At 62.2% G+C, this 115,343-nt stretch carries 96 protein-coding genes, 1 other RNA gene and 4 pseudogenes (1 of these 101 running past the window's edge); 47 read left to right on the top strand and 54 right to left on the bottom strand.

The genetic code is table 11. The features are described from left to right. The 6 genes and pseudogenes from ACL9RJ_RS17470 to ACL9RJ_RS17445 all read left to right on the top strand — a co-directional run. A protein-coding gene (locus ACL9RJ_RS17470; protein WP_212809937.1) for a DUF2167 domain-containing protein crosses the window boundary here: on the top strand, nucleotides 1–407 show its end. Its footprint begins 496 nt before the window's first position; 407 of the gene's 903 nt are visible here — the last part of the coding sequence; its start codon lies beyond the left edge, outside the window; its stop codon occupies nucleotides 405–407. A gap of 201 nt (nucleotides 408–608) precedes the next feature. Next, nucleotides 609–1,157, top strand: coding sequence for a kinase inhibitor (locus ACL9RJ_RS17465; RefSeq protein WP_103032906.1), 549 nt, complete (start codon nucleotides 609–611; stop codon nucleotides 1,155–1,157). A gap of 25 nt (nucleotides 1,158–1,182) precedes the next feature. After that, the gene (locus ACL9RJ_RS17460; protein ID WP_422765506.1) at nucleotides 1,183–2,004 is read left to right on the top strand and encodes a helix-turn-helix transcriptional regulator; all 822 of its coding nucleotides are present in this window, start codon (nucleotides 1,183–1,185) and stop codon (nucleotides 2,002–2,004) included. Between the two features lie 472 nt (nucleotides 2,005–2,476). Next, the gene (locus tag ACL9RJ_RS17455; protein ID WP_422765505.1) at nucleotides 2,477–2,644 is read left to right on the top strand and encodes a hypothetical protein; all 168 of its coding nucleotides are present in this window, start codon (nucleotides 2,477–2,479) and stop codon (nucleotides 2,642–2,644) included. 28 nt (nucleotides 2,645–2,672) lie between these two features. Continuing rightward, nucleotides 2,673–3,416 carry an ABC transporter permease gene (locus tag ACL9RJ_RS17450; RefSeq protein WP_422765504.1) on the top strand — a complete coding sequence of 248 codons (744 nt, stop codon included), beginning with the start codon at nucleotides 2,673–2,675 and terminating at the stop codon, nucleotides 3,414–3,416. Beyond that, nucleotides 3,416–4,119 (top strand): annotated as a pseudogene (locus tag ACL9RJ_RS17445) (ATP-binding cassette domain-containing protein). Before ACL9RJ_RS17450 ends, ACL9RJ_RS17445 begins: the two are co-directional and overlap by 1 nt. A 42-nt stretch (nucleotides 4,120–4,161) precedes the next feature. Here the strand turns inward: ACL9RJ_RS17445 and ACL9RJ_RS17440 are convergent. The 7 genes from ACL9RJ_RS17440 to ACL9RJ_RS17410 form a co-directional block, all read right to left on the bottom strand. Continuing rightward, nucleotides 4,162–4,629 (bottom strand): SDR family NAD(P)-dependent oxidoreductase, encoded by a 468-nt coding sequence (locus ACL9RJ_RS17440; protein WP_422765503.1) that lies wholly within the window; start codon nucleotides 4,627–4,629, stop codon nucleotides 4,162–4,164. An 83-nt stretch (nucleotides 4,630–4,712) separates the two neighbouring features. Then, nucleotides 4,713–4,809, bottom strand: an RNA gene (gene ffs / locus ACL9RJ_RS17435) — signal recognition particle sRNA small type. 367 nt (nucleotides 4,810–5,176) lie between these two features. After that, on the bottom strand, nucleotides 5,177–6,346 hold the full coding sequence (locus tag ACL9RJ_RS17430) for a zinc-binding metallopeptidase family protein (protein ID WP_103032907.1): 1,170 nt from the start codon (nucleotides 6,344–6,346) through the stop codon (nucleotides 5,177–5,179). A 296-nt stretch (nucleotides 6,347–6,642) separates the two neighbouring features. Continuing rightward, entirely contained in the window at nucleotides 6,643–9,000 is a 2,358-nt protein-coding gene (gene ligA / locus ACL9RJ_RS17425; RefSeq protein WP_017129636.1) for an NAD-dependent DNA ligase LigA, read from the bottom strand. Nucleotides 9,001–9,201: 201 nt separating this feature from the next. Beyond that, a complete protein-coding gene (gene zipA, locus ACL9RJ_RS17420) occupies nucleotides 9,202–10,050 on the bottom strand; it encodes a cell division protein ZipA (RefSeq protein ID WP_017129637.1) in 849 nt (282 codons plus the stop codon). 261 nt (nucleotides 10,051–10,311) lie between these two features. Then, nucleotides 10,312–13,800, bottom strand: a complete 3,489-nt coding sequence (gene smc, locus ACL9RJ_RS17415; protein ID WP_177086528.1) for a chromosome segregation protein SMC — start codon at nucleotides 13,798–13,800, stop codon at nucleotides 10,312–10,314. Between the two features lie 2 nt (nucleotides 13,801–13,802). Beyond that, a complete protein-coding gene (locus ACL9RJ_RS17410) occupies nucleotides 13,803–14,462 on the bottom strand; it encodes a GntR family transcriptional regulator (RefSeq protein WP_017129639.1) in 660 nt (219 codons plus the stop codon). A 301-nt stretch (nucleotides 14,463–14,763) separates the two neighbouring features. Between ACL9RJ_RS17410 and xdhA the strand changes: the two genes are divergently transcribed. The 4 genes from xdhA to guaD all read left to right on the top strand — a co-directional run bounded on the left by xdhA (nucleotide 14,764) and on the right by guaD (nucleotide 20,942). Further along, a complete protein-coding gene (gene xdhA / locus ACL9RJ_RS17405; RefSeq protein ID WP_177118866.1) occupies nucleotides 14,764–16,218 on the top strand; it encodes a xanthine dehydrogenase small subunit in 1,455 nt (484 codons plus the stop codon). Beyond that, the gene (gene xdhB / locus ACL9RJ_RS17400) at nucleotides 16,211–18,610 is read left to right on the top strand and encodes a xanthine dehydrogenase molybdopterin binding subunit (RefSeq protein WP_042937160.1); all 2,400 of its coding nucleotides are present in this window, start codon (nucleotides 16,211–16,213) and stop codon (nucleotides 18,608–18,610) included. Before xdhA ends, xdhB begins: the two co-directional genes overlap by 8 nt. Nucleotides 18,611–18,746: 136 nt before the next feature. Further along, nucleotides 18,747–19,589, top strand: a complete 843-nt coding sequence (xdhC, locus tag ACL9RJ_RS17395) for a xanthine dehydrogenase accessory protein XdhC (protein WP_017129642.1) — start codon at nucleotides 18,747–18,749, stop codon at nucleotides 19,587–19,589. 48 nt (nucleotides 19,590–19,637) lie between these two features. Further along, nucleotides 19,638–20,942, top strand: a complete 1,305-nt coding sequence (gene guaD / locus ACL9RJ_RS17390) for a guanine deaminase (protein WP_212809941.1) — start codon at nucleotides 19,638–19,640, stop codon at nucleotides 20,940–20,942. A gap of 188 nt (nucleotides 20,943–21,130) precedes the next feature. On the opposite strand, the gene ACL9RJ_RS17385 is transcribed toward guaD, so the two are convergent. Next, a complete protein-coding gene (locus tag ACL9RJ_RS17385) occupies nucleotides 21,131–21,895 on the bottom strand; it encodes a GntR family transcriptional regulator (RefSeq protein WP_017129644.1) in 765 nt (254 codons plus the stop codon). Between the two features lie 232 nt (nucleotides 21,896–22,127). Here ACL9RJ_RS17385 and ACL9RJ_RS17380 point away from each other — a divergent pair, with 232 nt between their 5' ends. Continuing rightward, nucleotides 22,128–23,318 carry a benzoate/H(+) symporter BenE family transporter gene (locus tag ACL9RJ_RS17380; RefSeq protein WP_422765502.1) on the top strand — a complete coding sequence of 397 codons (1,191 nt, stop codon included), beginning with the start codon at nucleotides 22,128–22,130 and terminating at the stop codon, nucleotides 23,316–23,318. Between the two features lie 117 nt (nucleotides 23,319–23,435). Here the strand turns inward: ACL9RJ_RS17380 and ACL9RJ_RS17375 are convergent, their stop codons facing one another. From ACL9RJ_RS17375 to ACL9RJ_RS17360, 4 genes and pseudogenes are all read right to left on the bottom strand, one after another. Further along, complete coding sequence (locus tag ACL9RJ_RS17375; protein ID WP_422765542.1) at nucleotides 23,436–24,140, bottom strand: methyl-accepting chemotaxis protein; 705 nt, start codon at nucleotides 24,138–24,140, stop codon at nucleotides 23,436–23,438. 204 nt (nucleotides 24,141–24,344) lie between these two features. Further along, nucleotides 24,345–24,521: pseudogene (locus ACL9RJ_RS17370) on the bottom strand (HAMP domain-containing protein); the annotation flags it as partial. Nucleotides 24,522–25,517: 996 nt separating this feature from the next. Continuing rightward, nucleotides 25,518–26,942, bottom strand: a complete 1,425-nt coding sequence (locus tag ACL9RJ_RS17365) for a PLP-dependent aminotransferase family protein (RefSeq protein ID WP_017129647.1) — start codon at nucleotides 26,940–26,942, stop codon at nucleotides 25,518–25,520. A 250-nt stretch (nucleotides 26,943–27,192) separates the two neighbouring features. Then, the gene (locus ACL9RJ_RS17360; RefSeq protein WP_017129648.1) at nucleotides 27,193–27,954 is read right to left on the bottom strand and encodes an SDR family oxidoreductase; all 762 of its coding nucleotides are present in this window, start codon (nucleotides 27,952–27,954) and stop codon (nucleotides 27,193–27,195) included. Nucleotides 27,955–28,203: 249 nt separating this feature from the next. Here ACL9RJ_RS17360 and ACL9RJ_RS17355 point away from each other — a divergent pair, with 249 nt between their 5' ends. After that, nucleotides 28,204–29,208, top strand: coding sequence for an NADP-dependent oxidoreductase (locus tag ACL9RJ_RS17355; protein ID WP_017129649.1), 1,005 nt, complete (start codon nucleotides 28,204–28,206; stop codon nucleotides 29,206–29,208). Nucleotides 29,209–29,286: 78 nt separating this feature from the next. Here the strand turns inward: ACL9RJ_RS17355 and pyrF are convergent, their stop codons facing one another. Continuing rightward, on the bottom strand, nucleotides 29,287–29,985 hold the full coding sequence (gene pyrF / locus ACL9RJ_RS17350) for an orotidine-5'-phosphate decarboxylase (RefSeq protein WP_017129650.1): 699 nt from the start codon (nucleotides 29,983–29,985) through the stop codon (nucleotides 29,287–29,289). A gap of 262 nt (nucleotides 29,986–30,247) precedes the next feature. Between pyrF and eat the strand changes: the two genes are divergently transcribed. The 3 genes from eat to ACL9RJ_RS17335 all read left to right on the top strand — a co-directional run bounded on the left by eat (nucleotide 30,248) and on the right by ACL9RJ_RS17335 (nucleotide 32,565). Further along, nucleotides 30,248–31,612, top strand: a complete 1,365-nt coding sequence (gene eat / locus ACL9RJ_RS17345) for an ethanolamine permease (protein WP_017129651.1) — start codon at nucleotides 30,248–30,250, stop codon at nucleotides 31,610–31,612. A 121-nt stretch (nucleotides 31,613–31,733) separates the two neighbouring features. Then, on the top strand, nucleotides 31,734–31,901 hold the full coding sequence (locus tag ACL9RJ_RS17340; RefSeq protein ID WP_017129652.1) for a DUF2897 family protein: 168 nt from the start codon (nucleotides 31,734–31,736) through the stop codon (nucleotides 31,899–31,901). Nucleotides 31,902–32,004: 103 nt separating this feature from the next. Next, nucleotides 32,005–32,565, top strand: coding sequence for a TetR/AcrR family transcriptional regulator (locus ACL9RJ_RS17335; RefSeq protein WP_017129653.1), 561 nt, complete (start codon nucleotides 32,005–32,007; stop codon nucleotides 32,563–32,565). A gap of 85 nt (nucleotides 32,566–32,650) precedes the next feature. Here ACL9RJ_RS17335 and ACL9RJ_RS17330 read toward each other — a convergent pair whose 3' ends face one another. The 13 genes and pseudogenes from ACL9RJ_RS17330 to mtnA form a co-directional block, all read right to left on the bottom strand. Next, complete coding sequence (locus tag ACL9RJ_RS17330; RefSeq protein WP_017129654.1) at nucleotides 32,651–32,983, bottom strand: ComEA family DNA-binding protein; 333 nt, start codon at nucleotides 32,981–32,983, stop codon at nucleotides 32,651–32,653. A gap of 111 nt (nucleotides 32,984–33,094) precedes the next feature. Beyond that, complete coding sequence (locus tag ACL9RJ_RS17325) at nucleotides 33,095–35,089, bottom strand: polysaccharide biosynthesis protein (protein WP_422765541.1); 1,995 nt, start codon at nucleotides 35,087–35,089, stop codon at nucleotides 33,095–33,097. Between the two features lie 90 nt (nucleotides 35,090–35,179). Then, nucleotides 35,180–36,199 (bottom strand): MraY family glycosyltransferase, encoded by a 1,020-nt coding sequence (locus ACL9RJ_RS17320; protein WP_017129656.1) that lies wholly within the window; start codon nucleotides 36,197–36,199, stop codon nucleotides 35,180–35,182. Nucleotides 36,200–36,603: 404 nt separating this feature from the next. Then, complete coding sequence (gene ihfB / locus ACL9RJ_RS17315) at nucleotides 36,604–36,903, bottom strand: integration host factor subunit beta (RefSeq protein WP_017129657.1); 300 nt, start codon at nucleotides 36,901–36,903, stop codon at nucleotides 36,604–36,606. Between the two features lie 133 nt (nucleotides 36,904–37,036). Continuing rightward, nucleotides 37,037–37,318: a hypothetical protein gene (locus ACL9RJ_RS17310; protein WP_017129658.1), complete on the bottom strand. Its 282-nt coding sequence runs from the start codon at nucleotides 37,316–37,318 to the stop codon at nucleotides 37,037–37,039. A gap of 192 nt (nucleotides 37,319–37,510) precedes the next feature. Next, entirely contained in the window at nucleotides 37,511–39,196 is a 1,686-nt protein-coding gene (gene rpsA / locus ACL9RJ_RS17305; RefSeq protein WP_017129659.1) for a 30S ribosomal protein S1, read from the bottom strand. Between the two features lie 120 nt (nucleotides 39,197–39,316). After that, entirely contained in the window at nucleotides 39,317–40,006 is a 690-nt protein-coding gene (cmk, locus tag ACL9RJ_RS17300; protein ID WP_017129660.1) for a (d)CMP kinase, read from the bottom strand. A 20-nt stretch (nucleotides 40,007–40,026) separates the two neighbouring features. Further along, nucleotides 40,027–40,926 (bottom strand): annotated as a pseudogene (locus ACL9RJ_RS17295) (prephenate dehydrogenase/arogenate dehydrogenase family protein); the annotation flags it as partial. 28 nt (nucleotides 40,927–40,954) lie between these two features. After that, nucleotides 40,955–42,067, bottom strand: a complete 1,113-nt coding sequence (gene hisC / locus ACL9RJ_RS17290) for a histidinol-phosphate transaminase (protein WP_017129661.1) — start codon at nucleotides 42,065–42,067, stop codon at nucleotides 40,955–40,957. Nucleotides 42,068–42,078: 11 nt separating this feature from the next. Then, nucleotides 42,079–43,173: a prephenate dehydratase gene (gene pheA / locus ACL9RJ_RS17285; RefSeq protein ID WP_017129662.1), complete on the bottom strand. Its 1,095-nt coding sequence runs from the start codon at nucleotides 43,171–43,173 to the stop codon at nucleotides 42,079–42,081. Continuing rightward, nucleotides 43,173–44,258 carry a 3-phosphoserine/phosphohydroxythreonine transaminase gene (serC, locus tag ACL9RJ_RS17280; protein ID WP_422765500.1) on the bottom strand — a complete coding sequence of 362 codons (1,086 nt, stop codon included), beginning with the start codon at nucleotides 44,256–44,258 and terminating at the stop codon, nucleotides 43,173–43,175. Before serC ends, pheA begins: the two co-directional genes overlap by 1 nt. A gap of 209 nt (nucleotides 44,259–44,467) precedes the next feature. After that, entirely contained in the window at nucleotides 44,468–47,266 is a 2,799-nt protein-coding gene (gene gyrA / locus ACL9RJ_RS17275; protein ID WP_017129664.1) for a DNA gyrase subunit A, read from the bottom strand. 325 nt (nucleotides 47,267–47,591) lie between these two features. Continuing rightward, nucleotides 47,592–48,668: an S-methyl-5-thioribose-1-phosphate isomerase gene (gene mtnA / locus ACL9RJ_RS17270; protein WP_422765499.1), complete on the bottom strand. Its 1,077-nt coding sequence runs from the start codon at nucleotides 48,666–48,668 to the stop codon at nucleotides 47,592–47,594. Nucleotides 48,669–48,777: 109 nt separating this feature from the next. Between mtnA and ACL9RJ_RS17265 the strand changes: the two genes are divergently transcribed. From ACL9RJ_RS17265 to ACL9RJ_RS17245, 5 genes are all read left to right on the top strand, one after another. Continuing rightward, nucleotides 48,778–50,109 carry a TRZ/ATZ family hydrolase gene (locus ACL9RJ_RS17265; protein WP_177086513.1) on the top strand — a complete coding sequence of 444 codons (1,332 nt, stop codon included), beginning with the start codon at nucleotides 48,778–48,780 and terminating at the stop codon, nucleotides 50,107–50,109. A 66-nt stretch (nucleotides 50,110–50,175) separates the two neighbouring features. Next, nucleotides 50,176–50,874: a bifunctional 2-polyprenyl-6-hydroxyphenol methylase/3-demethylubiquinol 3-O-methyltransferase UbiG gene (gene ubiG, locus ACL9RJ_RS17260; RefSeq protein ID WP_422765498.1), complete on the top strand. Its 699-nt coding sequence runs from the start codon at nucleotides 50,176–50,178 to the stop codon at nucleotides 50,872–50,874. A 3-nt stretch (nucleotides 50,875–50,877) separates the two neighbouring features. Beyond that, nucleotides 50,878–51,549, top strand: coding sequence for an N-acetylmuramic acid 6-phosphate phosphatase MupP (gene mupP, locus ACL9RJ_RS17255; RefSeq protein ID WP_042937165.1), 672 nt, complete (start codon nucleotides 50,878–50,880; stop codon nucleotides 51,547–51,549). A gap of 131 nt (nucleotides 51,550–51,680) precedes the next feature. Next, nucleotides 51,681–52,421, top strand: coding sequence for a YciK family oxidoreductase (locus ACL9RJ_RS17250; protein WP_177086511.1), 741 nt, complete (start codon nucleotides 51,681–51,683; stop codon nucleotides 52,419–52,421). A 366-nt stretch (nucleotides 52,422–52,787) separates the two neighbouring features. Further along, entirely contained in the window at nucleotides 52,788–53,714 is a 927-nt protein-coding gene (locus ACL9RJ_RS17245; RefSeq protein WP_017129670.1) for a GGDEF domain-containing protein, read from the top strand. An 18-nt stretch (nucleotides 53,715–53,732) separates the two neighbouring features. On the opposite strand, the gene ACL9RJ_RS17240 is transcribed toward ACL9RJ_RS17245, so the two are convergent. From ACL9RJ_RS17240 to ACL9RJ_RS17210, 7 genes are all read right to left on the bottom strand, one after another. Next, entirely contained in the window at nucleotides 53,733–54,488 is a 756-nt protein-coding gene (locus tag ACL9RJ_RS17240) for a TenA family transcriptional regulator (protein WP_218169430.1), read from the bottom strand. A gap of 79 nt (nucleotides 54,489–54,567) precedes the next feature. Continuing rightward, nucleotides 54,568–57,027: an EAL domain-containing protein gene (locus ACL9RJ_RS17235; protein WP_042937167.1), complete on the bottom strand. Its 2,460-nt coding sequence runs from the start codon at nucleotides 57,025–57,027 to the stop codon at nucleotides 54,568–54,570. Nucleotides 57,028–57,238: 211 nt separating this feature from the next. Next, on the bottom strand, nucleotides 57,239–59,056 hold the full coding sequence (locus ACL9RJ_RS17230) for an ABC transporter ATP-binding protein (protein ID WP_370591027.1): 1,818 nt from the start codon (nucleotides 59,054–59,056) through the stop codon (nucleotides 57,239–57,241). Then, nucleotides 59,040–59,642 carry a DsbA family protein gene (locus tag ACL9RJ_RS17225; protein ID WP_177086872.1) on the bottom strand — a complete coding sequence of 201 codons (603 nt, stop codon included), beginning with the start codon at nucleotides 59,640–59,642 and terminating at the stop codon, nucleotides 59,040–59,042. The genes ACL9RJ_RS17230 and ACL9RJ_RS17225 overlap by 17 nt, the downstream gene beginning before the upstream one ends. A 36-nt stretch (nucleotides 59,643–59,678) precedes the next feature. Beyond that, nucleotides 59,679–60,617, bottom strand: coding sequence for a rhodanese-related sulfurtransferase (locus ACL9RJ_RS17220; protein ID WP_017129675.1), 939 nt, complete (start codon nucleotides 60,615–60,617; stop codon nucleotides 59,679–59,681). Nucleotides 60,618–60,718: 101 nt separating this feature from the next. Further along, nucleotides 60,719–61,015: a BolA family protein gene (locus ACL9RJ_RS17215; RefSeq protein WP_017129676.1), complete on the bottom strand. Its 297-nt coding sequence runs from the start codon at nucleotides 61,013–61,015 to the stop codon at nucleotides 60,719–60,721. 12 nt (nucleotides 61,016–61,027) lie between these two features. After that, entirely contained in the window at nucleotides 61,028–61,546 is a 519-nt protein-coding gene (locus ACL9RJ_RS17210) for a DUF2059 domain-containing protein (RefSeq protein ID WP_017129677.1), read from the bottom strand. A gap of 194 nt (nucleotides 61,547–61,740) precedes the next feature. On the opposite strand from ACL9RJ_RS17210, the gene ACL9RJ_RS17205 reads away from it, so the two are divergent. Next, a complete protein-coding gene (locus ACL9RJ_RS17205) occupies nucleotides 61,741–63,135 on the top strand; it encodes a class II fumarate hydratase (protein WP_103032679.1) in 1,395 nt (464 codons plus the stop codon). Between the two features lie 115 nt (nucleotides 63,136–63,250). On the opposite strand, the gene ACL9RJ_RS17200 is transcribed toward ACL9RJ_RS17205, so the two are convergent. Beyond that, entirely contained in the window at nucleotides 63,251–64,219 is a 969-nt protein-coding gene (locus tag ACL9RJ_RS17200; protein ID WP_017129678.1) for a DMT family transporter, read from the bottom strand. A gap of 213 nt (nucleotides 64,220–64,432) precedes the next feature. Here ACL9RJ_RS17200 and ACL9RJ_RS17195 point away from each other — a divergent pair, with 213 nt between their 5' ends. After that, nucleotides 64,433–64,636, top strand: coding sequence for a DUF6316 family protein (locus tag ACL9RJ_RS17195; RefSeq protein ID WP_017129679.1), 204 nt, complete (start codon nucleotides 64,433–64,435; stop codon nucleotides 64,634–64,636). 191 nt (nucleotides 64,637–64,827) lie between these two features. On the opposite strand, the gene ACL9RJ_RS17190 is transcribed toward ACL9RJ_RS17195, so the two are convergent. Beyond that, entirely contained in the window at nucleotides 64,828–66,012 is a 1,185-nt protein-coding gene (locus tag ACL9RJ_RS17190; protein WP_017129680.1) for a thiolase family protein, read from the bottom strand. Between the two features lie 103 nt (nucleotides 66,013–66,115). Beyond that, nucleotides 66,116–67,636, bottom strand: a complete 1,521-nt coding sequence (gene pap, locus ACL9RJ_RS17185; RefSeq protein ID WP_017129681.1) for a polyphosphate:AMP phosphotransferase — start codon at nucleotides 67,634–67,636, stop codon at nucleotides 66,116–66,118. Nucleotides 67,637–67,775: 139 nt separating this feature from the next. On the opposite strand from pap, the gene mnmC reads away from it, so the two are divergent. Then, entirely contained in the window at nucleotides 67,776–69,776 is a 2,001-nt protein-coding gene (gene mnmC / locus ACL9RJ_RS17180) for a bifunctional tRNA (5-methylaminomethyl-2-thiouridine)(34)-methyltransferase MnmD/FAD-dependent 5-carboxymethylaminomethyl-2-thiouridine(34) oxidoreductase MnmC (protein WP_103032681.1), read from the top strand. A 1-nt stretch (nucleotide 69,777) separates the two neighbouring features. Here the strand turns inward: mnmC and ACL9RJ_RS17175 are convergent, their stop codons facing one another. Both ACL9RJ_RS17175 and ACL9RJ_RS17170 read right to left on the bottom strand, forming a co-directional pair. Further along, nucleotides 69,778–74,652 (bottom strand): NEL-type E3 ubiquitin ligase domain-containing protein, encoded by a 4,875-nt coding sequence (locus ACL9RJ_RS17175; RefSeq protein WP_017129684.1) that lies wholly within the window; start codon nucleotides 74,650–74,652, stop codon nucleotides 69,778–69,780. Nucleotides 74,653–74,668: 16 nt separating this feature from the next. After that, entirely contained in the window at nucleotides 74,669–78,193 is a 3,525-nt protein-coding gene (locus ACL9RJ_RS17170; RefSeq protein ID WP_422765496.1) for a dermonecrotic toxin domain-containing protein, read from the bottom strand. 279 nt (nucleotides 78,194–78,472) lie between these two features. Between ACL9RJ_RS17170 and ACL9RJ_RS17165 the strand changes: the two genes are divergently transcribed. The 4 genes from ACL9RJ_RS17165 to ACL9RJ_RS17150 all read left to right on the top strand — a co-directional run bounded on the left by ACL9RJ_RS17165 (nucleotide 78,473) and on the right by ACL9RJ_RS17150 (nucleotide 83,614). Further along, complete coding sequence (locus ACL9RJ_RS17165; RefSeq protein ID WP_422765495.1) at nucleotides 78,473–80,245, top strand: N-acetylglutaminylglutamine amidotransferase; 1,773 nt, start codon at nucleotides 78,473–78,475, stop codon at nucleotides 80,243–80,245. Nucleotides 80,246–80,249: 4 nt separating this feature from the next. After that, nucleotides 80,250–81,992 (top strand): N-acetylglutaminylglutamine synthetase, encoded by a 1,743-nt coding sequence (gene ngg / locus ACL9RJ_RS17160; RefSeq protein WP_177107358.1) that lies wholly within the window; start codon nucleotides 80,250–80,252, stop codon nucleotides 81,990–81,992. Between the two features lie 88 nt (nucleotides 81,993–82,080). Next, on the top strand, nucleotides 82,081–83,274 hold the full coding sequence (locus tag ACL9RJ_RS17155) for an osmoprotectant NAGGN system M42 family peptidase (RefSeq protein WP_017129688.1): 1,194 nt from the start codon (nucleotides 82,081–82,083) through the stop codon (nucleotides 83,272–83,274). 112 nt (nucleotides 83,275–83,386) lie between these two features. Further along, on the top strand, nucleotides 83,387–83,614 hold the full coding sequence (locus ACL9RJ_RS17150) for a YheU family protein (RefSeq protein ID WP_017129689.1): 228 nt from the start codon (nucleotides 83,387–83,389) through the stop codon (nucleotides 83,612–83,614). 2 nt (nucleotides 83,615–83,616) lie between these two features. Here the strand turns inward: ACL9RJ_RS17150 and csrA are convergent, their stop codons facing one another. Both csrA and ACL9RJ_RS17140 read right to left on the bottom strand, forming a co-directional pair. Next, a complete protein-coding gene (gene csrA, locus ACL9RJ_RS17145; protein WP_017129690.1) occupies nucleotides 83,617–83,826 on the bottom strand; it encodes a carbon storage regulator CsrA in 210 nt (69 codons plus the stop codon). 188 nt (nucleotides 83,827–84,014) lie between these two features. Then, a complete protein-coding gene (locus tag ACL9RJ_RS17140) occupies nucleotides 84,015–84,821 on the bottom strand; it encodes an SDR family oxidoreductase (protein ID WP_017129691.1) in 807 nt (268 codons plus the stop codon). 331 nt (nucleotides 84,822–85,152) lie between these two features. Between ACL9RJ_RS17140 and ACL9RJ_RS17135 the strand changes: the two genes are divergently transcribed. Beyond that, a complete protein-coding gene (locus tag ACL9RJ_RS17135; RefSeq protein ID WP_017129692.1) occupies nucleotides 85,153–85,305 on the top strand; it encodes a DUF3309 family protein in 153 nt (50 codons plus the stop codon). Nucleotides 85,306–85,400: 95 nt separating this feature from the next. Here ACL9RJ_RS17135 and ACL9RJ_RS17130 read toward each other — a convergent pair whose 3' ends face one another. From ACL9RJ_RS17130 to ACL9RJ_RS17110, 5 genes are all read right to left on the bottom strand, one after another. After that, a complete protein-coding gene (locus ACL9RJ_RS17130) occupies nucleotides 85,401–87,482 on the bottom strand; it encodes an LTA synthase family protein (RefSeq protein WP_042937235.1) in 2,082 nt (693 codons plus the stop codon). Nucleotides 87,483–87,829: 347 nt separating this feature from the next. Further along, the gene (locus ACL9RJ_RS17125) at nucleotides 87,830–88,021 is read right to left on the bottom strand and encodes a PLDc N-terminal domain-containing protein (RefSeq protein ID WP_017129694.1); all 192 of its coding nucleotides are present in this window, start codon (nucleotides 88,019–88,021) and stop codon (nucleotides 87,830–87,832) included. A 91-nt stretch (nucleotides 88,022–88,112) separates the two neighbouring features. After that, a complete protein-coding gene (locus ACL9RJ_RS17120; RefSeq protein WP_017129695.1) occupies nucleotides 88,113–88,643 on the bottom strand; it encodes a hypothetical protein in 531 nt (176 codons plus the stop codon). Nucleotides 88,644–88,738: 95 nt separating this feature from the next. Beyond that, complete coding sequence (locus ACL9RJ_RS17115; RefSeq protein WP_177086495.1) at nucleotides 88,739–89,257, bottom strand: ankyrin repeat domain-containing protein; 519 nt, start codon at nucleotides 89,255–89,257, stop codon at nucleotides 88,739–88,741. 108 nt (nucleotides 89,258–89,365) lie between these two features. Further along, nucleotides 89,366–91,204, bottom strand: a complete 1,839-nt coding sequence (locus ACL9RJ_RS17110; RefSeq protein WP_042937179.1) for a long-chain-acyl-CoA synthetase — start codon at nucleotides 91,202–91,204, stop codon at nucleotides 89,366–89,368. A gap of 380 nt (nucleotides 91,205–91,584) precedes the next feature. Between ACL9RJ_RS17110 and ACL9RJ_RS17105 the strand changes: the two genes are divergently transcribed. Further along, nucleotides 91,585–91,857, top strand: a complete 273-nt coding sequence (locus ACL9RJ_RS17105; protein ID WP_017129698.1) for a DUF3509 domain-containing protein — start codon at nucleotides 91,585–91,587, stop codon at nucleotides 91,855–91,857. Nucleotides 91,858–91,958: 101 nt separating this feature from the next. On the opposite strand, the pseudogene ACL9RJ_RS17100 reads toward ACL9RJ_RS17105, so the two are convergent. The 4 genes and pseudogenes from ACL9RJ_RS17100 to aroC all read right to left on the bottom strand — a co-directional run. Continuing rightward, nucleotides 91,959–92,138: pseudogene (locus ACL9RJ_RS17100) on the bottom strand (response regulator transcription factor); the annotation flags it as partial. Nucleotides 92,139–92,555: 417 nt separating this feature from the next. Beyond that, nucleotides 92,556–93,101 carry a 1,2-dihydroxy-3-keto-5-methylthiopentene dioxygenase gene (locus tag ACL9RJ_RS17095; protein WP_017129700.1) on the bottom strand — a complete coding sequence of 182 codons (546 nt, stop codon included), beginning with the start codon at nucleotides 93,099–93,101 and terminating at the stop codon, nucleotides 92,556–92,558. Nucleotides 93,102–93,126: 25 nt separating this feature from the next. Then, nucleotides 93,127–94,281, bottom strand: a complete 1,155-nt coding sequence (locus tag ACL9RJ_RS17090) for an MFS transporter (protein WP_017129701.1) — start codon at nucleotides 94,279–94,281, stop codon at nucleotides 93,127–93,129. Continuing rightward, entirely contained in the window at nucleotides 94,281–95,372 is a 1,092-nt protein-coding gene (gene aroC, locus ACL9RJ_RS17085) for a chorismate synthase (RefSeq protein ID WP_017129702.1), read from the bottom strand. The genes ACL9RJ_RS17090 and aroC overlap by 1 nt, the downstream gene beginning before the upstream one ends. 82 nt (nucleotides 95,373–95,454) lie before the next feature. Here aroC and ACL9RJ_RS17080 point away from each other — a divergent pair, with 82 nt between their 5' ends. Both ACL9RJ_RS17080 and ACL9RJ_RS17075 read left to right on the top strand, forming a co-directional pair. Further along, a complete protein-coding gene (locus tag ACL9RJ_RS17080) occupies nucleotides 95,455–96,456 on the top strand; it encodes an alpha/beta hydrolase (protein ID WP_177116376.1) in 1,002 nt (333 codons plus the stop codon). Nucleotides 96,457–96,555: 99 nt separating this feature from the next. Next, nucleotides 96,556–97,347 carry a hypothetical protein gene (locus ACL9RJ_RS17075; protein WP_017129704.1) on the top strand — a complete coding sequence of 264 codons (792 nt, stop codon included), beginning with the start codon at nucleotides 96,556–96,558 and terminating at the stop codon, nucleotides 97,345–97,347. 130 nt (nucleotides 97,348–97,477) lie between these two features. Here ACL9RJ_RS17075 and prmB read toward each other — a convergent pair whose 3' ends face one another. Next, nucleotides 97,478–98,386 carry a 50S ribosomal protein L3 N(5)-glutamine methyltransferase gene (gene prmB, locus ACL9RJ_RS17070; RefSeq protein WP_017129705.1) on the bottom strand — a complete coding sequence of 303 codons (909 nt, stop codon included), beginning with the start codon at nucleotides 98,384–98,386 and terminating at the stop codon, nucleotides 97,478–97,480. 219 nt (nucleotides 98,387–98,605) lie between these two features. Between prmB and ACL9RJ_RS17065 the strand changes: the two genes are divergently transcribed. From ACL9RJ_RS17065 to ACL9RJ_RS17045, 5 genes are all read left to right on the top strand, one after another. Further along, a complete protein-coding gene (locus ACL9RJ_RS17065; protein ID WP_177086485.1) occupies nucleotides 98,606–99,196 on the top strand; it encodes a cysteine hydrolase family protein in 591 nt (196 codons plus the stop codon). Nucleotides 99,197–99,335: 139 nt separating this feature from the next. After that, nucleotides 99,336–99,656, top strand: a complete 321-nt coding sequence (locus tag ACL9RJ_RS17060; protein WP_017129707.1) for a hypothetical protein — start codon at nucleotides 99,336–99,338, stop codon at nucleotides 99,654–99,656. A 77-nt stretch (nucleotides 99,657–99,733) separates the two neighbouring features. Further along, complete coding sequence (locus ACL9RJ_RS17055; protein ID WP_017129708.1) at nucleotides 99,734–100,291, top strand: Smr/MutS family protein; 558 nt, start codon at nucleotides 99,734–99,736, stop codon at nucleotides 100,289–100,291. Nucleotides 100,292–100,370: 79 nt separating this feature from the next. Continuing rightward, nucleotides 100,371–100,916, top strand: coding sequence for a GTP cyclohydrolase I FolE (gene folE / locus ACL9RJ_RS17050; RefSeq protein ID WP_017129709.1), 546 nt, complete (start codon nucleotides 100,371–100,373; stop codon nucleotides 100,914–100,916). Nucleotides 100,917–101,087: 171 nt separating this feature from the next. Continuing rightward, nucleotides 101,088–101,459: a glutathione S-transferase N-terminal domain-containing protein gene (locus tag ACL9RJ_RS17045; RefSeq protein WP_017129710.1), complete on the top strand. Its 372-nt coding sequence runs from the start codon at nucleotides 101,088–101,090 to the stop codon at nucleotides 101,457–101,459. Nucleotides 101,460–101,471: 12 nt separating this feature from the next. Here ACL9RJ_RS17045 and ACL9RJ_RS17040 read toward each other — a convergent pair whose 3' ends face one another. The 3 genes from ACL9RJ_RS17040 to ACL9RJ_RS17030 form a co-directional block, all read right to left on the bottom strand. After that, on the bottom strand, nucleotides 101,472–101,867 hold the full coding sequence (locus ACL9RJ_RS17040) for a lysozyme inhibitor LprI family protein (protein ID WP_178992318.1): 396 nt from the start codon (nucleotides 101,865–101,867) through the stop codon (nucleotides 101,472–101,474). 126 nt (nucleotides 101,868–101,993) lie between these two features. Further along, the gene (locus ACL9RJ_RS17035; RefSeq protein WP_017129712.1) at nucleotides 101,994–102,596 is read right to left on the bottom strand and encodes a glutathione S-transferase family protein; all 603 of its coding nucleotides are present in this window, start codon (nucleotides 102,594–102,596) and stop codon (nucleotides 101,994–101,996) included. Nucleotides 102,597–102,606: 10 nt separating this feature from the next. Beyond that, nucleotides 102,607–103,773: a PLP-dependent aminotransferase family protein gene (locus ACL9RJ_RS17030; RefSeq protein ID WP_422765494.1), complete on the bottom strand. Its 1,167-nt coding sequence runs from the start codon at nucleotides 103,771–103,773 to the stop codon at nucleotides 102,607–102,609. An 83-nt stretch (nucleotides 103,774–103,856) separates the two neighbouring features. Between ACL9RJ_RS17030 and ACL9RJ_RS17025 the strand changes: the two genes are divergently transcribed. The 3 genes from ACL9RJ_RS17025 to ACL9RJ_RS17015 all read left to right on the top strand — a co-directional run bounded on the left by ACL9RJ_RS17025 (nucleotide 103,857) and on the right by ACL9RJ_RS17015 (nucleotide 106,596). Then, the gene (locus tag ACL9RJ_RS17025) at nucleotides 103,857–104,297 is read left to right on the top strand and encodes a MarR family winged helix-turn-helix transcriptional regulator (protein ID WP_042937185.1); all 441 of its coding nucleotides are present in this window, start codon (nucleotides 103,857–103,859) and stop codon (nucleotides 104,295–104,297) included. A gap of 257 nt (nucleotides 104,298–104,554) precedes the next feature. Beyond that, nucleotides 104,555–105,904, top strand: coding sequence for a solute carrier family 23 protein (locus tag ACL9RJ_RS17020; protein ID WP_177086479.1), 1,350 nt, complete (start codon nucleotides 104,555–104,557; stop codon nucleotides 105,902–105,904). Nucleotides 105,905–105,969: 65 nt separating this feature from the next. Further along, a complete protein-coding gene (locus ACL9RJ_RS17015) occupies nucleotides 105,970–106,596 on the top strand; it encodes a LysE family translocator (protein ID WP_177118200.1) in 627 nt (208 codons plus the stop codon). A gap of 264 nt (nucleotides 106,597–106,860) precedes the next feature. Here the strand turns inward: ACL9RJ_RS17015 and uraH are convergent, their stop codons facing one another. Further along, nucleotides 106,861–107,214 (bottom strand): hydroxyisourate hydrolase, encoded by a 354-nt coding sequence (uraH, locus tag ACL9RJ_RS17010; protein WP_042937186.1) that lies wholly within the window; start codon nucleotides 107,212–107,214, stop codon nucleotides 106,861–106,863. A 409-nt stretch (nucleotides 107,215–107,623) separates the two neighbouring features. Here uraH and puuE point away from each other — a divergent pair, with 409 nt between their 5' ends. From puuE to ACL9RJ_RS16970, 8 genes are all read left to right on the top strand, one after another. Next, nucleotides 107,624–108,550 (top strand): allantoinase PuuE, encoded by a 927-nt coding sequence (gene puuE, locus ACL9RJ_RS17005; protein WP_017129718.1) that lies wholly within the window; start codon nucleotides 107,624–107,626, stop codon nucleotides 108,548–108,550. Further along, nucleotides 108,547–109,062 carry a 2-oxo-4-hydroxy-4-carboxy-5-ureidoimidazoline decarboxylase gene (gene uraD, locus ACL9RJ_RS17000; protein WP_177118201.1) on the top strand — a complete coding sequence of 172 codons (516 nt, stop codon included), beginning with the start codon at nucleotides 108,547–108,549 and terminating at the stop codon, nucleotides 109,060–109,062. Before puuE ends, uraD begins: the two co-directional genes overlap by 4 nt. A 78-nt stretch (nucleotides 109,063–109,140) precedes the next feature. Further along, nucleotides 109,141–110,136, top strand: coding sequence for an allantoicase (alc, locus tag ACL9RJ_RS16995; protein ID WP_017129720.1), 996 nt, complete (start codon nucleotides 109,141–109,143; stop codon nucleotides 110,134–110,136). Between the two features lie 120 nt (nucleotides 110,137–110,256). Beyond that, complete coding sequence (locus ACL9RJ_RS16990) at nucleotides 110,257–110,757, top strand: ureidoglycolate lyase (RefSeq protein ID WP_177086868.1); 501 nt, start codon at nucleotides 110,257–110,259, stop codon at nucleotides 110,755–110,757. A 51-nt stretch (nucleotides 110,758–110,808) separates the two neighbouring features. Next, nucleotides 110,809–112,134 (top strand): urate hydroxylase PuuD, encoded by a 1,326-nt coding sequence (locus ACL9RJ_RS16985; RefSeq protein WP_422765493.1) that lies wholly within the window; start codon nucleotides 110,809–110,811, stop codon nucleotides 112,132–112,134. 131 nt (nucleotides 112,135–112,265) lie between these two features. Next, nucleotides 112,266–113,621 carry a nucleobase:cation symporter-2 family protein gene (locus tag ACL9RJ_RS16980; RefSeq protein ID WP_017127697.1) on the top strand — a complete coding sequence of 452 codons (1,356 nt, stop codon included), beginning with the start codon at nucleotides 112,266–112,268 and terminating at the stop codon, nucleotides 113,619–113,621. A 371-nt stretch (nucleotides 113,622–113,992) separates the two neighbouring features. Beyond that, a complete protein-coding gene (locus ACL9RJ_RS16975) occupies nucleotides 113,993–114,778 on the top strand; it encodes an outer membrane protein OmpK (RefSeq protein ID WP_422765491.1) in 786 nt (261 codons plus the stop codon). Nucleotides 114,779–115,056: 278 nt separating this feature from the next. Then, nucleotides 115,057–115,343, top strand: a 287-nt coding sequence (locus tag ACL9RJ_RS16970) for an OprD family outer membrane porin (RefSeq protein ID WP_422765490.1), incomplete at its 3' end; no start/stop codon positions are given.

Genomic DNA, 115,343 nt, shown 5'->3' with positions numbered 1-115,343 from the left:
CGCCGAGCTATGACCAGGGCAGCCACAAGATGTACTGGGCCCGCGAACTGAAAGCCGATGACGCCCAACAGAACACCCTGAACTACAGCATTCGCGTGCTGGGGCGCCAGGGCGTGCTGGAACTGAATGCCGTAGCGGCGATGGCCGACCTGCCGACCATCAAGCAGGAAGTGCCGAAGATCCTCGCGTTCACCAACTTCACCGATGGCAACCGCTACGCCGACTTCGACTCCAGCACCGACAAACTGGCGCCCTACGGCCTGGCAGCCCTGGTGGCCGGCGGCATCGCGGCCAAGGCCGGCCTGTTCGCCAAGATCGGCGTAGCCCTGCTGGCCTTCAAGAAATTCATCGTGATCGGCCTGGTGGTGATTGCCGGCTTCTTGCGCAAGTTGTTCAAGCGCACATAAGCCCCACGCGTCCTGTGCTTGATCGTTCCCACGCTCCGCGTGGGAATGCCGCATGGGACGCTCCGCGTCCGCTCTCACAGCCCCTATCGCCCCCCATCGAACAACCCGAGCGTTTCGGCACAATGGTCGAGCGCCGCGGCACAATGCCCAGCCCCCCATCTCCCTAGACTCGTCCTGAATCCCCCCAAAGACGAGGTCATCATGAAAAACCGCTTCCTGCTCACCGCCCTCAGCCTCGGCCTGAGCATCACCGCCCACGCCGCCGACTTCACCGTGACCAGCCGCGATATCAGCAACGGCAAGCCCATGAGCAGCCGCGAAGTGTTCCAGGGCTTCGGTTGCGAAGGCGGCAACACCTCCCCGCAACTGTCCTGGCAGAACGCCCCGGCGGGCACCAAAAGCTTCGCGATCACCGCCTACGACCCCGACGCCCCGACCGGCAGCGGCTGGTGGCACTGGACCGTGGTCAACCTGCCGACCTCCACCCACGAACTGCCTTCCGGCGCCGGCAGCCAGGGCGGCCAGCTACCCGCGGGCGCCGTGCAAGGTCGCACCGACTACGGCCAACCGGGCTTCGGCGGTGCCTGCCCGCCTGTGGGCGATAAACCCCATCGCTATCAGTTCACCGTCTGGGCCCTGAAGACGGATAAACTCCCGGTCAATGAACAGGCCAGCGGCGCCATGGTGGGCTACATGCTCAATGCCAACGCCCTGGGCAAGGCCACACTGACCGCCACCTACGGACGTTAGTTTTTTTGTACGGAGCCTGAGAATCATGAACGCCCCCGCCGGCATCCAGCACCGCCAGCGCCGTATCGGCGCCAGCGTCATCCAGGCCCGCCAGCCCCATGCGCTGCAACGGGTGCCGATTTTCGTCACCACCCTGTGTCGCGTGCGCCAGGGTGAAAAAGTGATGAGTTGGGACGACCGGCAGATGCGCGTGGGATCGCGACACCTGATCCTGATGCCGGCGGGGCGTGAAGTCGGGGTCGGCAACTACCCCGGCACCCAGGGGTTCTACATCGCCGATACCGTGAGCTTTCCCACGGAACTGCTGCGAACCTTTATTGCCCGCCATAGCCAGCAACTCGCGCTACTTCCCGGACGCGGGAGCACCCAGGAACTCTGTGTGCCGCTGGACCGGCATACCACTTCAGCCTGGGAAAACCTGCTGGAAGCCATCAATGCCGATTCGCCGGACGCCCTGTGCAGCCATTACGCCGAAGCCGTGCTGCTGGCATTGGCCCTGGGCGGCTGGGCCGGGCCGTTGTTACTGGATCGCAACGACCCGTTGTGCGAGCGCGTGCAGCAGATCGTCATGAGCGACCCCGCGCGGGACTGGACCGTCGCGGACGTGGCCGAACGGCTGAACCTGGGCGCCTCGACCTTGCGCCGCCAACTGGCGAACGAGGACGACAGCTTCAGCAACATCCTCGAAAATGTCCGGCTGGGCATGGCCTTGCAATGGCTGCAGACCACACCACGGCCGATAGGAGAAATAGCCGCAGCCAGCGGCTATGCCTCGGCGTCACGCTTTGCCGTGCGCTTTCGCAAGCATTACGGGTTGTCGCCGAGGGAGTTGCGGGGGGTTTTGTAGTTCAAGACAAAGAACAAACCTGCCAAGTACCGGTGTTTATTTCAACCGCACATTTCTCACTAGAAAAACGCTTCAACTCGCCCCATACCAATTTCTCCGCAACAAAGAAAATTATCCTTCCAGCCAATCAACGAATGAAATTACCTGAAGACAACTCCAAAAAGGAACATTGCTTTGGATACCGTTCGTCGCCTCACGAATAGCAGCCATCCCCATAAAGCGAGTGAAATTTCCTACAAAAAATCATAAATTTCTTTTCAAAAAACTCACAGCAGCTCAGATAAAAGTTTGTCGCTAGAAAAATCGCCACATTCCTAAACACTCGAAAAACCAGTGAAACTTCCTACAAACGACCACATTGGTATTTGACGTGGCTATAGCAAGGAAACTATAGCTACATTCACTGCTACCCAGCAGCAGTAGCCTGAACAGGCCATTCATCAATCAAACTGTTTTTTGTGGAGAAAATCACATGAGCATCGATACATTTGGAGAAACACTCTTCAACTTTAAAAACATCCCCAGCTTCGACAAGAGCCCTCAAGCCAACAACGGTGGTTCAGGTGGCCAAGGCGGATGCGGCGGTGGATGCATTCATCCGACTTCCAAAAGGATATCATCTCCGCACGAAAAGCAGTGATGGTCCCATCTCCCTAAAGGACAGATCGATGAAAAGCCGACTTTATTATCGTTCAAGTCGCCTGGCATGGTTATTCATAAAAGAACAACTCAAGGAGCCCATCTCCTTATTCTGGATCATTATTTCACCATGCGCCGCCTTTTATCTCCTGGCCTTATCCAGAGGCAGATTAGACTTACTCTCAGGGGATTATACAGAACACACAGCCTGGCTCTACGCCTACATCTCTTCAAGTGTTGCCCTGTTCGGGTTTTCCTTTTACATCATAGGTCGTCGAGAAAGCGGCTACATTCGATCCTTTATTTACAATCATGAAGCAAAGCTTGTCTTTATTCTGGCGCAAACCCTTGCCTATTCAGTAATCGCTATAATTTACTGTAGCGTTTTCTATCTTGCCACACGCCTGCCATTTGGCGCCTACTCACTTCTGGAACTGTTGAACATAATTTCAAAATTCTATATCTGCTACTTATTATTTTGCTCAATCGGATTCTTCTTTAGCTTACTTCCTATAAATTTTCAGAACGCCAACACTCTTTTCTCTATTTTTTCATTCTGCACACTAATCCTTGGCATTTCAAATTCGCTTTCAACAAATTTTCTGCTTCACACCGTAAACCTTGGCAACCCATTAGTACACGCAGCCGAACTGATCAAGCATGGCTTACAAGCCAAAATAAACCTTACACTATCAATCTTGCCAATATTTATTTCGAGCTTATTAATAGCTATCAGATTTTTGCGCATCAACCCCGTCTGGAGCCGTTACTGATGAAAAGTCTCGAGATAGATTCATTATCTTTCCGATATGGTGACAAGGTAATTTTCGAAGGCGCAACACTGAGTGTACAGCCTGGAACCATTATCGGGGTACTCGGCCCAAACGGGTCTGGAAAAACAACACTTTTTGATATCATTTGCAAACTGAAGCCCCCTCCGGTGGAACTATAAAAAATGGTTTCTCAAAGGAGCTTTACCTGTCTCAGACGTTAATGACACCACCTGCCTTACGAATGTTCGACATATTCGAAATGACCAACCTGCTTTGCTCTTCAACACACAGCACTCAGATACAAGTACTGGATAAGCTTTCACAATGGAGTCCCAGCGTCATAAATCGCTATAAAGAAATATGGAGAAAAAAGTCAGCCTTATGCAGTTATGGTGAAAAACGATGGTTTTTTACCCTCTCGCTTTTATCATTAGGCGCAGATTTCATCATCCTGGATGAGCCCACGGCCGGCGTCGATCCGGAGTTTCGTCACTATATCTGGCAGTGCCTGCACGGGGCGGCAAGCAGCGGCACTGCCATTCTGATTTCCTCACATAACGTTGATGAGATTGTTGATCACTGCAACTATTTTTATATGTTGAGCCAAAAGCAGTTCAAGCGATTTGGCAGCCGACAAGCCTTTATGCAAGCCCATGATACGAAGTCGCTGGATGAAGCCTTCATAAAAGCCGCGGCTTTCTGAAGCGACACGCCAAAATCCTGACATGCCGCATCAAATGCGCACCTAGAGCTGCCCAACCCAATCGGTCGAAAAGGCCAGGCCTCGCTGTGCCTCCAGTTCCGCCAGGCGCTCACAGAGCTGCTTGTGCATCACCATGAACGAATCGCTGCCCAGCGCCAGTCGCTTCGGCGCGGGGTGTTGATCGACGCTTTCGATCATCAGCCGGACCATTTTTGCCGGGTCGCCGATCGGCATGACGGTGCCATCCTCGATCATCCTCCGGGCATGGCTGGCGGGCGAAACATCGTAGACGTCATTCTTCGGTCCGAGCCTGGCACTGCCATAGCGGAACCGGGTACGGGCGCCACCCGGCTCGACCAGCGTGCAGCCGATGCCAAAGACCCCCACCTCCAGGTTGACCGCGTCGATAAAACCTTCGATACCCCATTTCGTTGCGTGATACAGGGATCCGCCGGGGAACACGGCCTTGGCCCCCACGCTGGATAGCTGGAGGAGAGAAAAACTGGGCATGGCAAAATGAAGTGCTGATCTTGATTCGGCACTTTATTCGATATGCAGGAGATAGGGTTTAGCAGGAGGCGTTATGGAGGCAACCCCACCAGCCACACCCCGGCACACAATGTTCCCGCTGTGGCTGCTCCCTTCCGGGCCTGACCAGGTTAACGGGTAATCGTTGCGGGGGGACCGATGGGGTCACCATAACGACGCTCGCCTGGCAGCGAGCCGCGCCATTGTACCTAGATAACGAGAAGTTACAACCGCCAGGCGCCGATAAAAATTCGATGGAGCTCAAGCACTTGTCGACATTGCCCAGCCCTATTGTCGATCACTGCGTGTGGCAGCGACCGGCGGTGGTGTTGCTCACGACGGTGTCTGGCTGACGGACGCCTTCGCGGGCAAGCCCGCTCCCACAAGGGCCGGGGGTGCCAGGGGCCATTATGGGCGGGCCGCTTATATTGGAGTTGTGGATCAGGCCGTTATCGCTAGCGGACGCGGAGCGTCCAGGGAGGCGTTACCACGCGGAGCGTGGGAACGATCAAACAGGGACAGCCGTCCCTCAGGTCGCAAGCTGCAATACCTCATCCGCCCGACCACCCTCCTCCTGGATCACCAGGTGGATAAAATGCAGTTTGGCGATGGTCGCCGGCGGCAGGACAAAGGGGTAGAAATCCGGTTGGCCCATGCTGCGGGAGAGTTCGTTGAGCATGCCCGCCAGTTCGATCCAGGCGTTGACGAATGACAGGAACGCCGGGCCTTCCGGATGCTGCGGGTCATAGAGCACGCTGGTGGGAAACGGCTGGTAGTCGAAGTCCGATTCGCGGGCGCTCATGCCGAAGCCCAGCGCCGTGTCCACCGCGTCCATCATGTGCAGGTAGTGCGCCCAGGTTTCCGCCCAGTCTTCCCAGGGGTGCATGGTGGCGTAGGCGCTGACGTAGCGCTGCTGCCAGTCCGCCGGTGCGCCGTTCTGGTAGTGGCGCTCCAGTGCGTCGGCGTAGCTCGCGCGCTCGTCGCCGAACAGGCCGCGAAACGGTTCCAGCCACTGGTCGTTGGCAATCAGCCGGTCCCAGTAGTAATGCCCGACTTCATGGCGGAAATGGCCGAGCAAGGTGCGGTACGGTTCGCGCATCTGTACCCGGACCTTTTCCCGGTGGGCGTCGTCGGCCTCCTTGATATCGAGGGTGATCAGGCCATTGGCGTGGCCGGTCATCGGCGATTTGCCTTCCAGGTCGACGCCGACGAAGTCGAAGGCCAGGCCGTTTTCCTCGTCCCAGGTTTTCGGGATGACTTGCAGGCCCAGGGTGATCAGTTGCGCCACCAGGCGGCGCTTGGCGGTTTCGACCTTGCGCCAGCGTTCGGGGTTTTCCGGGACGGACAGGTCGGGGATGGTGCGGTTGAGGCTGCACGCGGTGCACAGGGGGCTGCTGTGGGCATAGGGGATCAGCCAGTTGCAGGCCGCCGCGGTGTCGAGGTTGCCGCAACGGCGGAACAGGCCGGCTTCGGGGTTGGCATCGAGTTGCCAGCTGTCCGGGTACGGACCCGGTTGCAGGGAGGACAGGTGGCTGCCCTGGGGTTCGTAACCCAGGGCCGCAGAACAGGCCAGACACTGGCTGTTGCGGAAGAACACCGATTGACCGCAGCGGCAATGCCAGACCTTGCTGTTGCGCGAGGGCTCTGAGGCAAAGGGCGCGGCGATACGGGAACTGAGACGTTCGAAGAAGCGGTACATGGCGATCTCTCCCTGGGACCTGCCAAGACTAGATCATTGGAGCGGCGGCAGGTTCCCTTTAGATCGCAACCGAAAGCATGGGAACGATCAATCCGTAGGAGCCGGGCCTGTCAGCGAAGCTCTTGGCGATCTTGGGGACGCCATCGCCGGCAAGCCAGCTCCTACAGTTGGGCGTCGTACACAAATCCTGAGCACGCCAGAAACCTGTGGGAGCCTGGCTTGCCAGCGAAGCTCTTGGCGATCTTGGGGACGCCATCGCCGGCAAGCCGGCTCCTACAGGGAGCAGATGCAGGACCTCAGATTTCGATTCCGTGTCCTTTCAGGAACGCCACGAATGCTTCTTCGTCCAGCACCTTGAGTCCCAGCTCGTTGGCCTTGGCCAGCTTCGAGCCGGCGCCCGGGCCTGCGACCACGCAGTGGGTCTTGGCCGAGACGGAACCGGCGACCTTCGCCCCCAGGCTTTCCAGCTTGTCCTTGGCGATATCGCGGCTCATCAGTTCCAGCGAGCCGGTCAGTACCCAGGTCTGGCCCGTCAGCGGCAAGCCGGCGACAGCCTTTTTCTCGCTCTGCCAGTGCATGCCGAAATCACGCAGTTGCGCCTCGATCGCCAGGGCTCGCTCGGCATTCCCCGGTTGCTCGAAGAATTCGCGCACGGCATTGGCCGGCTTTTCGTTCAAGGCCTGGCGCAGGTCCAGCCAGTCGGCGTTGATGATGCCTTCGACCGAACCGAACTTGGCCGCCAGTTTTTCCGCCGCCGTCGGCCCCACCGAGCTGATGTCCAGCTTGGCGACCAGTCCGGCCAGGGTGGTGCTGGCGGCGAACTCGGCGCCCAGTTCACCCTGGTCCTGCAGGGTCAGCCCACGTTCCAGCAGCTGGGCGATCACCGTACGGTTGTGTTCGTCTTCAAAGAAACTGTGGATCTCATGGGCCACTTCCATGCCGACGTCCGGCAGGTAGGTCAGTACCGACGGCAAGGCCTGCATGACCCGCTCCAGCGAGCCCAGGGAGCGGGCCAGGACCTTGGCGGTCTCCTCGCCCACATCCGGAATGCCCAACGCGTAGATGAAACGCGCCAGGCTCGGCTGCTTGCTGTCGGCGATGGCTTCCAGCAGGTTACGGGTCGACAGTTCGGCAAAGCCTTCGAGGTCGACGATGTCTTCGTGTTTCAGGGTGTAGAGATCGGCCGGCGAGGCGATCAGTTTTTCATCCACCAGTTGCTCGATGGTCTTGTCGCCAAGGCCTTCGATATCCATCGCCCGTCGCGAGACGAAGTGGATGATCGCCTGCTTGAGTTGCGCGCCGCAGGCCAGGCGGCCGACACAACGATACACCGCGCCCTCGCTGACCGTTTCGCGGCCCTTGCTGCGCTTGATCAGTTGCGTGCGCTCGACATGGGAGCCGCAGACCGGGCAGCTCTGCGGGATCTCGACGGCACGGGCGCTTTCCGGGCGGCGCTCGGTGACGACCTGCACCACTTGCGGGATCACGTCGCCGGCACGGCGGATGATCACCGTGTCGCCGATCATCAGTCCCAGGCGCGCCACTTCATCCATGTTGTGCAAGGTAGCGTTGGATACCGTGACCCCGGCCACCTTGACCGGCTTCAAGCGCGCCACCGGGGTGACCGCGCCGGTACGACCGACCTGGAATTCCACATCCAGCAGTTCGGTGAGTTCTTCCATGGCCGGGAATTTGTGGGCAATCGCCCAGCGCGGCTCGCGGGCACGGAAGCCCAGTTCACGCTGGGACGCCAGGCTGTTGACCTTGAATACCACGCCATCGATTTCATAGGGCAGCGCGTTGCGGCGCTCGCCAATATCGCGGTAATAGTCCAGGCACTCGTCGATGCCCTTGGCCAGCTTCAGTTCGCGACTGACCGGCATGCCCCAGGCCTTGAGTTGCTGCAGGTTGCCGATATGGGTGTCGGCGATGTCCGCCGAGACCTGGCCCAGGCCGTAGCAGCAGAATTCCAGCGGGCGGCTGGCGGTGATCTTCGAATCCAGTTGGCGCAGGCTGCCCGCCGCGGCGTTGCGCGGGTTGGCGAAGGTCTTGCCACCGGCTTCCAGTTGGGTGGCGTTGAGACGCTCGAAACCCGCCTTGGACATGAACACTTCACCGCGCACCTCGAGGGTGGCCGGCCAGCCGCTGCCGTGCAGCTTGAGCGGGATATTGCGCACGGTGCGCACGTTGATGCTGATGTCTTCGCCGGTGGTGCCGTCGCCACGGGTGGCGCCGCGCACGAGCGCTCCGTCCTGGTACAACAGGCTGACCGCCAGGCCGTCGAGTTTCGGCTCGCAGCTGTATTCGACTGCCGCACCGCCACCGAACAGGTCGCCGGCCGGCAGGTCGAGGCCTTCGCTGACACGGCGATCGAACTCGCGCATGTCGGTTTCTTCGAAGGCGTTGCCCAGGCTCAGCATCGGGATTTCATGCCGGACCTGGGTGAAGGCCGACAGGGCCGCGCTGCCGACGCGCTGGGTCGGCGAATCGGCGCTGACCAGTTCCGGGTGTTCGGCTTCCAGCGCCTTGAGTTCGTGGAACAGGCGGTCGTACTCGGCGTCCGGAATGCTCGGCTCGTCGAGCACGTGGTAACGGTAGTTATGCTGATCCAGCTCAGCGCGCAGCTCTAGAATGCGGGTATGGGCAGCAGTCATGGGGGTCTCTCATAAAGCAAGGGAGCAGCCGAGGCTGCTCCCTATGTTAGTGCGTTTTTTGTGGTGAGGCGCCGGGGCCACTTCGCCGCGATGCGGCGTCCCGACAAGCGCGCTCCCACAGTAGCAGTGAGTCGAACACAGAATGTGTGGGAGCGGGCTTGCCCGCGAAAGGGCCCTCGAGAACGCCCAAAAATTCGACGCTTAACGCTTCTGGGTCAGGGCGCGACGTTCGAACTCGACGATCCGCTGACGGTAATGCTCGATGGTCTGGGCGGTCAGCACGCTGCGCTGGTCATCCTTCAACTCGCCATTGAGTTCCTGGGACAGTTTGCGGGCGGCGGCCACCATCACGTCGAAGGCCTGCTTCGGATAACGCGGGCCCGGCAAGCCGAGGAAGAAGCTCACCGCCGGGGTGCTGAAGTGGTCGATATCGTCGAGATCGAACACGCCCGGCTTGACCGCGTTGGCCATGGAGAACAGGACTTCGCCATTGCCGGCCATGCTTTCGTGGCGGTGGAAGATATCCATCTCACCGAAACGCAGACCGCTTTCAAGGATGTTCTGCAGCAATGCCGGGCCCTTGAAGCCGTTGGCATCGCGGCTGATCACGCTGATCACCAGGACTTCTTCCGCCGCGGGCTGTTCCTTGTCCTGGCGTGCGGCCGGCTTGTGTTCATCCGGGAAATCGTCGTCGCGGCTGCTGAAGCTCGGGCCTTCTTCCAGGTCCAGGTTCAGATTCAGGTCGCCCTGGCTCGGCTCGCTGTTGCGTTTGCCGCGCTTGGACGGTTTTTCCCGAGGCTCGCGCGCCGGCATGCTCACCGATGGCAAGTCATGCTCATCGAGCTCGGGTTCCTTGTGGGTTTCCAGCACACGGGGCGGGCCCAGCAATTCGGCGCTGGAGTCATCGTCCGGCAGATTCGAGAAGCTGCGATCCAGACGAAACTTGAGCTTGCCCTTGCCGCCGCGCATCCGGCGCCAGCCATCAAAAAGAATACCGGCAATGACAATTATGCCGATGACGATCAGCCACTCGCGCAGACCGATTTCCATGTAATCCCGTGCCTCTAATAATGGTTCTATGAAGAAAGGGCGGAAAACCCTTTAAAGCGTGGCGCCAACTCTATGTTCTGACAGGCGTTTTTTCCCACGCACAAGAAAATTGGACATTAAATTAACACGACCAAAGGCAACTTTACACCGTCTGTCGTACAGGGTATGCATTAATAAGTCCCCAAGGATCAGTGCTAGTTCCCGCAAGGTCCCAGGAAAACCCCTTGCGTCTCGAATCTGTTGGCTTCGCCAGCCGCCGTCTCAGGCGTCGACCATCGCCATGGCCTCCTCGACATCCACCGCCACCAGCCGGGAGCAACCGGGCTCGTGCATCGTCACGCCCATCAGTTGATCGGCCATTTCCATGGCGATCTTGTTGTGGGTGATATAGATGAACTGCACCGATTCCGACATTTCCTTGACCAATCGGGCATAACGTCCAACGTTAGCGTCATCCAGCGGGGCGTCAACTTCGTCGAGCATACAAAACGGTGCCGGATTCAACTTGAAGATGGAGAAAACCAGGGCCAGGGCGGTCAGGGCTTTTTCACCACCGGAGAGCAAATGGATGGTGCTGTTCTTTTTCCCCGGGGGCCGCGCCATGATCGTGACCCCGGTATCGAGCAGATCATCGCCGGTAAGATCCAGGTAGGCGCTGCCACCGCCAAACACTTTTGGAAACAAAGCTTGTAGGCCGGCGTTGATCTGGTCGAAGGTGTCCTTGAAGCGATTGCGGGTTTCCTTGTCGATCTTGCGAATGACGTTTTCCAGGGTTTCGAGGGCTTCGACCAGATCGGCGTCCTGCGCATCCAGATAACGTTTACGCTCCGATTGTTGCTGGTATTCGTCGATGGCCGCGAGGTTGATCGCGCCCAGGCGCTGGATGCGCGCGGCAATCCGCTCCAGTTCTTCCTCGGCGGCCTTCTCGCTGGCCTCGGCGGTCAGAGTGGCGAGCACGCCGTGGAGGTCGTAGCCGTCTTCGAGCAACTGGTCCTGCAAGGTCTTGCGGCGCACGGTCAGGGCTTGCCATTCCATGCGCTGCTGTTCGAGCTGGCCGCGGATCAGCTGGGATTGCTGCTCGGCCTGGCTACGGCGCTTTTCGGCATCGCGCAGTTCGCGGTCGGCATCTTCGAGGGCGATCTGCGCGGTCTTGAGTTCGACATCGACGCTCATGCGCTTGTCGAGCAATTCTTCGAGCTTGAGGCGCAGCTCTTCCAGCGGGGCCTCGCCCTCCTCCAGGTTCAGGCTCAACTGTTCGCGTTTTTCGGTCAGACGTTCGGACTGCAACTCCAGACGCTCAAGGGCCTGACGGGTGGAGTCGTGCTGGGCCTTCAGCGAACCGAGACGGACCGCCAATTGATGGGTATGGTCCTTGTGCTGGCGGGCTTCCTGGCGCACCCGGTCGAGGCGTTCGCGCAGGCTGTCGCGCTGGGCCAGCAGCAGCTCGCGCTGCTCGGTATCCACCGCCATGGCGTCGAGGGCTTCCTGCAGTTGCAGGCGCGCTTCACCGACTTCCTCGTGTTCCTGGGCCCGCTGCTCGCCCAGTTCTCCGAGCTCTTCGTCGAGACGGGTACGACGCAGTTGCAATTGCTCGGCCTTGGCCTTGCCGGCGGACAACCTGGCCTTCAATTCGCCTTGCTGGCGGGCTTCATCCTGCAGCAAGCGGCGCAGGTGTTCGCGACCGGTTTCCTGCTGGCGCTGGGTGGCCCGCAGGGTTTGCAACTGGGTTTCCAAAGCCGCCAGGGTTTCTTCGCGCTCTTCGCGCTCCAGGCCCAACTGCTGGATTTCCTGGCCGCGGGCAAGCATGCCGCTTTCCGCTTCGCTGGCGCGGCGCACCCGCAGGAAATGTCGGCCGACCCAGAAGCCGTCGCGGCTGATCAGGCTTTCCCCGACCGCCAGTTGGCCGCGCAAGGCCAGGGCCTGCTCCAGGCTCTCGACGGGCCGGACCTGCCCCAGCCAAGGCGACAGATCGATATCCGCCTCGACTTTCTCCAGCAGGCTGCCGGGCACTCGCGTGCCGTCGGCCGCCGGACTGAGCAGGCGCAGGTCGCCCTGCTGGAAACCGCTCAAGTCGAGGCCGGCAAAATTGTCCACCAGCACCGCCTGCAAGTCGGCACCGAGCACGGTTTCCACCGCCAGTTCCCAGCCGGCTTCAACCTTCAAGCCCTGGGCCAGTCGCGGACGCTCGGCCAGATGCTGTTCGCGCAGCCATTCGGCGGTACCGGTGCCCGGATCGAGCGCCGCCTGCTGCAAGGCTTCCAGGGAAGCGAGACGGCCGTTGAGCCGTTGCAGGTCGCCCTGGGCCTGTTGCTGGTCCTGGGTGGCCTTGTGCAAATCCTGGCGCAGTTGTTCGAGGCGTTCGACCTGCGCATCTTCACTGGCCTGCAAATCTTCCAGCGTCTGCTCGCTTTCGGCCAACTGCTCGTTGAGTTCGAGGATCGCCGCGTCTTCCGGATCCGCCGCGAGCAAGGCGCGCTCTTCGGTCAGACGCCGCTGGCGCTCGGCCAGGCGCTCCATGTTGGCTTCCAGTTGCTGGATCCGCGACTGCTGGACTTCCGACTGCCGCCGGGGCTCGGCCGAGCGCAGGTTGAAGGCGTCCCACTGCTCCTGCCAGCCGTGCATGGTGGCCTCGGACTCTTCCAGCGCAGCGGCGGCCTCTTCGGCGGCGGCGCTGGTCAGTTCCTGCTCGGGCTCGAGCATCGCCAGCTCTTCACCGAGGGTCGCCAGCAAGGTGCGGTCATGGCCCAGGTGCGATTCGGTTTCCAGGCGCGCGCGCTCGGCCTCGCGCAGATCGTCCTGCAACTGGCGCAGGCGTTGCTGGCCGTGCTGGATGCTCTGCTCGACCCGGGCGATGTCGCCGCCGACCGAATAGAAGCGCCCCTGCACCAGATTGAAGCGTTCGGACAGTTCATGGTGCCCGTCGCGCAGGCGCTCGATACTGGCATCGGCGTTGCGCTGTTCGGCCACCAGGGCTTCGAAGCTGATTTCCTGGTTGCCGATGATCGACTCGCGCTGGCCGACCTGTTCATTCAGTGCCTGCCAGCGCAAGGCCGACAGTTGGGCCTTGAGCTGGCGCTCCTCGCCCTTGTATTCCTGATACTTCTCGGCGGCCTGGGCCTGGCGGTGCAGGCGTTCGAGCTGGCGCTCGAGCTCTTCGCGCAGGTCAGTCAGGCGCGCCAAGTTCTCGTGGGTCCGGCGGATACGGTTTTCGGTTTCCCGGCGGCGTTCCTTGTACTTGGAGATCCCCGCCGCTTCTTCGATGAAGTTGCGCAGGTCTTCCGGCTTGGCCTCGATCAGCTTGGAGATCATCCCTTGCTCGATGATCGAGTAGCTGCGCGGCCCCAGGCCGGTACCGAGGAAGATATCGGTAATGTCCCGGCGCCGGCATTTGGTGCCATTGAGGAAATAGCTGTTCTGGCTGTCGCGGGTCACTTTGCGGCGGATGGAAATTTCCGCGTAGGCCGCGTATTCGCCGATCAGGGTGCCATCGGAGTTGTCGAACACCAGTTCGATGCTCGCCTGGCTGACCGGCTTGCGGCTGGTGGAGCCGTTGAAGATGACGTCGGTCATCGACTCGCCGCGCAGGTTCTTTGCCGAGCTCTCGCCCATCACCCAGCGCACGGCGTCGATGATGTTCGACTTGCCGCAGCCATTGGGCCCGACCACCGCCGCCATGTTACTGGGGAAGTTCACCGTGGTCGGGTCGACGAAGGATTTGAACCCCGCCAACTTGATGCACTTGAGCCGCACGCTTAATCGACCGCCAGGGCAGACAGCACGATGTCACAGCTGCGCTGGGCGTAGCTGGCCAGGACTTCGCGGATCAGCGGCAGGTCACGGGCGATCACCGCCGCCAGCAGTTGCGCGAACAGCTCCAGGTATTCGGTCATTTCCGCCTTGCGCTGCTCCAGCGCCAGGTAATAGGCACGACTCATGGCCGGCTGCAGGTTCTCGACGGTTTCCTGCAGGTACGGGTTGTCGGCAAACGGATACGCGGCGCGCATCACGTTGAAGCTGTCTTCGACAAAGGTACGGATGTCCTGGCGTTCATAGCTGGCGCTCAGGCGCTGCTGCAATTGCAGGAACGGCGCCAGGTCGGTCTGCACTTTCCAGCGCTGGGCCACGGCATTGCCCAGCAGGATGTACAGCTCGCTCATCAGGGTGCACAGGCTCTGCACCTTGTGGGCGGTGAGCTCGGTCACGTGGGCGCCCCGGCGCGGCAGGATGGCGATCAGATGGCGGCGTTCGAGAATCAACAAGGCTTCGCGTACGGAGCCGCGACTGACATTGAGCGCCAGCGTGACTTTCTGTTCCTGGATGCGCTCTCCGGGTTTGAGTTCGCCGCGAATGATGCGTTCGGCGAGGTGGTGAGCAATTTGCTCGGCGAGGCTGTCCGGCGCCTTGAACGTCATGGTTTTCCTTCAAAATCTTTGATCAGTGCAAGCGGCGCAGTGTAGCGCAATTGGTACGTGATGGCGCAGGGCCCAGTGGGCGGAATTTGGCACGGAATACGCATTTGATCCACAGCTAGACTTAAAGCAGAGCCTGCCGTTCATCACTCCGGTTGGCGAAAGCCGCCTTTGAATTCAAAGGGGTTTTCCCGGATGGCGGAATTTCCTGACCTTTCGGTCAGATTTTTATTGACCTGAAAGTCAGACATCACTAGATTCTGCCTCAACGGTCAACAACAATAATGAGTCTGCGAGGCCTTCCGTGATCCAGTTTTTACTCAACCAGGAACTCCGTAGCGAGCACGCCCTGGACCCGAACCTGACGGTGCTCAACTATCTGCGCGAGCACCTGGGCAAGCCCGGCACCAAGGAAGGCTGCGCCAGTGGCGACTGCGGTGCCTGCACCGTGGTGGTCGGCGAACTGCACACGGACGATTCGGGCACCGAGCGGATTCGCTATCGCAGCCTCAACTCGTGCCTGACCTTCGTCTCCTCGCTGCACGGCAAGCAACTGATCAGCGTCGAGGATCTCAAGCACCAGGGCCAGTTGCACAGCGTGCAGAAGGCCATGGTCGAATGCCACGGTTCACAGTGCGGCTTCTGCACGCCGGGCTTTGTCATGTCGCTGTTCGCCCTGCAGAAGAACAGCGAGGCCCCGGACAGCCACAAGGCCCACGAAGCCCTGGCCGGCAACCTCTGCCGTTGCACCGGCTATCGGCCGATCCTCGCCGCCGCCGAGCAGGCCTGCTGCAACAAGCCCGCCGATCAGTTCGATGCCCGCGAAGCCCAGACCATCGCCCGCCTGAAGGCCATCGCCCCCACCGAAACCGGCGAACTGAACAGCGGCGACAAGCGCTGCCTGGTGCCGCTGACGGTCGCCGACCTGGCCGAACTCTACGGCTCGCACCCGGAAGCCCGACTGCTGGCCGGCGGTACCGACCTGGCCCTGGAAGTCACCCAGTTCCATCGTCCCCTGCCGGTGATGATCTACGTCGGTAACGTCGCCGAGCTCAAGCGTGTCGAGACCTTCGACGATCGCCTGGAAATCGGTGCCGCCACCCCGCTGTCGGATTGTTATGCCGCCCTGAAGGCCGAGTACCCGGATTTCGGCGAGTTGTTGCAGCGCTTCGCCTCGCTGCAGATTCGCAACCAGGGCACTCTCGGCGGCAATATCGGCAACGCCTCGCCCATCGGTGATTCACCACCCCTGCTGATCGCGCTGAATGCACAACTGGTCCTGCGCAAAGGCAGCGGCAGCCGCACCCTGGCACTGGAAGACTATTTCATCGATTACCGGGTGACCGCCCGCCAGGAAAGCGAATTCATCGAGAAGATCATCGTGCCACGGGCCAGCGCCGAACAGCGCTTCCGTGCCTATAAGGTGTCCAAGCGCCTGGATGACGATATTTCCGCGGTCTGCGCCGCGTTCAACCTGCGGATCGAGAACGGCGTGGTCGCCGACGCGCGGATCGCCTTCGGCGGCATGGCGGCGATTCCGAAACGCGCCAGGGCCTGCGAAGCCGCGCTGGTCGGTGCGGCCTGGAACCTTGCCGGCATCGAGCGCGCCTGCCGGGCGCTGGCCGAGGACTTCACACCGCTGTCGGACTTCCGCGCCAGCAAGGAATACCGCCTGCTCAGCGCCCAGAACCTGTTGCGCAAATACTTCATCGAACTGCAAACGCCGCATATCGAGACACGGGTGACCGCTTATGTCTAACCATCCTGTTGTGGAAAAAACCCAGGCCGAGCTCGCCGAGCTGTTCGCCCGGGACCTGACCACCGGTGTCGGCCGCAGCGTCAAGCACGACAGCGCCGACAAGCATGTGGCCGGCGAAGCGGTGTATATCGATGACCGCCTGGAATTCCCCAACCAGTTGCACGTCTATGCGCGCCTGTCAGACCGCGCCCATGCACGGATCATCAGCATCGACACCGCGCCCTGCCATGCCTTTGCCGGCGTGCGTATCGTCATCACCCACGAAGACATTCCCGGCCTCAAGGATATCGGCCCGCTGCTGCCCGGCGATCCCCTGCTGGCGATCGACAAGGTCGAGTTCGTCGGCCAGCCGGTGCTCGCCGTCGCCGCGAAGGACATGGAAACCGCGCGCAAGGCGGCCATGGCGGCGGTCATCGAATACGAAGACCTGGAGCCGGTGCTGGATGTGGTCGAGGCCCTGCGCAAGCGGCATTTCGTCCTCGACAGCCATACCCACAAGCGCGGCGACTCGGCTGCCGCGCTGGCCAGCGCCGAACACCGGATCCAGGGCAACCTGCATATCGGCGGCCAGGAACACTTCTACCTGGAGACCCAGATATCCTCGGTGATGCCCACCGAAGACGGCGGCATGATCGTCTATTGCTCGACCCAGAACCCCACCGAAGTGCAGAAACTGGTGGCCGAGGTGCTGGATGTGTCGATGAACAAGATCGTCGTCGACATGCGTCGCATGGGCGGCGGCTTCGGTGGCAAGGAAACCCAGGCGGCCAGCCCGGCATGCCTGTGCGCGGTGGTGGCGCGGCTGACCGGGCAACCGACCAAGATGCGCCTGCCACGGGTCGAAGACATGCTGATGACCGGCAAGCGCCATCCGTTCTATATCGAGTACGACGTCGGTTTCGACGGCAGCGGGCGCCTGCACGGGATCAACCTGGAACTGGCCGGCAACTGTGGCTGCTCGCCGGACCTCTCGGCGTCGATCGTCGACCGGGCGATGTTCCACTCCGACAATGCCTATTACCTGGGCGACGCGACGGTCAACGGCCATCGCTGCAAGACCCACACCGCCTCGAACACCGCCTACCGCGGCTTCGGCGGCCCGCAGGGGATGGTCGCCATCGAGGAAGTGATGGACAGCATCGCCCGCCACCTGGGCCTCGACCCGCTGGCGGTGCGCAAGGCCAACTACTACGGCAAGACCGAACGCAACGTCACCCATTACTACCAGACCGTCGAGCACAACATGCTCGAAGAGATGACCGCCGAGCTGGAAGCCAGCAGCCAGTACGCCGAGCGCCGGGAAACCATTCGCCGCTACAACGCCCACAGTCCGATCCTGAAAAAAGGCCTGGCGCTGACCCCGGTGAAGTTCGGCATCTCCTTCACCGCCAGCTTTCTCAACCAGGCCGGCGCGCTGGTGCACGTCTATACCGACGGCAGCATCCACCTGAACCACGGCGGCACGGAAATGGGCCAGGGCTTGAACACCAAGGTGGCCCAGGTGGTGGCCGAAGTGTTCCAGGTGGAAATCGACCGGGTGCAGATCACCGCCACCAACACCGACAAGGTGCCGAACACTTCGCCCACCGCCGCCTCCAGCGGTGCCGACCTGAACGGCAAGGCGGCGCAGAATGCCGCCGAAATCATCAAGCGGCGGCTGGTGGAGTTCGCTGCGCGGCAGTACAAGGTCAGCGAGGAAGATGTCGAGTTCCGCAACGGCCATGTGCGGGTGCGCGAGCAGATCCTGACGTTCGAGGCGCTGATCCAGCAGGCATATTTCGCCCAGGTGTCGCTGTCGAGCACCGGCTTCTACAAGACGCCGAAGATCTACTACGACCGCAGCCAGGCCCGTGGCCGTCCGTTCTACTATTTCGCCTATGGCGCGGCCTGCGCCGAGGTGATCGTCGATACCCTGACCGGCGAGTACAAGATGCTGCGCACCGATATCCTGCATGACGTCGGTGCCTCGCTGAACCCGGCCATCGATGTCGGCCAGGTCGAAGGCGGGTTCGTCCAGGGCATGGGTTGGCTGACCATGGAGGAACTGGTGTGGAACGCCAAGGGCAAGCTGATGACCAACGGCCCGGCCAGCTACAAGATCCCGGCGGTGGCGGACATGCCGCTGGACCTGCGGGTGAAGCTGGTGGAAAACCGCAAGAACCCGGAAGACACGGTGTTCCACTCCAAGGCCGTCGGCGAACCGCCGTTCATGCTGGGGATCGCGGTATGGTGCGCGCTCAAGGATGCGGTGGCGAGCCTGGCGGATTACCGGGTACAGCCGAAGATCGACGCCCCGGCGACGCCGGAGCGAGTGTTGTGGGGCTGCGAACAGATGCGTCAGGTCAAGGCAGGACAGACCGTGCCGGATGACCAGGAAACGGTGTCATCATGACCAGGCCCTACGTACCCGGATCGCCAGCAAGCCGGCTCCCACATTATGTGGGCCACCGGCGGGCCGTGAGCGAGGCAAAACCTGTAGGAGCCGGCTTGCTGGCGATAGCCTTCGAACAGACGACACGGAGGTGTCCATGAACGATTGGATCAGTGCCCTGGCCGACTTGCAGAACCAGGGTGACCCCTGCGTGCTGGTGACCATTATCGAGGAACTCGGCTCGACGCCGCGCAATGCCGGTTCGAAAATGGTCGTCAGCGCCAGTAGCACCTTCGATACCATTGGCGGCGGCCATCTGGAATACAAGGCCACCCAGATCGCCCGGGACATGCTCGCCAGCGGCCAGCAGAACACCCACCTGGAGCGCTTCAGCCTGGGCGCCAGCCTCGGCCAGTGTTGCGGCGGGGTCACGGTGCTGCTATTCGAACCAATGGGCCAAGTCCAGGCCGAGATCGCCGTGTTCGGCGCGGGCCACGTCGGCCGCGCCCTGGTGCCGCTGCTCGCCAGCCTGCCCTGCCGGGTGCGCTGGATCGATTCCCGGGAGCAGGAGTTTCCGCCGCAGATCCCCAGCGGCGTGCGCAAGATCATCAGTGACGAACCGGTGGAGGAAATCGACCGCCTGCCCGCCGGCAGCTATTGCATCGTCATGACCCACAACCACCCGCTCGACCTGGAACTCAGCGCCGCGATCCTCAAGCGCAACGACTTCGCCTACTTCGGCCTGATCGGTTCGAAGACCAAGCGGGTGAAGTTCGAACACCGCCTGCGCGAACGCGGCTACGACAATGCGCTGCTGCAACGCATGCGCTGCCCGATGGGCCTGGCCGAGGTCAAGGGCAAGTTGCCCGTGGAAATCGCCATCTCCATCGCCGGCGAGGTCATCGCCACCTATAACGCGAATTTCGGCCAGCACACCGCGAGCGCCGAACCCATTGCCAAACTGCTGCCGGCCTCGCGCCGCAGCCATGCTTCCAAATGAAAACTTCGCATGAAGCCTGGAAGTGAAAACCACGAATTGAGACAGACCATGCCCCAGACACGCAAAGCCTACCGCGCCGCCCTCCTGCACAGCATCGCCGACCCGGCCGAAGTCGGCATCGACGCCTCCTACGAGTATTTCGAGGACGGCCTGCTGGTGGTCGAGAACGGCAAGATCAGCGCCATCGGCCATGCCAGCGAGCTGCTGCCGACGCTGCCGGCCGATATCGCCGTCACTCACTACACCGACGCGCTGATCACCCCGGGCTTTATCGACACCCATATCCACCTGCCGCAGACCGGCATGGTCGGTGCCTATGGCGAACAATTGCTCGACTGGCTGAACACCTACACCTTCCCCTGTGAAAGCCAGTTCGCCGACCCGGCCCACGCCGAGGAAGTCGCGGATATCTTCATCAAGGAACTGCTGCGCAACGGCACCACTACCGCGCTGGTGTTCGGCAGCGTGCATCCGCAGTCGGTCAATGCCTTCTTCGAGGCCGCCGGGAAACTCGACCTGCGGATGATCGCCGGCAAGGTGATGATGGATCGCAATGCCCCCGACTACCTGACCGATACCGCCGAGTCGGGCTACCTGGAAAGCAAGGCGCTGATCGAGCGCTGGCATGGCAAGGGTCGCCTGCACTATGCGGTGACCCCACGCTTTGCCCCGACCTCGACCCCGGAACAATTGACCCTGGCCGGCCAGTTGCTGGGCGAATACCCGGATCTGTACATGCAGACCCATATCAGCGAAAACCTGCAGGAAGTGCAATGGGTCAAGGAACTGTTCCCGGAGCGCAAGGGCTACCTGGATGTCTATGACCATTACCAGTTGCTGGGAGAGCGCTCGGTGTTCGCCCACGGCGTGCACCTGTGCGACGACGAATGCGCGCGGCTGGCACAGACCGGATCGGCGGTGGCGTTCTGTCCGACCTCGAACTTCTTCCTCGGCAGCGGCCTGTTCAACCTGCCGATGGCCGAGAAGCACAAGCTGAATGTCGGGATCGGTACGGATGTCGGCGGCGGCACCAGCTTCTCGATCCTGCAGACACTGAACGAGGCGTACAAGGTCATGCAGTTGCAAGGGGCGCGGTTGAGCCCGTTCAAGTCGCTGTACCTGGCGACCCTCGGCGGCGCCCGGGCCTTGCGCCTGGAAGAGCGGATCGGCAACCTGCGGGCCGGCAGCGACGCCGACTTCCTGGTACTCGACTACCACGCCACGCCATTGCTCAGCTATCGCCTGAAGCAGGCCAGGAGCATCGACGAAACGCTGTTCGTGTTGATGACCCTGGGGGATGACCGCACGGTGCAGCAGACCTACGCGGCGGGGAACCTGGTGCACCAGCGATAAGTGCACAAACCCAGCCACTGAACTGATCGTTCCCACGCTCCGCGTGGGAATGTCTCTCTGGACGCTCTGCGTCCGCTGTTGTGACGCGGAGCGTCACGGACTGCATTCCCACGCGGAGCATGGGAACGATCAATCGCCAGCAAGCCGGCTCCCACAATGACCGCGTCGACTGCCGGTCAGGACGGCCTCTACAGCTTCGCCGCGGGCCGACCCGGCTTCTTCGCCAGCAGCAGGTGCGAGAACACCGCGTGCAGGTCGTCCGAAGCGCTCTCCTCGTCGAGGTTGAGCTTGCTGTCGATATGGTCCATGTGGTGCATCATCAGGTCCACGGCCAGGACCGCGTCCCGCGCCTCGATGGCATCGATCAGCTGGGTGTGCTCGTCGTAGGAGCAGTGCGAGCGGTTGCCGCTTTCATACTGGGCAATGATCAGCGAGGTCTGGGACACCAGGCTGCGCTGGAAGCTGATCAGCGGCGCATTCTTCGCCGCCTCCGCCAGCTTCAGGTGGAACTCGCCGGACAGGCGGATCCCCGCCCCGCGATCACCACGGGAAAAGCTCTCGCGCTCGTCGTGGACCATCTGCCGCAACTCGGCCAGTTGCTCGGCCGTCGCGTACTGCACCGCCAGCTCGGTGATCGCCTTCTCCACCATGCGCCGGGCAAAGAACACCTGACGGGCTTCCTCGACGCTCGGACTGGCCACCACCGCGCCGCGGTTGGGCCGCAGCAAGACCACGCCCTCGTGGGCCAGGCGCGACAAGGCACGGCGAATGATGGTCCGGCTGACCCCGAAAATCTCTCCCAGTGCCTCTTCGCTCAATTTGGTACCGGGCGCCAGGCGCTGTTCGAGGATCGCCTCGAAGATATGCGCATAGACAATATCGTCCTGGGTTCCGCTGCGGCCGGCCTTGCCTGCTCGCGGTTGTTTCTTGAGGGGCTGCAACTGTTCGTTCATGGGCACTCGAGTCGGAAAACGGCGGCGAATGGACTGTAATACAGCACAGTGGGTCGCTGACAAGTATCGCGTAAAATCATGGCACATTGTACACAACCTGTGTAGCCAACACGACTGTACGGCTATTTGCGGCATTGGCTGTATTGCAATAGACGGTTACTTTTGCGTTTAGGCTGCAAGAAGCATTCACGCCTGTTTTCCAGCAGCGTTTTCCAGAGCAAGGAATCCCGCCATGACCGACATCACTCAAGCGCGCCTGCGCCCCCTGGCCGACACCTCGCCTTCCGCGGTGGTCGCCGGTTTCATTGCGATGATGACCGGCTACACCAGCTCCCTGGTGTTGATGTTCCAGGCCGGACAAGCCGCCGGCCTGAGCGGCGGACAGATTTCCTCGTGGATCTGGGCGCTGTCCATCGGCATGGCAATCTGCAGCATCGGCCTGTCCCTGCGCTACCGAACGCCCGTGACGGTTGCCTGGTCGACCCCGGGTGCCGCACTGCTGATCACCAGCCTGTCCGGCGTCACCTACGGCGAAGCGATCGGTGCCTATATCACCTGCGCGGTGCTGGTGACGATCTGTGGCCTGACAGGCAGCTTCGAAAAACTGGTCAAGCGCCTGCCTTCGTCCCTGGCAGCGGCGCTGCTGGCCGGCATCCTGTTCAAGATCGGCAGCGAGATCTTTGTCGCCGCCCAGCACCGCACGGGCCTGGTGCTGGGGATGTTCTTCACCTATCTGGTGGCCAAGCGCCTGTCGCCACGCTACGCGGTGCTCGCGGCGCTGCTGGTCGGCACCGCCCTTTCCGGGTTGCTGGGCCTGCTGGACTTCAGTGGCTTTCACCTGGAGGTGGCAACACCGGTCTGGACCACCCCGTCGTTCTCGCTGGCGGCGACCATCAGTATCGGCATTCCGCTGTTCGTGGTGGCCATGACTTCGCAGAACATGCCGGGCATCGCCGTGCTGCGGGCAGACGGCTACGACGTGCCCGCCTCGCCCCTGATCAGCGTGACCGGCATCGCTTCGCTGCTACTGGCGCCGTTCGGCTCCCACGGGATCAACCTGGCGGCCATCAGCGCAGCGATCTGCACCGGGCCCCATGCCCATGAGGACAAGAGCAAGCGCTACACCGCGGCGGTGTGGTGCGGGATCTTCTACGGGATCGCCGGGACGTTCGGCGCCACGCTGGCCGCGCTGTTCGCCGCGCTGCCAAAAGAACTGGTGCTGTCGATTGCCGCGCTGGCGCTGTTCGGCTCGATCATCAACGGCCTGAGTATCGCCATGAACGAACCCCGGGAACGGGAAGCCGCGCTGATCACCTTCATGGTCACCGCATCGGGCTTCACCCTGTTTTCGGTAGGCTCGGCGTTCTGGGGGATTGTCGCGGGCGTGCTGACACTGATGATCCTCAACTGGCGCAAGGCCTGAATTCATCGATTCAACGTGTAGGAGCCGGCTTGCTGGCGACGAGGCCAGCGAGTCCTGCGCCGCGCGCCCATGGACGCCATCGCCGGCAAGCCGGCTCCCACAAAGAACCCGGGCAGCTCAGAGGCGGAAATGCCCGACCATGCCCTTCAGTTCCATCCCCAACTGCGCCAGTTCGATACTGGAGGCCGCGTTGCCCTGCATCGCCACCGCCGATTGATCGGCACTGGCCCGGATGCTGGTCACACTGCGATTGATCTCTTCCGCCACCGAGCTTTGCTCCTCGGCGGCCGCGGCAATCTGCTGGTTCATCTGCTGGATCAGCGACACCGCCGCGGCGATGCTGCCCAGGGCGCTTTCGGTCTGCAGGGCATCGCTGACCGCCAGCTTGACCAGTTCACCGCTGCTGCGGATCTGCTGCACCGACGATTGCGCGGCTGAACGCAGGGCGCTGACCAGCCGTTCGATTTCTTCCGTGGACTGCTGGGTGCGCTTGGCCAGGGCCCGCACCTCGTCCGCCACCACCGCGAAACCGCGTCCCTGCTCACCGGCACGGGCCGCCTCGATCGCGGCATTGAGCGCCAGCAGGTTGGTCTGCTCGGCCACGCTCTTGATCACACTCAGCACGGTGCCGATATTCTGGATTTCCGCACTCAGGCTTTCGATGCTCAGGCTGGCCGAGTTGGCCGAGTCCGCCAGTTGCTCGATACGTTGCATGCTCTGGCGCACCACCTGCTGGCCGCTGTCGACCTTGTCGTCGGCGGTCTGTGCCGCCTGCGCGGCCTCTTCGGCATTGCGCGCGACATCGTGGACCGTGGCGGTCATCTGGTTCATCGCCGTCGCCACCTGCTCGGTTTCTTCCTTCTGCGTGCTGACTTCCAGGTTGGTCTGCTCGGTCACCGCCGACAGGGAATGCGCCGAGGTCGCCAACTGCTCGATCCCGGCTTGCAAGCCACTGACGATGCCGCTCAGGCCGGCGCCCATCTGCTGCATCGCCTGCATCAACTGGCCGATCTCGTCACGACGCTGGACCTCCACCGTGCCGGTCAGGTCGCCGGCGGCGATCTGCTGGGCCACCCGGATCACGCTGCGCAGCGGCGCGACAATCAGGCGGGTGATCACCAGCGCCGCCACCAGACCGACCAACAAGGCCAGGGCGGACGAACCGATGATCAGTATCGAGTTCTTCTTCAGTTCGGCCTGCATCGACTGATCTTCAGCCGCGTAGGCCTGGTTGACCCGCTCGACCACCTGCGCGGCACGCTCGTGCAGTTGCTGGTAGACCTTCTTTTCCTGCTCCAGCAGGCCGGTGTACTCGGTGAGCTTTTCACCGAAACTGGCGATATGACCGCCAACCTCATTGAGTACCGTCTGGTAGCCGGGGTCCTTGACCGCGGTCTTGAGCTGTTCGACGCCGGCCAGGGCCTGGTCCGCCTGTTCGATCTTGCCCTGGGCCTGGTTTTCCTCGTCGCCCTTGCGGCTTTGATCGAGACGCACCCGCGCCTCGTTCATCGCCTGCAGCATCAACTGCGAGACGTGGCTGACCTGGCCGGCCTGCTCGATGAACTCGCTGCCTTCCTTGCCCTCGGACTGCTTGAGTCCATAGGCGCCATCATCGGCCAGGCCGGCCTGCAGGACATCGAGGTTGTTGGCCACACTGGAGACCGACCAACTGGCCATCTCCAGCGCCAGGTCCTTGGCCTGGGTCAGCTCGACAAATTCGTCGAACGCCTTGCGATAGGCCACCAGGGCTTGCTCGACATCGGTCATCACCGGCACGTTGGCCGGTGATTGCGCCTTGAGTGCCTCTGCCTGCGCCGCCAGGGCATCCACGCCCTCATGCAGCGCATCGACCGTCTTGGCGTCCGAATGCAGGGCATAGTCCTGCTCCAGCAGGCGCACCTTGAGCAGGCTGCTGTTGAGCGAGGACATCTGCTTCAGCCCTTCGAAACGCAGACTGATGGTCTGCAAGGACCAGACGCCGATTGCCGCCACCAATCCGGTCAGCAGCAATACCAGGGCAAAACCGATGCCCATCTTCTTCGCCATACCCAGGTTGGCAAAACGTCCTTGCACGGCAGAAATCATGGTGCTTAATCCCCGTTCGAATGCTGAAGGCGCACAAGCCATTCAAGATTCGTGCAGATTCGCAACCACGACCGGTGAAGCACAAGCCTTTGGCGCCGGAATAATGGCCAAAAGCTACACCCGCGTCGTTTTCAGAATGGTCGAGGTCGATTCGGTATCGCCCAGCAAACGGAAGAATTTCTGTGCCCGCTGATCCGCCGCATAGGCCACGTTGATCCGCAGCCAGCCCGCGGAAGTTGCCCTCGGGGTAAAGACCGCATCCTGTGCAAGCAATACCCCGAGTTTATGGGCACCGGCCTGGACCTGGGTAGGACTGTAACGTCGGCTGCGCGCCCAGACGAACATGCCGCCGGACGGCTCGCTGAAAACTTCCCAGCCCGTCTCTTCGAGCAGGTCCAGGGTCGTGGCCATCTCCGCCCCCAGCCGCTGGCGCAGGCGCTGTACCAGCTTGCGATAGGCGCCGTTGGCCAGCAGCGTGGCAACCACGCATTCGGCAAAGCGCGAAGCCCCCAGGCTGGTAATCATCTTCACCTCGGCCAGGCGCTGGATCAGCCCGGCGTGAGCGCGGATAAAGCCGACCTTCAGGGAACTGCTCAGGGTCTTGGAGAAACCACCCAGGTAGATGACCCGCTGCTGCGAGTCCAGTGCCGCCAGTTGCACTCCGGGGCCGCCCTGCAGATCGCTGAAGGCGCCGTCCTCGACAATCAGGAAATCCTCCGACTGCGCCAGTTGCAACAACTGCGTGGCGACCGGGAGGGTCAGGCTGCTGCCCGTCGGATTATGGTAGAGGCTGTTGATGAACAGGCACTTCGGCCGGTGCCTGCGCAGGTGTCCGCGCAACACCTCGATGTCAGGGCCCGTGCGCGTCCTGGGGACTTCCAGCAATTCGATGCCCTGCAAGGCCAGGAGCTTGTAGAGATTGCCATAACCCGGAGTCTCGACCAGCACGCAATCCCCCGGCTTGAGCAGCGTGCGCACCAGCAGGTCGAGGCCCTGGGTGATGCCCAGGGTCGTCAGGACTTCGCCGTCGCCGGACTGAATGCCTTTCTGGGTCAGGCGCTTGTGCAATTGCTGGCGCAAGGCGGGCAAGCCCAAGGGGGTGCTGTAGTGGAACAGGCCCTGCATCTGGGTCCGGCTGACTTCACGCACCGCATAACCGATATCGTCACTTTCCCGCCAGCCCTGGGGAATCCAGCCACAGCCCAGTTTCAACTCCCCCAATGGATGCTCGCTGAACGCTCCCCACTGGGTTTCCAACCCCTCGTACCACTCCGGCTCGGTACCGGGGGAGGACGCCGTGCCGCTGTCGGCGACAATGAACACCGAGCCATTGCGTGACGCCAGTACCCCCTGCATGACCAGGCGCTCATAGGCCTCGGTCACATTGGCCTGACTGAGAGAGTTTTCCTTGGCCAACTGTCGCACCGACGGCAGGCGCGTCCCCGGACAGGCCCGGGTCAGGCGGGTCCATTCGACGATCGCACTGACGATTTGCTGCACGACGGGCACCAGTGCCTGCCGATCAATTTCCAGATCCATTGTGTGTGACGCTCCAAAGCACGGTTATTTCTCGTTAAACAGTTAAACACAAAAGCCCGGCACCTCAGCTTGCACAAAAAGCTTCCCGGTACTCCCCTGCAAGCCCCGTATACCGCGGCCTGCAGCGCCTGACTGACGGCCGCGAGGGAATATACCGACGGGACGCGCCACACTGGCGGACATAAAAAAACCCGCACTGGGCGGGTTCCTTTACCGGGGGGCTACAGGCAGCGGCGAACAGCACGACAGATCAAATGGCCGTGGCTCCGCCATCCACTGCCAGGGCGTGACCGGTGGTGAACGCCGCGCCGTCGCTGCACAGGTAGAGCACCGCGCTGGCAATCTCCTCGACCTTGCCGATACGGCCGACCGGGTGCATCGCCGCGGCGAACTCGCCCTTCTTCGGATCGGCCTCATAGGCGCGCCGGAACATGTCGGTGTCGATCACCGCCGGGCATACGGCGTTGACACGAATTTTCTTCTTCGCGTATTCGATCGCCGCCGATTTGGTCAGGCCGATCACCGCGTGCTTGGAAGCCGCATAGATGCTCATCTTCGGCGCGGCCCCGAGGCCGGCGACCGACGCCGTGTTGACGATCGCGCCGCCGCCCTGGGCGAGCATCAACGGCAACTGGTACTTCATGCACAGCCAGACGCCTTTGACATTGACGCCCATGATCGCGTCGAACTCATCCAGGGTGCCATCGGCCAACTTGCCCTTCTCGATCTCGATCCCGGCATTGTTGAAGGCGTAGTCGACCCGACCGTAGGCAGCGACGGCCTGCTCCATGAGTTTCTGCACGTCGGCTTCCTGGGTGACATTGCAGCGGACGAAGATCGCCTCGCCACCGTCGGCACGGATCAGTTCGACGGTGCCCTCGCCCCCCGCCACATCCAGGTCGGCCACCACCACCTTCAGGCCTTCGGCGGCAAAAGCCTGGGCGGTTGCCCGGCCAATCCCGGCGGCAGCGCCGGTCACCAGGGCCACCTGGCCGGAAAACGTCATGCTCATGGTTCTGTCCTCGCTGAGTGGGTGAAAGGTCGCGTGAACCGAGTCTAGCCAGTGGCCGGCCCCGCGGGGCAGCACTATCAGAAGGCCGGTTATCGCCTTATGCACCGCAGTGATAAGTTGTGGTGATAACAGCGCGATGACCACCATCATTGCAGTGGATCGCAGCCTATTCGCCCGACGGGCAAAACTTGCCGTGATGCCGATCAGGGTCTATCTACAAGGCTTCATTGATCGCTTCGAGTGCCTGCCATGACCACCCAGAACAATCGCCAATTCCTCCTGGCCAAACGCCCGGTCGGGGCTGCGAACCGTGACACCTTCACCTATCAGGAAGTCCCGGTGGGCGAGCCGGGGGCGAACCAGATCCTGGTCCGCAACGAGTACCTGTCCCTGGACCCCGCGATGCGCGGCTGGATGAACGAAGGCAAGTCCTATATCCCGCCGGTGGGCCTGGGTGAGGTCATGCGTGCGCTGGGAGTCGGCAAGGTGATTGCCTCCAACAACCCGGGGTTTGCCGTCGGCGACTACGTCAACGGGGCGCTGGGCGTGCAGGATTATTTCCTCGGTGAGCCACGGGGCTTCTACAAGGTCGATCCGAAGCTGGCGCCGCTGCCGGTCTACCTGTCGGCGCTGGGCATGACCGGGATGACCGCCTACTTCGCCCTGCTCGATGTCGGTGCGCCGAAAGCCGGTGAAACCGTGGTGATCTCCGGCGCCGCCGGAGCCGTGGGCAGCATTGCCGGGCAGATCGCCAAGCTCAAGGGCTGCCGTGTGGTGGGGATTGCCGGCGGCGCGCAGAAGTGCCGGTTCCTGGTCGACGAACTGGGCTTCGACGGCACCATCGACTACAAGAACGAAGACGTTCAGGCCGGTCTGAAACGCGAGTGTCCGAAGGGTGTCGACGTGTATTTCGACAATGTCGGCGGCGATATCCTCGACGCCGTGCTGACCCGCCTGAACCTCAAGGCTCGCGTGGTGATCTGCGGGGCCATCAGCCAGTACAACAACAAGGAAGCCGTCAAGGGTCCGGCCAACTACCTGGCGCTGCTGGTCAATCGCGCACGCATGGAAGGTTTCGTGGTCATGGACTACGCCGCGCGCTTCGCCGCCGCCGGGCAGGAAATGGCCGGCTGGATGGCCAAGGGGCAGCTCAAGAGCAAGGAGGATATCGTCGAGGGCCTGCAGACTTTCCCCGAAACCCTGGGCAAGCTGTTCAGTGGCGAGAATTTCGGCAAGCTGGTGCTGAAGGTCTGAAAGGACTGCTCACCACGACCGGCAGGAGCGGGCTTGCCCGCTCCCGCACAAGCACCACTCCCCCACCGGCAGGCCGGATCAGGCCAGCTCGGCCACGACCGCCGCCAGGGCCTGGGCCGGGTCTGCCGCCTGGCTGATCGGGCGACCGATCACCAGGTAGTCGGAACCGGCCTGCAGTGCCTGGCGTGGCGTCAGGATCCGTCGTTGGTCGTCCTGGGCGCTGCCCGCCGGACGAATCCCCGGGGTCACCAGTTGCAGGCCCGGATGGGCACTCTTCAGCGCCGTGGCTTCCAGCGCCGAACACACCAGGCCATCGAGCCCGGCCTTCTCGGCCAGGGCCGCCAGACGCAGCACCTGCACCTGCGGCTCGACATCCAGGCCGATACCCGCCAGGTCTTCACGCTCCATGCTGGTCAGCACGGTCACGCCGATCAACAACGGCTTCGGACCGCTGCGCTGGTCGAGCACTTCACGACAGGCCGCCATCATGCGCAGGCCACCGGAGCAATGGACATTGACCATCCAGACCCCCATTTCCGCGGCTGCCTTGACCGCCATCGCGGTGGTGTTGGGAATGTCGTGGAACTTGAGATCCAGGAACACTTCGAAGCCCTTGTCGCGCAGGGTCCCGACAATTTCCGAGGCGCAGCTGGTGAACAGTTCCTTGCCGACTTTGACCCGGCACAGTTTCGGGTCCAGTTGATCGGCCAGCTTCAGGGCGGCGTCACGGGTGGGGTAATCCAGGGCGACGATGATAGGAGTCTGGCAGGCGGACATGGATGGGCTCTCAGGCAAGTCGAAATCGGCGCGGATTGTAGCGCAAGCCGGGGCTGATCGGGACCCGGTGATCGGCAAATGTGCCCACGGCGCGCCATAAAGGTCCCCACTCGCACCAATTAAAGTCGAAATCCCGGGCAACATCGGCGAAATATCCTCGATACGACAGCTTTTTCACCCTTTGCGACGCATTCCCCGGCGCTGGCACGTCCGCTGCACCCGCCTGTTCCGAGCGGTATCCAAACGGTTCAGGGAGAAACATATGAACACTCGACTCAAGCCCACGCTGGGCACGTTGCATCTGTGGGGCATCGCCGTCGGCCTGGTGATTTCCGGCGAGTATTTCGGCTGGAGCTACGGCTGGGGCGTCGCCGGTACGCTCGGATTCCTGGTGACATCGTTGATGGTCGCGGCGATGTACACCTGCTTCATCTTCAGCTTTACCGAACTGACCACCGCCATTCCCCACGCGGGCGGCCCCTTTGCCTACAGCCGCCGGGCCTTTGGCGAGAAAGGCGGGCTGATCGCCGGCCTGGCGACACTGATCGAGTTTGTCTTCGCGCCACCGGCCATTGCCCTGGCCATCGGTGCCTACCTGAATGTGCAGTTCCCCGCGCTTGATCCCAAGCATGCCGCCGTGGGCGCCTACATTGTGTTCATGGGCCTGAACATCCTCGGGGTGAAACTGGCCGCCACCTTCGAACTGGTGGTCTGCGTCCTGGCGGTGGCCGAGTTGCTGGTATTCATGGGCGTGGTCGCACCGGCCTTCAGCTTCAGCCATTTCGCCCTGAACGGCTGGGCCGGAGCCGACAGCTTCGGCGCGCCGGCGATTGCCGGGATGTTCGCAGCCATTCCGTTTGCCATCTGGTTTTTCCTCGCGATCGAAGGCGCCGCCATGGCCGCCGAAGAAGCCAAGGATCCGAAACGCACCATTCCCAAGGCCTATATCAGCGGCATCCTGACCCTGGTGCTGCTGGCGATGGGCGTGATGTTCTTCGCCGGTGGCGTCGGTGACTGGCGTACCTTGTCGAACATCAACGATCCCCTGCCACAGGCGATGAAAGCTGTGGTCGGCGACAGCTCCGGCTGGCTGCACATGCTGGTGTGGATCGGCCTGTTCGGCCTGGTGGCGAGTTTCCACGGGATCATCCTCGGTTATTCGCGCCAGTTCTTCGCCCTGGCCCGCGCCGGCTACCTGCCCGCGTCCCTGGCCAAGCTCTCGCGCTTCCAGACCCCGCATCGCGCCATTATCGTCGGCGGCCTGATCGGCATCGCCGCCATCTACAGCGACGGCCTGATCAACCTCAGCGGCATGACCCTCACCGCGGCCATGATCACCATGGCGGTATTCGGCGCGATCGTCATGTACATCATGAGCATGCTCAGCCTGTTCAAACTGCGCAAAACCGAGCCGGACCTGGAGCGCACCTTCCGCGCGCCGGGCTATCCGCTCGTCCCGGCCATCGCGCTGTTCCTGGCCGTGGTCTGCCTGGTCGCCATGGCCTGGTTCAACGCGCTGATCGGCCTGATCTTCGTCGGCTTCATGGCCGCCGGCTTCCTGTACTTCCTGCTGACCGCGCAGTTGCGCGCCGACGCCCCGGCGGATGCGATGCTGACCGGGCAGTAAGAGCTATCGGAGCAGAACGGGCTTACAATTGAACCACTGAGAAATCCCGTGACTCAAAGTGGTAAGGGCCGGCATCCCGCACGAACTTCTCGCGCGGGATCGGTCCATCAAGGAGAATCCCATGCCCTGGTATGCCTGGTTGATCATCGTGGTTGCCATCGGCTCCATCGTCGGCGGCCTGATGATGTTGCGCGACACCGCCACCAAAGTGGAGCTCACCGACGAACAGCGCAAGCGCGTCCAGGAGCGCAACGCCGAGATGGATGCCAAGGACGCGCAGGACCGCTGACACCCCCTCCTGCATTTGAACGGATTTGAACCAACCTTCAAAAAATCCAACCCTCTGCCGACAACTCACAGTTATCATTGGCCGGAGATTTGGAGGTTGAGCCATGCGCTATTCACACGATCATAAAGCCCAGACCCACGAGCGCATCATCAAGGAAGCGGCGGCCCGCTTTCGCCGTGACGGTATTGGCGCGACCGGCCTGCAGCCCTTGATGAAAGCCCTGGGCCTGACCCACGGCGGCTTCTACGCGCACTTCAAATCCAAGGACGAACTGGTCGAGAAAGCCCTGCAGGAAGCCGCGGCGGAACTGGACGTGCATTGCGACACGCTGTTCAGCCAGGACAAGCCGGTACAGGCGTTCATCGACAGCTACCTGTCCGAGTGGCACCTGACCACGCCGGAACACGGATGCCCATTGCCGACCATGTGCTCGGAGCTGGGACAACGTGGCGCACCGAGCCCGACCACCGACACGGTGATCGAGTCCCGGCTCAAGCAGGTCGAGGAGGCGCTGGGTGGCGGACCGGATGCACAGGACCAGAGTATCGTGATGCTGGCGACGCTGGTCGGGGCGCTGGTGCTCTCGCGCAGTGCGGAAGACGCCGAACTGGCGCAGAAAATCCTGGATGTAACCAGGGCGCATTTGAAGGATCAGGTGGAGTAAGGCTCGCCAGGGGCTGCGACAACCAGGGCCCCTGACGAAAAAGAGACCGATCCCCGGACCGGTCTCGAGCGCCGGATCGACGCCGTCAGTTGATCGCCAGTTGGTCGCGATTCTTGTCGAGAATCGCCTTGCCGATCCCCTTGACCTCAAGCAACTCATCCACCGAAGAGAAAGGTCCGTTCGCTTCCCGATAGGCGACGATGGCCTGGGCCTTGGCCTCGCCGATGCCCGACAGTTCACGCTGGATGGTTTCGGCATCGGCGGTGTTCAGGTTGACCTTGCCGGCTTTTGGAGCAGACTCTGCCTGACTCGCGGGTGCGGCTTGCTGGCCGGTCTGGGCGGCTGGCGCCGCATTGACCGCCGCGGTGGCGCCGAGCAGAACGGTTAACAACAGGGAGGGGAAAAAGCCTGTACGCATAGGTGACACTCCATGACATCGTAGGGGAAAGCAGCTTTTCCGAAGCTGCTTTCCAAACCTAGGTGATGCTGGAGCCTTGTCAAAAACGAGGCCGTTACCGGGTGTGTAGCTTCAGGGATCCATGCGCCGTTGCTGATAGATCCAGTCCACTATCTCACCGTCCGGAGCGTAGCCACTGACGGTGTCCCGCAACAACTGACGCACACGTGCGTAGTCATCGCTCTCCACGGCCGCAAGCAATTCGGACAGGCGCAACTTGAGCGCCTCCCAGGGCAGCAGGTCTTCATTGGCGGTCATGATCATCGGATGCTGGGTCGCCGCCACGTTGTCGCCGATCAGCAACTCTTCGTAAAGCTTTTCTCCAGGTCGCAACCCCGAGAACTCGATCGCGATATCACCATGAGGGTTCTTGTCGGAACGGATACTCAGGCCGGAAAGGTGAATCATCTTTTCCGCCAGCTCGACAATCCTGACCGGTTCGCCCATGTCCAGGACAAACACATCGCCCCCCTGCCCCATCGAGCCGGCCTGGATGACCAGTTGGGCGGCTTCAGGGATAGTCATGAAGTAACGCGTGATCTTCGGATGGGTCACCGTCAGCGGCCCACCCGCCTTGATCTGCTTGTGGAACAACGGAATAACCGACCCCGACGAACCCAGCACGTTGCCAAACCGAACCATGGTGAAACGGGTCTTGTTGACCCGGGACACATTGCTAGAATCACCAAAGAGCACCGGTGCCAGCTCACGACTGAGGGCCTGCAGGGTCATCTCGGCCAGACGCTTGGTGCTGCCCATGACATTGGTCGGCCGCACCGCCTTGTCGGTGGAAATGAGCACGAAGTTCGCCACGCCGGCCTGCAATGCCGCCTGAGCGGTGTTCAGGGTGCCGATCACATTGTTCAGCACGCCTTCGGCGATGTTGTGCTCGACCATGGGCACGTGCTTGTACGCCGCCGCATGGTAGACCGTTTCCACACGCCAGGTTTTCATGACAGACAGCAACTTGTCCGGATTACGCACGGAGCCGAGGATCGGCAGCAGGCGCACGGACAGGGACTCACGGGCCACGCGCCGCTCAAGCTCCGACAAGATGCTGTAGAGATTGAACTCACTGTGCTCGAAAAGCAGAAGCGTCGTTGGGCGCAAGGCAAGAATCTGCCGGCAAAGCTCCGAACCAATGGAGCCGCCGGCTCCGGTGACAAGCACCGCACGGCCCTTGATGCAATGCTCAAGCAGTTCAGCCTGGGCAGGCACGGCGTCACGCCCGAGCAGATCGGCGATATCGACTTCCTGGATATCGTCGACCTTGACCCGCCCGCTGGCCAGATCCATGAACCCGGGCACACTGCGTACATGCAAGGGGTAACCTTCCAGGAAACCAAGAATCTCACGGCGGCGCCCGCGGGAAGAGGAAGGAATCGCCAGCAGGATTTCCTGGGCTCCCGTGGTATCGATCATCTGCTGGATATGCTTGGGTTTGTAGACCTGCAACCCGGAAATACTGCGATCGGCAATACTGCTGTCATCGTCAATAAAGGCAACGGGCTGCATGGCGCGGCCCATGCGCAGCGCAGCAACCAGTTGGTTACCCGCCGAACCGGCTCCGTACACTGCCACCTTCGTCAGCCCGCTATCACGATTGGCAAAAGGCATGTGCTGGGAGGCACCAAACCAATCCCCCAGGAAGTACTGGCGCATCACCAGACGCAGACCACCGATCATGATCAGGCTCAACCACCAGTAGTTGAACATGATGGATCGCGGCACCACTGTCTGGTGGTTGCTATAGAGATAGACCACCACACCGAGGATCAGCGCGGACAGGCTCACCGCCTTGACGATGGCGATCAGGGCATCATTGCCGAAATAACGCATCACCGCCCGGTACAACCCGAATTTTACAAACAGCGGAATAGCCACCACAGGCGCGGAGAGAAACAACCAGCGGTGCTGGGTAAACGGGTTGATCACGTCGTCCAGCCCCAGCCTGACGACAAACGACATCCACAGCGCCAACCACACCAGCACAATGTCGGCGATGACCTGAAGAACGCGTTTTTGCCGACGCGGGAGGCCTAACAAAAAGGCTCGTATCTTATCCATAACCCCTCTAAGGCCAGTATCCAAAAAACGGCAATACACATGCTGTATCCGATACAGGCATGTCCAAGCCAACTGGAAAAACGATAACGCTCAGCCCGCTTTTTCCAGCTCGCCCGCGTGAAACCTGAAGGCCAGGAAAACCAACGGCACATACGCGACAATCAGCCCGATGGCGCCGTCCACTATCGACAATCCGACACATAGGGCAATCGGCAACAACCAGCCAAGATTGATCCCGGTTACCGCCAGAGTCACCGGCAGATGGCTGCCCACCTGCCGCGAGGCAAATTGATAGGCATGACTGCGATGCGCCTCGTACACCTTGTCACCACGCAGTAAACGTCGTATCAACGTAAACGTCGCGTCGACGACGAACACGCCCAGCAAAATCAACCACACCCACAGCAACCGGGGTTCAGCCCAGGCCGCATGGAGGGAAAGCCCGCCGAGCATCACGCCGAGAAAACCGCTGCCGGCATCACCCATGAAAATCCTGGCAGGTGGAAAATTCCAGTATAGAAAACCACCGACCGCCATCGCCAGCAGCAACGGCGGCCAGATCAGGCCTGCATTGTCTGTGAGTGTATAGACAAGACACGCGCCGAGGCACGCCGTCAGCGCTTCTACGCTGGCAATCCCGTCGATTCCATCCATGAAATTATAAAGATTGAGCATCCACACCAGATAGAAGGCGGCCAAGACATCACCGACCAACCCCAGGTTGATACGTGCGCCCATGATATCAAGAGTCGGCAGGCCACCCATCCAGAAAAGCAACCAGGCCGCCGCCGAAAAATGAGCCAACAAGCGCCAGCGAGCAGCTACATGGCCATGATCGTCGAGAAACCCCACCAGCGCGATACAGGCGCCGGCACCCAGCAGCGCCCAGACGATGGGCCAAAGCACGATGCCGGTAAACGCCAGGACAGGCAAGACAGCCAGGAAACTGACGACGATGGCCACGCCACCACCACGGGGAGTGGCGACGGAATGAGAGCTGCGCTCGTTGGGAATATCCATCAGGCTGCGCGCCAACGCGTAATGACGAAGAGCGCCCGTCAACAATAACGACGCCATCAACACGACCAAACAGCACAACAAAATCATCATCAAGCCAAGATCCTTGCCACACTTAAATAACGATATTCACGAGCAGCTTTTACTCGCCAGACCCGGAAACTTTACGCGTCGTAAAAAACAGGAGGCCAAGCCAGAAAATACTCGACCTGGCAGTTGGGCCCGCGAATATAGACGACTCTACGCAATAACTCGACACTTGCCACCATGGACAAGAAAACCAGCGAAATACAGAGGGGAAGAGATAACGGGGAAATAGCCGCTACGACCGGACATGATCCCGGAGCACAAAGGGAGACAGTGAACCGAACGGGTCAATCCCGGATGCCATCCAATAAACGGAATGCCGATTTATCGGGATAGATACAATCGCCCGCAGGGTGATGAACAACGGGACAGATCACCAGGCCAGACGCATACGCACCTGGCGAAGATGATCAGGCATCATCATGCTCTTCATCTTCATTCACCCGATCCCGAAGCTCCTTCCCCGGTTTGAAGTGCGGTACAAACTTCCCATCCAGGCTGACCGACTGCCCGGTCTTGGGATTGCGCCCCACGCGCGGTGCGCGATAGTGCAGGGAAAAGCTACCGAATCCACGAATTTCGATCCGGTCCCCAGTCGCCAGGCACTGGGACATTTGCTCAAGCATGGTCTTGATGGCCAACTCGACATCCTTGGATGAGAGCAGCCCCTGATGGGTGACAATTCGTTCGATCAACTCCGACTTCGTCATATTTTTCCCTTCTTTTTCAAGCAGCTAGGAAAAGCGCTTCGAAGGTTTTAGCATGACCTGAGGATTTTGAACAGCCCATCTATTGACTTATCTGCATACCAGATACGTCCGGGCCTGGAGGTGTGTATATCGACTAGTTGCAGATCACCAGCATCGTCCGGGTGGCATAGCCTGCCGGATTCCAGCCAAAGAGATAGTCACCTTCATCATCCTTGGCATCACTGGACTTGGTGACGACCTTGTAGCCCTGAGCCTTGCACTCGCGAGCCGCCCGTTTGTAGCACTTTTCCCAGCCGGAACCCAATCCCGAGCAGTCGATCTCGATACCGCTCACACCGTGCCTGACGTGGGTCTTGGCGTTGGTGGTACATCCGGCAAGCAACGCCAGGGCAAATACTGCTATGAGCTTGCTCATTCACATCCTTATCAAGGTGACACCCTGAGAAAAGCCTTCGACAGCTGACAATGGCTGATCCAGACACACAGATCTTTACACTTATAAATGTGACCGTAGCACGTCCGATTTGGTTTCACCCGTGAAACACTCAAATCCCGGCCATAAAAAAGGGCGACCGAAGTCGCCCTTTTTTCAACAGTCAGACAGAACTCAGTTCTGTTTGGCCATTGCTTGACGCAGCAGAGCAGCCATGGTGGTGTCAGCTGCTTCGCCTTCCGGAGCTGCTTTCAGGCTCTGGATGGCTTCTTTCTCGTCTTCAACGTCTTTCGACTTGATCGACAGCTGGATCACGCGGCTCTTGCGGTCAACGCTGATGATCTTGGCTTCTACTTCTTCGCCTTCCTTCAGGACGTTACGCGCGTCTTCAACGCGGTCACGGCTGATTTCGGAGGCTTTCAGAGTCGCTTCGATATCGTCGGCCAGAACGATGATGGCGCCTTTGGCGTCAACTTCTTTCACAGTGCCTTTAACGATGGCGCCTTTGTCGTTAACCGAGACGTACTCGGAGAACGGGTCGCTTTCCAGTTGCTTGATGCCCAGGGAGATGCGCTCACGCTCTGGGTCAACCGACAGGATGACGGTGTCCAGCTCGTCGCCCTTCTTGAAACGACGTACGGCTTCTTCGCCCACTTCGTTCCAGGAGATGTCGGACAGGTGAACCAGACCGTCGATGCCGCCGTCCAGACCAATGAAGATACCGAAATCGGTGATCGACTTGATGGTGCCGGAGATCTTGTCGCCCTTGTTGAACTGGCCAGAGAAGTCTTCCCATGGGTTCGACTTGCACTGCTTGATGCCCAGGGAGATACGACGACGCTCTTCGTCGATGTCCAGAACCATGACTTCCACTTCGTCGCCGACTTGTACGACTTTCGAAGGGTGGATGTTCTTGTTGGTCCAGTCCATTTCCGAAACGTGCACCAGACCTTCAACGCCTTCTTCCAGCTCAGCGAAGCAGCCGTAGTCGGTCAGGTTGGTTACACGCGCGGTAACGCGGGTGCTTTCTGGGTAACGGGCTTTGATAGCAACCCATGGATCTTCGCCCAGCTGCTTCAGGCCCAGGGAAACACGATTGCGCTCGCGATCGTACTTCAGAACCTTGACATCGATCTCGTCGCCAACGTTGACGATTTCCGATGGATGCTTGATGCGCTTCCAGGCCATGTCGGTGATGTGCAGCAGGCCATCGACGCCACCCAGATCGACGAATGCGCCGTAGTCGGTGAGGTTCTTGACGATACCCTTGACTTGCTGACCTTCCTGCAGGGATTCCAGCAGAGCTTCACGCTCGGCGGAGTTCTCGGCTTCCAGGACGCTGCGGCGGGAAACGACAACGTTGTTGCGTTTCTGGTCGAGCTTGATGACCTTGAACTCGAGCTCTTTGCCTTCCAGGTGCGTGGTGTCGCGCACTGGACGGACGTCAACCAGGGAACCTGGCAGGAACGCACGGATGCCGTTAACGTCGACAGTGAAGCCGCCTTTAACCTTACCGTTGATAACGCCCTTGACCACTTCCTCGGCTGCGAAGGCTGCTTCCAGAACGATCCAGCATTCAGCGCGCTTGGCTTTTTCACGGGACAGCTTGGTTTCACCAAAGCCGTCTTCAACCGAATCCAGCGCCACGTGAACTTCGTCACCGACGTTGATGTTCAGCTCGCCAGCATCGTTGTAGAACTGTTCCAGCGGGATCAGAGCTTCAGACTTCAGACCAGCGTGGACAGTGACCCAACGAGCTTGGTAATCGATATCAACGATAACACCGGTGATGATCGAACCAGCCTGAAGATTAAGGGTCTTCAAGCTCTCTTCAAAGAGTTCCGCAAAGCTTTCGCTCATTTTAATTCCTGTTGATAAGGGCGAAGAATACGCCCATCTGCCACACCCCAGACGGTGTGGGTTACGTTCATATGAAAGAAGCCATGCAGGACTATGACTGGTCCCCTGCACGCTTCTTGGTCACCCGGCGATATCGCGAATGGCGATCTCGCTCATGATGCGTTCCAGCACCTGCTCGATGGACAACTCCGTGGAATCCAGCTGTATGGCGTCAGCCGCCGGCTTGAGCGGGGCTACCGCTCGCTGGGTGTCACGCTCATCGCGTGCACGTATCTCATCTAGCAGACTCGACAGACTAACATCATCGCCCTTGGCCTTCAACTGCAAGTACCGGCGACGCGCCCGCTCCTCGGAACTGGCGGTGAGGAAAATCTTCAGCGGCGCATCGGGAAACACTACGGTCCCCATGTCGCGACCGTCGGCCACCAGTCCCGGCGGCTCCTGGAATGCGCGCTGGCGCTGCAGCAAGGCGTCGCGCACCGCCGGCAGGGCCGCGACCTGGGAAGCACCGGCACCGATCGACTCGTTGCGGATATCCTGGGTGACATCGTCCCCTTCGAGAATGATGCGCTGCGGCTGGCCGTCGGTCGCACCGATGAACTGCACGTCGAGATGGGCGGCCAGCAGCTTGAGGGACTCTTCGTTGGTCAGGTCGACACCGTGATTGCGCGCGGCGAAGGCCAGCAACCGATACAGCGCACCAGAGTCCAGCAGGCACCAGCCCAGACGCTTGGCCAGCAGACCGGCGATAGTGCCCTTGCCCGAGCCGCTGGGTCCGTCGATGGCGATGACTGGAGCTTGAATATTCACGACTGAGCCTCTTTGTGATCATCGTTGGCGTTCATTGTGTCCTTGCGGGCCCGTCGGGCCAAGATCCTGCCGAAATGTTCGCGTGCCGCCTGGGCCCGCTCGAACACATCCAGCAGTTGATGCCCATCCCCCGCGTCGACGGCATCGCGCAAGACATCCAGGTCGCTGCGGAAGGTGTCCAGTGCACGCAACACCGCCTCGCGATTGGCCAGGAAGATGTCGTGCCACATGACCGGATCGCTGCCGGCAATTCGCGTGAAATCACGGAATCCACCGGCGGCGTAACGGAAAATCTCCAGGTTCTCGTTGCGCTTGGCCAGGGAATCCACCAGGCCGAAAGCCAGCAGGTGCGGCAAATGACTGGTGGCCGCCAGGACTTCGTCGTGGCGCTGGACCTGCATATGCTCGACATCCGCGCCCAGGGCACGCCACAGCCGGTCGACCGTGGCCACCGCCGCCGGATCGGTTTCATCCAGCGGGGTCAGGATCACCTTGTGCCGGCGGAACAGCTTGCCGTTGGAAGCCTGCACCCCGCTCTGTTCGGATCCGGCAATCGGGTGCCCGGGCACGAACCGCGGCGGCATGGCGCCAAACGCCGAGCAGGCGGCACGCACCACATTGCCCTTGGCACTGCCGACATCCGTCAGGATCGCTTGCCCCAGGTCCATGCCCGCCAACAGGCCGAGCATCTTCTCCATGGCCAGGATCGGCACCGCCAGTTGAATCACATCGGCTCCCCGACAAGCGGTCGCCAGATCTTCCTCGCAGCGATCGACCACCCCCAGCTCCACCGCCAACTGGCGTGATTGCGGATCGAGATCGACACCGACCACTTCCCGGCAGAGGCCGCTTTCCCGCAGCCCCTTGGCGAAGGAACCGCCAATCAGCCCGAGACCGACCACCACCAGGCGGCCGATCATAGGCGTCACAGATTGCATCGGCATGACATCAACCACGAGCCAGGACCTTGGCCAGGGCCTCGAGCAAACGACTGTTTTCACTGGCCAGGCCAATACTGATGCGCAGGTGCCGCGGCAAACCATAACCGGCGATCGGACGCACGATCACGCCCTCGCGCAGCAGGCCCTGGTAAACCGGCCCCGCGTCGCGACCGACATCGACAGCGAGGAAATTGGCGCGCGAGGGAATCCAGCCCAGGCCCATCTGCCGGAAACCTTCCTCCAGTTGCCGCATGCCGGCTTCGTTCAGCTCGCGACTGCGTGCCACGTACTCGACATCGTCCAGCGCGGCATGGGCCGCCACCAGGGCGAGACTGTTCACGTTGAACGGCTGGCGCACCCGATTGAGGATGTCCGCCACCGCCGGCGACGACAGCCCGTAGCCGACACGCAGCGCCGCGAGGCCGTAGGCCTTGGAGAACGTGCGGGAAACCAGCAGGTTCGGATAGGTCGACAGGTAGTTCAGGCCATTCGGCAGATCTTCGCCCTGGGCGTACTCGATATACGCCTCGTCCAGCACCACCAGCACATTGCCGGGCACCTTCGCCAGGAAGGCTTCCAGCGCCTGCGGGCCGAACCAGGTGCCGGTCGGGTTGTTCGGGTTGGCGATAAACACCACGCGGGTGTTCTCGTCGATCGCCGCCAGCATCGCCGGCAGGTCATGTCCGAAATCCCTGGCCGGAGCCACGCGGGCGTCGGCGGCCACGGCCTGGGTCACGATCGGATAGATCGCGAAGGCATGCTCGCTGAAGACCGCATTCAGGCCCGGCGCCAGGTAGGCACGGGCGACCAGTTCGAGGATATCGTTGGAACCGTTGCCCAGGGTCACCTGGCTGGCCTGCACGCCGCACAACTCGGACAGGCGCTGCTTCAGCTCGAAGCCGTTGCCGTCCGGGTAGCGGGTCAGGTCGGCCAACGCCTCGCCAATCGCCGCCAGGGCCCTGGGACTGGCGCCCAGCGGGTTTTCATTGCTCGCCAGCTTGATGATGCGCGCCGGATCGATATCCAGCTCGCGCGCCAATTCGTCCACGGGCTTGCCCGGAACGTAAGGCGAAAGTTGTTGCACGCCCGGCTGCGCCAGGGCGAGGAAGTCGCCACTCATGTTCAACGCCTTTAGAGAACCGCTTTCGGGTAGGAACCCAGCACCTTGAGGGCCACCGCTTCCTGACTGATCTTCTCCAGCACACCCTTGACCAGCGGATCACGGTGATGGCCGACGAAGTCGATAAAGAACACGTACGTCCATTTACCGCTGCGCGAAGGTCGGGTTTCGATTCGCGTCAGGTCAATCCCGTTGTCGTGGAACGGCACCAGCAGCTCATGGAGCGCGCCGGGCTTGTTGCTCATGGAAACAATGATCGAGGTCTTGTCGTCGCCGGTCGGCGGCACTTCCTGGCTGCCGATCATCAGGAACCGCGTGGAGTTGTCCGGACGGTCCTCGATTTTCTCGGCCAGGCGGGTCAACCCATACAGGCCTGCCGCCATATCGCCGGCAATCGCCGCCGAATTCCACTCACCCTTGACCCGCTTGGCCGCCTCGGCGTTGCTCGACACCGCCACGCGCTCGACATTCGGATAATGGGCGTCCAGCCATTTGCGGCACTGGGCCAGCGACTGGGCATGGGAGTAGATGCGACTGATGCTGTCGGTCTTGGTATTTTCGCCCACCAGCAGATGGTGGTGGATACGCAGCTCGACTTCGCCACAGATCACCATGTCGTGCTCGAGGAAACTGTCGAGGGTGTGGTTGACCGCACCCTCGGTGGAGTTTTCCACCGGCACCACGCCGAAGTTCACCGCACCGGCGGCGACTTCACGGAATACTTCATCGATGGCCGCCATCGGCTTGCTGATCACCGCATGACCGAAGTGCTTCATCGCCGCCGCCTGGGTAAAGGTACCCTCGGGGCCCAGATAAGCCACTTTCAGCGGCTGCTCCAGCGCCAGGCAGGAGGACATGATCTCGCGGAACAACCGCGCCATCTCCTCATTGCCCAGCGGCCCCTGGTTGCGCTCCATGACTCGCTTGAGCACCTGGGCTTCACGCTCCGGGCGATAGAACACCGGCACTTCGCCTTCGGCCAGCGAGGCCATCTTTACCCGCGCGACTTCCTGGGCGCAGCGTGCGCGCTCGCTGATCAGCTCGAGGACTTTCTCGTCGAGACTGTCGATGCGCAGGCGCAGTGCCTTGAGTTCTTGCTCAGACATTAGCCGTGTTCCTTCTCGAACTCTGCCATGTACGCCACCAGCGCATTGACTGCATTGATGTCGACGGCGTTATAGATGGAGGCACGCATGCCGCCCACCGAACGGTGACCCTTGAGGTTCAACAGGCCGCGGGCGTCGGCGCCGGCCAGGAACGGTTTGTCCAGGCGGTCGTCAGCCAGACGGAACGGCACGTTCATCCACGAGCGGTCGGTCTTGTTGATCGGGTTGCTGTACAGGCCGCTGGCATCGATGAAGTCATACAGAGTGCGCTGCTTGACCTCATTGAGCTTGCCGATGGCCGCTACACCACCCTGCTCCTTCAGCCACTCGAATACCAGCCCGGAGAGGTACCAGGCCAGGGTCGGCGGCGTGTTGTACATGGAGCCGTTGTCGGCCGCGACCTTGTAGTTGAGCATGGTCGGGCAGATCGAACGCGCGTGCCCCAGGAGGTCTTCGCGAATGATGTTCACGACGATGCCGCTCGGGCCGATGTTCTTCTGCGCACCGGCGTAGATCATGCCGAAGCGGGAGATATCCACAGGGCGCGAGAGAATGTCCGAGGACATGTCGGCGACCAGCGGCACATCGCCGGTTTCCGGAATCCAGTTGAATTCCAGGCCACCGATGGTTTCGTTCGGCGCGTAGTGAACGTAGGCAGCATCCTTGGACAGGTTCCACTCGCTCTGCCCGGGAATGGCGAAGTAGTCGTAGGGCTTGGCCGTGGCCGCCACATTGACAGCACCATAACGCGAGGCTTCTTCGATGGCTTTCTGCGACCAGATACCGGTATCGATATAGTCGGCCTTGCCGTTTTCAGGCAGCAGGTTCAATGGAATCTGGGAAAACTGCTGGCTGGCGCCACCTTGCAGGAACAGCACCTTGTAGTTCGAGGGGATATCCAGCAGGTCGCGCAGATCCTGCTCGGCCTTGGTGGCGATGGAGACGAATTCATCGCTGCGATGACTCATTTCCATGACCGACAGCCCTTTGCCGTGCCAGTCCAGCAATTCCGACTGGGCACGCAACAGGACAGCTTCAGGCAGCGCAGCGGGACCCGCGCAGAAGTTATAGGCTCGTTTGCTCACATCCACTCTCGCTTTGCTTGGAGATATACACGCCGCCCGTCCTGCCCGGCGCCCTGCAGGAAAGAATCGCCGGCCGAGCGGGCCGGGGAATCTCGATACTCCTGACACGACGAAGCGGTCCGACAACGACCGCTCCGCGTTCGATCACAACCGATCACACCTCGATCGGTTGTCCTACAGTAGCTACAACGTCAGGCGCAGGCGCTTGATTAATCCTGCGGTTCAACTTCGTCGGCCGCAGCATCCAGCGACGAATCGTCGGCCACGCCGTCGATCATCACCTCGCCGCCGAACTCGACGCCTTCTTCACTTTCCAGGTCCTCGCCTTCGACTTCCGATGGCTCCTGCACACGCTCCAGGCCGACCAGGGTCTCGTCGCTGGCCAGCTTGATCAGGGTCACGCCCTGGGTGTTACGGCCCAGGCTGGAAACCTCGTCGACACGGGTACGCACCAGCGTGCCCTGGTCGGAAATCAGCATGATTTCCTCGCCTTCCTGCACCTGGATCGCGCCAATCAGCTGGCCGTTGCGGTCCTTGGTGACCATGGCGATCACGCCCTGGCCGCCACGTCCGCGCCGCGGGAACTTGCTCAGCGGAGTGCGCTTGCCGAAACCGCGCTCGGAAGCGGTCAGGATCTGCGCCCCCGATTCCGGGATCAGCATGGAGATCAACTGCTGGCCCTTGCCGATACGCATGCCGCGGATACCACGGGCGCCACGGCCCATCTCGCGAACCACGCTCTCGGCGAAACGAATCACCTTGCCGGCGTTGGAGAACAGCATGACTTCCTTGGCGCCATCGGTGATCGCCGCGGCAATCAGGGTATCGCCTTCCTTCAGCTTCAGGGCGATCAGGCCGCTGGAGCGTGGACGGCTGAATTGTGCCAGCGGGGTTTTCTTGACCGTACCAAAGGCCGTGGCCATGAAGATATAGGCACCGGTCGGCTCGGCCACCAGCTCTGCCGTGTCGCCATCGACTTCTTCGGCCGCATCGGCCGCTTCATCGGCTTCGATCACTTCGCCTTCGATCACCGCATCATCGGCATCGTCCAGGTCGTCATCGGCACCGGCGCTCTGCTGCAGGGCCTCCAGGTCGATCTGCAGCATGGTGGTGATGTACTCACCTTCGTCCAGCGGCAGCAGGTTGACCAGCGGACGGCCGCGAGCGGCGCGGGACGCTTCGGGAATTTCATAGGTCTTGAGCCAGTACACCTTGCCCTTGCTGGAGAACAGCAGGAGCGTGGCATGGCTGTTGGCGACCAGCAGGTGGGAGATGTAGTCCTCATCCTTGACGCCGGTCGCCGACTTGCCCTTACCACCGCGACGCTGGGCCTGGTAGGCCGACAACGGCTGGGTCTTGGCGTAGCCGCTGTGGGAAATGGTCACCACGCGCTCTTCTTCCGGGATCATGTCGCCCAGGGTCAGGTCGAGACGCGCATCGAGGATTTCGGTGCGACGCGCATCGCCGTACTCGGCGCGAATGACTTCCAGCTCTTCGCGGATCACTTCCATCAGGCGCGTGGCGCTGTTGAGGATGCGGATCAGCTCGCCGATCTGGTTGAGGATCTCCTGGTATTCGGCCAGCAGCTTCTCGTGCTCCAGGCCGGTCAGGCGGTGCAGGCGCAGCTCCAGGATGGCTTGTGCCTGTTCCGGCGACAGGAAATACTTGCCGTCGCGCAGGCCGTATTGCGGATCGAGGTTTTCCGGACGGCAGGAGTCTGCCCCGGCACGCTCGACCATGGTCATCACCGCACTGGATTCCCAGGGCGTGCTGATCAGCGCTTCCTTGGCTTCCGACGGCGTCGGCGAAGCCTTGATCAGGGCGATCACCGGGTCGATGTTCGACAGGGCCACGGCCTGGCCTTCGAGGATATGTCCACGCTCGCGGGCCTTGCGCAGTTCGAACACGGTACGCCGGGTGACGACTTCGCGACGGTGACGGACGAAGGCTTCCAGCAGGTCCTTGAGATTGAGGATCCGCGGACGACCGTCGATCAGCGCAACGATGTTGATGCCGAACACACTCTGCAACTGGGTCTGGGCGTAGAGGTTGTTGAGAATCACCTCGGGCACTTCGCCACGACGCAGCTCGATCACGACGCGCATACCGTCCTTGTCGGACTCGTCGCGCAGCTCGGTGATGCCTTCGAGCTTCTTCTCTTTGACCAGCTCGGCGATCTTCTCGATCAGGCGAGCCTTGTTCAATTGATAAGGCAGTTCGGTGATGACGATCTGCTGGCGACCACCGACCTTGTCGATATCCTCGACGGTCGAGCGGGCACGCATGTAGATGCGTCCGCGACCGGTGCGGTAGGCCTCGATGATCCCGGCGCGGCCGTTGATGATCGCGGCGGTCGGGAAGTCCGGCCCCGGGATGAACTGCATCAGTTCGTCGACGGTCAGCTCGGGGTTGTCGATCAGCGCCAGGCAGCCGTCGATCACTTCACCGAGGTTGTGCGGCGGGATGTTGGTCGCCATGCCCACGGCGATACCGCTGGAACCGTTGACCAGCAGGTTGGGGATACGGGTCGGCATGACCGCCGGTATCTGCTCGGTGCCGTCATAGTTCGGCACCCAGTCCACGGTTTCCTTGTGCAGGTCGGCCAGCAGCTCGTGCGCCAGCTTGGTCATGCGCACTTCGGTGTATCGCATGGCCGCGGCATTGTCACCGTCGACCGAACCGAAGTTGCCCTGGCCATCGACCAGGAGATAACGCAGGGAGAATGGCTGCGCCATCCGAACAATGGTGTCGTACACCGCGGTATCACCGTGAGGGTGATACTTACCGATCACGTCACCGACCACACGGGCAGATTTCTTGTACGGCTTGTTCCAGTCGTTACCCAGCTCGCTCATCGCAAACAGGACACGCCGGTGCACGGGCTTCAAGCCATCGCGCGCATCGGGCAATGCCCGCCCGACAATCACGCTCATCGCGTAGTCGAGGTAGGACTGTTTCAGCTCGTCTTCGATATTGACCGGGAGGATTTCTTTGGCCAGTTCGCCCATGAGAAGCCTGATTCCTTTTTCTGGTGAAACTTCGTCGCATCCATATGGGACGAACGAAGCTTGCCGCTGCCGACCTGATGCCTGGCAACGACTTACGACAAATCAACGAGTTATGCCATGGATCTGCGCAGTAAGGGCAGTCGGTTCGGACAGCCCTGGAAACCGCCGAATGTTATCACAATCGCCGCCACGCACCTATCCCCGGATACATAAGGATGTAGACAGGCGACCAACGAAACCCTTCGAGAGCGCATCGGGAGGGGCTTAAAAGCAAAATGCCTGCATCCAGACCCCGAAAAAATCACCTGGCCGGAAAAAAACCGGCTCAGTGCAGGCGCTTGCGACACATCAATTGAGTCATCTTCGCGGCGTCCGGTCGTTCGACTATGCCCTTTTCGGTCACGATGACATCGATCAGGTCCGCCGGCGTCACATCGAATACCGGATTGAACGCTTCGACCGGCACACCGAGCCGCTGCCCGCCGACGCTGAGCAATTCGTCGCCATCGCGCTCTTCCAGCACGATATCGTCGCCGCTGGCCAGGTTCATGTCGATGGTCGAGCTCGCGGCCACGACCATGAACCGCACGCCATGGTGCATGGCACAGACGGCCAGCTGGTAGGTGCCGATCTTGCTCGCCACATCGCCGTTCGCGGTGATCCGGTCGGCCCCGACGATGACCCAGGTCACGCCCTTGGTCTTCAGGATGTGGGCGGCGGCGGAATCGGCGTTCACGGTCACCGGGATGTCCGCGTTGGCCAGCTCCCAGGCGGTCAGGCGCGATCCCTGCAGCCAGGGCCGGGTTTCGTCGACGTAGACCCGCTCGACCATGCCTTCGAGGAACGCACCGCGAATCACCCCCAGCGCGGTACCGAAGCCACCGGTCGCCAGGGCGCCGGTATTGCCGTGGGTGAGGATCGCCTGGGCATTGCCCTGATGCTTGCGGATCAGGTCGACACCCAACTGCGCCATGGTCAGGTTGGCCTCACGATCACTTTCATGGATGGCAATGGCCTCGGCCTCCAGCGCCGCCAGCGGATCAGCGAGGTCACGGGCGCGCTCCAGGCGTTCGCGCATCCGCCCGAGCGCCCAGGAAAGATTGACCGCGGTCGGTCGCGCAGCAGCCAGCAAGGCAAAATCCTCTTCCAGCGCCGCCACCCAGCCACGCCCGTCGGCAAACCGCGCGCGCGCCGCCAGCACCAGGCCGTAGGCGGCAGCGATACCGATGACCGGCGCGCCGCGCACGACCCTCTCGCGAATCGCCTCGGCCACCCCGGCCGCGCTGTTACAGGCCAACCAGCTGTTCTCGAACGGCAGGATGCGCTGGTCGAGCAGATACAAGGCCCCCTGGCGCCAATCGATGGCCTTGACCTTTTCCGCTGCCAACAACCGATCGCGCATGATTCACTCCGCACTGGGAAACAAAAGCCGCCGATTATAGCGAGCCCCCCGCCAAGACGCTCGGGTATACTTCGCCGTCCTTTTGTATAAAGCCTGGAAGCCGTCCTCGATGCCGAACATCGCCGCCCCGCTCGACTTGCTGTTGCTGCCCACCTGGCTGGTGCCTGTCGAACCCGCCGGCGTGGTCCTCAAGGAGCACGGCCTGGGCATCCGCGACGGGCGTATCGTCTTTATCGGCCCGCGGGCCGAGGCCTTGAAACTCAAGGCCGGCGAAGTCCGCGAGCTGCCGGGGGCACTGCTCGCCCCGGGACTGGTGAATGCCCATGGCCATGCCGCCATGACCCTGTTCCGTGGCCTGGCCGACGACCTGCCGCTGATGACCTGGCTGGAACAACATATCTGGCCCGCCGAAGGCAAGTGGGTCGACGAAACCTTCGTCCGCGACGGCACCGACCTGGCCATTGCCGAACAGCTCAAGGGCGGCATCAGCTGTTTCTCGGACATGTACTTTTTCCCGAAAGTTGCCAGCGAGTGCGTCCATGACAGCGGCATTCGCGCCCAGATCGCCGTGCCCATCCTCGACTTCCCGATCCCCGGCGCGGCCAGCAGCGACGAATCCCTGCGCCAGGCCATCGAACTGTTCGGCGACCTCAAGCATCACCCCCGTATCAAGATAGCCTTCGGTCCCCATGCACCCTATACCGTCGGCGACGAAAACCTGGAAAAAATCCGCGTCATCGCCGAAGAGCTCGACGCCGCGATCCATATGCATGTGCATGAGACCGCCTTCGAGGTCCAGCAGGCGGTTGAACAGAACGGCGAACGGCCACTGACCCGCCTGGCTCGCCTCGGCCTGCTGGGACCGCGCTTCCAGGCCGTGCACATGACGCAGATCAGCGATGACGACCTGGCCTTGCTGGTAGAAAGCAACACCAGCGTGATCCACTGCCCGGAATCGAACCTGAAACTGGCCAGCGGCTTCTGCCCGGTGGAACGCCTGTGGCAGGCCGGCGTCAATGTGGCAGTAGGCACCGATGGCGCGGCGAGCAACAATGACCTCGACCTGCTGGGTGAAACCCGTACCGCCGCCCTGCTGGCCAAGGCCGTTGCCGGTTCCGCCAGCGCCCTGGATGCCCATCGCGCCCTGCGCATGGCGACCCTGAACGGCGCGCGCGCCCTGGGCCTGGAGAGTGAAATCGGCACCCTGGAAGTCGGCAAGGCCGCGGATATCGTCGCCTTCGACCTTTCCGGCATGGCCCAGCAACCGGTCTATGATCCGGTGTCCACCCTGATCTACGCCAGCGGCCGCGAGTGTGTGCAACACCTGTGGGTTGGCGGCAAGCAACTGCTCGACGACCGGCGCCTGACCCGCCTGGACGAACAACGACTGAGCGCCACGGCCCGGACCTGGGGCCGGCGCATCGGCGGTCATGCGCACTGATTTGATCATCCCGGGCCCGAACGGTCCTGGATCACCCTGGTTTCCAAGTTTTCAGAGGATAGTTCCATGAGCAACGTCGACCACGCCGAAATCGCCAAATTCGAAGCCCTCGCCCATCGCTGGTGGGACCGTGAAAGCGAGTTCAAGCCGCTGCACGACATCAATCCGCTGCGGGTCAACTGGATCGACGAGCGGGTCAAGCTGGCCGGCAAGAAAGTCCTCGACGTCGGTTGCGGCGGCGGCATCCTCAGTGAAGCCATGGCCCAGCGCGGCGCCACGGTCATGGGCATCGACATGGGCGAGGCGCCCCTGGCCGTGGCCCAACTGCACCAACTGGAATCGGGTGTCAGCGTCGAGTACCGGCAGATCACCGCCGAAGCCCTGGCCGAGGAAATGCCCAAGCAGTTCGACGTGGTCACCTGCCTGGAAATGCTGGAGCACGTACCCGATCCATCGTCGGTGATTCGCGCCTGCTTCCGCATGGTCAAGCCCGGCGGCCAGGTGTTCTTCTCCACCATCAACCGCAACCCGAAGGCCTATCTGTTCGCCATCGTCGGCGCCGAATACATCATGGGCCTGCTGCCACGCGGCACCCACGACTTCAAGAAATTCATCCGTCCTTCCGAGCTGGGCTCCTGGAGCCGCGACGCCGGCCTGTCGGTCAAGGACATCATCGGCCTGACCTACAACCCGCTGACCAAGCACTACAAGCTGGCTCCGGACGTGGCGGTGAACTACATGATCCAGACCCTGCGCGAGGAATGACCGATGCGTTTGAGAGCGGTTCTCTTCGACATGGACGGTACCCTGCTCGATACCGCGCCGGACTTTATCGCCATCTGCCAGGCCATGCTGGCTGATCGCGGGCTGCCGGCGATTGCCGACAGGCTGATCCGCGACGAAATTTCCGGCGGTGCCCGCGCGATGGTCGCGGTGACCTTCATGATGGACCCCGAGTCGCCAGGCTTCGAGGAACTGCGCCAGGAGTTCCTCGAGCGCTACCTGAAGGCCTGCGCCGTCCACAGCAAGCTGTTCGACGGCATGGGCGAGTTGCTGGCGGATATCGAGAAAGCCAATCTGCTCTGGGGCGTGGTCACCAACAAACCATTGCGCTTCGCCGAGCCGATCATGCAGCAGCTCGGCCTGGCCGAACGCTCGGCCCTGCTGATCTGCCCGGACCATGTGAAGAACAGCAAACCCGACCCGGAGCCGCTGATCCTGGCGTGCAAGATGCTCGACCTGGACCCGGCCAGTGTCCTGTTTGTCGGCGACGACCTGCGCGATATCGAATCGGGCCGCGACGCCGGGACCCGGACCGCCGCCGTGCGCTACGGCTACATCCACCCGGACGACAACCCCGATCACTGGGGCGCCGACGTCGTGGTGGATCATCCACTGGACCTGCGCAAGGTCCTGGATAACGCGCTGTGCAGTTGTTGAGCTGATTCCTGCGGGAGCCGGCTTGCCGGCGATAGCTTCGACGCGGGGTATCTGTCCGATCACGCCGCCTGGATCGCCAGCAAGCCGGCTCCCATGGATAGCGTCATTCTTACATTTGTTGAGGTTCAGCCATGTTTGATTACTCCGCCCGCCCCGAATTGCTCAAGGATCGGGTGATCCTGGTCACCGGTGCCGGCCGCGGCATCGGCGCGGCCGCCGCCAGGACCTATGCCGCCCACGGCGCCACCGTGCTGTTGCTGGGCAAGACCGAGGCCAACCTGACCCAGGTCTATGACGAGATCGAAGCCGCCGGCCATCCACAACCGGCGGTGATTCCGTTCAACCTGGAAACCGCCCTGCCGCACCAGTACGACGAACTGGCGGCGATGATCGAGACCGAGTTCGGCCACCTCGACGGCCTGCTCCACAACGCTTCGATCATTGGCCCGCGCACGCCGATCGAACAGCTCTCGGGCGAAAACTTCATGCGGGTCATGCAAGTCAACGTCAACGCGATGTTCATGCTGACCAGCACTCTGCTGCCATTGCTCAAGCTGTCCCAAGACGCCTCGGTGATCTTCACTTCCAGCAGCGTCGGCCGCAAGGGCCGTGCCTACTGGGGCGCCTACGGGGTCTCCAAGTTCGCCACCGAGGGCCTGATGCAGACCCTGGCCGACGAACTCGACAACGTTGCCCCCGTGCGCGCCAACAGCATCAATCCCGGCGCCACTCGCACCAGCATGCGCGCCCAGGCCTATCCCGGAGAGGACCCGCAGAACAATCCGACGCCTGAAGAGATCATGCCGGTCTACCTGTACCTGATGGGCCCGGACAGCACCGGCATCAACGGCCAGGCCTTCAACGCCCAGTAATCCAACCCGCCTCATGCCCCCGTGCCGGAATACCGGCACGGCAAGTCGGGCATTTCAAAAAGCCAGTACGGCAAGTCAAACAACTGCCGCCCGCTCCCGGCTTTGCCCTTCAAGCAAAAAACAACCTGATGAATTGCAACGAGTTTTATTTGATTGAACCGGTTGGCACGACTTTCGCTCTAACTTCCCTCAGACAGGTTGTGTGAAAGCCGCGGGCGTTCCATCGGCTCGGGCTACCAAGCCCGGGCGAAACGATTAGACTGTTGCCAATTGTCCTACGGGACTGATGGATCAGTACGACGCGCAGCCCCCAAGCCGCTCTCACCAGCCTGTAAGACCGCATGCTGTACCCAGGGGCTGACCACCATGAAGACACCGATCCAGACCAACACCATTGACTTCGACAGTGCCAAGTTGCAGCGCCTGGGTTTCGGTCAGGCCCCCAGTCTTTTCCAACGCCCCACCACCCTCACCCAGCTGCGCCAGCAACTCGGCCTGCAGTTGCAGACCAGCCTTGAGCCGGAACGCATCCTCGGCCTGTTCTTCCGCGAGATTCAGCGCCTGGTCCCCCTGCACTCACTGATCTACGTGCATCAAAGCAGCGACCTGCGCCTCGAATTCGGCCAGCGCGGTCATCACTCGGTGAGCTACAGCCTCAGCCACGAGGGCGAGCACCTGGGGCAGTTGCTGTTCCGGCGCAACCAGCGCTTCACCGAACAGGAACTGGGCAACCTGGAGTCACTGCTCTCCTGCCTGCTCTATCCGGTACGCAACGCCTTGCTGTACCGCGCCGCCACCCAGAGCGCGCTGCGCGACCCACTGACCGAGACCGGCAACCGCATTGCCATGGACCAGACCCTGCAACGGGAAATCGAATTGGCCCGTCGCCACAGCCAACCGCTCTCGTTGTTGATGCTCGATATCGATCACTTCAAGCGCATCAACGACAGCCACGGCCACAGCGCCGGCGACCAGGTACTCAAGGCCGTCGCCGCCTCGATCAAGAGCCAGCTGCGCAATATTGACATGGTGTTCCGGTATGGCGGGGAAGAGTTCCTGATCGTCCTGTCCAACACCAGTCGCGAAGCGGCGGCCATGGTCGGTGAACGCCTGCGCCAGGCGGCGCAGAGCCAGGATTATCCGGCCAACGAGCAGACCATCGCCCTGACGGTGAGCCTGGGCTGCGCCACCTTGCTGGCGGGGGAGTCAACGGAAAGCCTGCTGCGGCGCGCGGACAGCGCCTTGTATGTGGCCAAGCGCGAAGGTCGCAACCGACTGGCAATGGCGGGGTAACCCCCGCCACCTGTCAACTCAGCCTGCAGCGAGTTCTGCCTGGCGCTCACGGGCGACCGGGACCTTTTCCAGCTGCATGCAACGTTCCAGGAACAGGTACATGTAGTCGTAGCTCTTGCAGACGGCCTGGCGCAGCTCGACCTGCAAAGCCTTGCTCGGATTCATGCCCGCCAGGGTGCAGACGATCTCCAGCGCTTCCCACGGATGAGCATCGTCATACTGGGCGTGCATCTTCAGCCATTTCATCGCCCGCTTGCGCTCCTCCTCGGGGAATGCCGCCGCGTAGACGCCAGAGGAGCAGACCACCGCCGACCATTCGCCGGTGGCCCCTTCGATGGCGTAGTTGGTCGCGGCAATCGCCACCACCAGCGAATCCGCCGAGCTGGTATGCCAGCACCAGTGGCTCAAGGCATGCAGTTCAGGGGCGACCTGTTGCGCCTGCAGGTCTTCGAGCGTCACGCCATGGGCTCGACTCCAGTGCACCCAGTAGTCGGCATGGTTCAACTCCACGCGGATATTGCGCATCAGCCAGCGACGCGCCATGTCCTCGCCAGGATGGCGGGCAAAGCGGGTCTTGGTGAGATTCTGGGCCATGTACAACGCAAACTGTTCTACCACCGGCCAGCCGCCAATCAGGTACTGGCGCATGGTTTTCGCGCTCAGCTTGTTGTCGCGCATCCGCTGGTAAAGTTCGTGTTCGACAACCCGGCGCTTGCTCTCGCTACAGTCCCGAATAAGCTGTTGTGCCCATGCGGGGTAGCTGGAGGCTTCCATAAGCGGGCCGGTTCTGCTGAATGTGTCGATCACTGTCGAGCTCCTTTTGAGTGGTGATGTGTGCAGACCTGCAAAGGTTTCAGCGGAACGTGCCAGGCGCCCTGAACAACAAGGGTCGAGGTCGCGCGGGTCGACACAGCAGACTGTCGCACGTGAACAGCTGCGGGCGTTCGATCACATAGCCCTGAGCATAATCGACACCGATCTCCAGCAATGCCTGCTCGATCTGCGGCGTTTCAACAAACTCGGCAATGGTTCGCTTCCCCATGACATGGCCGATGTGATTGATCACTTCGACCATGGCGCGGTTAATCGGGTCGTCCAGCATATCCTTTACGAAACTTCCATCGATCTTCAGGAAGTCTACAGGCAAATGTTTAAGATATGCGAATGAAGACATACCGGCACAAAAGTCATCCAGAGAGAAGTGACAACCCAACCCTTTGAGCTCATTGATAAAACGAATGGCACTCCCGAGGTTGGAAATAGCGCTGGTTTCAGTGATTTCAAAACAGATCAGCCGCGGCGGAATCCCGTGCAGGGCAAATTGCTCGTGGAGGAAGCCGAGGAAGTTCTCGTCGCCGATGGTCGTGCCTGACAGATTGATCGCACACATCGCCATCGGCTCTTCACGCTCCAGGGCAATGCACTGCGCCACCACCTTGAACACGTTCTGCACCACCCAGCGGTCCAGCTGGTTCATCAGACCGTAGCGCTCGGCCGCCGGGATAAAGCTGTCAGGGAGGATCATCCGCCCTGCTTCATCATGCAACCTGAGCAGGATTTCTACATGACCATCTGCATGATCGGTCTGACCCAGCGCGGAAATTTCCTGCGAGTACAGGCAAAAACGATCCTCCTCCAGGGCCATGTGCAGACGCTGGACCCAGGCCATTTCGCCGAAGCGCAGGGACAACTCCGAATCGTCGGCGTGATACACCTGAACCCGGTTGCGACCTTTTTCCTTGGCCATGTAGCACGCCATGTCCGCCGCCCGCAGGGAGGATTCCAGCGTCGCGGGCGTCTGCTGGATATGCACCAGACCGATACTGACCGTGGTGACAAAGGGCCGCCCTTTCCAGACAAAGTGCAGATTCTGCACAGTCTGACGTAATCCTTCCGCGATTTTTTCAGAGACGTCTGAAGGGCAATTCTCCAGCAAAATGCCGAACTCATCACCGCCCAGCCGCGCCAGGGTATCGCCTTCGCGCAGGCCGGATTGCAACAGCGCGCAGATATGCCGGAGCAGTTCGTCACCGGCGGCATGCCCACAGGTGTCGTTGACCAGCTTGAACTGGTCCAGGTCGAGGAACATCAGAGCGTGTCGACCGGGCTGGCGCCCCAGGTTATGCAGCGCCTGCTCCAGGCGGTATTCGAATTCGCGCCGGTTCGCCAGGCCGGTCAAGGCATCGTGGGTGGCCTGCCAGGACAGGTTGGCGATGTATTGCCGCTCCTGGGTCATGTCGTGCAGCACCAGCACCGCACCACTGACCTTCCCCGCATTGCGGATCGGCGCCCCGACCAGGGTCACCGACACGGTACTGCCGTCCAGCCGCTGGATCAGCTTGGAGTGCTCGCTGCCGCCGCCCAACTGCCCGCTGAGAATATGTTCGATCAGGGTAAAACCTTCCTCCTGGGCATTTTCGTCCAGCAGGTTGAACAGTGCCGCCAGAGGTAATCCGTAGGCCTGGGCTGCTTTCCAGTGGGTCAGGTGCTCCGCGGCGGGGTTCATATAGGCAATGGCCCCCTCGACATCGGTGGTGATCACCCCGTCGCCGATGGACTCCAGGGTGATCTGCGCCCGCTCCTTTTCCAGTTGCAGGGCGTCGGCAAAGGCATGGCGCTGGGCCAGCAGCTTGTGCGTGCGCAGCAAAGCCAGGGCGATCAGCCCGAGGGCCGTGGCGAGGTTGGTGATCAGCAGCAGTCGCAGGATCACCCGCGAGCCTTCGCCCAGGGCATCGCTGAAGGCCCTGGCAGCCGGGGTCACCCCGTCGTTGATGGCGAAGATCCGGCCTTTCCAGTGCTGGATGTCGGCAGCGCTTGCCATATTGGCGGAAATCGCCCGGTGCATCTGCTGGGCAACCTCATCCAGTTGCACCAGGTAGCCATCGCCCACCGTCCACTTTTCGATGGCCTGTTCGAGGTAACTGAAATGGCGAAAATTGAGGTACAGCCAGATCAGGCTGGAGACGTCATCCGGGTGATTGCCGCCCTGCAGGATCCCCCGACGCGCCGCTTCCAGGTCGGGTGTCGCGGCATCCAGGGCGATGCGCAGCTCATGCCCGCCCTGGGGCACGGCAATCGCCTGCTGGTACTTGAGGAAAATCGCCTCGTCGCGGCTGTCGGCATACAGGTTGAGGTAGTAGATCGCGTCCTTCTGCCCCTTTGACCAGAGACTCTCGCCAGCCACATAACCCCGCACGGCAGAAAGCACATAGAGGCTGAGACAACCGAGCAATGCCTGAAACAGCACGACGGCGATAAAGGGCCAGACGATGCCCAACAGCCGTGGCGTTCCGAGAGTTTGCTTGCGCTTCATGAGTTCCCTTGCATCAGCACAGCCAGATGGACAGCCGAGAGAATTTCACCCCTGATAGCACAGCCTAGGCTAATTTCAGCAACCTCGAATGGATCGTTGATCGACTCGAAACCACCGCTTCTGGCCAGGTATCCACCGACAACAAGGGAAAAATATTTCTTCCAGTCAATTCAACCACTAAGCACAGAAATTCGCGAAAAACTCAAGAGCGTCAAATTTTCTGCAGGTGCCCGTAAAGCTTGGCGTACAGGCCACCTTCGGCGATCAGCTGTTGATGGTCGCCATCTTCGGCTATCCGGCCGCCATCGAACACCAGCACGCGATCGGCCTGTTTTACCGCCGACAGGCGATGGGCAATGATCAAGGTGGTACGACCGCTGAGAAACCGGCTCAAGGCCTGATGCAGGTTGTATTCGGTGGCGGCGTCCAGTGCCGAGGTCGCCTCGTCGAGAATCACCACCTTGGGTTCGGCCAGTACCATCCGGGCAATCGCCAGGCGCTGGCGCTGCCCGCCGGACAGGCGCACGCCGGAACGCCCGACAATGCTGTCCAGGCCCTGGGGCAGGACCCTGATGGTGCTGTCGAGTTGGGCGATTTCCAGGGCGCGCCAGCAGGCTTCGTCACTGCGTTCGCGGCCCATGGTGAGATTGGCGCGGACCGTGTCGTTGAACAGCGCCGGGTGCTGCAGCACCACTGCGACATGCTCGCGCACGGTCTCCAGGCCGATTTCGGCCTGGGACGAGCCGCCAAACCTGATGGTCCCGGACTGCGGCGTATAGAGACCGAGCAGCAATTGCACCAGGGTGCTCTTGCCACCGCCGCTGGCACCGACGATCGCGACCTTTTCACCCGGCGCGATGGACAGGTCCAGTTGATCGAGAACCGGCTCGTCGCCATAGGCAAAGCTCAGCCCGCGCACTTCGATCCCGACCGTATCCCGCCCGACAAACGGGTCGACGCCACCCGGATACTGCGGCTCGTCGGCACGCGCCAGCAATTCGTTGATCCGCGTCAGCGCGCCGCCTGCCGCGTAGAAGGCGTATTGCAGGTTGAGCAGTTGTTCCACCGGACCGATCATGAACCACAGGTAACTGAACACCGCGAGCATCTGACCGATCGACAGGTCCGAAAACAGCACGGTGAGCATGGCCGCCGCGCGGAAGATATCGATGCCGAACTGGAACAGCAGGCCACTGGCCCGACTCGACGCGTCGCTTTTCCACTGCGAGGCCACGGCATAGTCGCGCACTTCCCGGGCCCGCTGTCCGAGGCGGCCGAGAAAAAAGCCCTGGCGATTGCCGGCGCGGACTTCCTGGATGGCATCGAGGGTTTCCGTCAGTGCCTGGGTGAACCGCGAAGTGCTGTCGTTCTCCAGCTTCTTCAGGTGCTTGACGCGCTTGCCCAGTTGCACCGTGAAGTAGATCACCAGCGGATTGAACAGCAGGATCAGCAGCGCCAGCTTCCAGTGCATCCACACCAGGATGCCGGAGGTGCCGACCAGCGTCAGCATCGCCACCAGGAAACGGCTCAGGGTTTCCCCGACAAATTTGTCGAGGGTATCCAGGTCGGTGACCAGGTGCGTGGTCACCGTGCCACTGCCGAGGCTTTCGTACTCACCCAGGGAAATCCGCTTCAGGCGCTCGATCAGGCGGGTGCGGATGCGATAGACGATATCCTTCGCCAGCCCGGCAAACAGCCGGGCCTGGAGGACGTTGAACAACAGCGCGCCACAACGCAGGCACAAGGTGATCAGCAGCATCAGGCCGATATAACCGACCGCGCTCTGCCAACCGCCGGGCAGCAGATGGTTCATCACCTGCAACGCCGCGTCGCCGTGCTTGAGCAGCACCTCGTCCACCAGCAATGGCAGCAACAGCGGGATCGGCACGCTGCACAGGGTCGCCATGACCGCGACGCCATTGGCAATCCACAAGGCCTTTCTGTGCTGCAGTGCCAGGCGCCGGATTTCCGCCCAGCTCAGGCGGTCGGCGGGTTGTCGCGAAGCGTCGGGATCAGGCACAGGCCGCACGCTCCAGCCAGCGGCCGAGCAGCGGTGACAACTCGGAAAGGGGCTGGTAGCCATTGGTCAACAGCGCCAGCTGGCCATTGCGCTCGGCCAGCAGGGTCGGGAAACCGGCGATGCCCAGGTCCTGGACCCAGGTAAAGTCCGCCGCCGTGGCCGCATGCTGCTCGGCCTTGTCGTAGGCCTCGGCAAACTCGATGCGCGGCACGCCGGCCGCCTCGGCCAACTCCACCAGCACACTGGCCTGGGTGACATCCCGTCCTTCAACGTAGAAAGCCCGCTGGATCAGCCCCACCAGCCGCCAGGCGCAGTCCGCCGCCAGGCTTCGTGCGGTGATCACCGCCCGGCACGCCGGCTCGGTGTCGTAGACAAAACCCTCGGGCAAGGCGCCTTCGAAGGTGAAGGGCTGGCCGGTGGCCTCGGTGACCGCCTGCCAGTGCTCGAGGATGTAACGCCGGGTGGTCGGTTCCAGGGCCGTGCCGCTGCCGGTGCGCAAGCCACCCATCACCAGGTGCAACTCGACGCCCGCGGCCTGCGCCTGCTTGACCAGGGCCTCGGCCACCGGGGCAAAGCCCCAGCACCAGGAGCACATCGGATCCATCACATAGAGCAGGCGCGCGGACATGGTTCAGGCCTCGGAAGGTTGGCGATAGTTGTAGCCGATCGGATGGGGTTGATTGCGCGCCTTGGCCAACTCGATCTGCTTCTGCCGGTCGATGGCACTGCGGCGGGTCTTCTCGCTCAGTGTGTTCCAGCAATGCGGACAACTGATGCCGGCCACATAGTGTTCCGACGCACGGTCTTCGACGCTGACAGGCGTACGGCAGGCGTGGCACTGATCGTAGTCGCCTTCGCTCAGGTCATGGCGAACGGTCACGCGGTTATCGAACACGAAGCAGTCGCCACGCCATTGGCTCTGTTCCTGGGGCACTTCCTCGAGGTACTTGAGGATCCCGCCCTTGAGGTGATAGACCTCGTCGAAACCCTGGCCGAGCATATAGCTCGAGGCCTTCTCGCAACGAATGCCGCCGGTGCAGAACATGGCGACCTTCTTGTGCCGGGCCGGGTCGAAGTTGGCCTTGATGTAGTCGGGAAACTCGCGAAAGCTGGTGGTTTTCGGATCGATGGCGCCTTCGAAGGTACCGATCGAGACCTCGTAGTCGTTGCGGGTATCGATCAGCAGCACTTCCGGATCGGCAATCAGGGCGTTCCAGTCCTGCGGATCGACATAGGTACCGACCTGCTTGTTCGGGTCCACGCCTTCGACGCCCAAGGTTACGATTTCCTTCTTCAGCTTGACCTTGGTCCGATAGAACGGCTGGTCGTCGCAGTAGGATTCCTTGTGGTCGATATCCACCATGCGCGGATCTTTCTTCAGCCAGGCCATCAGCCCGTCGATGCCTTCGCGGCTACCGGACACGGTGCCGTTGATGCCTTCCTCGGCGATCAGCAGCGTGCCCTTGATGCCGTTGTCGACCATCGCCTGCAACAGTGGCTCGCGCAGGGCGACGTAATCTTCGAGGGTGACGAACTTGTACAGTGCCGCCACGACGATAGGTTGGGTCATGGGTATTTCTCTCCAGGTGGCTGCCCTCGCAAAGGGCGAACCGGACGCAAAAAAAACGCGCCGACTGAGCGGCGCGTTGCGGATTCTAGCAAAAAGCGAACTTAGTGCCCACCGCCGGCGCAGGTCGGCGAAGCCGGTGCCGAACCGATTTTCACCCACTCTTCAGGGGTGTAGGTATGCAAGGCCAACGCATGGAACTGCCCCATCAGGTCACCCAGGGTGGCGTAGACCTTCTGGTGGCGCTTGACGCTGTTCAACCCGGCAAACTGCTCGCTGACCAGCACCGCCTTGAAGTGGGTCTGCAACCCGCGGCTATGCATGTGGCTTTCATCCAGCACTTGCAGATGCTCGGGGTGCAAGGCGCCCAAGGCGGTTTCGATACGTTGTTGCATGGTCATCGCGGGCTCCGCTTACTTCTTCTTCGCCGGTGCAGCCTTGGCCGGCGCCAGTTCGTTGGTCATGTCTTCCAGCAGCTTGTTGACCACGGGCACCGCGCTTTCCAGCTTGGCCTGGGTCATCTGGGCCGATTGCTGGGTCAGCTGCGGCATTTTTTCCAGGACTTTCTTGCCCAGTGGCGACTGGTAGAACGCGACCAGGTCCTTGAGTTCGGATTCGCTGAAATTGTCGGTGTAGAGCTTGACCATGTCAGGCTTGAGCTTGTTCCAGCCGATGGCCTGGTCCAGGGCGGCATTGGCCTTGGCCTGGTAGGTATCGAGCAGCGGCTTTTTCGAGTCCGGCGCCTGGGTCTGGGCGAAGCGCTGGGCGAACATCTGCTGCACTTGCGAGTAGACCGGGGTTCCGAGCTTGTCGGCATGGGCCAGCGTCAGGAAAGCTTCGGCACTGGCGTTGTGGCTGGCGGTATCGGCGAAAACCTGGCCGCTGGCGCATACCAGAGCAACCGCGGTACAGATGGCACGAAGACGGGTCATCGAGTTTCCTTTAACTAACAGGCGAGGTAAAACCCCAAGGGCGACCATTCTGCGCCTAACAAAGTGTGTCACTCAACCCCGGCACCGTTTGTGACACTCCCGAGGCGGGCCCCAGGTGGTAAAAACCGACGCAAGGAACCTACCAGGCCGATCAGGGCCTAAACTGCGCTATCAGACCTTGAGGAGTGTGCCCCATGAGCCGTATCGAAACCGACAGCCTTGGCCAGGTGAATGTCCCGGAAGACGCCTACTGGGGCGCCCAGACCCAGCGTTCACTGATCAATTTCGCCATCGGCGACGAAAAGATGCCGCTGGCGGTGATGCATGCCCTGGCCCTGATCAAGAAGGCCGCGGCCCGGGTCAACGACCGCAATGGCGACCTGCCCGCCGATGTCGCCCGGCTGATCGAACAGGCCGCCGACGAAGTGCTGGCCGGCGAACATGACAGCCAGTTCCCCCTGGCGGTCTGGCAGACCGGCAGTGGCACCCAGAGCAACATGAACGCCAACGAGGTCATCGCCGGACGCGCCAACGAACTGGCCGGCAAGGGCCGTGGCGGCAAGTCGCCAGTACACCCGAACGATCACGTCAATCGCTCGCAAAGCTCCAACGACTGTTTCCCCACTGCCATGCATATCGCCGCGGTCCAGGCGGTGCACCGGCAACTGCTGCCGGCGATAGCCGAGCTGTCCGGTGGCCTGGCGGAACTGGCCGCGCGCCATATGAAGCTGGTCAAGACCGGGCGCACCCACATGATGGATGCCACGCCGATCACTTTCGGCCAGGAAGTCTCCGCCTACATCGCGCAACTCGACTATGCCGAGCGGGCCATCCGCGCGACATTGCCGGCGGTTTGCGAACTGGCCCAGGGCGGGACGGCGGTCGGCACCGGGCTCAACGCGCCCCACGGTTTTTCCGAAGCGATCGCCGCCGAACTGGCGGCCCTGGCCGGCCTGCCGTTCGTCAGCGCACCGAACAAATTCGCCGCCCTGGCCGGCCATGAACCCCTCACCAGCCTGTCCGGCGCCCTGAAGACCCTGGCCGTGGCCCTGATGAAGATCGCCAACGACCTGCGTCTGCTGGGCTCCGGCCCCCGTGCAGGGTTCGCCGAGGTCAGGTTGCCGGCCAATGAGCCGGGTAGCTCGATCATGCCCGGCAAGGTCAACCCGACCCAGTGTGAAGCCCTGTCGATGCTGGCCTGCCAGGTCATGGGCAACGATGTGACCATCGGGTTTGCCGCCAGCCAGGGCCACCTGCAATTGAACGTGTACAAGCCGGTGATCATCCACAACCTGCTGCAATCGATCCGCCTGCTGGCAGATGGCTGCAGCAACTTCCAGGCCCATTGCATCGCCGGCCTGGAACCGGACCCGGTGCAGATGGCCGCGCACCTGGAACGAGGACTGATGCTGGTCACCGCGCTGAACCCGCATATCGGCTACGACAAGGCGGCGGAAATCGCCAAGAAGGCCTACGGCGAGAACCTTACCCTGCGCGAAGCGGCGCTGGAGCTGGGCTATCTCACCGACGAAGAGTTCGACGCCTGGGTACGTCCGGAAAACATGCTGGAATCGGGCAAGAACGGCTGATACCCGTCCGCTTGTCGTTGCAGGAGCCGGCTTGCTGGCGATAGCGCCGGGGCAGTCGATAAAGATGTCGGCTCGTTATCGCCAGCAAGCCGGCTCCTACAGGCCGCATCACGAGCTACAAGGTGGGCTGCCCCGCCAACCGCGCTCGCCGGGCCTTGAGCCCGGCAATCAGCGAAGGGCCGAGCGCCACCAGCGCGGAACCGACCACCACCAGTACCGCCCCGCCATACCCCAGGCCGTTGATCTCTTCGGCATGCACATATTCCGGCCAGATCCACGCTGCCAGCGCCACCGAACCGAAAGTCACCAGCGGCGTGATAGCCAGGGTCGCACTGACCCGTGATGCCTCCCAATGCGCCAGCGCCTCGGCAAACGCGCCATAGGCCACCAGCGTATTCAGGCAGCACCCCAGCAGCAGCCAGCCCTGCAACGGGCTCAACTGCAAGGCCTCGGCGGGATGCGCCCAGGGGGTCAGCAGCAAGGCACAGAACAGGTAGATCACCATCATCACCTGCAACGAATTCCAGACCGTCAGCAACTGCTTCTGGCTCAGGGCGTAAAAGGTCCAGACCGTCGAGGCCAGCAGCACCAGCAACACACCGGCGGTGTAGTTTCCGAGGGAGGTCAGCAACTCGCTCAAGCGCTGGTTGAAGAACAACCCGAAGCCGACCAGCAGCACCAGCAGCCCGATGCCCTGGCCCAGGCTGAAGCGTTCCTTGAACACGAACAGACTGGCGATCAGCAGGAAGATCGGCCCCATCTGCACCACCAGTTGCGCGGTGCCCGGACTCAGCAGGTTCAGGCCCATCAGGTACAACACATAGTTGCCGGTGAGGCCGAACACCGCCAGCAGCACCAGCCAGCCACCCCGCGGGCCCAGCGCGCGCCAGCTCGGCAGGCGGCGCGTGGCCGCCAGGTAGAAGAACAGGAAACCGCCGGAGACGACCAGCCGGCACCAGGTCACGCTCACCGGGTCCATCACCAGCAGGACCTGCTTGAGCTTGATGGGCAGGATGCCCCAGAGCACGGCGGTCAACAGGGCGAGGAACATCCCATAGCCCCAGCGGCCGGATGAAATATGCATGGACAGTCCTGTGGGCCGAGGGATTCAAGCCGCCATTCTAAGCGGCTCACGATCCGCTCCACAGCCGCCAGGGCAGACAAAAGCGACATTGATCGACGCCTGAGCGCCGCCAGTAAATTGGCTTCAACCGTTGATCGGACGATTAGGCGACGTATCTCTATAAGTTTTATGCTGGTTTTCTGAAAGCCACCTTCTATCCACGGAATTTTCTCCATGTTCGGCAAACGCGCCCAGGACAGCACCGAGGCCACGCGCTTTCGTAGCGACCGTGTCACTGCAATCAATGGCCTGTATTTTTTCAGCACCCGGGAGAACACCCTGGAAGGACCGTTTTTCACCCGCGACGATGCCCAGCGGGGAACCCGGCTCTATATACAGCGGATGCAACTGGCAAAGGATATCCAGGCCGGTCTCTGACAAAAGTACAGCCGCCTTGTGGCAGAAGGCTATATAGGGGCGGGCTTGTGTGGGAGCGAGCTTGCCCGCGAAGGCGTCCTCAGGAGCCCCAAAAGCTTCGCGGGCAAGCCCGCTCCCACATGAACAGAGCTCCCCTACAGACAGCATTCCCCTCCAGGCAGCACTCCCCTAAAGACTACCTACACCTGTCATCAGCGCACCGCTTCAAACAACCCCGTCGCGCCCATCCCGCCACCCACGCACATGGTCACGATGCCATAGCGCAGGTTGCGCCGTTGCAGCTCGCGCACCAGATGCCCGACCTGGCGTGAACCGGTCATGCCGAATGGATGGCCGATGGAAATCGAACCGCCGTTGACGTTGTACCTGGCATTGTCGATCTCCAGCCGGTCGCGGCTGTACAGGCATTGCGAGGCAAAGGCTTCATTGAGCTCCCACAGGTCGATGTCCGCCACCGTCAAGCCCTTGGCCTTGAGCAGCTTCGGCACCGAGAACACCGGGCCGATGCCCATCTCGTCCGGCTCGCAACCGGCCACGGTGAAACCACGGAAAAACGCCTTGGGTTTCAGCCCCAGTTGCAGTGCCCTCTCCAGGCTCATGACCAGGGTCATCGACGCGCCATCGGACAACTGCGACGAGTTCCCCGCCGTCACCGAACCGTCTTCGGCAAATACCGGCTTGAGTCCGGCCAGGCTGTCGAGGGTGGTGTCCGGGCGATTGCAATCATCCCGGTCGACCACGCCTTGCAGGCGCTGGATCTGCCCGCTGGCCTTGTCCTCGACCGCGTAGGTTACCGTCATCGGCACGATTTCATCGTCGAACAGGCCCGCGGCCTGGGCGGCGGCGGTGCGCTGCTGGCTTTGCAGGGCATACAGGTCCTGCTGCTCGCGACTGACGTCATAACGCCGGGCGACCACCTCCGCCGTCTGCCCCATGGGGAAGTAGATACCCGGAACCTGCTCCTTGAGCAGCGGGTTGATCAGGTTCTCGGTATTGACGCTTTTCATCGTCAGGCTGATGGACTCGACACCACCGGCGACGATGATATCGCTGCACCCGGAGGCGATCTGGTTGGCGGCAATGGCAATCGCCTGCAGGCCCGAGGAACAGAAGCGGTTGAGGGTCATGCCCGCCGTGCCGGTGCCCAGTTGCGACAGCACCGCGACGTTGCGCCCGATGTTGTAGCCCTGGGCGCCTTCGTTGGAGCCGGCACCGACAATGCAATCCTCGACGCTGGCCGGATCGATGCCGTTGCGCACCAGCAGGGCGTTGACACAATGGGCGGCCATGTCGTCGGGCCGGGTCTGGTTGAACTTGCCGCGGAACGACTTGGCCAGGCCAGTACGCACGCTATCGACGATCACCACTTCACGCATGGGAACACCTCATTGTCATTGTCGGTCCAGGAGAGCACGAGCATAAGCTCGCCCAATCCGGGACTGCGACAATCATTCACTGGGCGTATGCGTCATCATCGTCTTATTTCGACTTCTTGCCCTTCTTGTCGTGTTTGTCGGACTTGGCGAAGGCCTCTTCGATCGCCTGGTTGACCGTGCGCAGGACCTTGACCCGGGCCCAGCGCTTGTCGTTGGCCTCCACCAGGGTCCAGGGCGAGATCTCGGTGCTGGTGCGGTCGACCATGTCGCCCACCGCCGCGCGGTAGAGGTCCCATTTCTCGCGGTTGCGCCAGTCGTCCTCGGTGATCTTGAAGCGCTTGAACGGAATCTCTTCACGCTGCTGGAAACGTTCCAGCTGGGTCTGCTTGTCGATGGCCAGCCAGAACTTCACTACGATCACCCCGGCGTCGCTCAACTGTTCCTCGAAATCGTTGATCTCGCCGTAGGCACGCAACCAGTCGCTGACGCTACAGAAGCCCTCCACCCGCTCCACCAGCACCCGGCCGTACCAGGATCGGTCGAACACGGTGAACTTGCCCCGCGCCGGGATCTGCCGCCAGAAGCGCCACAGATAAGGCTGGGCCCGCTCGTCTTCACTGGGCGCGGCAATCGGCACGATGCTGTACTGGCGCGGATCGAGGGCCGCGGCCAGGCGGCGGATCGCCCCACCCTTGCCCGCCGCGTCATTGCCTTCGAACACCGCGACCAGTGCGTGCTTGCGCATGCGCTTGTCACGCATCAGGCCCGACAGTCGCGCCTGCTCGGTGATCAGTTGTTCCTCGTAGTCGGCCTTCTCCAGGCTCAGGGTCATGTCCAGGCTGTCGAGCAGGCTCATCTGGTCGACGCCCGCCGGCAGCGGCGCGCTATTGGTCGGCCGCGACTCGACCTGGGAAGCCTTCAACGCCGCCTGCAGGCCCTCGAGGAGGATTTTCCCCACCGTCAGGCTGCGGTAGTGCGGGTCGACGCCTTCGATCACATGCCACGGGGCATAATCGCGGCTGGTCCGGCGCAGCACCCGCTCGCCGAAATGCACGAAGGTGTCGTAGGTTTCCGACTGCTGCCAGTCCAGCGGGCTGATGCGCCAGCTGTGCAGCGGGTCATCCTGCAAGGCCTTGAGCCGGGCCTTCATCTGCTTCTTGGACAGATGGAACCAGAACTTGAAGATCAGCGCGCCTTCGTCGCAGAGCATCTTCTCCAGGCGCTCGGCCCCGGCAATCGCCTGGTCGAGTACCGCATCCTTGAACAGGCCGTGTACCCGTCCCTGCAGCATCTGGCTGTACCAGTTGCCGAAAAACACCCCCATCCGCCCCTTGGCCGGCAACATCCGCCAGTAGCGCCAGGCCGGCGGGTGGGCCAGTTCTTCATCGGTCTGCTGGTCGAAGGTGCGGACCTCGATCAGCCGCGGGTCCATCCATTCATTGAGCAACTTGACGGTTTCGCCCTTGCCGGCCCCTTCGATGCCGTTGATCAGGACGATCACCGGGAAACGCTTCTGCTGTTGCAATTCGAACTGCACTTCGAGCAGGGCCTCGCGCAGGGCGGGCACCTCGGCGTCGAAGGTGTCTTTGTCGATGGCGTGACCGATTTCAGCGGATTCGAACATGGAGGGCTCCTTCCAGAATTGAGCAAGATTAGCGGATCAGACCGCACCGTGGGCCGCTAAGTCCCTGGCATTTGCCCTGGATCAATCCGGTGCCGGCCAATCGGCTAGAATGGCCGACTGTTTGTTCACGAGTTCCACCATGAGCCGCGTACCGCCCCACGCCCAGATCGACTGGGACGACCAGGGATTGCCCCACTCCCGGGTGTTCGACGATGTGTATTTTTCCGATGCCTCGGGCCTGGAAGAAACCCGCTATGTCTTTATCGAACAGAATCGCCTGAAGGAACGCTTCGAAGCCCTGGAGCCGAACGGGCGGCTGGTGATCGGCGAGACGGGGTTCGGTACCGGACTGAATTTTCTCTGCGCCTGGCAACTCTTCGAACAATGCGCGGTGCCCGGTGCGCGCCTGCATTTCGTCAGCGTCGAGAAGTACCCGCTGAGCCATGCCGACCTGCAACGGGCCCTGGCCCTCTGGCCCGAACTGGCGGCGTTTGCCACCCCGCTGCTCAAGCAATACGTGGCGATCCACCCGGGCTTCCAGCGCCTGCTGCTGGATAACGGACGGGTCACCCTGACCCTGCTGATCGGCGATGTGCTGGAGCAACTGCCGCAACTGGATGCCCAGGTCGATGCCTGGTTCCTCGACGGTTTCGCCCCGGCGAAAAACCCCGAGATGTGGACCGCCGGGCTGTTCGCCGAACTGGCGCGCCTGGCAGCCCCCGGCTCGACCATCAGCACCTTTACCAGCACCGGCTGGGTCCGCCGCTCGCTGAACGCGGCCGGTTTCAAGATGAAGCGCACGCCGGGCATCGGCCACAAATGGGAAATCCTGCGGGGCGAGTTCGTCGGCTGGCCGCCGGAGGTGCCGGCGCCGCTGCCGGCCAAACCCTGGTTTGCCCGCCCCGCCCCCCGGATCGGCGAACGCCGGGCCCTGGTGATCGGCGGCGGCCTGGCCGGTTGTGCCAGCGCCGCGAGCCTGGCTGCCCGTGGCTGGCAGGTCTGCCTGCTGGAACGCCACGAGGCCCTGGCCCGGGAAGCCTCGGGCAACCCCCAGGGTGTGCTGTACCTCAAGCTGTCGGCCCATGGCACCGCGCTGTCGCAGCTGATTCTCAGTGGTTTCGGGCACACCCGGCGCCTGCTCGAACAGTTGCACAGAGGCGTCGACTGGGACGGCTGCGGCGTGCTGCAACTGGCCTTCGACGAGAAGGAAGCCGAGCGCCAGGCGCAACTGGCCGCCGCCTTCAGCACCGAGTTGCTGCAGGTGCTGGATCGCGAGCAGGCCGAAGCCCGGGCCGGCGTGACGCTTGAACACGGCGGGCTGTTCTTCCCCGAGGGCGGCTGGGTCCACCCGCCGGCCCTGTGTGATTGGCAGGCCGCACAACCGAACATCGAGGTCCGTCCCCACAGCGATGCCGTCGAACTGCGCAAGGTCGACGGCCAGTGGCAGGCCTGGGACGCCGATGCCCTGCTGGCCAGCGCCCCGGTGCTGGTCCTCGCCGGGGCCGCCGAAGTGACGCGTTTCGCCGCCGCCGCGGCCTTGCCGCTCAAGCGCATTCGCGGGCAGATCACCCGCCTGGCCCAGACCGCCGACAGTGCCGCCCTGAGCACGGTGGTCTGCGCCGAAGGCTATGTCGCGCCGGCACGCCTCGGCGAACACACCCTCGGTGCCAGCTTCGATTTCAAGAACGCTGACCTGGCCCCGACCACGGCGGAGCACATCGGCAACCTGGCGCTGTTGCAGGACATCTCCGCCGATCTGGCGACACGCCTGAACGCCGTCGGACAGGACCCGGAGCAGTTGCAAGGGCGTGCCGCCTTTCGCTGCACCAGCGCCGACTATCTGCCCATCGTCGGTCCGCTGGCCGACCCGGCAGCGTTCGCCGAGGCCTACGGCATCCTGGCCAAGGATGCGCGGCAGATACCGCAGGTGCCCTGCCCCTGGCTCGAAGGGCTGTACATCAACAGCGGCCATGGTTCCCGTGGCCTGATCACCGCACCGCTGTCGGGCGAGTTGCTGGCCGCCTGGCTGGAGAACGAACCACTGCCACTGCCCCGCAGCGTCGCCGAGGCCTGCCATCCGAACCGCTTCGCCTGGCGGGCGCTGGTCCGCGGCCAGCCCCCGCGCAAGGCCGACGCCTGAATCAGTCACCCGGCAACGGCGCGGGCTGCTGGTTCAGCTCGTGCTGGGTCAGCCCCTCGAGAAACACCCGTTCCTCGGCCATGCGGGTTTCCATCAACGCCGACAGGCGCCGGGAGTAACTGTCACTGAGCATCTCCGGCGACTGCTGCAACAGCAGCTCCTCCTGTTCATGAAACGGCCTGTTGAACCGTGAGAAATCACGCGGGTATTTCTTCCTCAGGAAGTCGATCCAGAAGTCGCGCGAAGCGATAAAGGTTTTCATCGCCGGTTTTATCTCGGCCTGTCGGATCCGATTGCGCGCTGCAAGGATCTGTTCTTCGGTGACATTGGCAATCTTCCTGAAGAGTATTTCCCGTGGCTGTCCGGGCAAATACAGCGAACGTCCCAGCCCGACCCGGTACGCCAGGTTCACCTCGATCTCGTCGACCGACTCGGACGAAGGCACTTCGGGACGATCGACCAGGTCGCGCACATGCTCGCGGGCAATGGCATCGATCTGCTCCAGGCGAAACAGGCCACGCGCCAGCCTGAGCAGCTCGGTCGGATCATCGCTGCCACTCGCCAGGCTCCGCGCCCGGTTCAACAACACCCGAACTTCCAGGTCGCTGAAATTCTTCGCCGCGCTGTCAACGCAGGTCATGGGGTTGGCCGCGAGGTCGAACAGTTCGCCGCGCAACTGGCTGTCCCGGGCCGCGGCCTCGAGCACCTTCCAGACCCGTCGTGTCAGGTCCGTGCGGGTCTTCATGTATTCCGCGCTCCCTCCCAGTCGGCCCAACAATACGAAAAACTCGTCGGCCCCCTCTTCCAGTCGTAGCTCTTGCCACAACTCCTGCAAGGCAGTTCGTCGTTCACCCTCGATACCGAACAGCCAACGCTGGCGCGCGGCGTATTCGTCCAGTGGCAGTTCTGTCTCCGGGATGCCAAAGGTGACGCCGGTACGCAATCGGTAATCGGCCAAAGTGCTCTGGGCGGCAGACTCCAGGGGATTGTTACGCAGGATGATGCGCCGGGTGATCGGTGAAGGCGCCAGGTAGAGCTCGCTGGGCAAGGCCTGGATCTGGTTGCCGCGCAGATCCGCCTCGGAGAGGGACGTGCGCGTCAGCAGCCCCGACGGCAGGTGGTCGATGCCCGTCCCGCGCACGAACAGGCGGCGCAGGTGCGGCATCTGGCTGACGTCCAGCAGGCCGATGTCGAAGTTGCCGTTCATGTTCAGCACCTCGAGATGCCGCAAGTGCGACAGCACGCGGACCGAGTGACGGGTCAGCGCGATCCGGTTGTCCTGCAGGTTCAGCACCCGCAGCTCGGTCATGTCGGCAATCGCGCTCGGCAGGAACTCCAGCTGATTGTTGTTCAGCTCCAGTTTGCGCAGCTTGGTAAACCGCTCGAGAAAGCCTGGGGGAATGGTCTTCAGTCGCATGTTCTGCAAGGACAGTTCGGTGACGTGCTCGAAGCTGACGCCCTTGGGCAGACCCGGCAAGGTGGCGACGCGCAGGCCCGCCAGGCTCAGGCTATGACCGATGGCCACGCCATTCTCGTCATAGGTCCGTGGGGTTTGCCGACGCCAGCAGCGCTTGATGATTTGCGCGGCCTGCTGGCGGCTTTCGGCCAGTCCGCCCAGCCAGAGGTGCTGCCCGTACATCCAGGGCGATGCTCCACGCCAGGTGCGCAGCGTCGAACGCAGCAGGGCGGATTCTTCTTCCAATGCCCGCAACCTGCGCCGGGCGTCGATCGGGTCTTCGCCCAGGGACAACAGGAAATTGCGCGCTTCCGGTTCGCACAGATCAGGGTACAACCGGGTCACTCGCCGCAACACGCGCTGCGAGCCCTGCACGCCGCCGCGCCTGACGCGCAGGCAACCCGCGCCCTCGCCCTCGCGCCATGCTGGCAAGCGCTGGTCCGGTCTTCGCGGGGCAAAGCCGAGCGTTTCTTCCAGCACCGGTCGCGGACGCTCCACAACCTTGGACATCAGCAGTTTGTGCAACAGGCCCGCCTCGTCCAGCTTGAGACCCATGGCGCCCCGCTCGCTCAAGGTCAGGGCGCTCAACAGCGCCCCGCTCAGCGCATTCGGCCCCCTGGTCTGCGGCCCCAGGGTCAGGCCTTCGCCATCGAATGCCCGATACCCGTCGAGGCTCCTGACCAGGACCCGGCGCCTGGGCAGGTCGACCTCGCCCATTTCGATCAGCAAGGGACCGTCGGACCTGCCCTGGCGGATTTCCAGTCGCAGATCCCCCGGCCAGCCCCCTAAAATGCCGATCATCGGCACCTGCAATCGCGCCGTGTCCAGATTGCTCGTCCCTTGCAGGAAGCCGGCGTCCAGCGCCTGGTTGAGACGCACCTCGCGCAGGCTGTCGCTCGCCGCCTCGATCAGTCGTAGCTGCGGACTCTGGCCGCTGGCCAGGCGCTCCCTCGCGACATCGTCGGTCTGCGCGAGGATTTCCCGCAGGACACCGTCCGGCAGGTCGGGAAAACGTTGCTTCAGGCGCAAGGGCAAATCCTTGCCATTGAGGTAGTGGAGCTTGTAGAGGCGCCGGAACACCGCGGCCCGATGATCACGCACATGCGCGCCCAGGATCGGGGCCAGCAGGCTGGCCTCGTCACCGGGCGGCACGCCGGGCCCGAGCAATGCACGCCGTTGCTCCTGAGCCAGGTTGCGCAGGACCACCGTCAGCCCCTCGGCCTCGATTTCCCTGGCCGATAACACCATCGTTGTCGGCTTGGCCGTCAGGTCCGCGCCATACTCGCGCAGCGGTCGACGCAATCCATCCAGCAACATGAGGGTGTGGTTCTCGGGCCAGCCCTTGAGGCTGGGCAGCACCTGCAACTGCAGTTCGAGCAGGCGCGCGGCGGCCGATGCCGGAGCCTCGGCGGGGGTGATCAGCCAACTCAATTCGTGGTCCAACCTGAAGCGCTGGATCGAATCGAGCAAGGATGCCGGGATTGCCGAGAGGTTCATATGGAGTCGACGCAACTGTGATTCGTCCAACTGATGAATCGCCAGGATCTGCTCGATATCTTCATCGCTCAGCCAACGCAGCGCCGGGCCCAGGCGACGAAACAGATGGACCGGGTCATGCCAGCGCCAGGGCCACTCGTGGGCCAGGCGCCAGGCGCCGCCGCCGTTGTGCTCCAGCAACGGCGAATAGGCCGATTCACGAGCGGGATGACGCAGGCGCCAGGCTCCGGCGTCCTCATCGTGATAGGCGCGGTAAGGCTCGCCGGCGATTTCCAGGTAACGATGGCCTTCACCGGCTTCGCCCCTGTCGCCATGGAAACCCTGCTCATCCGGCACCCGTGTCGCCAGCCAGGGTGCCTCATGACGGTAGGCACGCAGGTCAGGCTGCCACAGGCGATAACGCCCGTCGCCCGACTTGACGGGTATCAGGTCGTCGAAGAAATCCGAGTAGCGCCGCAGCAGGCCCTTGACCGCCTTGCCGCCCCAGTGCACGGCGGTGCCCAGGGCAACCATGGTGGCAATGTCCTCGGCCACCGACATCATGTGCGAAATGGCCTCGTCACGCTCACCGCGCCGCCAGTCCTCATACCCTTCATAGGTTTCGGCCAGCAGTTGCCCGACCGCCACCCCCATCATCAGCAAGCCCAGCCAGGGATTGGCGAACGCGGCCAGGTTCAGCAGCGTCATCCCCAGTCCCAGCAGGGACTGGTTTCTGGCGGTACGGGCATCCTGATCGACATCCTCGGTCGGCACCGCCACGGTCCGCGCATCCGCCTGCAGGCGCAGGATCTGTTGCTGGTAGAGGGAGAAAAACAGCTCGCGGCTCAAGGGTTGCGCTTTCAACTGCAGATCGGCCCGGGTATTCAGGGACGTCGTGCCCTGGTCGAGGGCACGCCCGCTCCCGATGGTCAGGCGCTTGCGCAATGTCGAGAGAAAGGCCGGCAGCTCGCGCTGGCTGACAAAGCCGCAGAAGAACCGTTCATAGGCGGGTTGCCAGAGACGACGGCGCAGTTCCGCCTCGAAGTCCTCAAGCGAGGCATAGAGCTTGAAGGGGCTGAGCGGGTCATTGGGAATATGCACCAGGACCCGCTTCTCCATGCCGCCGGGCTCGATCCGAGGCATATCCACCAGGGTGAACAGGCAGATGCCGGACAAGGTGACGCCCAGCAACCTCAACTCATTGGCGATCATCCTGGAGCCATCCGCGCCCACGGCAACATTCAACTCGATCAACCGGCAGACCTGCTGGTGAGCCAGAGAGTCGATGTCTTTCTTCAGGTAGGCGATACAGGCATCGACCAGCATATCGGCCTTTTTCTGTTGGCCGATGGCGAACTCGATCCGGAACTCATCGTTATCGGGTTGCTGCCCGGTGTTCTTCGGCAGATGAAAGACCTCGCACAGATGCTGCTGGTACAACTTGCCCAGATCCAGGCTGCGGACCAGATCGATAAATGAAGGGACGGCGATCTTCGGCCGCGGATTCGCCCCGGGGCCGAGCTGGATATGCGATTGCGGCGGCAGCTGTTCATCCGGCCCGAAGTTCTGCAGCGCAGCCACCAGCAGGCTGCTGCTGGAATAGGTCATCGGCAGGCTGTAGCCCGGACCGATCGGCGGTGGCAGCGGCGGCCAGCGATCGGCGATGGCCAGTTGATCCTGGTGAATATCCAGGCCCGGCCCGAAACGCTCGCGCAGGGCCGCCTCCAGCAAGGGTTCGGAAAAATCCCGGACGGATTTCAGGTCCTTGAGCCAGGTAGAAATCTCTTCCTTGAAGAACTGGCTCCTGCGCATGTACTCGCGCAATTGCGCGATATCCTCGGCGCGGGCCGCCAACAGCCAGGGGGGCGCGTTGGCCCTGATCACCTCTTCGTTATCGCTGTGCTCGTCCAGGTCGGACGGTGCAAGACTGACAATCGCTGACATTTCAAACATCCTTATTTCAAAAGCTCGTCGTCGCGACCAGCTGTTCCAGGTCGACGAGCTGGGTTTCCAGCGTCTCGGTGCACCCGCGCGGGCCATCGGCGTAGAGAAACACCGCCTCGCGCAAGGTGCCGTGGTTCACGCAGGCCTCGACCAGCGTAGCGACCCGGCGGGCAGTATCCTCCTGCGTTGCCACGTCGAGCTCCTGCGCCCACAGGTGCAGACGCCAGAGCAACACGAAAAAGCCGTCGGCCATGGGTTCGGCGCGCAGGCGTCGCCAGTTCGTCCGTGGCGCCGACAGCGGCGCGTGAGAGCCCAGGGTCGTCAGGGCTGCCGGAGCGTAGGGCTCGATCCAGGCATCTTCTTGCGCCTGCTCGCCGCCACGGGGTGGAAACGGCAGGACGCCCAGGCTGACACCGGGGTTCTGCCTGAGCCCCGCCAGTTGGCCAAGACTTTCGACGGACCAGGGATTGTTCTGCAGGCCGATATGGCGCGTAAGGACAGCCGGCACGTTGAACAAGCCGGTGGGCAACTGCGTGAGGCGGTTATCCCGCAGATCCAGTGCCTCCAGGGACGAACGCGGGAACAGTCCCACGGGCCAGCGGTCGATCCCGGTGGCCCGCAACATCAGTTGCCGCAAGGCCGGCAAGCCACTCAGGTCAGGCACTTGGCCGAGGGGGTTATCGTTGAGGTTGAGGCATTCAAGCGCACTCATTTGCGCCAGCAGCGCGACACCGGGAGCATCCAGGCCAATCCGGTTGCCTTGCAGGCATAGTCGAGTCAGATGCGGCATCTCGGACAGGGCGTCCGGCAAGGCCGTCAGGCGGTTGTCGCTCAGGTCCAGCCGGCGCAGGCCGGTGAAGCCCGTGAAAAACGCCTGGTCGGCGTCAGTCAACGCCATGTCCCGGCCGATCAGTTCGCTGACGTGGCTGAAATCGATCTGCCAATGCAGTTCGGGCAAACGCCCAACGTGCATGCCCTGCATATCGAGTGTCACCCGTCGTGTTTCCCCTGCGTGTTGCCAACCCCCCTGCTCCCAGGCCCGCTTGATCGAATACGCCAGCTGCCTGCGGCTCGCCGCGCGGTCCGACGAGTCGTCGGCCGACTCGGCCCAGAAAAGCAACTGGCTCCTGAGCTGCTCGCACTCACGCTCGCGTGTGGCAAGCTGGCGGTCGGCCTGCTCGAGGGTGCCCGCCGATTGCAGATAGACGCTGATCTGCGTCGCCGACAGCAATGGGTAGAGCCGGCTCACGCGGTTGCTCAGGCACTGCCATTGCCGATCCTCCCCGGCCAGCTCCCACAGCGGGTAACCCTGGGGAGGTTCCGGCAACGCCAATGGTCCTGAAGCCTGCAATCGCGCCACCAGCCGGCGCTGCTTGGCCGCCAGTTCGGCCAGCGCCTCGCGCAGTGCCCCCGGCTGGCTCGAGTCGAATCCCAGGGCGCTGCGCTGTTCGGGCAACAGCGCCAGCAGTACCGCCTGCATCAGGCTGCCGGCCGAGGCCGTCGGCTTGTCGAGCGCATTCAGTACACGGTACTCGTCGCGACGCTGCTCGCTGGCCGACAAACGCCAGGCCAGCGCCGCCGATTCCGGCCCCAGGACGAAGGTCTGGGGCTGCCCGCCGTCCTTGCGTTCATAGCGCAATTCCACGCGCAGGCTGTCCGGCCAGCCCGGCAAATGCTCCAGCAGGTGGAAGGCCAGGCGGTCGGTTTCGAATGTCGCCGGGGCATTGAGAAAAAGGTCGCCGATGACGCGATTGACCGCCAACTCCAACTGGCACCCTCGGGCGGCCTCGGACAGGCTCAGGGGAATGTGTTCGTCGGTCACCAGCCGGCGCCGCTGCCTGTCGCAGGCATCGGCCATCAGTTCCTGTTCCACCGGTAGCGGCAGCTCGGGGAAAAACCGTCGGGGTGCCTGCGTGACCGCGGCAACGGTCACCGCTTCGACGTCCAGCAGCATCTTATGCCGTCGCCAGCGCTGGATACTCTCCCGGAGCACCCCGGGCACCGGCAGCAGTTCAATGTGCAGCCGCCGCAACAACGCGGCATGGGTGTTCGTCACCTTGAGCAATTGCCTGATGCTGCTATCGCAGAGCCCCTCGGCAATCGGCCCCAGGCGCCGGAACAGATACAGTTCGTCGCTCCATTTCCCCGGCTGCTCGAAGGCAAACCGCCAGGCGCCCTCACCGTTGTGCAGCAGCAAAGGGCCGTAGGCATCCGGACAGGTCGGGTGCAACAGGCGCCTGCGGCCATCGAATGCCTGGGGATCCAACCGATAGAGCCGGGCATCGATACGGACATAACACGCGTCCCCGTCATGGAATATCCCCTGGGCATCCGGCTCGTCCAACTCCGGCGGTTCCCGCCGTTGCTCATAGACCCGTGGATCAGGATTCCACAGGCGCAGGACGCGCTGCCTGTCCATGATCACGATCAGGCCGTCACTGAAAGCCGATACCCGCGGTTCACCCCGCTCGCGGAAAACCTGCTCGCGTTGGCCCGGTTCCAGCTCCAGCAGCTCGATGACCTGCGCCATCATTGAACCGACCATTTCATGTCGATTCCTGGGTTGCCAGTCCCGCCAGCCCTCGTAGAAAAGATCCAACAGGCCCTGGGCGCGCGCTGCCTGGGCCAGCCACCCCGGTTCCGGCGGGTCATAGAGCGCCTGTTGTCCGGTGGACAGGCCCAACCCCTCCCAGCCTTGTCGCGGTGCGCCGCCTGTCGTCCGCTCCCCGGAATCGGCCGGCACGACCTGGCTACCCGCCTCCGAGAGGAGCTTGTCGATCTGCAGGCGGACCAGTTCGCTGAACAGCTCCCGGCCTGCGGGCTGCGTGGTGAATGCCCAGTGCGCGCCACCACGAGAATGTTCCCGCGCCTGCTCCAGCAGCGCCGGGATGAATTCAGGCACCCGACGGTAGTCCACCCGGCGGGCGATCACATGCCGATAGTCGGTGTCGCCATTGATCTTCTGCGCCAGCCAGAGGGAAAGCGCCGCCATCGACGCATGTTCCCGGAAAGGACAGTCGGGCTCATTCGGCAGGTACACCACGCAGGCGCGCGTCTCTTCGCTCAAGGCGTCTTCGGCGGCAAGGAGCAGCGCCCCTTCCAGCGCATGACCGAGCATCGACAGATGGCTGACCCGGACCGCCTGCCCGGCCCACTGCCCCGCCGGCTGGTGGTTCAGTACCCGGCAGAGCATGTCGTAGGCGGGCCGGGCGATATCATCGTTCAGGCAGGCGACATGGGCATCGAGCAACAGGCTCGCCTGGCGCTGGCGTTCCAGCAGGAACGATAACCGCGCGTCGGGCCTCGCCAGCCGTTCGGCAAAGGCTGCGGGGGCCGTGCAGGCTCCCAGGCTCGTCTCTATTTCAGCGCGGTAGTACTCGCTCAGCCTCATGCTTTCGCCCAGGGCGGCCCAGAGATCACACCCGCCGGACCGACGCCTCAGGTAACGCGGGGCATTCTGGGCAAAAACGTTGTAGCTGCGAAAACTGCGCTGTTCGTCCGGCAGCAGATGCTGTTCTCCGGCCCCCAACCATTTCAACATGTGGAAGTGTCCTTATCGTCCATGTCGGCCGAGATTAACAGTCCACTTCATGTTGAAAACCGCAAAAAACTCATTATTTATCAGCCAGTTAAATCAATCATTCGAACCTTTCCGATACCCCGGTAGCACCGTTCCCGGCGCGACCGCGCAGGGCCGCGGGCCGACTCCGCTTTGGCCTCCCCCCATCGCTTATAACGGATCGATATAAAACTCCCGGTTTCGTCACGGGTCAGTTTCAGAGTCACCCACCCTCCCCAACGGATAACCGGTAAGGAATTTATGTGCGGATTAGCTGGAGAACTACGTTTCGATCGACGCCCCGCGGACCTCGCCGCGCTTGAGCGGATCACCCACCATATGGCCCCGCGCGGCCCCGATGCCTGGGGTTTCCATAGCCAGGGGCCGATAGCCCTCGGCCATCGTCGACTGAAAATCATGGACCTGTCGGACGCCTCGGCGCAGCCGATGATCGACCCGGACCTGGGCCTGTCCCTGGCCTTCAATGGCGCGATCTACAACTTCCCCGAACTGCGCCGCGAACTGGAACAGCTGGGCTACGCCTTCCATTCCGGCGGCGATACCGAAGTCCTGCTCAAGGGCTACCACGCCTGGGGCGAAGCGCTGCTGCCCAAGCTCAATGGCATGTTCGCGTTCGCCATCTGGGAGCGCGATGCCCAACGGCTGTTCATCGCCCGCGACCGCCTCGGGGTCAAGCCGCTGTACCTGTCGCGTACCGCCCAGCGCCTGCGCTTTGCTTCCAGCCTGCCGGCACTGCTCAAAGGCGGTGATATCAACCCGCTGCTGGACCCCGTCGCGCTCAACCACTACCTGAACTTCCACGCCGTGGTCCCCGCCCCGCGCACCTTGCTGGCCGGGATCGAGAAACTGCCGCCGGCCACCTGGATGCGTATCGACGCCGATGGCCGCGGCGAACAGAAAACCTGGTGGACCCTGCCCTATGGCCCGCATGCCGACGAGGCCAACCTGAGCCTGGAAGACTGGCGCGACTGCGTGCTCGACAGCACCCGTGAAGCCGTGGCGATCCGCCAGCGGGCGGCGGTCGATGTCGGTGTGCTGCTGTCCGGCGGCGTCGACTCCAGCATGCTGGTCGGCCTGCTGCGCGAAGTCGGGGTCGAGCAGTTGTCGACCTTCTCCATCGGCTTCCAGGATGCCGGTGGCGAGCGCGGCGACGAATTCCAATATTCGGACCTGATCGCCCGCCATTACGGAACGCGGCACCATCAGCTGCGCATCGACGAACGGGAAATCATCGAGCAGTTGCCGGCGGCCTTCCGCGCCATGAGCGAGCCGATGGTCAGCCATGACTGCATCGCGTTCTACCTGCTGTCCCGTGAGGTGGCCAAGCACTGCAAAGTGGTGCAAAGCGGCCAAGGCGCCGACGAACTCTTCGCCGGCTACCACTGGTACCCGCAGGTGGACGGTGCCGCCGATCCCCATGCCGCCTACCGCGAGGCCTTCTTCGACCGCAGCTACGCCGACTATGCCGATACCGTGCAGCCGCAGTGGCGCGTCGAGCAGGATGCCGCCGGTGATTTCGTCCGCGAGCACTTCGCCCAACCCGGCGCCAGTGCCGCGGTGGACAAGGCCTTGCGCCTGGATAGCACGGTGATGCTGGTGGACGACCCGGTCAAGCGCGTCGACAACATGACCATGGCCTGGGGCCTGGAAGCCCGCACGCCGTTTCTCGACTACCGGCTGGTGGAACTCTCAGCCCGTGTGCCGGCGAAATTCAAGCTGCCGGACGGCGGCAAGCAGGTCCTCAAGGAAGCGGCACGGCTGGTCATTCCCAGCGAAGTCATCGATCGCAAGAAAGGCTATTTCCCGGTTCCCGGCCTCAAGCACCTGCAGGGCGACACCCTGAACTGGGTGCGCGAGCTGCTGCTCGACCCGAGCCAGGACCGTGGCCTGTTCAACCCGGCGACCCTCGATCGCCTGCTGACCGACCCCCACGGTCAACTGACCCCGCTGCGCGGTTCGAAGCTGTGGCAACTGGCGGCCCTGAACCTGTGGCTCAGCGAACAAGGAATCTGACCCGATGAAAGCTCATGCCACGGCTTACAGCCAACGCCTGCTGCGCGGCCAGCCGCCGTCCTACGAACGCCTGCAGGCACGCCTGGCCGAAGACGGCAACGAACCGGCCACCCGCCCGGTGGTGCTGCATTGCGGCTGGGGCCGGCTGCTGATCGGGCACACCTTCGCCGATCCCGCCGGGCTGGCCGAAGAGCTGTTGAACGAACAGTCCGGCGAACGCGATATCGCCCTGTATGTCGCCGCGCCCCAACAGGTGCTCGCCCAGGCTCCGCAACAGTTGTTTCTCGATCCGTCGGACACCCTGCGCCTGTGGTTCAGCGACTATCGCCCGGCCACCCGGGTCTTTCGCGGCTTCCGCATTCGCCGGGCGCAGAGTGCCGAGGACTGGCTGGCGATCAACCAGTTGTACATCGCCCGCGGCATGCTGCCCATCGACCCGCAACTGCTCACCCCACGCCACCAGGGCGGTCCGGTCTACTGGCTGGCGGAAGACGAGGACAGCGGCGCCCTGATCGGCAGCGTCATGGGCCTCAACCACCACAAGGCCTTCCACGATCCGGAGCACGGTTGCAGCCTCTGGTGCCTGGCGGTCGACCCACAGTGCAGCCGGCCGGGGGTCGGCGAGGTGCTGGTGCGCCATCTGATCGAGCACTTCATGAGTCGCGGCCTGAACCACCTGGACCTGTCGGTACTGCACGATAATCGCCAGGCCAAGAGCCTCTACGCCAAGCTCGGCTTCCGCACCCTGAGCACCTTTGCCATCAAGCGCAAGAACGGCATCAACCAGCCGCTGTTTCTCGGCCCGGGCCCCCAGGCCGGGTTCAACCCCTACGCGCGGATCCTGGTGGAGGAGGCCCATCGACGCGGCATCGACGTGCAGGTCGACGACGCCGCGGCCGGCATGTTCACCCTCAGCCATGGCGGCCGCCGCGTGCGCTGCCGGGAATCGCTGACCGACTTGACCAGCGCCATCAGCATGAGCCTGTGCCAGGACAAGAGCCTGACCCATCGGGTACTGCTCGAAGCCGGCCTGAACGTACCCAGCCAGCAGCGCGCCGGCACTGCCGAAGACAATCTGGCCTTTCTCCAAGCCCATGGACGTATCGTCGTCAAACCTCTCGACGGCGAACAGGGCCAGGGCGTGGCCGTGGACCTGCGCAACGCCGACGAGGTGGAAAAAGCCATCGAGGCCGCCCGCGCCTTCGACAGCCGGGTCCTGCTGGAAAGCTTTCACGAAGGGCTGGACCTGCGCATCGTGGTGATCGGTTTCGAGGTGGTGGCGGCCGCCATTCGCCATCCGGCCCAGGTGGTCGGCGACGGCCACCACAGCATCGGCGCGCTGATCGAAGCGCAGAGCCGGCGGCGCCAGGCCGCTACCGGCGGCGAGAGCCGGATTCCCCTCGACGCGGAAACCCAGCGCACCCTGCATGCGGCCGGTCATGACTACAACACGGTACTGGCCCGGGGTGAACAACTGGCGGTGCGGCGCACCGCCAACCTGCACACCGGTGGGTGCCTGGAGGACGTGACGGCGATCCTCCATCCGACCCTGGCCGAGGCCGCCGTACGGGCGGCAAGGGCCCTGGATATCCCGGTGGTCGGGCTCGACCTGATGGTCCCCGCGGCAGACCAGCCGGAGTACGTCTTCATCGAAGCCAATGAACGTTGCGGGCTGGCCAACCATGAGCCACAGCCCACGGCCGAGCGCTTTATCGACCTGCTGTTTCCCCACAGCCTGCCGGCGTGATGAAGCAGCGCGGATCGTTCCCTTTTACCCGCGGGAGTTCTCCAGCAGGCATTGCGCTGGAAGCATTCTCCTGCAAGAAGGAGCAGCCATGAACACTGCCATCCCCCAACCCGACCTCGACTACCTGCAACGGGTTCTCCTGGAAATGCTCGCCATTCCCAGCCCGACGGGGTTCACCGATACCATCGTGCGTTATGTCGCCGAGCGCCTGGAAGAACTGGGCATTCCCTTCGAACTGACCCGGCGCGGCACCATTCGCGCCACCCTCAAGGGGCGCCAGAACAGTCCCGACCGCGCCGTATCGGCCCACCTCGACACCATCGGCGCCGCCGTCCGGGCGATCAAGGACAACGGGCGCCTGACCCTGGCGCCTGTCGGTTGCTGGTCGAGTCGCTTTGCCGAGGGCAGCCGGGTCAGCCTGTTCACCGACACCGGGGTGATCCGTGGCAGCGTATTGCCGCTGCTGGCTTCCGGACACGCCTTCAACACCGCGGTGGATGAACTGCCGGTCAGTTGGGATCACGTCGAACTGCGCCTGGACGCCTACTGCACCACCCGCGCCGACTGCGACTCGCTGGGCATCAGCATCGGCGATTTCGTCGCCTTCGACCCGTTGCCGGAGTTCACCGACAGCGGTCATATCAGCGCCCGCCACCTCGACGACAAGGCCGGCGTGGCCGCGCTGCTGGCGGCACTCAAGGCGATTGTCGAAAGTGGCGCGCAACCGCCGATCGACTGCCATCCGCTGTTCACCATTACCGAGGAAACCGGCAGCGGCGCGGCGGCGGCCCTGCCCTGGGACGTCAGTGAGTTCGTCGGCATCGATATCGCCCCGGTCGCGCCGGGCCAGCATTCGAACGAACACGCGGTGAGCGTGGCGATGCAGGACTCCGGCGGCCCCTATGACTATCATCTGTCGCGCCACCTGCTGAGCCTGGCGGCCGATAACGAGTTGCCGGTGCGCCGCGACCTGTTTCGCTACTACTTCAGCGATGCCCACTCGGCTGCCACCGCCGGGCACGACAGCCGCATGGCACTGCTGGCATTCGGCTGCGATGCCACCCATGGCTACGAGCGCACCCATATCGACAGCCTGGCGGCGTTGAGTCGCCTGCTCGGCGCCTATATGCTCAGCCCGCCGGTCTTCGCCAGCGATGCCCAGCCGGCCACCGGCTCCCTCGACCGTTTCAGCCATCAACTGGAACACGAGACCCAGATGGAAAGCGATACCCGGGTGCCCTCAGTGGACAGCCTGATCGGCCAGCGCAATCCGCTCGACTGAAGGTATCCAGGCCGGGGCTCGCTGCCCGCCGCCCCGGTCACCCGCTGCATCGCCGGTAGCCGGACCCGGCTGGTGGCAGTAGCATGCCGCAGATTCCTGAAGAGAACTTTCCATGCTGATTCCCTACGACCAACTCGAACCCGACACCCTGACCCGGCTGATCGAGGATTTCGTCAGCCGCGACGGCACCGACAACGGCGATGACACCCCCCAGGAAACCCGTGTACTACGGGTGCGCCAGGCACTGGGCAAAGGCCAGGCGGTGATTTTCTTCGATCTGGAAAGCCAGCAGTGCCAGTTGCTGCCCAGGCACGCAGTGCCCAAGGAATTCTTCGACTGACCTCAGGCCACCGGATCGCGGATCTCGCGAAGGGGGACACCCGGCTCCACCTTCGTCAGGATCCGGCGGTAGATCTCGGCACGATGCACATTGACGTGTTTCGGTGCTTCCACACCAAAACGCACATGGTTGCCGTTGACGGCGAGAATTCGCACGGTGATGTTATCGCCGATGGAAATCATCTCGCCCACGACGCGGCTCAATACAAGCATGGCACTCATCCTCAAGGGTTTATGAGCGGCCAAGACTGCCCGGCCCGACCACGGCCTTCAATGCAGCGGCGGCAAATCAGCCCGCCCTTACCGACACGGCCGATTCGCCCTACAGAATCAGATTTCATACTTCAGCCCATCAGAAGTTTCGCTGCGCGCAGACCTGAGCGAAGCTTCCCCGGGACAGCCTATTGCCTGGCCTTGGCTCGCATCTTGTCGGCCATCACGGTCATTTCGTCATAGAGCAGTTGCGGGTTCTTCTGCTTCAGGGCCCAGGCCATGCGTCCCTGTTCATGAGGCAGGATCATGAACTCGCCCTGCGCGACATGCTGGTAGATGTAGTCGGCGATATCGCCGGCGGTAATCGGCGAGCTTTCCAGCAACTTGCCGACCTGGGCCTTCATGGCCGGGGTCGGACCGCGGAACGAATCCAGCAGGTTGGTCTGGAAAAACGACGGGCAGACCACGTGCACGCCGATTTCCTGCTGCGCCAGTTCGACCAGCAGGCTTTCCGACAACGCCACCACACCCGCCTTGGCGACGTTGTAGTTGCTCATGGCCGGGCCCTGCATCAGCGCCGCCATGGATGCGATATTGATGATCTTGCCCTTGCTCTGCTCCAGCAGCGGCAGGAAGGCCTTGCAGCCCTTGACCACACCCATGAGGTTGATCGCGATCTGCCATTCCCAGTCTTCCAGGGACAGCTCGCTGAAGAAGCCGCCGGAGGCCACACCGGCATTGTTGACGATCACATCGATACCGCCGAACTTGACCTCACAGGCCTGGGCGAATGCCGTCAGCTGGCTGTAGTCACGCACGTCGCAACGCTGGGTGAAGCCGTCACCGCCCGCCTCGCGCACCTGCCTCAGGGTTTCCTGCAGGCCTGCCTCACTGACGTCGGACAAGGCCAGCCGCCAGCCTTCGCGAGCCCAGCGCAATGCGATTTCGCGGCCAAGGCCGGAGCCGGCGCCCGTGATCATGATGCGATTTTGCATAGGAGATGCCTTGTGCGTTCGGAGGAAGATGAGCCGCAGTGTAGCGAAGGAATATCAGCCGCCGATGCACCATCAGATTGCTGAATGCCCCAGGCAAAGTCGCACCCGAGGACGACTGTCGGCGCGCTTGCAAGTTCAACGATGAAAACCTGCGAAGTGAATAAACGGCAATAATCAAAAGAAATAAAAGACGGATCAAAATACCTTGATAAAAAACTGAATTTTCCAAGCCCGGCTCCAGTCGGAGATGTTAAGCCGTTGGTTATTTAACGACTGAATCAAACACTGAATGAAAGTCTGCAATGGCAGAACAACCGATAAGGAAAAAGCCATGGGTACTATTCTGATCGTCATCCTGATCCTGCTGCTGATTGGCGGCCTGCCGGTCTTTCCACACTCCAGAAGTTGGGGTTACGGCCCATCGGGCATTATCGGTACGGTGCTGGTCGTACTCTTGATTCTGTTGTTGCTCGGCAAGATATGACGGCATTGCCCACGGATCATTCTTGATCCCAGGCAATGAAAAACGCCCCGACAAGTCGGGGCGTTTTTTATTCGACGGATAATCCGCGCAAGACGTTACTTGGTCGGTGCGACACCCGCGGTGTTATCCAGCAGGCTCTTGGTCGCGGTCTGGATGAAAGAACCCAGCTTCTGCTTCAGCTCGGCCTCGTCCGGCGAGTTCGGAATCACTTCGCCACCAGGATTGGCGCCCAACTGGTAGCGCCAGACCTTGGCCGGTACATCCTTGGGCTGGACCAGGACGTGATCGCCGCTGATGATCGCCACGGTCGGTTCGTTACCCGACGGCTTGATCATGCCGATGCCCTTGTCGCCTTCCGGCAGGTTGAGCAGGTCACGTCCCCAGCACTGCTGGCGGAACTCGCCGCCCAGGCGGCCCATGATGGTGGGCACGATATCGATCTGGGTGCCCACGGTGTCGCGGCGCGCGCCGAACTTCTCCTGGATGCCCGGACCGATCAGCAACAACGGTACGTTGAAGCGGCCCAGGTCCATTTCGGTGATCTGCTCGTCGTTGCCAAAACCATGGTCACCGACCACCACGAACAGGGTTTCCTTGAAGTAGGGCTCCTTGCGGGCCTTCTCGAAGAACTGGCCCAGGGCCCAGTCGGCATAACGCATGGCCGTCAGGTGCTCGTTGAGGGAGCCACGGTCGGTCACCCGCTCGACCGGCAACGGCGTCGGCAGCGCATACGGCGTGTGGTTGGACAGGGTCTGCAGCAACGCGTAGAACGGCTTGCCGGCTTCACCACGGGTCTTGAGCTCTTCCAGGCTGCGATCGAACATGTCCTGATCGGAGACGCCCCAGGTCGGATCGGAGAACACCGGATTGACGAAGTCGTTACGGCCGATAAAGGTGGTCATGCCCTGGCTGCCGAAGAAGCCCGACTGGTTGTCCCAGGCGAAGTCGCCGTTGTAGACATACACGTCGTCATACTTGCGGGCGCTGAGCAGTTGCGGCAGGCCCGACAGCTTGTGGCTGCCCTCCGGCGTCTGCATCAGGTACTCGAAGCCCGGCAGGTTGGGGAAACAGGCCATGGTCGCGAACATGCCCTGGTGGGTATGGGTACCGTTGGAGAAGAAGCGATCGAACAACAGGCCTTCCTTCGACAGCTTGTCGAAGTACGGGGTGATGTTGCCCGGACGACCCAGGGCGCCCACCGAGTGGCCGGCGAAGCTTTCCATCAGGATCACCACCACGTTCTTGATCGGCAGGGTGTTCTGCGCCGGCGGCGTGGTGTCGCGGCGGATCGCGGCGATATCGCTTTCGACCAGCTTGTCGTCGCCGGTCAGCAGCATGTCGCGCACGGTCTGCTGGGCCAATGGCTGCTGCAGGGTGGCTTTCCAGATATTGTCGCGATCATCGGACAAGCGACTCTGGGCCGCCGAGATCAGCGTCAACGAGCCGTTGAGGCCCAGCTGGTTGGCGAAGTTCGAGTTGGTGGTATAGGCATCCCCCCAGCGCAGCGGCGGGCCCTGGCGCAGGGTGCCGCGGGCGGCGACCACGCAGATCAGCAACAGCACCACGAACACCACCGCCCGGGCATACCAGGGCGCAACCGTACGGGTGCCGACACTGGCATTGAAGGTGGCACGGGGCCGGGTGATGCGGTCGGCGCCCTTGAACAGCAGGCTCAACACCACGGTGCCCACGGCCCACGCCAGCAGGTAGCGGACCACCGGGAAACCGTACCAGAGCATGCTCATGACGGTTTTCGGGTCTTCCTTCACATACTGGAACACCAGGCCGTTGAGGCGCTGGTGGAACTCGCGATAGAAGTCCATCTCCATCAGCCCGCAGAACAGCGCCAGGCTCGACGCCGCGGTCAGCCAGAGGCGGAACAGACCGCGAGCGGCCATCGCCCGGGCGCTGAGGAAGGCCAGGGTCAATGGAATGCAGAGGTAGACCACGATACGGATATCGAAGCGCAGGCCGTTGCCGAACGCCTCGATGAAGGTCGAAGCCGGGGTGTCGAGAATCATCTCGCGGTTGTAGACCAGCAATGCAACCCGCAGCAGGGTGAACATCACCATCATGATCAATGCACACAACAGCGTGTAGGCCAGATGAGACTTAACTGTCGGTTGCAGCAGGCGCGTTGAGGGGCGCTGCTTGCTCAGGGCGTCCGGGTTTGCCATGTCGGTTTGGGACTCGTTGGATTCAAGTTGAAAAGTCGGGTTCAGCGGCGCCCAGCCCTCGATGGACCACAAGAGGGGCGCGAAGCCGGCAAATGTTGCACGATCATCGATGGTTTACCACCCGTGCGTTGCCGGTCGCTGTTGAAATCTTTCCTCGCCCAGGCCGAAAACCGTTCTGGAACAGCGGATTGCAAGGAGCGGGAGGTCAATCGGGCGCAGGAATTGTCTGCGACAGAATGTGAAAATTTCGTCTGGCGCATGTTTTGACACATAAAAAACCGGAAGCCGCCGAAGCAGCAGTCACTGCTCCGGCGAGAGGTCGTCACCTGTCGTGGACGAGGGACCCTCTAGAACCGCACGTTGCCCCTGGGTCCGGCAATCGCCCAGATAATCAGGCCCAGCACCGGCAACAGGATGATCAACAGGATCCAGAGGACTTTCATCCCGGTTTCAGCGCCGCTTTTCAGCACATTGAGGATGGCCCAGATATCCAGGGCCAGAATGATCAGGCCGACGAGGCCGTTGAAGGTTGAACCCATGGTGTTGCTCCCTAATGAGGACGTGCCTTCCTTAGGATAGCCCGCGCGGGACAGGGTTCCGTTTATTCTGCGGCCAGGATGATCCCGTCGCTCAGACGTGCAACGCGATCCGCAGGGCTTCCAGGGACGGTGCGGCGGTAATGCCGACCTGCTCGCACAGTTCCAGTACTCGTGGCAGGTCATTGCCATAGACCAGGACCGCCTGCAATTCGTCATCCAGCGGCTGGCTGAAGTCCATCAGGACGTAGCCGCCCATTTCCGGATTCATGCTGCCGAGCTGGATCTGGATGCGGTTCAGTGCCGTCAGCGCCTCGACCTTGGCCAGTTGCTTGGGCTTGATGTTGAACGGGACGTCCTTGCCGAAGGAGTCGACGATCTGCGCGAACAGATCCATATAGGTATCCGCCTGGAACAGCACGGTTTCCGGCAGGCTGCCGACCACCACCCATTCGCCCAGGGGAATCGGGAAGCTGTCGTCATAGTTGATATCCGGATTGGCCGCCAGGAACCCCGCCGCGTCGGCATAGGCCTGGGCCGCCTCGTCGGCGATCTGCTGGATCTCGGCCTCGCCCATGCAGCCGGAGCTGATTTTACTGATGAGTTCGATAAGGGCGGTTTTCATGACGGGATCCTGCGACCTGGGGCTGTTCGGGGTCGCGAAGGATAGCGCAAATGCCGGCACGGCGCAGGAGCAAAGCCTGCGCCGCGGCACAAATCTCAGGCGGTGAGTCGTTGCAACTGGGCCACCGTGTCGGTCGCCCCCATGGTCTGGGCCGCCGCCAGCGCGGTGACGCCATTGGCGTCCCTGGCCTGGGGATCGGCACCCTGGCCGAGCAGGTACTCGACGATGCTGGTGCGGTTGAACATCGCGGCCATCATCAAGGCCGTACGACCGTCCGCCGACGCGCCCTCGACCTGGGCACCGCCTTCGATCAGCAGCTTGACCATCGGCAGGTCGCCCTTGAAGGCGGCCCCGGCAATCGGGCTCTGGCCATTGTCGTTGCGGATTTCCGGATCGGCCTTGTGCTCGAGCAGTACCCGTACGGCGTCGACGTGCCCGTGGTAACTGGCAAGCATCAACAGGGTATCGCCCTTGTGATTGCGCAGGTTCGCCGGCAGGCCCTTGTTCAACAGGGCCGCCAGCATGGCCGCATCGCCTTTGCGCGCCACGTCGAATACCTGTTCGGCAAACTCGGCGGCTTCTTCTTCGGTCATTTGTCGGGCTTGATCGGACATGGTGGACTCCCTGTGGCTGCACGAGAAACTGGATAACTGATGGAGTCAGTTTCCCGAGCCTGAGTTTCCTTGTCATGCCTTATTTTTCAAGCATTTCCATAGACAGAATCAATAACGGAACTTGCCGGCATGAATATCCTCATGGACCTGTCCCGTCACCTGCACGTAGGTTTCCGAGCCGGGCAACCAGGCATAGATCGGATCCTCGCCGACTTTCCCGGGGTCGAACGCCTCGTCCCTGAGCCGGCCCTTCTGGTACTTGAAGGTTCCGGTGGTTTCCATCTTCAGCTTCACCCGCAGGAACAACGGCACCGCGTAGGGTGGCATCTGCTCCCGGGCAAAATTCAGCAGCTCGGTGAAATCCAGGGTCGCCAGTGACTCGGCGGGGGTGATCGCGGCCATGCCGGCACGCCCGTTGGTATTGCTGATTTCCACCCCGTAGGCCACCACTTCGGCGATATGCGGATGTTGCAGCAGGATGTTCTCCACTTCGGTGGTGGAGACGTTTTCGCCCTTCCAGCGATAGGAATCCCCCAGGCGATCGACGAACTGGGCGTGACCGAAGCCGATATCGCGCAACAGGTCGCCGGTATTGAAATAGCGGTCGCCTTTTTCGAACACATCGCACAGCACGACCTTCTGGGTCTTGGCCGACTCGGTGTAGCCGTCCAGCGGCGCCTTGTCATCGATCCTGGCCAGCAGCAGGCCCTGGCCGCCCTTGGGCACCTTGCGCATGAAACCATCGGCATCGCGCAACGGCGTGCCGCAATCCGGGGCGTATTCCACCAGAGCCCAGGACATCAGGGAAAAACCGATGGTGTTGTTGAAATTGAGCGCGTTGGTAAAACCGATATTGCCATCGCTTGCAGCATAGAACTCACTGATGTGATCGATGCCGAAGCGCTGCTTGAACTCGCGCCAGACGCCGGGTCGCAAGCCGTTGCCAATCATCTTGCTGACCTTGTTGTGCGCATCGCCGGGGCTGGGCGGCTGGTCGAGCAGGTAGCGGCACAACTCGCCGACATAACCCAGGGTCGTGGCATTGAAGCGCCGGGCCTCGTCCCAGAACTGGCTGGCGCTGAACTTGCGCCGGAAGGCGAACCCCGACGCCCCGGCAATCGCCGAGCCCCAGCACACGCACAGGCCCGTGGCGTGGTACAGCGGCAGCGTGCAATAGATGACGTCCTGCGGCCCCATGTCGAGGGCGATCAGGCCAAAACTGGCATAGGTCTTCATCCAGCGACCGTGGCGGAAAATCCCCGCCTTGGGCAGGCCGGTGGTGCCGGAGGTGTAGATGTAGAAACACGGGTCATTGCTGAAGATCTGCTGGCTGCTGGCCGGATTGGCATCGGACGCGCCGACGCTAGCGGCCATCAGGTTGTTCCAGCCCGCGGGTGCCTCGCCGGGGTCGGCGGCGGTGTCCTGGTCCGCCACGAAGTAATGCCGCGCCGGGTCGATCGCCACCTGCTCGCGCACCGCCGAATAGGCCTCCAGCAGTTCCGAACCGACCACCATCGCCACTGGCGAGACCAGGGTAATGCTGTGGACCAGGGCGCTCTGCGTCTGCGAGGTATTGAGCATCGCGCAGACGCCACCGACCTTGGCCACCGCCAGCACCGTCACCAGCAGTTCGATACGGTTCTCGATGAGGATCCCCAGCACATCGCCCTTGCCGATGCCCTGTGCGATCAGGTAGTGGGCGATACGATTGGCCCATTGATTGGCCTGTTGATAACTGAGGCTACGGTTGCCGTACAGCAGTGCCGGCCCCGACGGGTTGCGCGCAACGGCCTGCTCGAAACTCCAGCCGAGCCCGCAAGGCTGGTCGGGTTTCTTCACATTGGACAGCTTGAGCCCGCGGATCACCCGCGGCAGGGCTTTGGCAACGGTGGGCAGCTTGCGGAGCATCATGCCCCAGGTAATCACGTCGTCTGTTCGAACGTTCATGGGTCGCATCCTGTCTTTATTATTATCGAGCGAACGTCGCCTGGGAGGACAACCTCGCCAACATTCCTTGTCACAGCCGCAGGGCTTCGGCAGTTCCTTGAGGCCCGCCTCACCGCGAAAAATACGTCACCCCGCGCGAGGCTGTACACGAAGGTTTTGAAAAGTTTTGTATCCTCGATCGCGACTGCCGCACGCCTCGGCGACCAATGGGCAAAATGCAGGATGCACGATGGCTATTCTTGCAATTTGCACGATCCCTTGAAGTTCAACAAAACTTAAATCATTGATTTATATCGATTTTTTAAAACACCAATGCTGGCACAATCGCTGCACCTATCACTCCATGCCTAGCCATTCATGAGCTGACGGAGCTGATCGACATGAACCTGATCCAGGAAAAATTCTCTTCTGTGTTCTCCAACTACGAAGTAACCACCCAACCGCGTCCTGATGGTGGTGTGTTGCTGACGCTGCGTGGCAGCGATGGCAAGCAGGTCAAACGCTCGATTTCCTACGCCCAGTTGCATACCGCGGAACAACTGACCTGGGTGATTAGCGCGATTCGTCGCGATCTTGCCGGCGAGGCCAGCGAACTGCCGTCGATTTCCCTGCTGCAGAGCCAGAATCGCTTTGCCCTGCCAACCTATCACTGAAACCACGGCAGACATCCAGCCGCGGGTCGCGAACAGGGACGGAACCCACCGCTCCGACTTGCCGCCCGTGGCTCACTCCCTTATCCCCCCGCACACTCCCCCTAAACCAGGCCACGATTAACCGCCTCGCCAACCGCGTGCGCGCGATTGCTCACCCCCAGCTTGTGATAGATGTTGCGCAAGTGAAACTTCACGGTGGCTTCCGACACGTTGCGGATCACGCTGATTTCCCAGACCGTCTTGCCCGCCCTCGCCCACCTGAGTACTTCCAGTTCCTTCTCGCTGAGGTTCTTGGCCTTGGAGAGACGGTTTCTCCTGGGCTTGCTCAAACCCGGCAGGAGTACCACCTGGACAACATCCTGTTTAAGCGGCTCCCCCAAATCCACAATGTCGACCGACCGGTGCCTGGGCGCGGGGCCGCCCCCGGCACTCAGCATCTTGGGAATGCTCATGTCTGTTTCTCCCTGTGAATTTCAATAAGTCGCACGGCTGCCGCCAGGTCTCTCCGGCAACAAATGAACAACCATCAAAAAACAGAGAGTTACACAGAAGCGGGATTTAACAACCAACTACAAACACAAACAGGGATGGCCGACATTTCAATAGGTAACGTCCTACAACTTGAAACATGCAACTCTGACTCAAGCTTTAATCGTTCCTGCCGGCCATCACTTGTTTAATGTCGGTTCCCTGTAGATTCAGTCGTCAAGACGCGGGAAGTGACTGGCGATATCTTCACCGGTAAAACTGACCACTCGTCCTTCAGACTTGTCGAACAGGCGAATAACCACGCAACGCGGGTTCTCCCCCATGTCGAACCAGTGACGTGTACCGGCCGGCAGCGAAACCAGATCGTTCCTCTCACACAACACGGCATAGACATAGTCGCCGATATGCAGGCTGAGCAAACCACGGCCGGCGACGAAGAAGCGCACTTCGCTGGCCGCGTGCTGCTGTTCAGCGAAGCCTGCCGCGCACAGCTCGGCAGACTGCGGATGGTCGCCGTCGAGGCTGATGACCTCGACGCTCACGCTACCGCGCTCGCTCATCAACTGGTCGATCTGCCCGCGGTAGGCGGCCAGCACCTCCTCGTGACCGGCACCCGCGCGAACGGGCGTCGTGGCTGGCAGGCGCTCGAAACGGACACCGTGTTCCGCCAGGGTCGAGGCAATGTCGTCGACATGGGTCAGGACCTTGTTGGGAAGATCCGGAGTGGCAACGGGGTAAACGGACAGGCTGCTCATGGGGCTCTCTTTCCTCGGTTCGGGCTCAGGGCCGATCCTCTTGCATGCGTGTGGCAATGATAATCGCGGCGGCCAGGGCCGCCAGGCTTGCGATACTGAACGTCAGGGTCGGTCCCAGGGCATTCCAGCTGTAGCCGGCGTACAAGGCGCCCAGGGCTCCACCGGTGCCGGACAGGGCGGCGTACAGCGCCTGGCCCTGCCCTTGCTGGCGCGCACCGAAGCTGCGTTGCACGAAATGGATGGCCGAGGCGTGGAAGCTGCCGAAGGTCGCGGCGTGCAACAGCTGGGCGAACAACAATACCCACAGGTGCTCGGCGAACGACCCCAGCAGCAGCCAGCGCAAGGCGGCCAGGAGAAAACTGGCCAGCAGCACCCGGCGCACGGAGAAACGCGTGAGAATCCGGCTCATGGCCAGGAACATCAGGACCTCCGCCACTACCCCCAGGGCCCAGAGCAGGCCGATCAGGCCACGGCTGTAGCCGAGATTGTCGAGGTGCAGGGTCAGGAAGGTGTAATAAGGGCCGTGGCTCATCTGCATCAGCGCGACACAGCCATAGAAGGCCAGTACCCCCGGACTGCGCAACTGCCTGAGAAAGCCTTCGCCCGCCGGCCGGTTGGCCTGGCTCACCGGCTGGGCATTGGGCACCCAGGCGCTGCTCAGGACGATACCGCTCATGATCACCACAATGGCCACCGGATAGATATCCAGGCTCAACCATTCGAACAGCCGCCCGAGCGCCACCACGGCAAGAATGAAACCGATCGAGCCCCACAGGCGGATCTGACTGTAGCGCGCGGCCTGGCCTTGCAGGTGCGCCAGGGTGATGACTTCGAACTGCGGCAGTACCGCATGCCAGAAGAACGCGTGCAGGGCCATCACCAGCGCCAGCCAGGCGTAGCTTTTGTCGAAGAAGATCAGTGAGAACGCCAGCAGGGTGCAGATCGCGCCGAAGCGCACGATCACCAGGCGCCGACCGGTGTAGTCACCCAGCCAGCCCCAGATGTTCGGCGCCACGCAGCGCATCAGCATGGGGATTGCCACCAGTTCGCCAATCCGCGCCGGGGCAAAGCCCAGGTGGTGGAAGTACAGCGCCAGGAACGGCGCCGTCGCCCCCAGCAGGGCAAAGTAGAACAGGTAGAAACCGGACAGCCGCCAGTAAGGGAGCGGCGCTCCCGACATTACAGCTGGCCCAGTACCGGGGTGCTCACGCGCACATCCGCATTCTGCCCGCGGTGACGCAGCAGGTGATCCATCAGCACAATCGCCATCATCGCTTCGGCGATCGGCGTGGCACGGATGCCGACGCACGGGTCGTGGCGCCCCTTGGTGATCACATCCACCGGATTGCCATGGATATCGATGGAGCGCCCCGGCGTGGTGATACTCGAGGTCGGCTTGAGCGCCAGGTGCGCGACAATCGGCTGTCCGGAGGAAATCCCGCCGAGAATGCCGCCCGCGTTGTTGCTGAGGAAACCTTGCGGCGTCAGTTCGTCGCGATGCTCGGTACCGCGCTGGGCCACGCAGGCGAAACCGGCGCCGATTTCCACGCCCTTGACCGCGTTGATGCTCATCAGCGCATGCGCCAGCTCGGCGTCGAGACGGTCGAAGATCGGCTCGCCCAGGCCCGGCATCACCCCTTCGGCGACCACGGTGATCTTCGCGCCGACCGAATCCTGGTCGCGACGCAACTGGTCCATGTAGGCTTCCAGCTCAGGCACCTTGTCCGGGTCGGGGCTGAAAAAGGCGTTCTGCTCCACCGACTCCCAGGTCTTGAACGGGATTTCGATCGGCCCCAGCTGGCTCATGTAGCCACGAACGACAATGCCCTGGCTCGCCAGGAATTTCTTCGCGATGGCACCGGCCGCCACGCGCATCGCGGTTTCCCGGGCCGAACTGCGGCCGCCGCCACGGTAGTCGCGCTCACCGTACTTGTGATGGTAGGTGTAGTCGGCATGGGCCGGGCGGAACAGGTCCTTGATCGCCGAGTAGTCCTTGGACTTCTGGTCGGTATTGCGGATCAGCAGGCCGATGGCGCAGCCGGTGGTGCGCCCTTCGAAGACCCCCGAGAGGATCTCCACTTCGTCGGCTTCCTGGCGCTGGGTGGTGTGCCGGCTGGTGCCGGGCTTGCGGCGGTCGAGATCACGCTGCAGGTCTTCCAGGGACAGCTCCAGGCCCGGCGGGCAGCCGTCGACAATGGCGACCAACGCCGGGCCATGGCTTTCGCCAGCGGTGGTGACAGTGAACAGCTTGCCGTAGGTATTGCCGGACATGCAGGGTGCTCCGCGAATCAGATCTAGATAACCGAGCGGCCCAGTATACGCAGGCTGTCCAAGTAGTTCATCCTCGAACCTTATCGGCGGTTGCGAGTCCAACCGACACCTTGTCCATAATGGCGTGATGATGCTACGTGTTTTGCTCCTTACCCTGACCCTGTTCAGCGGTTTCACCCAGGCCGGCGTGATCCTGCAACGACCGATCAACCTCGACACCGGCAGCGGCGAACTGTTCGGCTCGCTGCTGCTGCCGCAGTCCGCCACGCCCGTGCCGGTCGTGCTGATCGTGGCCGGCTCCGGCCCCACCGACCGCGATGGCAACAATCCGGACGGCGGGCGCAACGACAGCCTCAAGCGCCTGGCGTGGCTGCTGGCCAAGCACAATATCGCCAGCGTGCGCTACGACAAGCGCGGCGTGGCCGCGAGCCTGGCCGCCGCCCCCGATGAACGCAACCTGAGCGTCGAAAGCTACGTCGCCGATGCGGTGGCCTGGGGCGAGAAGCTCAAGGCCGACCCGCGCCTGGGGCCGCTGGTCCTGCTCGGCCACAGCGAAGGCGCGCTGATCGCCACCCTCGCCGCGCCGAAGCTGGAGGCGGCCGGGGTCATTTCCCTGTCCGGCAGCGGCCGCCCGGTGGACCAGGTGATCCGCCAGCAACTGGCCAACCGCTTGCCGCCGGCGCTGATGCTGCGCAGCAACGAACTGCTCGACAGCCTCAAGGCCGGGCGTCCGGACAACGATATCCCACCGCCGCTGGAGCCGATCTTCCGCCCCAGTGTGCAGCCCTACCTGATCAGCCTGTTCCGCCAGGATCCGGCGGCGGCCTTCGGCCAGTTGAAAATGCCGGCCCTGATCATCCAGGGGCGCAATGATATCCAGGTCAGCATCGCCGACGCACAGGACCTGAAGAAGGCCAAGCCGGATGCCCAGCTTGTCCTGGTCGACGGCATGAATCACGTCCTGCGCATCGTGCCCAGGGACATCCAGCGCCAGCTGGCTTCCTACAATGCCCCGCAACAGCCCCTGGCCGCCGAACTGGAAGGACGGATTACCGCCTTTATCGACGGACTTGCTCGCCATTGAGATGATTTTGCGCTCCAGTCCTGACAGAAACGGCCGATAAGGCCATTGCCGGTATCGATATTGTTGCCGGCAAGCTGGACACGGACAGGATCTCGCCGAATGACTGATACCCAAGCGTCACCCGAAAGCAACGCCGCAGCCGCCGAACCCGCGCCGGTGGATCTGCCGTGGGCGGATGTGCAGCCCGAGCACTTCAAGATGTTGCGCCTGGCGCCGTTGACCACCGACCGGGCCACCGGTGGGCGGCCGCTGCGGTTTGTCCAGTTCGGCTATGCCGAGCGCAACAACAAGGAACGCAGCCTGCTGCGCATGAATATCCAGTTGCCGGCGCAACGGGTACGCAAGGAACAGAATCATCTGGACATGTGGGTCGACCACACCACCAAGCGCGTGCATTTCGGTCCCGAAGGCGGCTTGCAGGTGGAACCGTGGAACCGTGGTATCGGTCGTTTCCTCGTGGCCCAGGCCGCGATCTGGGCACAGAAGAAATGGTCGCACTACCGCGTCGATGGCGCGGCCTTGCAGAACAAGGACGCCCTGAACGAAGACACCCGCCTGCGCCGCGATCACTTCCTGCGGGTCCAGGGCTTCGACGTGGTCTACGCCGATCCCCAGCACCTCAAGGGCAGCTACAAGGACCTGCAGGTCGGCGAACTGCTGGCCCAGTGGAACACCGAGAAACTGCAGTTCGTGGAAATCCTCGAAGCCGCGCAGATGCTGCAGAATGCCGAACAGAACCTGATGGAGCAGGAAGTGAAGCTGCGCCAGCAGGAAGAGCGGGTCAGCAAGTTCAAGCGCGAGGACAGCGGGCTGCGTTTCACCATCACTTGCCTGGTGGCCTTCGCGATGTTCCAGGCCGGGCTGTTGATCTGGATCGCCACGCACCGCTAGACGGATTTTCCTGACAAACCTGTGGGAGCCGGCTTGCCGGCGATCCGCCACAGGCGCTCATGCAATCGGATAAGCGGCGCCTGACGCACCGCTATCGTCGGCAAGCCGGCCCGCACAAAGTGCCTGGCGATCAGACCCGCGAGGCGAACAACGCCTGGTGCTCGCGGCACTGTGGCGCCGTCAGCATGAACACCCCGTGCCCACCGCGTTCGAAGTCCAGCCAGGCAAAATCCACTTCCGGGTACAAGGCTTCGACGTGGACCTGGCTGTTGCCCACCTCGACGATCAGCAGACCTTTCTCGGTCAGGTGATCCGCCGCTTCGGCGAGCATCCGCCGCACCAGGTTCAAACCATCCTCACCGCAGGCCAGGCCCAGCTCCGGCTCATGCTGGTATTCGTCCGGCATGTCGGCGAAATCCTCGGCATCGACATAGGGCGGGTTGGACACGATCAGGTCGAAGCGCTGTCCCGGCAGGCCGTCGAAGCCATCGCCCTGGACCGTGAACACCCGCTCATCGACGCCGTGGCGCTCGATGTTCTGGTTCGCCACTTCCAGCGCTTCGAAAGACAGGTCGGCCAACACCACTTCCGCCTGCTGGAACTCGTAGGCACAGGCAATGCCGATGCAACCCGAGCCCGTGCACAGATCGAGGATTCGCGCCGGCTCCGCGCCCAACCAGGGAGCGAAGCGGCTTTCGATCAGCTCGCCGATCGGCGAACGCGGGATCAGCACGCGCTCGTCGACGATGAACGACAACCCGCAGAACCAGGCTTCGCCCAGCAGATAGGCGGTCGGCACCCGATCCTCGATACGACGCTTGAGCAGATGCTGCAGATGCGTCAGCTCGTCGTCCTCCAGGCGGCAGTCCAGATAGCTGTCGGCGATTTCCCAGGGCAGGTGCAACGCGCCCAGCACCAGTTGGCGTGCCTCGTCCCAGGCGTTGTCGGTACCATGACCGAAAAACAGATCCGCGCCATGGAAACGGCTGACAGCCCAACGGATGTGGTCGCGCAGGGTGCGCAGGCGGGAAGTGATCACGGGTAGACTCCTGAAAAAACGACGGGCGATTCTAACAGCCAAACGGACGTCGGGTGGAAACAAGGCAAAAAGACATCATGGCGTGGCTTTTCGACCTCCGGCAAACACCCCTTGACACGGCTACAGGCCAGTAACCACGCCGCCTGCGCGGGTAGCGATTCACATACGCGCTCAGCCGGAGGACAATGCGGCAAAAGCCCCACTCAAAGGAGCCCCAGAATGTCCGTTCCAAAGACGATGTTTCAACTCAGCGGCCGTGGTTATGCAGCAGCCAATCTGAACCATGCCAGCCTGTTGATCATCGATGCCCAGAAAGAATACCTCAGCGGCCCGCTCGCGCTGTCCGGCATGCAGGCTGCCGTCGACAACATCAAGCAGTTGGTCGCTGCCGCCCGTGCGGCCGGCCGGCCGATCGTGCATATCCGTCACCTGGGCACCGTCGGCGGGTTGTTCGACCCGCAGGGCGAACGCGGCGAATTCATTCCCGGCCTCGAGCCCCAGGGTGACGAAACCCTGATCGGCAAGCTGCTGCCGAGCGCCTTCCACGGCACCGGCCTGGAGAAACACCTGCAGGAACTCGGCTCGCTGGACCTGATCGTCTGCGGCTTCATGAGCCACTCCAGCGTCAGCACCACCGTCCGCGCCGCCAAGAACCTGGGCTTTCGCTGCACCCTGGTGGAAGACGCCTGTGCCACCCGCGACCTGCCCTACAAGGGCGAGATCATCAGTGCCGAGCAGGTCCAGCGCACTGAAATGGCGATCATGGCCGACAACTTCGCCACCCTGGCTTTGACCCGAGACCTGATCTGAGCCCGAGGATGGGTCGTCCTCGCGACCGCCCATCCGTTACAGGTGCCGAACCACCCGCCATTTGCCGATTTCCCAACCGCGTCAGGAACAAGCCGACCATCTCCCGGTCGAAGGGCCGATACTCATAGAGGAAATCGGAATGAAGATATCCGATGGTTTTGACGCTCGCCGACTGCGCCCCAAGGGCCAGAGCAACTGGCGTTCGCGCTTGGGCGCCGGTTTCGCGGCGCTGTTGGCAACCTTCGGGGTGCTGCTGGCCATGGCCGGTGCCGCCAGCCTGTTGGGACACGCCCCGGCCATGGGCGACCTGAACGCTACCACCACCGGTTCGGCGGTCATCCTGGTGGTGGGCCTGCTGGTGCTGTACTGCGGTGTCTGGCTCTGGCGGCGCAGCCGTCGCCGGACACGCCGCAACCAGGCGCTCAACATGGCGCCGCACCTGATGAAAAAGCACGACTGACACCTGCCTTCCGGGGAATCTGCCTGTGACTTGAGCCGTGCGACTTGGGTAAACTGGCGGTTCCTGCGGAGACTGACATGCAAGACGACGATTTTTCCCTGTTCAAAAGCGAAATCCGCGGTGTAAAGCCGATCAAGCACGATCGTGCCGATACCGGCAAACCCAAATCCGACCGCGCGCAACTGGCCAAGCTACGCCAGGCGGCGACAGTGCGCAGCGAATCCACCACGGTGGACGGCCTGTCCGACCAGTTCGTCATCGATGTCGGCCCCGAGGACGACCTGCACTGGTCCCGTGACGGCGTGCAGGAAAGCCAGATGCGCAAGCTCAAGGCCGCACAGATTCCTTTCGAAGGCAGCCTCGACCTGCACGGCATGAGCGTGGAGAAGGCCCGGGAAACCCTCTGGGCGTTCCTGGCCGAAGCGACGAAATTCGAAATCCGCTGCGTGCGCGTCACCCATGGCAAGGCCGTGCGCCTGGACGGCAAGCGCCCGATGATCAAGAGCCACGTCAACACCTGGCTGCGCCAGCATGCCCAGGTGCTCGGTTTCACCTCCTGCCAGCCGAAGCATGGTGGCGCCGGCGCGGTGTATGTGATGCTCAAGCGCACCATGATGGAAGGTCGCGACGAGTAACCGGACTGTCATCGAATTTGCAGGCGGCTGCCAGCCGCCGTATCCTTGCTCCTTTGCGCAGACTCCCACAGGTAGCTTCATGTCCCTGGAACAAAACTATACGGCGATTCTCGGCCAACTCGGCGAGGACGTCTCCCGCGAGGGCCTGCTGGACACGCCCAAGCGCGCCGCCAAAGCCATGCAGTACCTTTGCCGCGGTTATGAACAGACCCTGGAAGAAGTCACCAACGGTGCCTTGTTCAGTTCCGACAACAGCGAAATGGTGCTGGTCAAGGACATCGAGCTCTACTCGCTGTGCGAACACCACCTGCTGCCGTTCATCGGCAAGGCTCATGTCGCCTATATCCCGAGCGGCAAGGTACTGGGCCTGTCGAAGGTCGCGCGGATCGTCGACATGTATGCCCGACGCCTGCAGATCCAGGAAAACCTGAGCCGCCAGATCGCCGATGCGGTCCAGCAGGTGACCGGCGCCCTGGGCGTGGCCGTGGTGATCGAAGCCAAGCACATGTGCATGATGATGCGCGGCGTGGAAAAGCAGAACTCGTCGATGATCACCTCGGTGATGCTCGGTGAGTTCCGTGAAAACGCCGCGACCCGCAGCGAGTTCCTGGCGCTGATCAAGTAAAGGATTGTCCGAGATCGATGCCTTTGTGTGGGAGCGGGCTTGCCCGCTAGGCTTTTGGCGGCCCCAGGGCCCTGTTCGTCGGGGTGCCGCCCAGACCAAGTCCGCTCCCACATGACCCAAAGCCCTCTCAGACAAGCTTCCCTCTTCTTTCTCCGCCCGCGAGGCTATACCGTGTTCGTCAAAGCACTTCGAGTCGGCCTCGGCCAACTGATCATCTTCATCGATTTCCTCACCCGCCCACGCAAGCAGCAGCGCCCCGCTGCGGACCAGGCCAAGGTCGACGCCGCCGCCCGCAACCTGACCCTGTATCAGTTCCACGCCTGCCCGTTCTGCGTGAAGACCCGCCGCACCCTCCGTCGCCTGAACCTGCCGGTGGCACTGCGGGACGCGAAGAACAACGAACAGGATCGCCAGACCCTGCTCGAACAGGGCGGCAAGATCAAGGTGCCGTGCCTGCGTATCGAAGAAAACGGCCAGACCACCTGGATGTACGAGTCCAAGGTGATCATCGACTACCTGGACAAGCGCTTTTCCGCCGCCTGAGGTCGGTGCCCGTCAGTTCGGGCACTGATCGTATTCGCTCCGACACTCGGCGTAGGCCTTCAACTGCGCCGCGCGCTGCTGGGTCAACGCGGTCTTGCACTGCAGGTTGACCATCGGCCACATCGAACCGCCATCCGCCGGCTTCCCGGTCTGATACAGGCAGTCGGCATCACGGAAGGCCAGCCACTTGCGCTGGGCATCCTTGAGCGCATCCCTGGACGCCGGGGTCTTCAGATAGTCCATCTGGATCTTGTAGTACTTGTTCAGGTCGTCGTCGGCCTTCTTGAATGTCTTGCCCGCACACTCGTTCATCGACGCCTGGTTGGCATCGCAATCGTCGGCCGCCTGTGCCCCGGCGGCCAGGCCCAACAGACCGAAAGTCAAAAACGCTACGACTGGATACTTCATGGACGACACCCCGTTCAGTGGATAGGCAATCAGGTTTCCGATAGGACCTCGGCAGCGACAAAAGTGCCTGCGCCGGCAAAAATAAACCGGCCCTGGGGCCGGTTTAAGTGTTTCCGGATTTGCCGGTCAATCCAGCATCCCGACATGCTTCGGATGACTGGCCACCCGTTGCAACCAGGCCTGGATACCCGGATAGAGACTCAGGTCGAAGCCCCCCTGGTGGGCGACATGGGTATAGGCGTACAAGGCGATGTCGGCGATCGAATAATGCTCGCCCACCAGGTACGGGGTGTGCTGAAGCTGCTTCTCCATCACCTTCAATGCCTTGTGCCCGCGCTTCTGCAACTTGAGGTATTCCTCCCGGCGCTCCTCCGGCAAGCCCAGGTAGAACTCGATGAAGCGTGCCACCGCGATATAGGGCTCATGACTGTACTGCTCGAAAAACTGCCACTGCAGCACCTGGGTGCGCAAGCGCGGCTCGGTAGGCAGGAACTCGCTGCCATCGGCGAGGAAGTTGAGAATCGCATTGGACTCCCACAGGCAGGTGCCGTCTTCCAGCTCCAGTACCGGCACCTTGCCGTTGGGGTTCATCGCCAGGAATTCCGGCGTCTCGGTGTCACCCTTGAGGATGTCCACCGGGTGCCAGCGATACTCCTGCCCCAGCAGGTGCAGCATCAGTTTGATCTTGTAGCAATTGCCCGACTGGTAATCGCCATAAACCTTGTACATGGCCCTCCCCTTAAGCCGCTTGTGCGGCCTGTGCATGACGTACGACAGCGGCCAGGCGCCTGAGACCTTCGTCCAGGCGCTCCGGCGCGATATGACTGAAATTAAGACGAAGATTACCCGGATTACGCTCCGGTTCGGCAAAAAAAGGTTCGCCGGGCATAAAGGCGACATCCCGGGCCAGCGCGGCGTCGAGCAAGGTGCGGGTGTCCAGGGGTTGCCTGAGGGTCAGCCAGAAGAACAATCCGCCCTGGGGCACCTGCCAGTCGGCGAGGTCGGCGAAGTGTTTTTCCAGGGCCAGGGCAAAGGCATCCCGTCGGACCCGATAGAAGTCACGCAACTCCAGCAGGTGCCGGCGATACTTTTCCGTGCCGATCCATTGCAGCGCCTGCCATTGCCCGACGCGATTACTGTGCAAGTCCGCCGACTGCTTGAGTTTGAGCAGGTGCGCAAACAGGTCCGGGCTGGCGATCAGGTAACCGACACGCAGGCCCGGGGCCAGGGTCTTGGACACGGTGCCGGTGTAGACCCAGCTCGCCCGCCGCAGGCGGCCGGCGATGGGCACGGCGTCGACGCCATCGTAGCTGAGTTCGCGATAGGGCTCGTCTTCGATCAGGGTCACGCCGAATTCGTCCAGCAATGCCGCGACACCGGCACGCTTGGCTTCGCTGTAGCAGACGGCGGACGGATTCTGGAACGTCGGGATCAGGTAGATAAACGCCGGCCGATGCTTTTCCAGGCGGACCCGTAGTTGCAGCAGGTCCGGACCGTCCTGCTCCTGGGGAATGCCCAGGCAATCGGCACCGAACAACTGGAAGATCTGCAAGGCCGCCAGATAGGTCGGCGCTTCCATGAAGATCTCGGTGCCCTTGTCGATATGCAGCTTCGCCACCAGGTCGAGGGTCTGCTGGGAACCGCTGACCACCAGCACCTGGCTGGCCTGGCAGTTGATCCCCAGCGCCCGCGCCTCGGCCGCCAGTGCCTCACGCAAGGCCGGCTCACCCTCACTCATGCCGTACTGCCCCATGGTCACCGGCATGCCATCCCAATCCAGCTTCGGCAGCATCGCCTCGGCCGGCAGCCCACCGGCGAACGACATCACTTCGGGACGCTGGGCGGCGGCGAGGATTTCACGGATCAGGGAGCTTTTGAGGCGCGTAACACGTTCGGAGAAGGCCATAAAGAGTCACCGGTAGCAAAGTGAGAGACAAATACGTCAAACTACTTGACCGAAATTACGACGCCGCGAGCCAATACGTCAATATGCTTGACCTTAAAAATTCCAATACCCAACAAGACGCCATGGAAGCGTTCTTCTTCGGCTACCAGGCATTCACCGCCAAGGCCGACGAAATGCTCGAACGCCGTGGCTTGAGCCGGGTACACCAACGGATCGTGTTTTTCATCGCGCGCTACCCGGACCTCAGCGTCAAGGAACTGCTGGGGCAACTGGGGGTGAGCAAACAGGCGCTGAACATGCCGCTGCGCCAGTTGACCGAAATGGACCTGGTGCAAAGCGTTGCGTCCCCCACGGACAAGCGCAAGCGTCTGCTGTGCCTGACCGCCGATGGGATCAGCCTGGAAGAATCGTTGCGCCGCGAGCAGGTCAAGTTGCTGCAGAAGGCCTTTGCCCAGGCCGGCGAAGCCGCCGTGGATGGCTGGATGGCGGTCAACCGGGCCCTGGGCGACAGCCGCCCGACCTGATCCCCTCCCCTTGTTTGATCGCCTCCCACGCTGCAGCGTGGGAACGATCGACGCCTGGCTATATAGCGCGTCCGCGCAATCCATCGCACACAAAAACAAAAACATTATTTGCTTTATTTGTATACAAAAGCATAATTCGCTTCGTGCGAGTTCTTGACCTATCGGTCAACAAAACCCGTACTGCCTCAAAGAGCCGCTGCCCACGATCACGTGTCCGGCTCTGGAAATAACAATAAAACTCTTGAGGAGTACTCGCTGTGGAAAGCCGCAAATCCGAAGCCCCCACGCTGGATCTCTCGCCGCCGTCGAGCACTGGCCTGCTCGAACGTCTGTTCAAACTGAGGCTGCATGGCACCACGGTGAAAACCGAACTGATTGCCGGTGTGACCACCTTCATCACCATGGCCTACATCATCTTCGTCAACCCCAACATCATGGCCGACGCCGGCATCGACCACGGTGCGGCCTTTGTCGCCACCTGCATCGCCGCCGCCCTCGGCTGCCTGTTGATGGGGCTCTACGCCAACTGGCCGGTAGGCCTGGCCCCGGGCATGGGGCTGAACGCCTTCTTCACCTATACCGTGGTCGGCACCATGGGTTACCACTGGGAAACCGCCCTCGGCGCGGTCTTTATCTCCGGCGTGCTGTTCATGGCCCTGACCCTGTCGCGCATCCGCGAGTGGCTGCTCAACAGCATTCCGGTCAGCCTGCGCCATGCGATGGGCGCCGGCGTCGGCCTGTTCCTCGGCGTCATCGGCCTGAAAACCGCCGGGATCGTCGTCGCCAGCCCCGCCACCCTGATCAGGCTCGGCGCCCTGCATGAGCCCGGCCCGCTGCTGGCCGCCATCTGCTTCCTGATGATCGCGATCCTCAGCTACCACCGGGTCTTCGGCTCCATCCTGATCAGCATCATCACCGTCACCCTCGCAGGCTGGGGCCTGGGCCTGGTGGAATACCACGGCATCTTCTCCACCCCGCCAAGCCTGGCCCCGACGTGGATGGCCATGGACCTGGCCGGCGTGTTCAACGTCAGCATGATCAGCGTGGTACTGGCCTTTCTCTTCGTCCATATGTTCGATACCGCCGGCACCCTGATGGGGGTCGCCCAGCGCGCCGGCCTGGTCAATGCGGACGGTCGTATCGAGAACCTGTCGCGGGCGATGAAAGCCGACAGCGTCTCCAGCGTCTTCGGTGCGGTAGTCGGTGTTCCGCCCGTCACCAGCTATGTGGAAAGTGCTGCCGGCGTTGCCGCTGGTGGTCGGACTGGTCTGACCGCTGTTACTGTAGGCATACTGTTTGTAGCGGCCATGTTCTTTGCCCCGCTGGCTGGCATGATCCCTGCCTACGCGACCGCGGGTGCATTGATTTACGTGGCCATGCTGATGATGAGCGGCATGGCGCATATCGAGTGGGACGACGCGACGGACAGCATTCCGGCGATCGTCACCGCGATCATGATGCCGCTGACTTTTTCGGTCGCCGACGGAATCGCCCTGGGATTTATCACCTACGTGGCGCTGAAGGCCGGGACCGGCAAGTTCAAGGATATTTCCGTCAGCCTGTGGGTGCTGTGCGCCATTTTTATCGCCAAGTTCATCTTCCTCTAGGAAGACCCGGGCGGTAGTAGCCAGCCCCGCTTCGGCGGGGCTTTTGTACATGAGGGAGAAACCCGATGAGTCTGGAAACCTGGTTGTTGTTCAGCGCCGCCGCCCTGGTGGTGATTCTTATCCCTGGGCCGCTGTCGCTGCTGATGATCAGCAACAGCCTGAACTATGGATTGCGTCGTTCATACCCGGCCTTTCTCGGTGGTGTCAGCGCCTCGATCTGCCTGCTGAGCGCCTCGGCCCTGGGTCTCGGGGCGTTGCTGCTGGCCTCGGAACAGCTGTTCAGCGCCCTGAAGATCGTCGGGGCCCTGTACCTGTTCCATCTCGCCTGGCAGAGCTGGCAGCAGTCGCGCCAGCCCGCACAGGCGGCGAATGTGCCCGAAATCGCGCCGGCGCCACGCTTTCGTGCCCTGTTCGGGCGCGCTTTCGTACTGGGCGCGAGCAATCCCAAGGACATCCTGTTCTTTGCCGCGTTCCTGCCACAGTTTCTCAAGGCCGATGAACCCTTTCTCGGCCAGTTGCTGGTGATGATCGTCACCTGGACCCTGCTCGACCTGCTCTGCAAGCTGACCTACGGCCTCGGTGCCCATGGCGCGGCGCGTTATCTGCGCAGCGGCAAGGGGCAGAGCTGGTTCAACCGGATCAGTGCCGGGTTGTTCAGCGGGGCGGGAGCGGCGTCGTTGTTGAGCCGTTAGATGGATGCGGGCGATACCGGCCTCTTCGCGGGCAAGCCCGCTCCCACAGGTTCGCGATGCACACAGAACAGGTGCCTGGCGCCACACTTGTGGGAGCGGGCTTGCCCGCGAAAGGGCCGGGACTGGCGACACAGCCCCCCCCCGGAGAACATTGATCGGTCGTTGCCACGCGGCGCAGGGACACGATCATTCGGCAAGACATAAAAAAGCCCGCAGTGTGCGCGGGCAAGGTGACCAAAGAAGTTGTGCAGCGCCTTGGGGGATCTAACTTCCTCGGTAGGTCGAATAACTGTAGGGCGATATCAACAAGGGGACGTGATAGTGCTCCTGCTCGGCGCTGATGCCGAAGCGCAGCACCACCACGTCGAGAAAGGCCGGCTCCGGCAGCGTCACGCCACGGGCCCGATAGTAGTCACCGGCATGAAACTGCAACTGATAGACCCCGGAACGGTAATCGTCCCCCTGCAGCAGCGGTGCATCGCAGCGTCCGTCGCTGTTGGTCAGGGTGCTGGCGACCCGTTCCAGCCGTGCGCCCTCGACCCGATACAGCTCGACCTTGATCGAACTGCCGGGGCAGCCATGTGCGGCATCCAAAACATGCGTAGTCAAACGTCCCATTGCTTCTGCGTGCCCGCCTGCCCTGCTGGCAGACCGGGCCTCGCGCCTCCCGGAGTCAGTGGATAAAGGAGATGCCGCACGGCGCGGGAAAGCCCCGGGCGTGTGGCGATAAAATGATTAAGACATTTTTAATAAAAATTGTACACAATAAATTTTGCACTTTTCAGCGCCCTTTTCGAACACTGCTAATCTTGGCAGAAAGCCCATGGATAGAAGACCTTTCATCCATTAGCTGACCGATCAGGCAGATTTCTTGCAGCGAATCGAACAGGCTTTTTCTGGCAGAAATGGAAAAAAACGGGCTTACAAAGTGAATATAAAGTTGTATACAATCGTTCCATCGCTGTGACGCCACCCGGTCTGACGGGACGCCACGCAATCGTCACCACGAACAAGAAGGAAGACTGCAGTGAGCGCTGACTATCCACGCGACCTGATCGGTTACGGCAGTAACCCTCCTCACCCCCATTGGCCGGGCAATGCCCGTATCGCCTTGTCCTTCGTGCTCAACTACGAAGAAGGCGGCGAGCGCAACATCCTGCACGGCGACAAGGAGTCCGAATCCTTCCTCTCGGAGATGGTCGCGGCGCAACCGCTGCAGGGCGAACGCAACATGAGCATGGAGTCGCTCTACGAGTATGGCAGCCGTGCCGGCGTCTGGCGGATCCTCAAGCTGTTCAAGACCTTCGACATCCCGCTGACGATCTTTGCCGTGGCCATGGCCGCCCAGCGTCACCCGGACGTCATCCGCGCCATGGTCGAGGCCGGCCACGAGATCTGCAGCCACGGCTACCGCTGGATCGACTACCAGTACATGGACGAGGCGCAGGAACGCGAGCATATGCTCGAAGCCATCCGCATCCTCACCGAAGTCAGCGGCGAGCGGCCGCTGGGCTGGTACACCGGCCGTACCGGGCCGAACACCCGCAGGCTGGTGATGGAAGAAGGCGGTTTCCTCTATGACTCGGACACCTACGACGATGACCTGCCCTACTGGGAACCGAACAACCCGACCGGCAAGCCGCACCTGGTGATTCCGTACACCCTCGACACCAACGACATGCGCTTCACCCAGGTCCAGGGTTTCAACCAGGGCGACGATTTCTACCAGTACCTCAAGGACGCCTTCGACGTGCTCTACGCCGAAGGCGCCGAGGCGCCGAAAATGCTTTCCATCGGCCTGCACTGCCGATTGATCGGGCGTCCGGCACGCCTGGCCTCGCTGCGGCGCTTCATCGAATACGTGAAGGGCTTCGACCAGGTCTGGTTCACGCGCCGGGTCGATATCGCCCGCCACTGGCACACCACCCATCCGTACCAGGAGCCGGTGCAATGAGTGCTTTCCAGACCCTCAAGCCATCGACCCTGAGCCGCGCGGCCTTTATCGAGGCCTTCGCCGATATCTACGAACATTCGCCATGGGTCGCCGAAAAGGCCTTCGACCTCGGCCAGGACAGCGGTATCGACCAGATCGAAACCCTGCACCGGCGCATGAGCGACATCCTGTTGAGCGCCGATCACGCCAGCCAGTTGGCACTGATCAACGCCCACCCGGACCTGGCAGGCAAAGCCGCCGTCCAGGGCCAGCTTACCGAAGCCAGCACCCATGAACAGGCTGGCGCCGGTATTCACCAATGCACGGCCGAAGAGTTCCAGCGCTTCACCGAGCTGAACGAGGCCTACAAGGCCAGGTTCAAGTTTCCCTTCATCATGGCGGTAAAAGGCAGCAACCGGCATCAGATCCTCGCCGCGTTCGAAACACGCATCCACAACCCGGTGGACACCGAGTTCAGGTGCGCCCTGGCGGAGATCAACAAGATCGCCCTGTTCCGTTTACTGACCCTATAGCGACCTTGGCCCGAGCACCGAAGGTGCCCAGGGCCCTGCGAGCATCCCCAGCCACTTATTCAAAGGCAGACAAGAAGAATGAAAGCTTACGCCGTACCTTTCGAGAAATTCGTCAACCTGGCCGACGCACGCCTGGGTACCAAGATCATTTCCGTCACCGACGACTGGTTCGCCGACGCCAACCGCCTGTTCCAGCCGACCCCGGCTGTCTGGAAGGAAGGCGTGTTCGATGACAACGGCAAGTGGATGGACGGCTGGGAATCGCGCCGCAAGCGCTTCGAAGGCTACGACAGCGCTGTGATCCGCCTGGGCGTGCCCGGTTCGATCAAGGGCGTGGACATCGACACCTCATTCTTCACCGGCAACTACCCGCCGTCGGCCTCGCTGGAAGCCTGCTTCCTCGCCGAAGGCGAACCGGACGACAACACCCAGTGGGTCGAAGTGCTGTCCGCCGTCGAGCTGCAAGGCAACAGTCACCACTACCATGAAATCGGCAACGACCAGGCCTTCAGCCACCTGCGTTTCAATATCTACCCGGACGGCGGCGTGGCCCGCCTGCGGGTCTACGGCATCCCCTACCGCGACTGGTCGGCCGTGGGCGACAACGAACAGATCGACCTCGCCGCCGCCCTCAACGGCGGTCGTGCCCTGGCCTGCTCCGACGAGCACTTCGGACGCATGAGCAACATCCTCAACCCGGGCCGTGGCATCAACATGGGCGACGGCTGGGAAACCGCCCGTCGTCGTACCCCGGGCAATGACTGGGTGATCGTTGCCCTGGGCCATCCGGGCGAGATCGAGAAGATCATCGTCGACACCTTGCACTTCAAGGGCAACTACCCCGACAGCTGCTCGATCCAGGCAGCCTTCGTCAAGGGCGGCACCGACAGCCAGATCGAGACCCAGAGCCTGTTCTGGCGCGAACTGCTGCCGAGCCAGAAACTGGAAATGCACGCCGAACACACCTTCGCCGAACAGATCAAGGCCCTGGGACCGATCACCCATATCCGCCTGAACGTGTTCCCCGATGGTGGCGTGAGCCGTCTGCGAGTCCTCGGCAAGGTCGCCAGGTAAGCGATGACCCCGATCGCAGGCAAGCCGGCTCCCACAGCAGAACGCGTTGCAAATGTGGGAGCGGGCCTGCCCGCGATGACGATAGAACAAACAACACAGAATTCGGATAAGAAGACAGCCATGCGCACACTGATGATCGAACCCCTGAGCAAAGAAGCCTTCGCCCCTTTCGGTGACGTGATCGAAACCGACGGCAGCGATCACTTCATGATCAACAACGGTTCGACCCAGCGCTTCCATCGTCTGGCCACGGTAGAAACCGCGACGCCCGACGACAAGGCGATCATCAGCATTTTCCGCGCCGACGCGCTGGACATGCCGCTGACCATCCGCATGCTCGAACGCCATCCGCTGGGCAGCCAGGCTTTCATCCCGCTGCTCGGCAACCCCTTTCTGATCGTGGTCGCGCCACTTGGCGATGCACCTGTATCAGGTCTGGTCCGCGCCTTCGTCAGCAATGGCAGGCAGGGCATCAATTACCATCGCGGCGTCTGGCACCACCCGGTGCTGACGATCGAAAAGCGGGATGACTTCCTGGTGGTTGATCGCAGTGGCAGTGGCAATAACTGCGATGAGCATTTCTTCAAAGAGGATGAGTACCTGATCCTCGCCCACCAATAAGAGAAGGTCTGATCACTCCCGAAAAAGAGTGACAGGCGAGAGGTAAAGACTGTGGAAGCACATCTGTTGGAATGGCTGAACCTGAGCGTGCGCTGGGTTCACATGATCACCGGCGTCGCCTGGATCGGCGCGTCGTTCTACTTCGTCTGGCTGGAGAACAACCTCAACCGGGCCAACCCCAGGGACGGCCTGGCCGGCGACCTCTGGGCCATCCATGGCGGCGGCATCTACCACCTGGAAAAATACAAGCTGGCCCCACCGACCATGCCGGACAACCTGCACTGGTTCAAATGGGAAGCCTACTTCACCTGGATGTCGGGGATCGCCCTGCTCTGCGTGGTGTTCTACTCCAATCCCGTGCTCTACCTCGTGGCCCCCGGCAGCGGCCTGAGCGGTCCCGAAGGCGTCGCCATCGGCATCGGCGCGTTGATCGCCGGCTGGTTCGTCTACGACTTCCTCTGTGACTCGGCCCTGGGCAAGCACCCGGCCCTGCTCGGCTTCATCCTGTTCGTCCTGCTGATCGCCGCGGCCTACGGTTTCAGCAAGGTGTTCAGCGGACGCGGGGCGTACCTGCACGTCGGCGCGATCATCGGCACCATCATGGTCGGCAACGTCTTCCGCATCATCATGCCGGCCCAGCGCGCCCTGGTGGCGGCGATCGCCGAGAACCGCACACCGGACCCGGCGCTGCCGGCCAAGGGCCTGCTGCGCTCACGGCACAACAACTACTTCACCCTGCCGGTGCTGTTCATCATGATCAGCAACCATTTCCCGAGCACCTACGGCAGCCAGTACAACTGGTTGATCCTGGCCGGGATCGCGGTACTGGCGGTACTGGTACGGCACTACTTCAACACCCGCCACGACAGCCACAGGTTCGCCTGGACCTTGCCGGTCGCGGCGCTGGGCATGATCTGCCTGGCCTATGTCACCGGGCCCGCCTCGAACCCCGGCGCACCGCAGGTGGCCAAGGCACCGGCGAAGATCGAGTACCAGCCGCTGCCGGAAACCGCCCTCGGCGGTGGCCTCAAGCCGGCACCGGTGGCTGAAGCGGGCGCTCCGTCGACACCTGCCGCGCCGGCACCGGCACAAGCGGCGAACAGCGCGGCCGGCGATATCGCCTTCGACAAGGTCCACAGTGTGATCCAGGAACGTTGTGCGGTGTGTCATTCGGCCAGGCCCACCAGCCCGCTGTTCAGCACCGCCCCGGCCGGGGTGATGTTCGACACCCCACAACAGATCCAGCAACTGGCCCCGCGGATCCAGGCCCAGGCCGTCGCGAGCCAGATCATGCCCCTGGGCAATATCACCCAGATGACCCAGCAGGAACGTGACCTGATTGGCGCCTGGATCAACCAGGGGGCACGTACCAACTGAAGCCGATGTGGCGAGCTTGCTTGTGGCGAGTGGGCTTGCCCGCTCGCCACAAGGCTGTAACCGATTCAAAAACGCTGTCCGCAACCACACAGCGCTAAAACCACAAGAACAAAAAAAATCCGAGGTGTTGCATGTCCGAGTCATCCGAACCGCGCATCCCCGCCGCACCCGCTATTCAACGTCTGCCCCTGTTGCAACTGATCCTCGTGGGTCTGCAACACGTCCTGCTGATGTATGGCGGAGCCGTCGCGGTGCCGCTGATCATCGGACAGGCCGCAGGCCTGAGTCGTGAAGAAATCGCCTTTCTGATCAACGCCGACCTGCTGGTGGCCGGTATCGCCACCGTGGTGCAATCCTTCGGCATCGGCCCCCTGGGCATCCGCATGCCGGTGATGATGGGCGCCAGCTTCGCCGCCGTCGGCAGCATGGTGGCCATGGCCGGCATGCCCGGTATCGGCATGACCGGGATCTTCGGCGCCACCATTGCCGCCGGTTTCTTCGGCATGCTCATCGCACCCTTCATGTCCAGGGTGGTGCGGTTCTTCCCGCCCCTGGTCACCGGTACCGTGATCACCGCCATCGGCCTTTCGCTGTTCCCGGTCGCGGTGAACTGGGCCGGCGGCGGCAATGCCGCGGCGCAGTTCGGCTCGCCGATCTACCTCGGCGTCGCCGCCCTGGTGCTGGCGACCATCCTGCTGATCAATCGCTTCATGCGCGGTTTCTGGGTCAATATCTCGGTGCTGATCGGCATGGCGCTGGGCTATGTGCTGTCCGGCGCCATCGGCATGGTCGACCTCGCCGGCCTGGCCCAGGCCCCCTGGGTGAAAGTGGTGACGCCGCTGCATTTCGGCATGCCGCAATTCCACCTCGCACCGATCCTCTCCATGTGCCTGGTGGTGGTAATCATTTTTGTCGAGTCCACCGGCATGTTCCTCGCGCTGGGCAAGATCACCGGCCAGGAAGTCACCCCGCGCATGCTGCGCCGCGGTCTGCTGTGCGATGCCGGCGCCTCGTTCCTGGCCGGTTTCTTCAACACCTTCACCCACTCCTCGTTCGCCCAGAACATCGGCCTGGTGCAGATGACCGGCGTGCGCTGCCGTTCGGTGACCATGGTCGCCGGCGGCTTCCTGATCATCCTCAGCCTGCTGCCCAAGGCGGCGTTCCTGGTCGCCTCGATCCCACCGGCGGTACTCGGCGGCGCGGCCATCGCGATGTTCGGCATGGTGGCCGCGACCGGGATCAGGATCCTCCAGGAAGCCGACATCTCCGACCGCCGCAACCAGTTGCTGGTGGCGGTGAGCATCGGCATGGGCCTGATCCCCGTGGTCCGCCCGGAGTTCTTCGCCCACCTGCCGTTGTGGATGGGGCCCATCACCCACAGCGGGATTGCCATGGCGACCCTCAGCGCGGTGTCCCTGAACCTGCTGTTCAATGTACTCGGCGGCGCCGGACGGGCCGCCCTCAGCGGGCACGCGCACCAGCACTGACTGACAGGCTCCGGCAGCAGGCGTCATCGCTGCCGGCCAGGCTCCCTCGCGGAGCACTTGAGACAGTGGACGTGCCTCTGTATCCTGCGCGCCCGCTCGCTTGCGGTCTGAAAAAGACCGGATTGAAAAGCTGACCACCTGACCAACCTACCCCGGTTACTGGCAGCTTCGAGGCCCCCTGAAACACCATCAGGCCGATTGTTCCCGAACAGTCGGACGGGTGTGCTTTGGCGTTTTTCCGGCCTTGGCGCAGCACTTGCCAACAGCAAGGAAGCTGACCGATTGAATAGTTTTACCGCAATGAACAAAGGCGCCACACCAGAGCGCCGAACGACACCACCGTCGAATCATTTCACTTTGGGAGCAACCAGATGAAACGTACTTGCACGAGCCTGATGCTCGCGGGAACACTGCTGGGCGCGGGACAGGCCATGGCCGGTGACCTGCTGCAATGGCAAAACAACAGCCTGACTTACCTGTGGGGCAAGAACTTCACGGTCAATCCGCAGATTCAGCAGACCGTGACCTTCGAACATGCCGACGCCTGGAAATACGGCGACAACTTCCTGTTCGTCGACCGGATCTTCTACAACGGCAAGGAAGACGGCAATGTCGGCCCGGACACCTACTACGGCGAGTTCAGCCCGCGCCTGTCGTTCGGCAAGATCCTCGACCAGAAGCTCGAGTTCGGCCCGATCAAGGACGTCCTGCTGGCCCTGACCTATGAGTTCGGCGAAGGCGACAACGAGTCCTACCTGGTGGGTCCGGGTTTCGACCTGGCGATCCCCGGCTTCGACTACTTCCAGTTGAACTTCTACCAGCGCCAGACCGAAGGCAACCGTCCCGGCGACAACGTCTGGCAGATCACTCCGGTCTGGTCCTACACCATCCCCGTGGGCGACTCCAATGTGCTGATCGACGGCTTCATGGACTGGGTGGTCAACAACGACAAGACCGCGCGCGGCACCTACCACGCCAACCTGCACTTCAACCCGCAGATCAAGTACGACCTCGGCAAGGCCCTGCACTGGAGCGAGAAGCAGTTGTACGTCGGTATCGAGTACGACTACTGGAAGAACAAGTACGGCATCGAAGACTCCGGCGCCTTCAAGACCAACCAGGACACCGCGAGCCTGCTGGTCAAATACCACTTCTGACGAGAAACGGGAGCCCGGCGGGCTCCCTGTTTGACGGTTGCCTCGCGTCATCACACAACCTTGAAAAAAATCGCCTTTCTCTCCTCCAGCGTCCGGAAGCTCTAGAACGAGCCTTCAAGCCCCTATCTCATTGAACAAGCCGATTTTCCATCGGGCTCGGCCATGTTCCCAGCCTGCCAGAGCGTTGACAAAGCGCTTTTTCGCTGTCGATAATCCGGCCAATGTTGTACGACAACGTATAACACTAATAACAATAAAAACCCTGGAGCTGCCTGTTCATGATGAATCGTCCCTCTCGTTCGCTGGTGCTGTTCGGCACCGCAAGCCTCACGCTCACGCTACCTTCCCTGGCCACCGCCGACGGTTTCGTCGATGACGCCGTCGCCAACCTGAACCTGCGCAACGCCTACTTCAATCGCAATTTCACCAACCCCGCCTATCCCCAGGGCAAGGCCGAGGAATGGACGCAGAACTTCATCCTCGATGCGAAATCCGGCTTCACCCAGGGCACGGTCGGCTTCGGCCTCGACGTGCTCGGCAGCTTTTCCCAGAAGCTCGACGGCGG

The organism is Pseudomonas sp. Mn2068 (genome assembly GCF_049319725.1).
Taxonomy (GTDB): domain Bacteria; phylum Pseudomonadota; class Gammaproteobacteria; order Pseudomonadales; family Pseudomonadaceae; genus Aquipseudomonas; species Aquipseudomonas gingeri.
The sequence above is the reverse complement of the archived record's forward strand: the minus strand, read 5'-3'. Positions and strand labels throughout refer to the sequence as shown.

Coding starts and splice junctions, on each gene's coding strand:
- ACL9RJ_RS17460 (WP_422765506.1), top strand. CDS start 1,183: ATGAACGCCCCCGCCGGCATCCAGCACCGCCAGCGCCGTATCGGCGCC.
- ACL9RJ_RS17055 (WP_017129708.1), top strand. CDS start 99,734: ATGCAAGACGACGATTTTTCCCTGTTCAAAAGCGAAATCCGCGGTGTA.
- hisC (WP_017129661.1), bottom strand. CDS start 42,067: ATGAGTGGCGACTTCCTCGCCCTGGCGCAGCCGGGCGTGCAACAACTT.
- ACL9RJ_RS17140 (WP_017129691.1), bottom strand. CDS start 84,821: ATGCAAAATCGCATCATGATCACGGGCGCCGGCTCCGGCCTTGGCCGC.
- ACL9RJ_RS17430 (WP_103032907.1), bottom strand. CDS start 6,346: ATGTACCGCTTCTTCGAACGTCTCAGTTCCCGTATCGCCGCGCCCTTT.
- ACL9RJ_RS17340 (WP_017129652.1), top strand. CDS start 31,734: ATGCCCTGGTATGCCTGGTTGATCATCGTGGTTGCCATCGGCTCCATC.
- ihfB (WP_017129657.1), bottom strand. CDS start 36,903: ATGACGAAGTCGGAGTTGATCGAACGAATTGTCACCCATCAGGGGCTG.
- ACL9RJ_RS17365 (WP_017129647.1), bottom strand. CDS start 26,942: ATGGATCTGGAAATTGATCGGCAGGCACTGGTGCCCGTCGTGCAGCAA.
- ACL9RJ_RS17015 (WP_177118200.1), top strand. CDS start 105,970: ATGAGTCTGGAAACCTGGTTGTTGTTCAGCGCCGCCGCCCTGGTGGTG.
- ACL9RJ_RS17030 (WP_422765494.1), bottom strand. CDS start 103,773: ATGGCCTTCTCCGAACGTGTTACGCGCCTCAAAAGCTCCCTGATCCGT.
- ACL9RJ_RS17250 (WP_177086511.1), top strand. CDS start 51,681: ATGTTTGATTACTCCGCCCGCCCCGAATTGCTCAAGGATCGGGTGATC.
- ACL9RJ_RS17025 (WP_042937185.1), top strand. CDS start 103,857: ATGCTTGACCTTAAAAATTCCAATACCCAACAAGACGCCATGGAAGCG.
- zipA (WP_017129637.1), bottom strand. CDS start 10,050: ATGGAAATCGGTCTGCGCGAGTGGCTGATCGTCATCGGCATAATTGTC.
- ACL9RJ_RS17265 (WP_177086513.1), top strand. CDS start 48,778: ATGCCGAACATCGCCGCCCCGCTCGACTTGCTGTTGCTGCCCACCTGG.
- ACL9RJ_RS17170 (WP_422765496.1), bottom strand. CDS start 78,193: ATGTTGAAATGGTTGGGGGCCGGAGAACAGCATCTGCTGCCGGACGAA.
- ACL9RJ_RS17325 (WP_422765541.1), bottom strand. CDS start 35,089: ATGGATAAGATACGAGCCTTTTTGTTAGGCCTCCCGCGTCGGCAAAAA.
- ACL9RJ_RS17465 (WP_103032906.1), top strand. CDS start 609: ATGAAAAACCGCTTCCTGCTCACCGCCCTCAGCCTCGGCCTGAGCATC.
- ACL9RJ_RS17410 (WP_017129639.1), bottom strand. CDS start 14,462: ATGACGTTCAAGGCGCCGGACAGCCTCGCCGAGCAAATTGCTCACCAC.
- ACL9RJ_RS17110 (WP_042937179.1), bottom strand. CDS start 91,204: ATGAACGTTCGAACAGACGACGTGATTACCTGGGGCATGATGCTCCGC.
- ACL9RJ_RS17090 (WP_017129701.1), bottom strand. CDS start 94,281: ATGTCGGGAGCGCCGCTCCCTTACTGGCGGCTGTCCGGTTTCTACCTG.
- ACL9RJ_RS17385 (WP_017129644.1), bottom strand. CDS start 21,895: ATGAACGAACAGTTGCAGCCCCTCAAGAAACAACCGCGAGCAGGCAAG.
- guaD (WP_212809941.1), top strand. CDS start 19,638: ATGCCCCAGACACGCAAAGCCTACCGCGCCGCCCTCCTGCACAGCATC.
- ACL9RJ_RS16980 (WP_017127697.1), top strand. CDS start 112,266: ATGTCCGAGTCATCCGAACCGCGCATCCCCGCCGCACCCGCTATTCAA.
- ngg (WP_177107358.1), top strand. CDS start 80,250: ATGAAAGCTCATGCCACGGCTTACAGCCAACGCCTGCTGCGCGGCCAG.
- ACL9RJ_RS17165 (WP_422765495.1), top strand. CDS start 78,473: ATGTGCGGATTAGCTGGAGAACTACGTTTCGATCGACGCCCCGCGGAC.
- ACL9RJ_RS17035 (WP_017129712.1), bottom strand. CDS start 102,596: ATGTACAAGGTTTATGGCGATTACCAGTCGGGCAATTGCTACAAGATC.
- ACL9RJ_RS17190 (WP_017129680.1), bottom strand. CDS start 66,012: ATGCGTGAAGTGGTGATCGTCGATAGCGTGCGTACTGGCCTGGCCAAG.
- xdhC (WP_017129642.1), top strand. CDS start 18,747: ATGAACGATTGGATCAGTGCCCTGGCCGACTTGCAGAACCAGGGTGAC.
- ACL9RJ_RS16975 (WP_422765491.1), top strand. CDS start 113,993: ATGAAACGTACTTGCACGAGCCTGATGCTCGCGGGAACACTGCTGGGC.
- ACL9RJ_RS17215 (WP_017129676.1), bottom strand. CDS start 61,015: ATGACCATGCAACAACGTATCGAAACCGCCTTGGGCGCCTTGCACCCC.
- gyrA (WP_017129664.1), bottom strand. CDS start 47,266: ATGGGCGAACTGGCCAAAGAAATCCTCCCGGTCAATATCGAAGACGAG.
- mtnA (WP_422765499.1), bottom strand. CDS start 48,668: ATGCGCGATCGGTTGTTGGCAGCGGAAAAGGTCAAGGCCATCGATTGG.
- aroC (WP_017129702.1), bottom strand. CDS start 95,372: ATGTCCGGCAATACCTACGGCAAGCTGTTCACTGTCACCACCGCTGGC.
- ACL9RJ_RS17150 (WP_017129689.1), top strand. CDS start 83,387: ATGCTGATTCCCTACGACCAACTCGAACCCGACACCCTGACCCGGCTG.
- ACL9RJ_RS17450 (WP_422765504.1), top strand. CDS start 2,673: ATGAAAAGCCGACTTTATTATCGTTCAAGTCGCCTGGCATGGTTATTC.
- pheA (WP_017129662.1), bottom strand. CDS start 43,173: ATGTCTGAGCAAGAACTCAAGGCACTGCGCCTGCGCATCGACAGTCTC.
- ACL9RJ_RS17360 (WP_017129648.1), bottom strand. CDS start 27,954: ATGAGCATGACGTTTTCCGGCCAGGTGGCCCTGGTGACCGGCGCTGCC.
- ACL9RJ_RS17335 (WP_017129653.1), top strand. CDS start 32,005: ATGCGCTATTCACACGATCATAAAGCCCAGACCCACGAGCGCATCATC.
- ACL9RJ_RS17040 (WP_178992318.1), bottom strand. CDS start 101,867: ATGAAGTATCCAGTCGTAGCGTTTTTGACTTTCGGTCTGTTGGGCCTG.
- ACL9RJ_RS17235 (WP_042937167.1), bottom strand. CDS start 57,027: ATGAAGCGCAAGCAAACTCTCGGAACGCCACGGCTGTTGGGCATCGTC.
- ACL9RJ_RS17375 (WP_422765542.1), bottom strand. CDS start 24,140: ATGACCGCCACGGTCCACGATGTCGCGCGCAATGCCGAAGAGGCCGCG.
- pap (WP_017129681.1), bottom strand. CDS start 67,636: ATGTTCGAATCCGCTGAAATCGGTCACGCCATCGACAAAGACACCTTC.
- ACL9RJ_RS17115 (WP_177086495.1), bottom strand. CDS start 89,257: ATGTCCGATCAAGCCCGACAAATGACCGAAGAAGAAGCCGCCGAGTTT.
- xdhB (WP_042937160.1), top strand. CDS start 16,211: ATGTCTAACCATCCTGTTGTGGAAAAAACCCAGGCCGAGCTCGCCGAG.
- ACL9RJ_RS17095 (WP_017129700.1), bottom strand. CDS start 93,101: ATGAGCAGCCTGTCCGTTTACCCCGTTGCCACTCCGGATCTTCCCAAC.
- ACL9RJ_RS17330 (WP_017129654.1), bottom strand. CDS start 32,983: ATGCGTACAGGCTTTTTCCCCTCCCTGTTGTTAACCGTTCTGCTCGGC.
- ubiG (WP_422765498.1), top strand. CDS start 50,176: ATGAGCAACGTCGACCACGCCGAAATCGCCAAATTCGAAGCCCTCGCC.
- uraH (WP_042937186.1), bottom strand. CDS start 107,214: ATGGGACGTTTGACTACGCATGTTTTGGATGCCGCACATGGCTGCCCC.
- ACL9RJ_RS17155 (WP_017129688.1), top strand. CDS start 82,081: ATGAACACTGCCATCCCCCAACCCGACCTCGACTACCTGCAACGGGTT.
- ACL9RJ_RS17200 (WP_017129678.1), bottom strand. CDS start 64,219: ATGCATATTTCATCCGGCCGCTGGGGCTATGGGATGTTCCTCGCCCTG.
- ACL9RJ_RS17245 (WP_017129670.1), top strand. CDS start 52,788: ATGAAGACACCGATCCAGACCAACACCATTGACTTCGACAGTGCCAAG.
- ACL9RJ_RS17105 (WP_017129698.1), top strand. CDS start 91,585: ATGAACCTGATCCAGGAAAAATTCTCTTCTGTGTTCTCCAACTACGAA.
- mupP (WP_042937165.1), top strand. CDS start 50,878: ATGCGTTTGAGAGCGGTTCTCTTCGACATGGACGGTACCCTGCTCGAT.
- rpsA (WP_017129659.1), bottom strand. CDS start 39,196: ATGAGCGAAAGCTTTGCGGAACTCTTTGAAGAGAGCTTGAAGACCCTT.
- ACL9RJ_RS17120 (WP_017129695.1), bottom strand. CDS start 88,643: ATGAAAACCGCCCTTATCGAACTCATCAGTAAAATCAGCTCCGGCTGC.
- ACL9RJ_RS17225 (WP_177086872.1), bottom strand. CDS start 59,642: ATGTGCTCCTGGTGCTGGGGCTTTGCCCCGGTGGCCGAGGCCCTGGTC.
- ACL9RJ_RS17440 (WP_422765503.1), bottom strand. CDS start 4,629: ATGCCCAGTTTTTCTCTCCTCCAGCTATCCAGCGTGGGGGCCAAGGCC.
- ACL9RJ_RS17220 (WP_017129675.1), bottom strand. CDS start 60,617: ATGACCCAACCTATCGTCGTGGCGGCACTGTACAAGTTCGTCACCCTC.
- ACL9RJ_RS17135 (WP_017129692.1), top strand. CDS start 85,153: ATGGGTACTATTCTGATCGTCATCCTGATCCTGCTGCTGATTGGCGGC.
- ACL9RJ_RS17060 (WP_017129707.1), top strand. CDS start 99,336: ATGAAGATATCCGATGGTTTTGACGCTCGCCGACTGCGCCCCAAGGGC.
- csrA (WP_017129690.1), bottom strand. CDS start 83,826: ATGCTTGTATTGAGCCGCGTCGTGGGCGAGATGATTTCCATCGGCGAT.
- eat (WP_017129651.1), top strand. CDS start 30,248: ATGAACACTCGACTCAAGCCCACGCTGGGCACGTTGCATCTGTGGGGC.
- ACL9RJ_RS17210 (WP_017129677.1), bottom strand. CDS start 61,546: ATGACCCGTCTTCGTGCCATCTGTACCGCGGTTGCTCTGGTATGCGCC.
- ACL9RJ_RS17205 (WP_103032679.1), top strand. CDS start 61,741: ATGAGCCGTATCGAAACCGACAGCCTTGGCCAGGTGAATGTCCCGGAA.
- ACL9RJ_RS17065 (WP_177086485.1), top strand. CDS start 98,606: ATGTCCGTTCCAAAGACGATGTTTCAACTCAGCGGCCGTGGTTATGCA.
- ACL9RJ_RS17355 (WP_017129649.1), top strand. CDS start 28,204: ATGACCACCCAGAACAATCGCCAATTCCTCCTGGCCAAACGCCCGGTC.
- ACL9RJ_RS17320 (WP_017129656.1), bottom strand. CDS start 36,199: ATGATGATTTTGTTGTGCTGTTTGGTCGTGTTGATGGCGTCGTTATTG.
- uraD (WP_177118201.1), top strand. CDS start 108,547: ATGAGTGCTTTCCAGACCCTCAAGCCATCGACCCTGAGCCGCGCGGCC.
- ACL9RJ_RS16990 (WP_177086868.1), top strand. CDS start 110,257: ATGCGCACACTGATGATCGAACCCCTGAGCAAAGAAGCCTTCGCCCCT.
- ligA (WP_017129636.1), bottom strand. CDS start 9,000: ATGACTGCTGCCCATACCCGCATTCTAGAGCTGCGCGCTGAGCTGGAT.
- mnmC (WP_103032681.1), top strand. CDS start 67,776: ATGAGCCGCGTACCGCCCCACGCCCAGATCGACTGGGACGACCAGGGA.
- ACL9RJ_RS17240 (WP_218169430.1), bottom strand. CDS start 54,488: ATGGAAGCCTCCAGCTACCCCGCATGGGCACAACAGCTTATTCGGGAC.
- alc (WP_017129720.1), top strand. CDS start 109,141: ATGAAAGCTTACGCCGTACCTTTCGAGAAATTCGTCAACCTGGCCGAC.
- ACL9RJ_RS17195 (WP_017129679.1), top strand. CDS start 64,433: ATGTTCGGCAAACGCGCCCAGGACAGCACCGAGGCCACGCGCTTTCGT.
- ACL9RJ_RS17175 (WP_017129684.1), bottom strand. CDS start 74,652: ATGTCAGCGATTGTCAGTCTTGCACCGTCCGACCTGGACGAGCACAGC.
- ACL9RJ_RS17125 (WP_017129694.1), bottom strand. CDS start 88,021: ATGGGTTCAACCTTCAACGGCCTCGTCGGCCTGATCATTCTGGCCCTG.
- ACL9RJ_RS17455 (WP_422765505.1), top strand. CDS start 2,477: ATGAGCATCGATACATTTGGAGAAACACTCTTCAACTTTAAAAACATC.
- ACL9RJ_RS17380 (WP_422765502.1), top strand. CDS start 22,128: ATGACCGACATCACTCAAGCGCGCCTGCGCCCCCTGGCCGACACCTCG.
- ACL9RJ_RS17310 (WP_017129658.1), bottom strand. CDS start 37,318: ATGAGCAAGCTCATAGCAGTATTTGCCCTGGCGTTGCTTGCCGGATGT.
- ACL9RJ_RS17075 (WP_017129704.1), top strand. CDS start 96,556: ATGACTGATACCCAAGCGTCACCCGAAAGCAACGCCGCAGCCGCCGAA.
- pyrF (WP_017129650.1), bottom strand. CDS start 29,985: ATGTCCGCCTGCCAGACTCCTATCATCGTCGCCCTGGATTACCCCACC.
- ACL9RJ_RS17130 (WP_042937235.1), bottom strand. CDS start 87,482: ATGGCAAACCCGGACGCCCTGAGCAAGCAGCGCCCCTCAACGCGCCTG.
- folE (WP_017129709.1), top strand. CDS start 100,371: ATGTCCCTGGAACAAAACTATACGGCGATTCTCGGCCAACTCGGCGAG.